Source organism: Variovorax boronicumulans, assembly GCF_009811375.1.
Lineage (GTDB): Bacteria > Pseudomonadota > Gammaproteobacteria > Burkholderiales > Burkholderiaceae_C > Variovorax > Variovorax boronicumulans.
On record NZ_BKDH01000001.1, the window covers coordinates 4,040,018 to 4,150,252 of the forward strand.

General features: G+C 69.2%; 109 protein-coding genes, 1 tRNA gene and 1 pseudogene (2 of these 111 only partly in view). 47 read left to right on the forward strand and 64 right to left on the reverse strand.

The genetic code is table 11. From position 1 onward, the window contains the following. On the forward strand, positions 1–136 hold the final stretch of the coding sequence (locus VHAB30_RS18575) for a hypothetical protein (RefSeq protein WP_159278083.1). It extends 746 nt beyond the left edge of the window; the window shows 136 of its 882 coding nt (coding positions 747–882); its start codon lies beyond the left edge, outside the window; it ends in the stop codon at positions 134–136. Between the two features lie 39 nt (positions 137–175). Here the strand turns inward: VHAB30_RS18575 and VHAB30_RS18580 are convergent, their stop codons facing one another. Then, the gene (locus VHAB30_RS18580; protein WP_159278084.1) at positions 176–970 is read right to left on the reverse strand and encodes a LytR/AlgR family response regulator transcription factor; all 795 of its coding nucleotides are present in this window, start codon (positions 968–970) and stop codon (positions 176–178) included. Then, the gene (locus VHAB30_RS18585) at positions 967–2,022 is read right to left on the reverse strand and encodes a sensor histidine kinase (RefSeq protein ID WP_159278085.1); all 1,056 of its coding nucleotides are present in this window, start codon (positions 2,020–2,022) and stop codon (positions 967–969) included. Before VHAB30_RS18585 ends, VHAB30_RS18580 begins: the two co-directional genes overlap by 4 nt. A gap of 234 nt (positions 2,023–2,256) precedes the next feature. Here VHAB30_RS18585 and VHAB30_RS18590 point away from each other — a divergent pair, with 234 nt between their 5' ends. Then, positions 2,257–3,444 carry an alpha/beta fold hydrolase gene (locus tag VHAB30_RS18590; protein ID WP_159278086.1) on the forward strand — a complete coding sequence of 396 codons (1,188 nt, stop codon included), beginning with the start codon at positions 2,257–2,259 and terminating at the stop codon, positions 3,442–3,444. 135 nt (positions 3,445–3,579) lie between these two features. Here VHAB30_RS18590 and VHAB30_RS18595 read toward each other — a convergent pair whose 3' ends face one another. Then, the gene (locus VHAB30_RS18595; RefSeq protein WP_159278087.1) at positions 3,580–3,957 is read right to left on the reverse strand and encodes a tautomerase family protein; all 378 of its coding nucleotides are present in this window, start codon (positions 3,955–3,957) and stop codon (positions 3,580–3,582) included. A gap of 83 nt (positions 3,958–4,040) precedes the next feature. Between VHAB30_RS18595 and VHAB30_RS18600 the strand changes: the two genes are divergently transcribed. Then, entirely contained in the window at positions 4,041–4,898 is an 858-nt protein-coding gene (locus VHAB30_RS18600; RefSeq protein ID WP_159278088.1) for a LysR family transcriptional regulator, read from the forward strand. A gap of 10 nt (positions 4,899–4,908) precedes the next feature. Here VHAB30_RS18600 and VHAB30_RS18605 read toward each other — a convergent pair whose 3' ends face one another. Beyond that, a complete protein-coding gene (locus VHAB30_RS18605) occupies positions 4,909–5,511 on the reverse strand; it encodes an SMI1/KNR4 family protein (RefSeq protein ID WP_159278089.1) in 603 nt (200 codons plus the stop codon). 168 nt (positions 5,512–5,679) lie between these two features. Between VHAB30_RS18605 and kdsA the strand changes: the two genes are divergently transcribed. Further along, positions 5,680–6,531: a 3-deoxy-8-phosphooctulonate synthase gene (kdsA, locus tag VHAB30_RS18610; RefSeq protein ID WP_159278090.1), complete on the forward strand. Its 852-nt coding sequence runs from the start codon at positions 5,680–5,682 to the stop codon at positions 6,529–6,531. 23 nt (positions 6,532–6,554) lie between these two features. Here kdsA and VHAB30_RS18615 read toward each other — a convergent pair whose 3' ends face one another. From VHAB30_RS18615 to flgB, 19 genes are all read right to left on the reverse strand, one after another. Further along, a complete protein-coding gene (locus tag VHAB30_RS18615) occupies positions 6,555–7,613 on the reverse strand; it encodes a hypothetical protein (protein WP_159278091.1) in 1,059 nt (352 codons plus the stop codon). A 184-nt stretch (positions 7,614–7,797) separates the two neighbouring features. Beyond that, the gene (locus tag VHAB30_RS18620; protein WP_159278092.1) at positions 7,798–8,421 is read right to left on the reverse strand and encodes a pentapeptide repeat-containing protein; all 624 of its coding nucleotides are present in this window, start codon (positions 8,419–8,421) and stop codon (positions 7,798–7,800) included. A 148-nt stretch (positions 8,422–8,569) separates the two neighbouring features. Continuing rightward, positions 8,570–9,781, reverse strand: coding sequence for a flagellar hook-associated protein FlgL (gene flgL, locus VHAB30_RS18625; RefSeq protein ID WP_159278093.1), 1,212 nt, complete (start codon positions 9,779–9,781; stop codon positions 8,570–8,572). A gap of 29 nt (positions 9,782–9,810) precedes the next feature. Continuing rightward, positions 9,811–11,763 (reverse strand): flagellar hook-associated protein FlgK, encoded by a 1,953-nt coding sequence (gene flgK, locus VHAB30_RS18630; protein WP_235926748.1) that lies wholly within the window; start codon positions 11,761–11,763, stop codon positions 9,811–9,813. A gap of 126 nt (positions 11,764–11,889) precedes the next feature. After that, on the reverse strand, positions 11,890–13,608 hold the full coding sequence (locus tag VHAB30_RS18635) for a methyl-accepting chemotaxis protein (protein WP_159278095.1): 1,719 nt from the start codon (positions 13,606–13,608) through the stop codon (positions 11,890–11,892). A gap of 10 nt (positions 13,609–13,618) precedes the next feature. After that, positions 13,619–14,146: a chemotaxis protein CheW gene (locus tag VHAB30_RS18640; RefSeq protein WP_235926749.1), complete on the reverse strand. Its 528-nt coding sequence runs from the start codon at positions 14,144–14,146 to the stop codon at positions 13,619–13,621. 16 nt (positions 14,147–14,162) lie between these two features. Further along, entirely contained in the window at positions 14,163–15,785 is a 1,623-nt protein-coding gene (locus tag VHAB30_RS18645; protein ID WP_159278096.1) for a methyl-accepting chemotaxis protein, read from the reverse strand. A gap of 16 nt (positions 15,786–15,801) precedes the next feature. After that, complete coding sequence (locus VHAB30_RS18650; protein ID WP_159278097.1) at positions 15,802–17,382, reverse strand: methyl-accepting chemotaxis protein; 1,581 nt, start codon at positions 17,380–17,382, stop codon at positions 15,802–15,804. 190 nt (positions 17,383–17,572) lie between these two features. Continuing rightward, a complete protein-coding gene (locus VHAB30_RS18655) occupies positions 17,573–17,854 on the reverse strand; it encodes a hypothetical protein (protein ID WP_159278098.1) in 282 nt (93 codons plus the stop codon). Between the two features lie 7 nt (positions 17,855–17,861). Next, entirely contained in the window at positions 17,862–19,427 is a 1,566-nt protein-coding gene (locus VHAB30_RS18660; protein WP_159278099.1) for a methyl-accepting chemotaxis protein, read from the reverse strand. 75 nt (positions 19,428–19,502) lie between these two features. After that, complete coding sequence (gene flgJ, locus VHAB30_RS18665; protein ID WP_159278100.1) at positions 19,503–20,495, reverse strand: flagellar assembly peptidoglycan hydrolase FlgJ; 993 nt, start codon at positions 20,493–20,495, stop codon at positions 19,503–19,505. 10 nt (positions 20,496–20,505) lie between these two features. Beyond that, entirely contained in the window at positions 20,506–21,627 is a 1,122-nt protein-coding gene (locus VHAB30_RS18670) for a flagellar basal body P-ring protein FlgI (protein ID WP_062469251.1), read from the reverse strand. Continuing rightward, a complete protein-coding gene (locus VHAB30_RS18675) occupies positions 21,627–22,322 on the reverse strand; it encodes a flagellar basal body L-ring protein FlgH (protein WP_159278101.1) in 696 nt (231 codons plus the stop codon). The genes VHAB30_RS18670 and VHAB30_RS18675 overlap by 1 nt, the downstream gene beginning before the upstream one ends. Next, on the reverse strand, positions 22,322–23,104 hold the full coding sequence (gene flgG / locus VHAB30_RS18680; protein WP_062469245.1) for a flagellar basal-body rod protein FlgG: 783 nt from the start codon (positions 23,102–23,104) through the stop codon (positions 22,322–22,324). The genes VHAB30_RS18675 and flgG overlap by 1 nt, the downstream gene beginning before the upstream one ends. 23 nt (positions 23,105–23,127) lie before the next feature. Further along, complete coding sequence (locus VHAB30_RS18685; RefSeq protein WP_159274365.1) at positions 23,128–23,874, reverse strand: flagellar basal body rod protein FlgF; 747 nt, start codon at positions 23,872–23,874, stop codon at positions 23,128–23,130. Between the two features lie 13 nt (positions 23,875–23,887). Further along, the gene (gene flgE / locus VHAB30_RS18690) at positions 23,888–25,102 is read right to left on the reverse strand and encodes a flagellar hook protein FlgE (protein WP_159278102.1); all 1,215 of its coding nucleotides are present in this window, start codon (positions 25,100–25,102) and stop codon (positions 23,888–23,890) included. Positions 25,103–25,196: 94 nt separating this feature from the next. Then, positions 25,197–25,883, reverse strand: coding sequence for a flagellar hook assembly protein FlgD (locus tag VHAB30_RS18695; protein WP_070061527.1), 687 nt, complete (start codon positions 25,881–25,883; stop codon positions 25,197–25,199). 44 nt (positions 25,884–25,927) lie between these two features. Next, the gene (gene flgC, locus VHAB30_RS18700; RefSeq protein WP_062469232.1) at positions 25,928–26,323 is read right to left on the reverse strand and encodes a flagellar basal body rod protein FlgC; all 396 of its coding nucleotides are present in this window, start codon (positions 26,321–26,323) and stop codon (positions 25,928–25,930) included. Next, positions 26,320–26,727 carry a flagellar basal body rod protein FlgB gene (flgB, locus tag VHAB30_RS18705; protein ID WP_062469229.1) on the reverse strand — a complete coding sequence of 136 codons (408 nt, stop codon included), beginning with the start codon at positions 26,725–26,727 and terminating at the stop codon, positions 26,320–26,322. Before flgB ends, flgC begins: the two co-directional genes overlap by 4 nt. A gap of 221 nt (positions 26,728–26,948) precedes the next feature. Here flgB and flgA point away from each other — a divergent pair, with 221 nt between their 5' ends. The 6 genes from flgA to VHAB30_RS18735 all read left to right on the forward strand — a co-directional run bounded on the left by flgA (position 26,949) and on the right by VHAB30_RS18735 (position 33,478). After that, entirely contained in the window at positions 26,949–27,647 is a 699-nt protein-coding gene (gene flgA, locus VHAB30_RS18710; protein ID WP_159278103.1) for a flagellar basal body P-ring formation chaperone FlgA, read from the forward strand. 96 nt (positions 27,648–27,743) lie between these two features. Then, positions 27,744–28,040: a flagellar biosynthesis anti-sigma factor FlgM gene (gene flgM, locus VHAB30_RS18715; protein WP_159278104.1), complete on the forward strand. Its 297-nt coding sequence runs from the start codon at positions 27,744–27,746 to the stop codon at positions 28,038–28,040. After that, on the forward strand, positions 28,037–28,492 hold the full coding sequence (locus VHAB30_RS18720; RefSeq protein WP_235926751.1) for a flagella synthesis protein FlgN: 456 nt from the start codon (positions 28,037–28,039) through the stop codon (positions 28,490–28,492). Before flgM ends, VHAB30_RS18720 begins: the two co-directional genes overlap by 4 nt. Before the next feature lie 9 nt (positions 28,493–28,501). Further along, complete coding sequence (locus VHAB30_RS18725; RefSeq protein WP_159278105.1) at positions 28,502–28,936, forward strand: YadA-like family protein; 435 nt, start codon at positions 28,502–28,504, stop codon at positions 28,934–28,936. Positions 28,937–29,059: 123 nt separating this feature from the next. After that, positions 29,060–29,890: a response regulator transcription factor gene (locus VHAB30_RS18730; protein WP_159278106.1), complete on the forward strand. Its 831-nt coding sequence runs from the start codon at positions 29,060–29,062 to the stop codon at positions 29,888–29,890. Positions 29,891–30,460: 570 nt separating this feature from the next. Continuing rightward, complete coding sequence (locus VHAB30_RS18735; RefSeq protein ID WP_159278107.1) at positions 30,461–33,478, forward strand: transglycosylase domain-containing protein; 3,018 nt, start codon at positions 30,461–30,463, stop codon at positions 33,476–33,478. A 61-nt stretch (positions 33,479–33,539) separates the two neighbouring features. On the opposite strand, the gene VHAB30_RS18740 is transcribed toward VHAB30_RS18735, so the two are convergent. The 5 genes from VHAB30_RS18740 to VHAB30_RS18760 form a co-directional block, all read right to left on the reverse strand. Next, positions 33,540–33,629: transfer RNA gene (locus VHAB30_RS18740), tRNA-Ser, on the reverse strand. A gap of 57 nt (positions 33,630–33,686) precedes the next feature. Further along, positions 33,687–35,018 (reverse strand): serine--tRNA ligase, encoded by a 1,332-nt coding sequence (gene serS / locus VHAB30_RS18745; RefSeq protein ID WP_159278108.1) that lies wholly within the window; start codon positions 35,016–35,018, stop codon positions 33,687–33,689. Positions 35,019–35,081: 63 nt separating this feature from the next. Continuing rightward, the gene (locus VHAB30_RS18750) at positions 35,082–36,038 is read right to left on the reverse strand and encodes a threonine/serine dehydratase (protein ID WP_095743997.1); all 957 of its coding nucleotides are present in this window, start codon (positions 36,036–36,038) and stop codon (positions 35,082–35,084) included. A gap of 5 nt (positions 36,039–36,043) precedes the next feature. Next, a complete protein-coding gene (gene ispH, locus VHAB30_RS18755) occupies positions 36,044–37,012 on the reverse strand; it encodes a 4-hydroxy-3-methylbut-2-enyl diphosphate reductase (RefSeq protein ID WP_095743996.1) in 969 nt (322 codons plus the stop codon). Next, positions 37,009–37,452: an FKBP-type peptidyl-prolyl cis-trans isomerase gene (locus tag VHAB30_RS18760; RefSeq protein WP_159278109.1), complete on the reverse strand. Its 444-nt coding sequence runs from the start codon at positions 37,450–37,452 to the stop codon at positions 37,009–37,011. The genes ispH and VHAB30_RS18760 overlap by 4 nt, the downstream gene beginning before the upstream one ends. Positions 37,453–37,559: 107 nt before the next feature. On the opposite strand from VHAB30_RS18760, the gene radC reads away from it, so the two are divergent. Both radC and VHAB30_RS18770 read left to right on the forward strand, forming a co-directional pair. After that, entirely contained in the window at positions 37,560–38,237 is a 678-nt protein-coding gene (radC, locus tag VHAB30_RS18765; RefSeq protein WP_062469128.1) for a RadC family protein, read from the forward strand. After that, positions 38,237–38,902, forward strand: coding sequence for a Smr/MutS family protein (locus VHAB30_RS18770; RefSeq protein WP_070061513.1), 666 nt, complete (start codon positions 38,237–38,239; stop codon positions 38,900–38,902). The genes radC and VHAB30_RS18770 overlap by 1 nt, the downstream gene beginning before the upstream one ends. Before the next feature lie 27 nt (positions 38,903–38,929). Here the strand turns inward: VHAB30_RS18770 and VHAB30_RS18775 are convergent, their stop codons facing one another. From VHAB30_RS18775 to fabV, 4 genes are all read right to left on the reverse strand, one after another. Further along, a complete protein-coding gene (locus tag VHAB30_RS18775) occupies positions 38,930–41,020 on the reverse strand; it encodes a bifunctional 2',3'-cyclic-nucleotide 2'-phosphodiesterase/3'-nucleotidase (RefSeq protein WP_235926761.1) in 2,091 nt (696 codons plus the stop codon). 110 nt (positions 41,021–41,130) lie between these two features. Continuing rightward, a complete protein-coding gene (locus VHAB30_RS18780) occupies positions 41,131–42,354 on the reverse strand; it encodes an NAD(P)/FAD-dependent oxidoreductase (protein WP_159278110.1) in 1,224 nt (407 codons plus the stop codon). A 31-nt stretch (positions 42,355–42,385) separates the two neighbouring features. Continuing rightward, a complete protein-coding gene (locus tag VHAB30_RS18785; protein WP_159278111.1) occupies positions 42,386–42,805 on the reverse strand; it encodes a group II truncated hemoglobin in 420 nt (139 codons plus the stop codon). A 27-nt stretch (positions 42,806–42,832) separates the two neighbouring features. After that, positions 42,833–44,029 (reverse strand): enoyl-ACP reductase FabV, encoded by a 1,197-nt coding sequence (fabV, locus tag VHAB30_RS18790; RefSeq protein WP_159278112.1) that lies wholly within the window; start codon positions 44,027–44,029, stop codon positions 42,833–42,835. 191 nt (positions 44,030–44,220) lie between these two features. On the opposite strand from fabV, the gene VHAB30_RS18795 reads away from it, so the two are divergent. From VHAB30_RS18795 to VHAB30_RS18815, 5 genes are all read left to right on the forward strand, one after another. Continuing rightward, positions 44,221–45,048, forward strand: coding sequence for an ABC transporter substrate-binding protein (locus VHAB30_RS18795; protein WP_062469113.1), 828 nt, complete (start codon positions 44,221–44,223; stop codon positions 45,046–45,048). A gap of 120 nt (positions 45,049–45,168) precedes the next feature. Continuing rightward, positions 45,169–45,864, forward strand: a complete 696-nt coding sequence (locus VHAB30_RS18800) for an amino acid ABC transporter permease (RefSeq protein ID WP_056578440.1) — start codon at positions 45,169–45,171, stop codon at positions 45,862–45,864. Between the two features lie 13 nt (positions 45,865–45,877). After that, positions 45,878–46,588 (forward strand): amino acid ABC transporter permease, encoded by a 711-nt coding sequence (locus VHAB30_RS18805; protein ID WP_070061508.1) that lies wholly within the window; start codon positions 45,878–45,880, stop codon positions 46,586–46,588. Then, entirely contained in the window at positions 46,585–47,328 is a 744-nt protein-coding gene (locus VHAB30_RS18810) for an amino acid ABC transporter ATP-binding protein (protein WP_062469108.1), read from the forward strand. Before VHAB30_RS18805 ends, VHAB30_RS18810 begins: the two co-directional genes overlap by 4 nt. Next, on the forward strand, positions 47,325–48,326 hold the full coding sequence (locus tag VHAB30_RS18815; protein WP_159278113.1) for an isopenicillin N synthase family dioxygenase: 1,002 nt from the start codon (positions 47,325–47,327) through the stop codon (positions 48,324–48,326). The genes VHAB30_RS18810 and VHAB30_RS18815 overlap by 4 nt, the downstream gene beginning before the upstream one ends. Positions 48,327–48,344: 18 nt before the next feature. On the opposite strand, the gene VHAB30_RS18820 is transcribed toward VHAB30_RS18815, so the two are convergent. Beyond that, entirely contained in the window at positions 48,345–49,013 is a 669-nt protein-coding gene (locus VHAB30_RS18820) for an HAD family hydrolase (RefSeq protein WP_095743979.1), read from the reverse strand. An 85-nt stretch (positions 49,014–49,098) separates the two neighbouring features. Further along, on the reverse strand, positions 49,099–50,439 hold the full coding sequence (locus tag VHAB30_RS18825) for an MFS transporter (protein ID WP_095743978.1): 1,341 nt from the start codon (positions 50,437–50,439) through the stop codon (positions 49,099–49,101). A 190-nt stretch (positions 50,440–50,629) separates the two neighbouring features. Here VHAB30_RS18825 and cyoA point away from each other — a divergent pair, with 190 nt between their 5' ends. The 8 genes from cyoA to trhA all read left to right on the forward strand — a co-directional run bounded on the left by cyoA (position 50,630) and on the right by trhA (position 58,252). After that, on the forward strand, positions 50,630–51,655 hold the full coding sequence (gene cyoA / locus VHAB30_RS18830) for a ubiquinol oxidase subunit II (protein ID WP_159278114.1): 1,026 nt from the start codon (positions 50,630–50,632) through the stop codon (positions 51,653–51,655). Position 51,656: 1 nt separating this feature from the next. After that, on the forward strand, positions 51,657–53,663 hold the full coding sequence (gene cyoB / locus VHAB30_RS18835; RefSeq protein WP_159278115.1) for a cytochrome o ubiquinol oxidase subunit I: 2,007 nt from the start codon (positions 51,657–51,659) through the stop codon (positions 53,661–53,663). Continuing rightward, complete coding sequence (cyoC, locus tag VHAB30_RS18840) at positions 53,656–54,297, forward strand: cytochrome o ubiquinol oxidase subunit III (protein WP_062469091.1); 642 nt, start codon at positions 53,656–53,658, stop codon at positions 54,295–54,297. The genes cyoB and cyoC overlap by 8 nt, the downstream gene beginning before the upstream one ends. After that, positions 54,294–54,716: a cytochrome o ubiquinol oxidase subunit IV gene (gene cyoD, locus VHAB30_RS18845; RefSeq protein WP_062469089.1), complete on the forward strand. Its 423-nt coding sequence runs from the start codon at positions 54,294–54,296 to the stop codon at positions 54,714–54,716. Before cyoC ends, cyoD begins: the two co-directional genes overlap by 4 nt. Further along, positions 54,716–55,540, forward strand: a complete 825-nt coding sequence (locus VHAB30_RS18850; protein ID WP_159278116.1) for an SURF1 family protein — start codon at positions 54,716–54,718, stop codon at positions 55,538–55,540. Before cyoD ends, VHAB30_RS18850 begins: the two co-directional genes overlap by 1 nt. Further along, positions 55,524–56,921, forward strand: coding sequence for an ATP-binding protein (locus VHAB30_RS18855; RefSeq protein ID WP_159278117.1), 1,398 nt, complete (start codon positions 55,524–55,526; stop codon positions 56,919–56,921). The genes VHAB30_RS18850 and VHAB30_RS18855 overlap by 17 nt, the downstream gene beginning before the upstream one ends. Beyond that, positions 56,918–57,481: a response regulator transcription factor gene (locus tag VHAB30_RS18860; RefSeq protein ID WP_159278118.1), complete on the forward strand. Its 564-nt coding sequence runs from the start codon at positions 56,918–56,920 to the stop codon at positions 57,479–57,481. Before VHAB30_RS18855 ends, VHAB30_RS18860 begins: the two co-directional genes overlap by 4 nt. 63 nt (positions 57,482–57,544) lie before the next feature. Further along, positions 57,545–58,252, forward strand: coding sequence for a PAQR family membrane homeostasis protein TrhA (gene trhA, locus VHAB30_RS18865; protein ID WP_082817912.1), 708 nt, complete (start codon positions 57,545–57,547; stop codon positions 58,250–58,252). 10 nt (positions 58,253–58,262) lie between these two features. On the opposite strand, the gene VHAB30_RS18870 is transcribed toward trhA, so the two are convergent. From VHAB30_RS18870 to VHAB30_RS18885, 4 genes are read right to left on the reverse strand one after another with little or no spacing between them, the layout of a single operon-like run. After that, positions 58,263–58,487 (reverse strand): SlyX family protein, encoded by a 225-nt coding sequence (locus tag VHAB30_RS18870; RefSeq protein WP_062469081.1) that lies wholly within the window; start codon positions 58,485–58,487, stop codon positions 58,263–58,265. Positions 58,488–58,536: 49 nt separating this feature from the next. Next, positions 58,537–59,430 carry an SDR family NAD(P)-dependent oxidoreductase gene (locus tag VHAB30_RS18875; RefSeq protein WP_159278119.1) on the reverse strand — a complete coding sequence of 298 codons (894 nt, stop codon included), beginning with the start codon at positions 59,428–59,430 and terminating at the stop codon, positions 58,537–58,539. Between the two features lie 50 nt (positions 59,431–59,480). Then, positions 59,481–59,981, reverse strand: a complete 501-nt coding sequence (locus VHAB30_RS18880) for a DUF1097 domain-containing protein (protein ID WP_159278120.1) — start codon at positions 59,979–59,981, stop codon at positions 59,481–59,483. Between the two features lie 36 nt (positions 59,982–60,017). Then, entirely contained in the window at positions 60,018–60,776 is a 759-nt protein-coding gene (locus tag VHAB30_RS18885) for an SDR family oxidoreductase (RefSeq protein WP_159278121.1), read from the reverse strand. Between the two features lie 125 nt (positions 60,777–60,901). Here VHAB30_RS18885 and VHAB30_RS18890 point away from each other — a divergent pair, with 125 nt between their 5' ends. Then, positions 60,902–61,801: a LysR family transcriptional regulator gene (locus VHAB30_RS18890; RefSeq protein WP_159278122.1), complete on the forward strand. Its 900-nt coding sequence runs from the start codon at positions 60,902–60,904 to the stop codon at positions 61,799–61,801. 7 nt (positions 61,802–61,808) lie between these two features. On the opposite strand, the gene VHAB30_RS18895 is transcribed toward VHAB30_RS18890, so the two are convergent. Together VHAB30_RS18895 and VHAB30_RS18900 are read right to left on the reverse strand one after the other, a co-directional pair. Next, positions 61,809–63,764: a bifunctional metallophosphatase/5'-nucleotidase gene (locus VHAB30_RS18895; protein ID WP_159278123.1), complete on the reverse strand. Its 1,956-nt coding sequence runs from the start codon at positions 63,762–63,764 to the stop codon at positions 61,809–61,811. A gap of 99 nt (positions 63,765–63,863) precedes the next feature. Continuing rightward, positions 63,864–65,387: an MFS transporter gene (locus tag VHAB30_RS18900; protein WP_159278124.1), complete on the reverse strand. Its 1,524-nt coding sequence runs from the start codon at positions 65,385–65,387 to the stop codon at positions 63,864–63,866. A 125-nt stretch (positions 65,388–65,512) separates the two neighbouring features. Between VHAB30_RS18900 and VHAB30_RS18905 the strand changes: the two genes are divergently transcribed. Then, complete coding sequence (locus VHAB30_RS18905; RefSeq protein ID WP_159278384.1) at positions 65,513–66,433, forward strand: LysR family transcriptional regulator; 921 nt, start codon at positions 65,513–65,515, stop codon at positions 66,431–66,433. Between the two features lie 21 nt (positions 66,434–66,454). Here the strand turns inward: VHAB30_RS18905 and VHAB30_RS18910 are convergent, their stop codons facing one another. The 3 genes from VHAB30_RS18910 to selD all read right to left on the reverse strand — a co-directional run bounded on the left by VHAB30_RS18910 (position 66,455) and on the right by selD (position 71,805). Continuing rightward, positions 66,455–67,939 carry an AAA family ATPase gene (locus VHAB30_RS18910; RefSeq protein ID WP_159278125.1) on the reverse strand — a complete coding sequence of 495 codons (1,485 nt, stop codon included), beginning with the start codon at positions 67,937–67,939 and terminating at the stop codon, positions 66,455–66,457. A gap of 106 nt (positions 67,940–68,045) precedes the next feature. Beyond that, positions 68,046–70,562, reverse strand: coding sequence for an ABC transporter permease (locus VHAB30_RS18915; protein ID WP_159278126.1), 2,517 nt, complete (start codon positions 70,560–70,562; stop codon positions 68,046–68,048). A 163-nt stretch (positions 70,563–70,725) separates the two neighbouring features. Beyond that, positions 70,726–71,805: a selenide, water dikinase SelD gene (gene selD, locus VHAB30_RS18920; protein WP_062469051.1), complete on the reverse strand. Its 1,080-nt coding sequence runs from the start codon at positions 71,803–71,805 to the stop codon at positions 70,726–70,728. 111 nt (positions 71,806–71,916) lie between these two features. Between selD and VHAB30_RS18925 the strand changes: the two genes are divergently transcribed. From VHAB30_RS18925 to mnmH, 5 genes are read left to right on the forward strand one after another with little or no spacing between them, the layout of a single operon-like run. Beyond that, positions 71,917–72,780, forward strand: coding sequence for a putative selenate ABC transporter substrate-binding protein (locus VHAB30_RS18925; RefSeq protein ID WP_159278127.1), 864 nt, complete (start codon positions 71,917–71,919; stop codon positions 72,778–72,780). 13 nt (positions 72,781–72,793) lie between these two features. Next, complete coding sequence (locus VHAB30_RS18930) at positions 72,794–73,618, forward strand: phosphonate ABC transporter ATP-binding protein (protein ID WP_159278128.1); 825 nt, start codon at positions 72,794–72,796, stop codon at positions 73,616–73,618. Next, positions 73,615–74,451: a PhnE/PtxC family ABC transporter permease gene (locus VHAB30_RS18935; protein WP_159278129.1), complete on the forward strand. Its 837-nt coding sequence runs from the start codon at positions 73,615–73,617 to the stop codon at positions 74,449–74,451. Before VHAB30_RS18930 ends, VHAB30_RS18935 begins: the two co-directional genes overlap by 4 nt. Next, positions 74,448–75,245 (forward strand): phosphonate ABC transporter, permease protein PhnE, encoded by a 798-nt coding sequence (gene phnE, locus VHAB30_RS18940; protein WP_159278130.1) that lies wholly within the window; start codon positions 74,448–74,450, stop codon positions 75,243–75,245. The genes VHAB30_RS18935 and phnE overlap by 4 nt, the downstream gene beginning before the upstream one ends. Positions 75,246–75,280: 35 nt before the next feature. Next, entirely contained in the window at positions 75,281–76,348 is a 1,068-nt protein-coding gene (mnmH, locus tag VHAB30_RS18945) for a tRNA 2-selenouridine(34) synthase MnmH (RefSeq protein ID WP_159278131.1), read from the forward strand. On the opposite strand, the gene fdhD is transcribed toward mnmH, so the two are convergent. From fdhD to modB, 6 genes are all read right to left on the reverse strand, one after another. Continuing rightward, positions 76,285–77,190: a formate dehydrogenase accessory sulfurtransferase FdhD gene (gene fdhD / locus VHAB30_RS18950; protein ID WP_159278132.1), complete on the reverse strand. Its 906-nt coding sequence runs from the start codon at positions 77,188–77,190 to the stop codon at positions 76,285–76,287. The genes mnmH and fdhD overlap by 64 nt on opposite strands. 19 nt (positions 77,191–77,209) lie before the next feature. After that, positions 77,210–77,500, reverse strand: a complete 291-nt coding sequence (locus tag VHAB30_RS18955; protein WP_139700239.1) for a hypothetical protein — start codon at positions 77,498–77,500, stop codon at positions 77,210–77,212. Further along, complete coding sequence (locus VHAB30_RS18960; RefSeq protein WP_159278133.1) at positions 77,497–79,839, reverse strand: FdhF/YdeP family oxidoreductase; 2,343 nt, start codon at positions 79,837–79,839, stop codon at positions 77,497–77,499. Before VHAB30_RS18960 ends, VHAB30_RS18955 begins: the two co-directional genes overlap by 4 nt. A 92-nt stretch (positions 79,840–79,931) precedes the next feature. Then, entirely contained in the window at positions 79,932–80,723 is a 792-nt protein-coding gene (locus VHAB30_RS18965; RefSeq protein ID WP_095949325.1) for an ABC transporter ATP-binding protein, read from the reverse strand. Then, the gene (gene modA, locus VHAB30_RS18970) at positions 80,720–81,469 is read right to left on the reverse strand and encodes a molybdate ABC transporter substrate-binding protein (protein WP_159278134.1); all 750 of its coding nucleotides are present in this window, start codon (positions 81,467–81,469) and stop codon (positions 80,720–80,722) included. Before modA ends, VHAB30_RS18965 begins: the two co-directional genes overlap by 4 nt. A gap of 28 nt (positions 81,470–81,497) precedes the next feature. Next, positions 81,498–82,187 carry a molybdate ABC transporter permease subunit gene (modB, locus tag VHAB30_RS18975; RefSeq protein ID WP_070061481.1) on the reverse strand — a complete coding sequence of 230 codons (690 nt, stop codon included), beginning with the start codon at positions 82,185–82,187 and terminating at the stop codon, positions 81,498–81,500. Positions 82,188–82,302: 115 nt separating this feature from the next. Here modB and VHAB30_RS31170 point away from each other — a divergent pair, with 115 nt between their 5' ends. After that, entirely contained in the window at positions 82,303–82,542 is a 240-nt protein-coding gene (locus VHAB30_RS31170; RefSeq protein WP_235926764.1) for a hypothetical protein, read from the forward strand. Beyond that, entirely contained in the window at positions 82,539–83,219 is a 681-nt protein-coding gene (locus VHAB30_RS18980) for a nitroreductase family protein (protein ID WP_235926771.1), read from the forward strand. Before VHAB30_RS31170 ends, VHAB30_RS18980 begins: the two co-directional genes overlap by 4 nt. Here VHAB30_RS18980 and tsaA read toward each other — a convergent pair. The 4 genes from tsaA to apbC all read right to left on the reverse strand — a co-directional run bounded on the left by tsaA (position 83,180) and on the right by apbC (position 86,192). Then, complete coding sequence (gene tsaA / locus VHAB30_RS18985; RefSeq protein WP_159278136.1) at positions 83,180–83,677, reverse strand: tRNA (N6-threonylcarbamoyladenosine(37)-N6)-methyltransferase TrmO; 498 nt, start codon at positions 83,675–83,677, stop codon at positions 83,180–83,182. The two genes, VHAB30_RS18980 and tsaA, sit on opposite strands and share 40 nt — an antisense overlap. Then, on the reverse strand, positions 83,674–84,021 hold the full coding sequence (locus VHAB30_RS18990; RefSeq protein WP_062478989.1) for a winged helix-turn-helix domain-containing protein: 348 nt from the start codon (positions 84,019–84,021) through the stop codon (positions 83,674–83,676). Before VHAB30_RS18990 ends, tsaA begins: the two co-directional genes overlap by 4 nt. A 52-nt stretch (positions 84,022–84,073) precedes the next feature. Then, positions 84,074–85,024 (reverse strand): LysR substrate-binding domain-containing protein, encoded by a 951-nt coding sequence (locus VHAB30_RS18995; RefSeq protein ID WP_159278137.1) that lies wholly within the window; start codon positions 85,022–85,024, stop codon positions 84,074–84,076. Positions 85,025–85,100: 76 nt separating this feature from the next. Next, entirely contained in the window at positions 85,101–86,192 is a 1,092-nt protein-coding gene (apbC, locus tag VHAB30_RS19000; RefSeq protein WP_062478984.1) for an iron-sulfur cluster carrier protein ApbC, read from the reverse strand. Positions 86,193–86,299: 107 nt separating this feature from the next. Here apbC and VHAB30_RS19005 point away from each other — a divergent pair, with 107 nt between their 5' ends. Then, positions 86,300–87,505 carry a patatin-like phospholipase family protein gene (locus VHAB30_RS19005; RefSeq protein ID WP_159278138.1) on the forward strand — a complete coding sequence of 402 codons (1,206 nt, stop codon included), beginning with the start codon at positions 86,300–86,302 and terminating at the stop codon, positions 87,503–87,505. A 31-nt stretch (positions 87,506–87,536) separates the two neighbouring features. Here VHAB30_RS19005 and VHAB30_RS31175 read toward each other — a convergent pair whose 3' ends face one another. From VHAB30_RS31175 to VHAB30_RS19015, 3 genes and pseudogenes are all read right to left on the reverse strand, one after another. Continuing rightward, the gene (locus tag VHAB30_RS31175; RefSeq protein WP_235926863.1) at positions 87,537–88,742 is read right to left on the reverse strand and encodes a M20 family metallo-hydrolase; all 1,206 of its coding nucleotides are present in this window, start codon (positions 88,740–88,742) and stop codon (positions 87,537–87,539) included. Positions 88,743–88,811: 69 nt separating this feature from the next. Then, positions 88,812–89,981 (reverse strand): annotated as a pseudogene (locus tag VHAB30_RS31180) (diaminopropionate ammonia-lyase); the annotation flags it as partial. A gap of 28 nt (positions 89,982–90,009) precedes the next feature. Continuing rightward, positions 90,010–91,191, reverse strand: coding sequence for a M20 aminoacylase family protein (locus tag VHAB30_RS19015; RefSeq protein WP_159278140.1), 1,182 nt, complete (start codon positions 91,189–91,191; stop codon positions 90,010–90,012). 87 nt (positions 91,192–91,278) lie between these two features. On the opposite strand from VHAB30_RS19015, the gene VHAB30_RS19020 reads away from it, so the two are divergent. After that, entirely contained in the window at positions 91,279–91,752 is a 474-nt protein-coding gene (locus VHAB30_RS19020; protein ID WP_062478970.1) for an Lrp/AsnC family transcriptional regulator, read from the forward strand. A 7-nt stretch (positions 91,753–91,759) separates the two neighbouring features. On the opposite strand, the gene VHAB30_RS19025 is transcribed toward VHAB30_RS19020, so the two are convergent. From VHAB30_RS19025 to VHAB30_RS19045, 5 genes are all read right to left on the reverse strand, one after another. Beyond that, the gene (locus VHAB30_RS19025; protein ID WP_159278141.1) at positions 91,760–92,119 is read right to left on the reverse strand and encodes a hypothetical protein; all 360 of its coding nucleotides are present in this window, start codon (positions 92,117–92,119) and stop codon (positions 91,760–91,762) included. A gap of 44 nt (positions 92,120–92,163) precedes the next feature. Further along, a complete protein-coding gene (locus VHAB30_RS19030; protein WP_159278142.1) occupies positions 92,164–92,619 on the reverse strand; it encodes a hypothetical protein in 456 nt (151 codons plus the stop codon). A gap of 85 nt (positions 92,620–92,704) precedes the next feature. Further along, positions 92,705–93,409 (reverse strand): YceH family protein, encoded by a 705-nt coding sequence (locus VHAB30_RS19035; RefSeq protein WP_159278143.1) that lies wholly within the window; start codon positions 93,407–93,409, stop codon positions 92,705–92,707. A gap of 43 nt (positions 93,410–93,452) precedes the next feature. Beyond that, positions 93,453–94,178, reverse strand: coding sequence for a phosphodiester glycosidase family protein (locus VHAB30_RS19040; protein ID WP_159278144.1), 726 nt, complete (start codon positions 94,176–94,178; stop codon positions 93,453–93,455). A gap of 23 nt (positions 94,179–94,201) precedes the next feature. Further along, a complete protein-coding gene (locus tag VHAB30_RS19045; protein WP_062478955.1) occupies positions 94,202–95,233 on the reverse strand; it encodes an isocitrate/isopropylmalate dehydrogenase family protein in 1,032 nt (343 codons plus the stop codon). A 226-nt stretch (positions 95,234–95,459) separates the two neighbouring features. On the opposite strand from VHAB30_RS19045, the gene metG reads away from it, so the two are divergent. Beyond that, on the forward strand, positions 95,460–97,556 hold the full coding sequence (metG, locus tag VHAB30_RS19050; RefSeq protein WP_159278145.1) for a methionine--tRNA ligase: 2,097 nt from the start codon (positions 95,460–95,462) through the stop codon (positions 97,554–97,556). Between the two features lie 20 nt (positions 97,557–97,576). Here the strand turns inward: metG and VHAB30_RS19055 are convergent, their stop codons facing one another. Then, the gene (locus VHAB30_RS19055) at positions 97,577–98,248 is read right to left on the reverse strand and encodes a GntR family transcriptional regulator (RefSeq protein ID WP_062478945.1); all 672 of its coding nucleotides are present in this window, start codon (positions 98,246–98,248) and stop codon (positions 97,577–97,579) included. A gap of 58 nt (positions 98,249–98,306) precedes the next feature. Between VHAB30_RS19055 and VHAB30_RS19060 the strand changes: the two genes are divergently transcribed. Genes VHAB30_RS19060 through VHAB30_RS19075 form a run of 4 tightly spaced genes read left to right on the forward strand, consistent with a single transcriptional unit; the run spans position 98,307 to position 101,486 of the window. After that, positions 98,307–99,062 carry an enoyl-CoA hydratase/isomerase family protein gene (locus tag VHAB30_RS19060; protein ID WP_159278146.1) on the forward strand — a complete coding sequence of 252 codons (756 nt, stop codon included), beginning with the start codon at positions 98,307–98,309 and terminating at the stop codon, positions 99,060–99,062. A gap of 42 nt (positions 99,063–99,104) precedes the next feature. Then, complete coding sequence (locus tag VHAB30_RS19065) at positions 99,105–100,079, forward strand: Bug family tripartite tricarboxylate transporter substrate binding protein (RefSeq protein ID WP_159278147.1); 975 nt, start codon at positions 99,105–99,107, stop codon at positions 100,077–100,079. After that, complete coding sequence (locus tag VHAB30_RS19070) at positions 100,076–101,275, forward strand: CaiB/BaiF CoA transferase family protein (RefSeq protein WP_159278148.1); 1,200 nt, start codon at positions 100,076–100,078, stop codon at positions 101,273–101,275. The genes VHAB30_RS19065 and VHAB30_RS19070 overlap by 4 nt, the downstream gene beginning before the upstream one ends. Continuing rightward, on the forward strand, positions 101,262–101,486 hold the full coding sequence (locus tag VHAB30_RS19075) for a hypothetical protein (RefSeq protein ID WP_095743945.1): 225 nt from the start codon (positions 101,262–101,264) through the stop codon (positions 101,484–101,486). Before VHAB30_RS19070 ends, VHAB30_RS19075 begins: the two co-directional genes overlap by 14 nt. Before the next feature lie 7 nt (positions 101,487–101,493). On the opposite strand, the gene VHAB30_RS19080 is transcribed toward VHAB30_RS19075, so the two are convergent. Next, the gene (locus VHAB30_RS19080) at positions 101,494–103,206 is read right to left on the reverse strand and encodes a hydrogenase maturation protein (RefSeq protein WP_159278149.1); all 1,713 of its coding nucleotides are present in this window, start codon (positions 103,204–103,206) and stop codon (positions 101,494–101,496) included. Positions 103,207–103,339: 133 nt separating this feature from the next. Between VHAB30_RS19080 and VHAB30_RS19085 the strand changes: the two genes are divergently transcribed. Then, positions 103,340–105,019, forward strand: a complete 1,680-nt coding sequence (locus VHAB30_RS19085) for a SulP family inorganic anion transporter (protein WP_159278150.1) — start codon at positions 103,340–103,342, stop codon at positions 105,017–105,019. A gap of 3 nt (positions 105,020–105,022) precedes the next feature. Here the strand turns inward: VHAB30_RS19085 and VHAB30_RS19090 are convergent, their stop codons facing one another. Beyond that, positions 105,023–105,526, reverse strand: a complete 504-nt coding sequence (locus VHAB30_RS19090; RefSeq protein WP_062477116.1) for a hypothetical protein — start codon at positions 105,524–105,526, stop codon at positions 105,023–105,025. A gap of 39 nt (positions 105,527–105,565) precedes the next feature. On the opposite strand from VHAB30_RS19090, the gene VHAB30_RS19095 reads away from it, so the two are divergent. From VHAB30_RS19095 to panC, 5 genes are all read left to right on the forward strand, one after another. Then, positions 105,566–105,772, forward strand: a complete 207-nt coding sequence (locus tag VHAB30_RS19095; RefSeq protein WP_070061458.1) for a DUF3460 family protein — start codon at positions 105,566–105,568, stop codon at positions 105,770–105,772. 68 nt (positions 105,773–105,840) lie between these two features. Continuing rightward, positions 105,841–106,677: a segregation and condensation protein A gene (locus VHAB30_RS19100; protein ID WP_056578351.1), complete on the forward strand. Its 837-nt coding sequence runs from the start codon at positions 105,841–105,843 to the stop codon at positions 106,675–106,677. Positions 106,678–106,697: 20 nt separating this feature from the next. Beyond that, positions 106,698–108,278: an L-aspartate oxidase gene (gene nadB / locus VHAB30_RS19105; protein WP_159278151.1), complete on the forward strand. Its 1,581-nt coding sequence runs from the start codon at positions 106,698–106,700 to the stop codon at positions 108,276–108,278. A 234-nt stretch (positions 108,279–108,512) separates the two neighbouring features. Next, positions 108,513–109,418 (forward strand): 3-methyl-2-oxobutanoate hydroxymethyltransferase, encoded by a 906-nt coding sequence (gene panB, locus VHAB30_RS19110; protein WP_159278152.1) that lies wholly within the window; start codon positions 108,513–108,515, stop codon positions 109,416–109,418. A gap of 19 nt (positions 109,419–109,437) precedes the next feature. Further along, positions 109,438–110,235, forward strand: the 5' portion of a protein-coding gene (panC, locus tag VHAB30_RS19115; protein WP_159278153.1) for a pantoate--beta-alanine ligase. The gene runs 45 nt beyond the window's last position; the window shows 798 of its 843 coding nt (coding positions 1–798); the start codon lies at positions 109,438–109,440; its stop codon lies off the right edge, out of view.

Below are 110,235 nucleotides of genomic sequence, written 5' to 3' on the forward strand. Positions count from 1 at the left end.
CGCCTTCGTGGCGGCGGGTGCGGCCTTGGGCGCCTATTACTTCACCCAATCCACCTGGCTGGCCGTGCTGGCATTCTTGTGCGTCGCCGTGGCCTTGGGCTTCGGCATTGCGAGGCTGCGCGCCCCGAGACGATGAGCCCGGCCCTGGCCCCGTCCATCCACGAGCCCGCTGCCGCTACATCGCGCGAAACAGGTGCCCGAACGCACGGCTGACCTTGAGCGATCGCGCCAGACCCCGCACCGACAAGCTGTAGCGCCCGTTCTCGTCGCGGGTGGCGCTCACGATGCTGTGGATGTTGACGAGCACGCCGCGATGCACCTGCGTGAAGTCGGCGGCGTCGATCCGCGACACCAGATCGCGCAGGCTCATGCGCACCAGCGCCTCGCCCTGGGCCGTGACGACATTGACGTACTTCTCGGCGGCTTCCAGGCAGATCACCTCCGAGACCGGAATCATCCGCACGGTGTTGCCGACGCCGGCGCGGATGACTTTGATCTTTTCGGGTGCATCCGCCGGATCGGTGATCGACTGCACGCGCTCCATCAGGGCCGCCATGCCACCGGCCGCCGGTGTCCGGGCGCGTTCGTGCAACCTGTGCTTCAGGCGTTGTACGCAGACCTGCAGGCGTTCGAGCGTCGCCGGCTTGAGCATGTAGTCCATCGCCGCATGCTCGAACGCCGAGATCGCGAAATTGTCGTACGCGGTGATGAACACGAAGAGCGGTTCGGCCTGGTCGTCGGGCCACTCGTCAGCGACGGCCTCGGCGACTTCCAGGCCTGTCTTTCCCGGCATCTTGATGTCCAGGAACATCACATCGGGCGCCAGGGTCTGTGCCAGCTCGATCGCCTTCAGGCCATCGTCGGCAACGCCCACGATCTCCAGCTCGGGCCAGGCTTCGTGCAACAAGCGCTGCAGCGTTCGCGACAGCACCGGTTCATCTTCGGCAATCACGCCGCGCCACGCGCTCACGATGGAATCCTCACGACCGCGCGAACGCCGCACGGCGATCGCGCTTGCAGAGACAGGGACGCACGCAAGCCATAGCGGGTCTGGAGACGGTCACGCACATTTTTCAGTCCGGCCCCGCAGACCTCGTCGCCACCCGAGGCGGGCAGGTGCGGCGACAAGCCCAGACCGGAATCGTCCACAGTGACCTCGATGCCGCCCTCGATCGAACGTGCCAGCACTTCGACGCCCCCTGCGCCCAACTTCGGCTCCAGGCCGTGCCTGATGGCGTTCTCGACCAGCGGCTGCAACAGCATCGGCGGGATGGCGATCCGCTCCAGCTCGGCGGGCAAGTCGAGTCGGTAGGCCAGCCTGGGGCCCATGCGCAAGGACATGATGTCGAGGTACGCCCTCAGCTGGGCGAACTCCGACTGCAGCGTCGTCACCTCGTCGCGTGACGCTGCATGCGTGCTGCGCAGGTAGACGATCAGCTGGTCGATCATGCGCTCGGCCTGTCGCGGGTCCTCGTCGACGAGCGAGCGCAGAGTCGCCAGTGTGTTGAACAGCATGTGGGGTTCGAGTTGCGCGCGCAGCAGCCGCAGCTCCGATTCGGTGGCCAGGCGCTGGGCGTCGGATCGGGCGACCTCCTCCTTGGCAAGCTGGTCACGCGTCGCAGCGACGTAGAGGACGAACATGGCCAGCACCAGGCCGAAGGCGAAGGCCACCATGTAATCGCTGCCATGACCCACGACGCGGCCGACCGGTTCGTCCAGGATCAGGAGCGCGACCAGGTGACCGCCGAAGTACCCCGTCGGGATGGCGATCGCGCCGGTCAGAAGCCAACGGGGCAGCGCCTGCATTCGCCGCAGTCGTCCAAAGCGGCCCAGCACCGCGACGCACGCAACAAACACCATGCCGACACATTCGACGAAGACGAACAGACGCGCCGGCGTTTCGAGTGCAGGAGCGGCCCAGAAGAGCAGCCCGGCCGCGATCGCGCACAGCAGGAACGCGCCGGCCGTCAGCCGCGCTGCGCCCAGCCATCGGGCGGGAATCGGTGAATCAACGCGGATCACGGGCGGCAGTCGACAGCATCGCGCCACTGTAGAGGTTGGCACGCCATGCCGCTACCGATCGAGGGCCCGTGGGGGCGAGTTTGTCCTCGAGCCGTCGTTTGAGGGGACCGAACGGCGACCGCTCGATGCCGCCTCACGACCGTTGATGCCCTCCACCGGGCGTTTGGGCGCCAAACCGGATGCGCGCCTGGCTGCGGCCGCCGACAGTGCGGGCCTCACCACCCGGGAGTCCCCATGCAACGATCTTCTTTTTCTCTTTCGAACACGCTGCTTTGCGCCACGGCCGCCATCTGCGCGGCCATCGTCACCACGAACGCACAGGCCTTCGACGGCATCGTGGAAAAGCAGGTGTTCAACCTGCCCACCTACACGACCGTGAACGGCCAGGTCATCAAGGGCGTGCGCATCGGCTATGAAACCTATGGCCGCCTGAATGCGGCGCGAGACAACGTGATCCTCATCAATCACTTCATCACCGGCACCTCGCACGCCGCCGGCCGTTATGCGGCGAGCGACGCCGCGCCGGGTTATTGGGACACGATCATCGGCGCCGGCCTGCCGATCGACACCGATCGGTTCTTCGTCATCGCGACCGACGCGTTGTCCAACCCCAATCGCGCATCGGCCACCGTCGTCAGCACCGGCCCGGCCAGCATCGACGCCGCCACCGGCAAGCCGTATGGCTCGCGCTTCCCGGTCTTGGCTGCGCGGGACACGGTGGAGGTACAGAAGGCCCTGCTCGATGCGTTGGGCATTCGAACCCTCTACGCCGTGGCCGGCGCGTCGGCCGGCGCCTGGATGTCGGTGGAATGGGCCTCGGCCTACCCGGAGCGCGTGCAACGCCTGGTGTCCATCGTGGGTCCTGGCGTCGACAGCCCGGCCTACGCCATCGCCAAGATGAGCTCGTGGGGCGCGGCCGTGCGGCTGGACCCGAACTGGGCCCACGGCGACTACCACGGCAAGGCCGAGCCGCTGGCAGGCATGACGCAGGCCATGCGGCTGGTCACGCTCGACGCGCTCAGCTTCGCCTGGGCCGACAAGGCCTTCGGTCAGAAGTGGGCCGACCCGGGCAAGAACCCCGGCGAAGCGGCTGCGAACCAGTTTGCGGTCGATGCCACCCTCGAGAAGATCGGCGAAGCGCGTGCCAAGGGCATGGACGCCAACAGCTGGCTGTACACGCTGAAGGCCTTGCAGTTGCCCAGCGCCAAGCCAGAACGCATCAAGGCCAGGTCGCTGTTCGTGGGCATCAGCTCGGACCAGATCTTTCCGCCGCTCCTGTCCAAACGCGCCGTGGAGATCCTCAAGGCGCAAGGCACGCCGGCAGAGTATGTCGAGATGAACAGTCCCAATGGCCATGCCGATGCACTGGGTGCCACCATCGGCCTGGCCGGGCCGGCGATTGCGTCGCTCCTGGCGAAGTAGGCGCGCGGTCTGTGGCGTTGTCAGCAAGCGTTCGGTCGGGAAGAGGAAGCCGGCCTCTTTCAAATTCCGTCCGCCAGTTTTCTGGGATCGCGCGATGGATGCAGGCTTTCTTTTGGAGGCTGAAGGAGCCATTCCTCAGGCAAATTGCGCCAACCCATGCCCGACGGACCAGTTCTCCTTGGGGGCATCGGCAAGGGTCACGAACACGTCCTCCGGCCGTATCCCCGGGCTCTCGGCCAGCAGCTGCGCAATGCGCTGGAACAGCGCCTTCTTCTGCTGCGCGGTGCGCGTGTTGAAAACGGTGATCTGGATGTACAGGAGATCGTCGCTGCGCGCGACGCCGAAAGCGCCTCCATATCGGAAGTTGGCGGCCTCGTGCTCGGTGATCGTCATGAACTGGTCGTCTTGCGGCACGTTCAACGTGTCGCGCAGGGCGCGATAGAGGCTGTCGAAGATCGCCTGCCGGTAGGCCTCTGGCTTTCCCGCGCGCATCGAGATGTGAATGGTGGGCATCGCTGCTCCGGGTCATGGTGGAACAGCGGATGTTATGTATTCGGATTTGCTATTGATACTTATCTCAATAACAATCTTTTGTCATGACTGATCGCCCGCTGGATCTCGATGCCGTTCAGGCCTTCGTTCGCATCACCGAGCTGGGCAGCTTCACGCGCGCCGCGGAAGTCATGCAGACCACGCAGGCAGGGATCAGCCTGAAACTGAAACGCCTGGAAGACAGGCTGGGCTGTCGGCTTCTGGAGCGCACACCGCGGCACGTGGAGCTGTCGGCGCGGGGTGCCGCCTTCCTCGGACATGCCCGGGAACTCCTGGTGGTCCACGATCGCACGCTGGCGGCCTTTGCGAGCGCCCGCCAGCGACTGACCATCGGCATCAGCGACCACGTGGCAGGACCGGAGTTGCCCGCGCTGATCGCCCGCATGAACGCGCAAGACGCGCAACTGCTGATCGATATCCGGATCGGCTCGTCGGGCGATCTGCTCCAGAGCTACGACCGACGCGAACTCGACACGGTCATCGTCCGGCTGCATGCCGGACGCACGGACGGAAAGCTTCTGACGCAGGAGCGCTTCGGCTGGTTCGCTGCCGCAGGCTGGCAGCACCGCGTGGGTGAGCCCCTGCCGCTGGCCACGATGGCGCAGCCCTGCGGCGTGCGCGCGCTGGCGGAGCAGCTTTTGGACACGGCCGGCATCCCGTGGACCGAGGTGTTTGTGGGGGGCGGCGTCGCGGCCGTGGCGGCGGCGGTGGTGGCCGGACTGGGGGTCGCTGCATTGGCGCCGCGCATGCTGCCCCTGGGCTGTGTCGACGTGGGGCCGAAGCTCGGTCTGCCCGACCTGCCGCGCCTGCCGGTCCTGCTGCACTCCCGGGTCCGGGAGGCTCGGGCGCGGGATGCCGTGGACGCACTGTCTGCGGCGTTCAGGAGCGTGGCGAGAAACTGATCCGACCGCGTCAGGGCGCGCGTTCGTCCACCACGAAGCCCCAGAAATCGTCGTCGCAGTGGATGCAATGGTCCAGGAAGGATTGCATGCCGCTGGCGTGGAACCACACCAGGCCCTGCGCCTCGTCGCACAGCGCATCGGCCTGCGCGTCCAGGCTGAGCGATGGGAGGTGGGCCAGCTCCATGTCGGCCAGGAACTCCTGCGTGTCCAGCTTGCCTGCAAAGAGGTCGTGGTCGAGGCTGGCGATACGGCCCTTGTGCCGGCCGTGCAGCACCTCCACGAACGGGTTGCCCGCGGGGTCGCTGCCGATGTCCAGAAACCAGTCGGCCAGCAGGCTCTCGGCCTGCAGCGTCTCCAGGTCGCAGTGGGGGTCCGAGGCGCCGAAGCTGTTGAGCACGCGGAAGTTGGCGTGCGAGGCGCTGCTCGCCGTGCCGTCTGGCTGCACATAGGCCGCGATGTCGCCGGCCTGCTCCATCTCGTACAGCGAGAAGCCGTTCTGGGTTCGCAGGAAGGTGGCGTAGGCGTCGGAGAAACCGAGGCGGCGCTGCAGCGCGTCGACCGCCTGCGCGGAGGCTGGCGCGCGGCCGAAGGGATTGGGGAAAAGTACTTTCATGGCGTGCGCTGCAGCCTAACGCGGATCACGGCGCACCGGCCCCGCGTCGAGGTCGTGCACCGTCCCTATCGGCCAGGCAGGTTCAGGCCGTAGGTGGCCAGGGGCCCATTCTGGGCCAGAAGCCGAACCGCGAGAATGCGGGCAACAGACACTTCAGAGGAGCTCGCCTTGACCACCGTCGCCATCACCCCCGCCATCCACGTCAGCAACAGCAAGGGCTTTGTCCTGTTCGGCGGCGTGAACGTCCTCGAGTCGAAAGACATGGCCCTGCGTGCCGCGGAAGAATACGTCCGGGTCACGCAGAAGCTCGGCATCCCCTACGTCTTCAAGGCGAGCTTCGACAAGGCCAATCGCTCGTCCATCCATTCCTACCGGGGCCCCGGCCTGGAAGAAGGCCTGAAGATCTTCGAGGCCGTCAAGGCCGCGTTCGGCGTGCCCGTCATCACCGACGTGCACGAGCCCTGGCAGGCGAAACCCGTCGCCGAAGTGGTGGACGTCCTGCAGCTGCCCGCGTTTCTCGCCCGCCAGACCGACCTGGTCGTCGCGCTCGCTCAAACCGGCAAGGTCATCAACGTCAAGAAGCCTCAGTTCCTGAGCCCGACGCAGGTGCTCAACATCGTGGAGAAGCTCAAGGAGGCGGGGAACGCCTCCGTCATCCTGTGCGACCGCGGCACCTGCTTCGGCTACGACAACCTGGTGGTGGACATGCTCGGCTTCGGCACCATGAAGAAGGTCACCGGGAACCTGCCGGTCATCTTCGACGTGACCCATGCGCTCCAGCAACGCGAGGCGAACGCCATCGCCTCCGGCGGGCGGCGCGAGCAGGTGGCCGAGCTGGCGCGTGCGGGCCTGGCAGTGGGCCTGGCAGGCCTCTTTCTCGAAGCTCATCCCGACCCGGCGCAGGCGAAATGCGACGGTCCCAGCGCCCTGCCGCTGGACCAGCTGGAGCCTTTCCTCACGCAGCTGAAGGCGTTGGACGACCTGGTGAAGTCGTTCGCGCCCTTGCACATCCGCGCCTGAACAGGACGCTCCCGCAGGGGCCTCTAGCGGCTGTCGAGGCGGGCCTTCATGTAGCAGGCCCGCAGGAGCGCCTGTTCGCGATGGGGATCGTGCAGGCCATTGCCCATCGGCCGGGTCCGGCTCGCCGCCTCCTGCAGCGCCCCGGCGTGGTACTCGGCCAGCGACTGGGGCGGAACGGCCAGCGCGCCTGCGGCGTATTCGACCCTGGCTTTTTCCGTCATCCAGCCCTGCACGCGCTCGCGAGACCCTGTGTGCGTGCGGCGGTAGTAGCGGTCGGCCTCCACCTCCGATTGGTAGAAGGTGTCGATGGCGGTCCGCAGGGCGTCCGAGCAGCGCGACATCAGCATGTCCACGGAGGGTTCGCTGCGCGAGGAGGCTTTCGCCGCGGGAACGCTGCCCGCCTGGACCGTCGGGCGTTCCGGCGCCGCGGCCTCGTTCGGCATGGCGGCCGAGTCGCAATTCCTCGCGCCCGAATGCCTGCATTCCGAGACGAGCCGCACGTATTCCTGCTGATAGACCTTGCGCGTGGCCGCGCGGTCTTCGGGCGTCAGGTTGCCGCAGCTGCGATCGAGGTACTCGATCATCGTGTAGTTGTGGACGCGGTCCGCGCCTGGGCCCGAGGCCTGCGTGGCGCGTTGCTGCAGCGCCTTGCATTCTTCAGATGAGGCGCGCGTTCGCTGCGAGGGCGCAGGATTCGCGGCCTTCGCCTCCTTCTCGGAGAAGCAGTACCCCCGGTAGCCTCGTCCTTCCACGTACCGCCAGCGGCCCGTGCCCCGGTGCTTGGTCGAGCAGGCCCACCAGTGCACGGTGCCGTGCAGGAGGTTGCCCTCCTTCTTGCCGGGGCCCAGCGTGCTGAGTCCGCCGTTGGGACACTGGAAGGCCTCGGAGCTGTCGAAGAAGTGCTTGGTCTGCCGCGGGTTCTCGACGCAGAAGCCGACGTCGACGCTGTAGTTGCATTGGTTGAAAAGCGTGCTGTCCTTGCCGATGACGCAATGGCTGTCGGTGCCGTCGTTCGCGGCCAGGGCGGGCAAGGCCGTGCCCAGCAGGAAGACGCTCAGGGCCAGGGTGCGAACGATCGGCATGCTTTTCTCCTCCAGGATGGCGCCTGAATCTAGCCGGCCGATTCGCAAACGAAATACCGCTTTTGTGGGAGGCCACGGGAACCGGTGGCCCGCATCGCATAACGCAAGCGGAGAAGCAATCCCACGCCAACGGCAGGCAGCTTGCTTCCTGCCTCGTGTTCATCGCACCCGCGCTGTCTCGCTTCTATTCCTCCGGCCTGACGTCCATTCCCAGCGCCTCGGCAATGGTCAAGGCTTGCACGGCGGTGATGACTGCGCCTTGGAGCTGCACGTGCTGCGGTTCGAGTGCGCTCAGGTCACTGCCGCGCAGGTCGCAGCGCGAGAGGTTGGCGCTGTGCAGCCAGGCCCCCGACAGATCGACATCGCGAAGAACGCCGCCGTCGCATCGTGCGCCCGTGAGGTCGACCTCCCGCATCCGTGTGCCATTGAACGACGCCTTGCGCAGGTCGGCCCCCGGCAGGCCGGCAAACGACCAGTCGCCGCCGACCGCTTTCATCACCTCGAACATGCAGCCATCGAACATGCTGCCGATGAACTTGCAATCGATGAAGCTGGCGTCGAAGAACTTGCAGGCGACAAACGTGCAATTGACGAAAGCCGCATCCGTGTGGACCGACGAATTGAAGCGCGCGCTCCGGAACGTGCAGTCGGTGAACACCGACCCGGTGTTTCTGGCCTCCGTCATGTCCAGATCGTTGAACAGGACGGCGGTGTAGGTTTGCCGGTCGATGTCTTTCCCGTACCAGCGCTCTCCAGCCAGCGTGGTCCGGGTCGCAGGTGCCGGTGCCCCATATGCACGGTCGGCCATGGATCGATTCTCCGAGGAAGGTGGGTGTGGTGCGCGGCTGCCAGGCGGACGATCGACGGCAGCCAGCCGACGCATTCTGCCCGCGCCCATCGCGACGATCGGCTTTTCCCCTCCAGTGGCCAGCACGCAGCCGCTGGCCACCCCACACTCACAGGTAGTTGAAAAGCGAGATGCTGTTCAACTTGGCAAACGTCATCTGCGTTGCCTGCAGCGACGACTGCCGCTGATAGAACTCGGAAATCGCCGTGTACGGATCGAGGTCCTCGATCGACGACAGGTAGCTTTCTTCCTGCAGCTTGTTCATGGCACCCGCGCTGTCGAGCGCCTGCAGCTCGACCTGGCGCGAGCCCACCGACGACAGCACCGTGAGCACGTTGTCGTGTGCGTTCGTGACCTTCACGTTGGCGGTGCTCAAGGCGTTGCGCAACTGCGCCTGGGCCGCCGCGCCGCCGCCGTTGAGCGGTGCGCGCAGCGCTGTCACCAGTTCGCCCAGGGCCGCGAAGATGTCGGTGCCGGCGTTCTGCGCGGTCGACACGTCGAAGCTGTCGCCGGTGGCCGGCGTGCCGCTGATGGCGATCTGCACGCCGCCGAACGAGATCGGGGTGCCGGCGGTGAACGGGCCGCTCGCGGCCACCACGGGCGGCGTGTCCTTGGTCGTCACCGTGTAGTCGGTGCCGGTGAAGCGGATGGTGAAGTCCTTGCCGTAGTTCGGTGCGGTGGCGTCGGTGATGCTCACCGCGCCGAACACGCCCGAGCCGGTGTTGGCAGGTGAGCCCGAGGTCACGTAGCCCGCACCGCCTTGCACCGACTGGAAGATGCTGCGGCCGTCGTCCGAGGTCGACATCTGGCGCGCCACGTCGATCTGCATCAGCCGCTCGCCCTGGTCGCCCACGTACTGCACGCCGCCGCCGGCAGCCATCACGAAGGGCGGGCTGCCGCTCTTGTAGCCGGCGAACAGGTACTGGCCGCTGCCGTTGTCGCTGTTGGCCACGCCCACGAGCTGCTCCAGGCTGCTCTGGATGGCCGTGGCAAGCGAGCCGCGATCGGCGTCCGACAGGCCGCCGCCGCCGGCCTGCACGACCAGCGTCTTCACGTGCTGCAGGATCGACGTCACCGAGTCGAGCGCGTTCTCTTCGGTCGACAGCGCCAGTGCCGCGCGCTGGCGGCTGGTGGCGAACTGGGCGCCCTCCGCCAGCGTCTGGCTCACGCCGAGCGCGCGCGCCGCGCCCACCGGGTCGTCGCCGGCCGACAGGAACTTGGAGTTGGTCGCCAGCTGCTGCTGGACCTTGAACAGCTTCTGCTGCTGCAGGCCCATCGACTGCAGGCTCTGTTCGTAGAAGGATTGGGTGCTGATGCGCATCGCGGGTCCTGGAATCTGTACAAAAGGGTTCAGCTACGGATGCCGAGGATGGCGTCGAACATCGCCGAGGCGGTCTGGATCACCTTGGCGTTGGCTTGGTACATCTGCTGGAACATCAGCAGGTTGCCGGTTTCCTCGTCCTGCACCACGCCGGAAATCGCGCGCTGGCTGGCCTTGATCTGGCCGGTGACGCTGTCCTGCGTGACGGCGGCCACCTTGATCGACATGGCGCGGTTGCCGACGTCGCTCACCAGCTGCGAGTAGGCGCCGTTGAAGGTCGCGGTGCCGTTCGACATCGTGGTCTTGCGCTGCAGCGCGCCCAGCAGCAGCGCGTTGCCGCCGTCGGAGACGCCGCCCGTGTTCTTGCCGATGGTGAAGGTGTCGCCCTGCGCGGGTGCGCCCGTCATGGCCACGGTGATGCCGTCGAAGCTCATCTTCGCGCCGGCCGTGTAGGGCACGGGCGTGCCGGCCGGGTAGCTGGTGGCGGTGCCGTTGGCAAGCGTGACGGTCACGGCCGAGCCGGCCGGAAAGCCCGACAGCGTGCCGGTGCCCGCGTTGAAGCTCAGCGTGACGTTGCCGGCCAGCGGCGAGCCCGGGTAGGCCGCATCGACGGTGGCCGCGCCCAGTGCGCCGCTGCCCTTGTTGCCCGCGGTGTTGCCGGTGATCACGGGCGAGGCGGCGGCCACCTTGGCCGGGTCGCGCACCAGCACCTCGAGGTCGCGCGCACCGGTGCGCGTGGGCTGCACCAGGAACGAATCGCCGGCCTGCGCCGTGCCGCTCGCGGCCGTGAGGCTCACGCCGTCGAAGCTGATCGGGAAGGTGGTGAAGCTGCCCATCGGCGTCTTGTCCGACAGCCGCGTGACCGTGTAGGTGAGCGTGCCCGCCACGTCGGTGACGCTCACGTTGTAGTCGCTCGTGGTGAGCTTCGACGCATCGGTCAGCGTGGCGCCGAGCTCGAGGTTGCCGCTGTTGCCTGCATTGGCGATCGTGCCCGGCACGGCCTGCGAGAAGAAGTTCTGGCCCAGCGCGCCGTTCAGGTCCACGCCCAGCTTGTGCTGCGCGTTCACCGCGTCGGCCACCGACATGGCGAGCCGGCCGATGGCGTTCTGCGTGGGGATCAGCGTGTCTTTGCGGAAGGCCATGAGGCCGCCGAGCACGCCGCCGGTGAAGGCGCTGTCGTCCAGCTCGACGGTGTTGCCGGCAAAGCCCGAGAGCGCCACCACCTGGCGCGTGGGGTCGGCCGACGACGTCACCGCCGCCATCTTGGACGCGTGGTCGCCCACCACCAGCGACTGGCCGGTGGCGATGAACACGTTGTACTTGCCGTCGTCCTGCTGCAGCACGCGCACGTCGACCACCTGGCTCAGCTCGCTCACGAGCTGGTCGCGCTGGTCGAGCAGGTCGTTCGGCGCCTGGCCGCCGGCCACCGCGCTCATCTGGCTGATCTGCTGGTTCAGGCTGGCGATCTTGGCGGCGTAGGTGTTGATCTGGCTCACGCTGCCCACGATCTGCTCGTTGACCGAGGTGTTCAGGTCCGACAGGTACTGGTCGGTCGCGCGGAACTTGCTGGCCAGCGACTGCGCCGCGCTGATCATCTGCTGGCGCGCCGCAGGGTCGGCCGGCGTGTTGGCCACGCCCTGCACGCTGGTGAAGAAGCTCTGCATCAGCGGCGCGATGCCCGAGGTCTTGTCGGCCAGCAGCTGGTCGATGCGGTTGACCTGCACGCCGTTGGTGGCCAGCGCGGCCGACTGCGACTGCGCGGTGGCCAGCTGCGCCGTGAGGTAGCGGTCGTAGCTGCGCGACACGGTCGTCACGTTGGCGCCCGAGCCGATGAAGCCCGAGCCGCTGGCAATGCCGCCGGCCGTGGCGATCTGCGCGATCTGGCGGCTGTAGCCGGTCGTGTACACGTTGGCGGTGTTGTGGGCCGTGGTCATCAGCGCGGTGCGGGCGACCGCGAGGCCGCTCAGACCTGTGTAGAACATGCTTCCGGACATAAGGCTTTACCTGTCAAAGGGGTGTGGGGGAGCGGCATCACGCGCGATGCCTCTCGGTAGTTATCGGCAGCGCGCGCCCGAAGTTGAGGGGCGCGCGTCGTCTTTACGCCTGGCTCAGAACTCCGACCAGTCGCCCTTGGCGTCGCCGGCCATGGCCAGCTGCGGTGCGCCGGTCGGTTCGCGGCGCGTGGGCAGCGCCTTGGCGCGCGGCTTGGGCGTCGGCTTCGGCGGCTTGGGAATCGGCGTGATGCGCGTGAAGCTGGCGCGGGTCGTCGCGACCGCGTTCGCGTCGAGCTTGAAGACGCTCACGGCCTGCACGAGGGCGCCGGCCTGTTCCTGCAGCGACTGCGCGGCGGCCGAGGCTTCCTCGACCAGCGCCGCGTTCTGCTGCGTGACCTGGTCCATCTGCGTGATCGCCTGGTTGATCTGCTCGATGCCCGAGGTCTGCTCTTGGCTGGCTGCCGTGATCTCGCCCATGATGTCGGTCACGCGCTTGACGCTGCCGACGATCTCTTCCATCGTGCGGCCGGCTTCTGCGACCTGCTTGCTGCCTTCTTCGACCTTTTCCACCGAGTCACCGATCAGGGTCTTGATTTCCTTGGCGGCGGCTGCGGAGCGTTGAGCCAGGCTGCGAACTTCGGACGCGACCACTGCGAAGCCTCGGCCTTGCTCACCAGCGCGTGCGGCTTCAACAGCAGCGTTCAGCGCCAGGATGTTGGTCTGGAATGCGATGCCATCGATCACGCCGATGATGTCCACGATCTTCTTGGACGATGCATTGATCGAACCCATCGTGTCCACGACCTGCGACACGACCGCGCCGCCCTTGACGGCGACCTCAGAGGCAGAGACCGCAAGCTGGTTCGCTTGACGCGCGTTGTCCGCGTTCTGCTTGACCGTCGAGGTCAGCTCTTCCATCGACGCCGCCGTCTGCTCCAGCGAGCTGGCTTGCTCTTCGGTACGCGACGACAGGTCCTGGTTGCCCGAAGCGATCTGCCCCGACGCCGTGGCGATCGTCTCCGTGCCCGTGCGCACTTCACCCACCACCTTGGCGAGATTCGCGTTCATGTCCTTCAGCGCCTGCATCAGCTGGCCCGTTTCGTCGCGGCTGTCCACGCGGATGTTCGCGCTCAGGTCGCCGGCGGCCACCGTCTCGGCCACGCCGACGGCCTTGGCCAGCGGGCGCACGATGCTGCGCGAGATGAAGAAGGCGAACAGGCCACCCAGCAGCACCGTGAGCGCCGTCAGCAGCAGCCGCAGGTTGAAGCTCTTCGCATTCGCCGCGTCGATGGCGTGGCTCATGTCGTCGATGGCGCGGCGTTCGATGGCCAGCAGCTCGAGCACGCGGTTCTCGTAGGCCTTGGCGGCCGGCTGGAACGACAGCTGGTAGGCGCGCACGGTCTCGACCGTGTTGCCGCTGGCCTTGGCGCGGGTCACCTCGTCCTTGGCGGCCTGGTACTTGGCGCGCAGCTCGACGATGGACTTGTAGGTCGCCTTCTCCTCGTCGGTGACCAGCAGCGCCTCGACCTTGGCCATGGTCTCGCTGCCCTTCTTCACGCTCTCGGAGATCACGTCGGCGAACAGCATCGGCAGCGCCTCGTCGGTGGTGCGCGCGATCATCGAGGTGCGCGCGATGGCCGAGTAGGTCAGCACGTACCAGTCGGAAATGAGCCGCTCCTTGGCCAGCGGGCTCTGCATCATGATGCGCGTGGCTTCGGCGTTCTTGTGCGCCGACATCAGCCCCACCGCGCTGGAGATGAGCGTCAGCCCCAGCACGATGGCGAAGGCAAGGGTCAGGCGGGTGCCGATGCGAAGGTTCGAAAAGAATGTCATGGGGTGGTCCTCAAACGGTGGCGGCGGCTTCGATGAGGCCCATTTCTTCGCTGGACATCAGCCGGTCGATGTCCACCAGGATCAGCATGCGTTCGTCCAGCGTGCCCAGGCCGATCAGGTAGTCGGTATCGAGCACCGAGCCCATCTCGGGCGCCGGCTTGATCTGCTCGGCGGTGAGCGTGATCACGTCGGACACGCTGTCCACCACCATGCCCACCACGCGGCCCGCGATGTTCAGCACGATCACCACCGTGAACTGGTCGTAGGTGGGCGCGCCCAGCTCGAACTTGATGCGCATGTCGATGATCGGCACGATGATGCCGCGCAGGTTGACCACGCCCTTGATGTAGTCCGGCGCGTTCGCGATGCGCGTCACGGCGTCGTAGCCGCGCAGCTCCTGCACCTTCTGGATGTCGATGCCGTATTCCTCGTCGCCGAGCTTGAAGGTCACGACCTCCAGGCGGTTGGCCACGGCGGACGCGGACGGCGCCGCGCCATTCGATCGCGGTGATGTGGTGTCTCTGGTGTTGTTCAACATGTGTTCTTCTCCTCGTTCAATACGCATCCCGGGCGCCGGCACCCTCGCCCGCCCCGGTCCTGAATACCCCTGCGGCCCGGACCAGGCCCTCCGCCTGTTCCTGCAGCGACTGCGCCGTGGCCGACGCTTCCTCGACCAGCGCGGCGTTCTGCTGCGTCACCTGGTCCATCTGTGCGATGGCCTGGTTGATCTGCTCGATGCCCGAGGTCTGCTCCTGGCTCGCGGTCGTGATCTCGCCCATGATGTCGGTCACGCGCTTCACGCTGCCGACGATCTCCTGCATGGTGCGGCCGGCCTCGGCCACCTGCTTGCTGCCCGCCTCGACCTTCTCCACCGAGTCGCCGATGAGGGTCTTGATTTCTTTCGCGGCAGCCGCCGAGCGCTGCGCCAGGCTGCGTACTTCCGACGCGACCACCGCAAAGCCCTTGCCCTGCTCGCCCGCGCGCGCGGCTTCCACGGCCGCGTTCAGCGCGAGGATGTTGGTCTGGAACGCGATGCCGTCGATCACGCCGATGATGTCGACGATCTTTTTCGACGAGGCGTTGATCGAGCCCATCGTGTCCACCACCTGCGACACTACGGCGCCGCCCTTCACCGCCACTTCAGACGCGGAGACGGCCAGCTGGTTCGCCTGCAGGGCGTTGTCCGCGTTCTGCTTCACGGTCGAGGTCAGCTCTTCCATCGATGCGGCCGTCTGTTCGAGCGAGCTGGCCTGCTGCTCCGTGCGCGAGGACAGGTCCTCGTTGCCCGAGGCGATCTGGCTCGACGCCGACATCACGCCGGCGACGTTCGCGCCCACGTCGGCGACGATGGCGAAGAGGTTGGCGCTCATCTGGTTCAGCGCGCGCAGCAGCCCCGCGATCTCGTCGCCGGGCCGCACCGTGAAGCGCACGAGGTCGCCGCCCGCGATGGTGCGCGCGACCTCGATGGCTTCGTCGAGTGGACGGAACACCGTGCGCCCGAGGAACGCGCCGAGGCCCAGCCACGCCAGCGCGGCGCCGAGGCTGCCCGCTGCCACGGCGGCGGGCAGCCAGCTGTGCGCGCCGGACGCGGCCGCCAGGCGGGACGCCTCCATCCAGCCCATCGCGCCCAGGCCCGCGGACAGCACCGCCGCCGCGACGGTCACGCCGAGCACGCGGCGCCGCACCGGGATGCGGCGCAGCCGCGCCAGCGGATTGGCCCAGCCGCTGCGCACCACTTCGCCCTGCAGCAGCTCGAGGCCCTTGGCCCCGCCCTCGCGCATGCGGCGGTAGAGGGCATCGGCGGCGGCCACGTCCTCGCGCGCGGGGCGGCTGCGCACGGACATGTAGCCCTCCACGCGGCCCTGGTGGCGGATCGGCGTGACGTTGGCGAGCACCCAGTAGAAGTCGCCGTTCTTGCGCCGGTTCTTGATCAGGCCGGTCCAGGGCAGGCCCTGGTCGAGCGTGCGCCACAGGTCGGCGAAGGCCTCGGGCGGCACGTCGGGGTGGCGCACGATGTTGTGCGCCTTGCCCAGCAGTTCGCCGGCCGTGAAGCCGCTGGCCGCGACGAAGGCCGGGTTGACGTAGGTGATGCGGCCCTTGAGGTCGGTGCGGGACACCAGGGCCTCTTCCTTCGAGAGTTCGTATTCGATGTCGGTGACGGGCAGGTTGACACGCATGGCCGGTGCGTCGCCTTCAGGCCAGGACCAGCGCGTTGCCGTGGCTGCCGCTGCCGCCGAGGCGGAACACGCCGACGACCTGCGACAGGCTGCCCGCCTGCTCCTGCAGCGACTGCGCGGCGGCCGAGGCTTCTTCGACCAGCGCCGCGTTCTGCTGCGTGACCTGGTCCATCTGCGTGATCGCCTGGTTGATCTGCTCGATGCCGGAGGTCTGCTCCTGGCTGGCCGCAGTGATCTCGCCCATGATGTCGGTCACGCGCTTCACGCTGCCCACGATCTCTTCCATCGTGCGGCCGGCTTCTGCGACCTGCTTGCTGCCTTCTTCGACCTTTTCTACCGAGTCGCCGATCAGGGTCTTGATTTCCTTGGCGGCGGCTGCGGAGCGTTGAGCGAGGCTGCGGACTTCCGAGGCGACAACAGCAAAGCCGCGACCTTGCTCACCTGCACGAGCCGCTTCAACCGCCGCGTTCAGCGCGAGGATGTTGGTCTGGAACGCGATGCCATCGATCACGCCGATGATGTCGACGATCTTCTTGGACGAGGCGTTGATCGAACCCATCGTGTCCACGACCTGCGACACGACCGCGCCGCCCTTGACGGCGACCTCAGAGGCAGAGACCGCAAGCTGGTTCGCTTGACGCGCGTTGTCCGCGTTCTGCTTCACCGTCGAAGTCAGCTCTTCCATCGACGCCGCCGTCTGCTCCAGCGAACTGGCCTGCTCTTCCGTGCGCGAAGACAGATCCTGGTTGCCCGAAGCGATCTGCCCCGAGGCCGTGGCGATCGTCTCCGTGCCCGTACGCACTTCACCCACCACCTTGGCGAGATTCGCGTTCATGTCCTTCAGCGCCTGCATCAGCTGGCCCGCTTCGTCGCGGCTGTCCACGCGGATGTTCGCGCTCAGGTCGCCGGCCGCCACGGTCTCGGCCACTTCGAGCGCATGGCCCAGCGGGCGCACGATGCCCAGCGTGAGACGCCAGGCGAACAGCGCGCCCAGCGCCAGCGCGATGGCCGACAGCACGAGCAGCGTGGTGCGGCCCTCGGTGTGGTCGGCCGCGATGCCCTTGGCGGCGGCGTCGATCTTCTCGCGCTGGTGGTTGGCCAGGTTTTCGACGGCGCCGGCATAGACGGCGAGCGCCGCGCTGAACTTGGTGTCGACCAGCACATTGGCTTCGTCGATCTTCTTCTCGTCCTTGAGCTTGTTGAGCGTGCCCACGGTCTCGAGCACGACCACGCGCGCCGCGACCACCGCGGCATAGAGCGCCTTTTCTTCCGGCGTGGCGAGCATGGCTTCCAGCTGCTTCTGCGCCGGCGTGATGCGCGCCGATCCGGCCGCCTGGAGCTTGGCGAAATAGGCCGCCACCTCGGGGTCGGTGGTCTTGACCATCGCGTAGTTGGCCACCGTGTTCGACTTGAGCAGGCTGAGCCATTCGGCCGCCAGCCGCTCCTTGACCAGCGCGCCCTGCACCATCTCGTCGGTCGCCTGGCCCACGTTCGTCAGGCGCAGCACGCCCGTGCCCGCAATGAACGCCATCAGCAGCAGCAGCACCGCGAAGCCGAGCCCCAGGCGGGTGCCGATTTTCAGATCCTTCAAACTCATTGCGCTTCTCTTCCTTCAATAACGGGGGACGGTGGCCGCATCGCGCGGCGGGCCACCGGCATGACATGACGGCATGGCGGGGCGGCGGCCTGCGCCACCCCGTCTCCCTGTTATCGGCAGCGCGCCGCCAGACTTGAGTCTTTTTTCTAAAGAAAGACGCCGATCGGGGCGCGGGCGCATGCGTTCTCTGTCAGGCGTCGGTGGCGTTGACGTGCTGGAACACCCGGTCCAGCCGCTCGGCGACCTTGGCTTCGTGACGGCTCGAATGGGCCCGCGCATGCGCCGCGAAGCCCGCGAGACCCAGGCCCGTCAGGCAAGCGGCGCCCGCCAGTGCCCACACGGCATGGAGCGCCCAGGCGCAGCCGGTGCCGACGTGGAAGCCGAGGAAGAGCGCCACGGCCAGCAGCAGGAGCAAAGCGGCGAAGCCCATGCCGACGCGGCGCAGGGCTTTCGGATGGAAATGCGTGGACACGGGGTGTTCAGGCCGCAACGGCTTCGTCGGCGTCGAGCTTGAAGGTGCTCACGGCCTCCACCAGGGCGCCGGCCTGCTCCTGCAGCGATTGCGCCGCCGCCGAGGCTTCTTCGACCAGCGCCGCGTTCTGCTGCGTCACCTGGTCCATCTGCGTGATCGCCTGGTTGATCTGCTCGATGCCCGAGGTCTGCTCCTGGCTCGCCGCCGTGATCTCGCCCATGATGTCGGTCACGCGCTTGACGCTGCCCACGATCTCTTCCATCGTGCGGCCCGCTTCTGCGACCTGCTTGCTGCCTTCTTCGACCTTTTCCACCGAGTCGCCGATCAGGGTCTTGATTTCCTTGGCGGCTGCGGCTGAGCGTTGGGCGAGGCTTCGCACTTCGGAGGCTACGACTGCGAATCCACGACCTTGCTCACCCGCACGCGCTGCTTCAACAGCAGCGTTCAGCGCAAGGATGTTGGTCTGGAACGCGATGCCGTCGATCACGCCGATGATGTCCACGATCTTCCTGGACGAGGCGTTGATCGACCCCATCGTGTCCACGACCTGCGACACGACCGCCCCACCCTTGACGGCCACTTCCGAAGCCGACACCGCTAGCTGGTTCGCCTGCCGCGCGTTGTCCGCGTTCTGCTTCACCGTCGAGGTCAGCTCTTCCATCGACGCCGCCGTCTGCTCCAGCGAACTGGCCTGCTCTTCAGTGCGCGAAGAAAGATCCTGATTGCCCGCCGCAATCTGCCGCGACGCCACCGCGATCGAATCGGTCGAGGCCTTGATGCGCGTCACGAGGTCGGTGAGCGTGTCTTCCATCTCGCCCATGCCGCGCAGCAGCCGGCCGAAGTCGCCGCCGCGTTCGGTCTCGAACTCCTGGCTCAGGTCGCCGGAGGCCACGGTCTCGGCGATCAGCAGCGCCTCGGCGACCGGGTCGGCGATGCTGCGCGTGAGCAGCCATGCCAGCACCGCGCCCAGCGCCAGCGCGGCCACGGCCAGCGCGACGATGTAGAGGAGGCCTGCGCGGTACTGCGCGTCGATGGCCGCGGCGGTGCTGTCGATGTGCTTTTGCTGGTGCGCCACCATGGCGCGGATGCCCGCGTCGTAGCCGTCGAGCATCGGCAGCAGCTGCGTGTCGGTGCGCGTCGCGGCCTCGTCCTTGCGGCCTTCTGTCTTCAGCTGGAGGATCTGCTGGCGCAGCGCGATGTACTCGCCGCGCCGCTTCTGGATGTCGGCGCTCAGCGCCAGCTCTTCCGGCGACACGAGCAGCGCCTCGAGCGCCTTCTGCGTCTCGGAGATGGTGGCGCTGGTGGCGGCGATCTGCTTTTGCAGGTGGGCCTGCACCTGCGCGTCGTCGCTCTTGAGCAGCGAGAAGGTGCGCACGCTGTTGGTGGCCGTGCCCAGCTGCCAGGCCGTGGCCAGGCGCTCCTTCGACAGGGTGCGCGAGGCCATGTCCTGCGTGGCCTCGCCCACGCCCTGCAGCCGCAGCACGCCGATGCCCGCCACGGCCACCAGCAGCGCCAGCACCAGCGCAAAGCCGGCGCCCAGCCGCATTCCGATCGTCCAGTTCTTTATCGTCATTCGCTTGTCTCCTCTCGGGGCCTCTCGTTTCGTTGTTCTCGGGTCCGGGCAGTCAAGTCAGGCTGTGCGAGCGGCTCAGCCGAACTTCTGCATGATGCGAACCAGCTTCTCGCCGTAGCGTGGGTCGGTGGCATAGCCCGCGCGCTGCAGGCCGTGCGCGGCCTGCGCCGGGTCGGCAGTCGCCAGCACGTTCGCGTAGCGCGGGTTGCGCGTGATGAAGCGCGCGTAGTCGGTGAAGGCCTCCTCGTACGAGGCGTAGGCGCGGAATTTCGCGCGCACCTTCTGCGGCTCGCCGTCGACGTATTCGGTGGTCGTGGTCTCGACCGTGGCGCCCTTCCAGCCCTTGTCGGCCTTGATGCCGAAGAGGTTGAAGCTTTGCGTGCCGTCGTCGGCGCGAATTTCTCGCTTGCCCCAGCCGGATTCGAGCGCGGCCTGCGCCAGGATCAGCGGCGCGGGCACGCCGCTGGCAGCGCTGGCCGCCTGTGCGGAGGCGCCCATGCGGTCCACGAACGCATCGACCTGGCCTTGCAGCGAGGCGTTCGCGGCCGGTGCGGGACCGCTCCTGACTTGATAGACGCCCAGATCGGCAGCCGTCGACACGCGCGCGCCAGGCGACGAGCCGATGGGAATGCCCGCGCGCGGGCCGTACGGCAGACCGGCGGGCGGCTCCAGCGACATCGGCCGTGTGCCGATGCCGTCGTCGGCTTCGGGCGCCGCCGAGGGCAATTGCCGCCGCAGCTGCGCCAGCATCGCCTCGGCCAGCCCCACGCCGCGCCCCGAGAGGTTCTGCGTGAACTGCTGGTCGAACATCGACAAATAGACCTTCTGGTCCTGGCTGTCGAGCAGGCCGCTCGAGGGCGTGGCCTCGCGCATGCTCTTGAGCACCATGTTCATGAACAGCGCCTCGAACTGGCGCGAGACCTGCTGCAGGCCTTCCTCGGGCGAGGTACGCACCGTGCGCCGCAGCGCATCGACACCCTGCACGTCGAGCGCAAAGCGCTGATCGAGCGCGCCGCTGCGGCTGGCCGCGTCGGCGCCGCTCCATGCGCTGTTGGGAGAGATGGTCATGACGGCGGCCTCAGATGATCTCGAGCTCGGCACTCAGGGCGCCGGCCGACTTCATGGCCTGAAGAATCGACACCAGGTCCTGCGGGTTGGCGCCCAGGCTGTTCAGCCCCTTGACCACATCGGCGAGCGAGGCGCCGCCGCGCACCATCTGAATCGCGCCGCCGCCCTGGTTGACGGAAATCTGCGAGGTCTGCGCCACCACGGTGCTGCCGCCCGAGAACGCGCCCGGCTGGCTGATCACCGGCTCGGTGTTGATCACCACCGACAGGTTGCCGTGCGCGATGGCGCAGTCCTTGACGCGCACCGCCTGGTTCATCACGACCGAGCCCGTGCGCGCATTCACCACCACCCGCGCGCCCGCCTGCGTGGGCGTGACCTCGAGCTCCTGCAGCTGTGCGAGAAAGCCCACGCGCCGCTGCGGCTCGGGCGCCTGCACGCGGATCACGCGCGCGTCCATGGCTTCGGCGGTGCCGGCGCCGAACTGGCGGTTGATGGCGTCCGTGGCGCGCTGCGCGGTGCCGAAGTCGGAGCGGTTCAGCTCGATGGTGAAGGAGCCCTCCGCGCCCACCGGCGCCTCGACCGTGCGCTCCACCAGCGCGCCGGCGGGGATGCGCCCCGAGCTCAGCTGGTTGACCTGCACCTTGCTGCCGTTGGCCGACGCACCCGCGCCGCCCACCACCATGTTGCCCTGCGCCACCGCGTAGGTCGCACCGTCCACGCCCTTGAGCGGCGTCATCAGCAGCGTGCCGCCGCGCAGGCTCTTGGCATTGCCCATGGACGACACCGTGACGTCGATGTTCTGGCCCGGCCGCGCGAACGACGGCAGCGTGGCCGTCACCATGACGGCCGCCACGTTCTTCAGCTGCATGTTCACGCCCTGCGGGATTGTGATGCCCAGCTGCTGCAGCATGTTGTTCAGGCTCTGCGTGGTGAACGGCGTCTGCATCGTCTGGTCGCCCGTGCCATCCAGGCCGACCATGAGGCCGTAGCCGATGAGCGGGTTGTCGCGCACGCCCTGGATGCTGGCGAGTTCCTTCAGGCGTTCTGCGTGCGCAGGCGCGATGAACAGGAGCGCGCACAGCGCCGCGATGCGCCAGCGATTCGAAGAGGGTGAGGCCTGGAGGTGTGTCATCAGAAAGGCATCACGTTGAGGAAGATGCGCTGCATCCAGCCCATGTGCTGGGCTTCATCGATGTAGCCCTTGGCCGAGTACTCGATGCGCGCATCGGCCACCAGCGTCGAGGGCACGGTGTTGTTGCCCGACACGGTGCGCGGGTTCACCACGCCCGAGAAGCGGATGTACTCGGTGCCCTGGTTGATGCCCATCTGCTTCTCGCCGCTCACCAGCAGGTTGCCGTTGGCCATGACGTCGGTCACGGTGACGGTGATCACGCCGTTGAAGGTGTTGTTGGCGTTGGCGCCGCCCTTGGCGTTGAGCGTGTTGGTGCCCGACAGCTTGGTGTCCTGCCCATCGAGCAGGCCACCGATTAGCTTGGGAATGGCCGCGAACACGCTGGTCGTGTTGCCCGTGCGGCTGGCATTGGCGCCCGAGTTCTTGGTCGCGTTGACCTTCTCGCTGATGAGGATGGTGAGGATGTCGCCGACGTTGCGCGGACGGCGGTCTTCGAACAGCGCGTTGGCGCCGGGGCCGTCCTGGAAGATCGCGCCCGGCGCGCGGCGCGCCTGCACCGCCGCGTACTGGTCCGCGCGCGCCGTCATCGGCTGGTGCACCAGCGGCTCGCGCGGCACCTGCGCGCAGCCGGCGGCCAGCGTGGCCGCGAGCAGCAGCGCCGCCGCCCGGCGAAGAAGACGCACCCCCGCCCGCATCACAACTGGGCCAGGCGCTGCAGCATCTGGTCCGAGGTCTGGACCGCCTTGCTGTTGATCTCGTACGAGCGCTGGGTGGCGATCATGTTGACCAGCTCTTCCACCACGTTGACGTTGGAGGCCTCGACATAGCCCTGGCTCAGCGTGCCCGCGCCGTCCACGCCGGGGTTCACCTGGTTGGGTGCGCCCGAGGCGTCGGTCTCGGCATACAGGTTCTCGCCCTGGCTCTGCAGGCCGGTCGGGTTGACGAAGGTCGCGAGCTGCAGCTGGCCGACCTGCACGGTGTTGGTGCCGCCCGCCTGCACCACCGACACGATGCCGTCGCGGCCCACGGTGATGCTGGTGGCGTTGGCCGGGATGGTGATGGCCGGCTGCACCGGGAAGCCGCTGGCGGTGACCAGCTGGCCGTCGCGGTCGGTCTGGAACGAGCCGTCGCGCGTGTACGAGGTGGTGCCGTCGGGCATCAGCACCTGGAAGAAACCGCTGCCGCTGATGGCCACGTCGGTCGGCTTGTCGGTCTTGGTGAGGTTGCCCTGCGAGTGGATGCGCTCGGTGGCGACCACGTGCACACCGGTGCCCACCTGCAGGCCCGAAGGCAGGCGCGTCTGGTCGGAGCTCTGGCCGCCGACCTGGCGCAGGTTCTGGTAGACCAGGTCTTCGAACACGGCACGGCTGCGCTTGAAGCCGGTGGTGCCGACGTTGGCCAGGTTGTTGGAGACCACGTCGAGCTGCGTCTGCTGCGCGTCCAGGCCGGTCTTGGCGATGTAGAGGGAGCGGATCATTGAAAGGAGTTCCTGGAAGAGGGTCAGCCGTAGGCCAGCAGCTTGTTGGCGGTCTGCGCGTTGATGTCGGCGGTCTGCAGCGACTTCATCTGCATCTCGAAGCTGCGCGCGTTGGCGATCATGGCCACCATGGCATCGACCGGCTGCACGTTGCTGCCCTCGATGGCGCCCGAGATGAGCGTGACGGCCTCGTCGGCCTCGGCCGGCGGCAGGTCGGCGCGCATGCGGAACAGGCCGTCGTCGCCGCGCACGAGGTCGGTCACGGGCGGGTTGACCAGCTTGAGCCGCCCCACTTCGGCGATGCCGGTAAGCGTGGTCGAGGCCGCGTCGCGCGAGCCCACGAGGCCGTTCGACGCGATGCTCACGGCCGAACCCGGCGGCACGGTGAGCGCGCCGTTGTCGCCCACCACGGGGCGCCCGCCCATCGTCGTGAGCTGGCCGTCGGCGCCGATCTGCAGGTTGCCGACGCGCGTGTAGGCCTCGCTGCCGTCGGCCGCCTGCACCACCAGCCAGCCCTGGCCGCCCACGGCCACGTCGAGCGCGCGGCCGGTCTGCGTGAGCGGGCCGTGGGTGAAGTCGGCGCCGGGCGTGGTGGCGGCCACGAAGGCGCGCGTGGGCGCTTCCTCGCCGACCACGGGCACGGCGCGGAAGGTCGCGATCTGCGCGCGGAAACCCGGCGTCGAGACGTTCGCCATGTTGTTGGCGACCACGGCCTGCTGCTCCATGGCCTGCTTGGCGCCGCTCATGGCGACATACAGCATTCGATCCACGAAGTGCTCCTGCTCAGCGGATGTTCATGAGCGTCTGCATGACCTGGTCCTGCGTCTTCACGGTCTGCGCGTTGGCCTGGTAGTTGCGCTGCGCGACGATCAGGTTCACCAGCTCGGAGGTCAGGTCGACGTTGGACGACTCCAGCGCGCCCGAGGCCAGCGAGCCGGCCTTGGTGCCTTCGCCCGGCGTGCCGGTGAGCGCGTTGCCCGAGGCCTGCGTCTCGGCCCACACGTTGTTGCCCTTGGGTTCCAGGCCGTTCGGGTTGGCGAACGACGACAGCACGACCTGGCCCAGCAGGCGCGTCTGCTCGTTGGAGAACTTGCCGGTGATGGTGCCGTCGGGGTTGATCGAGAACGCCGTGAGCTCACCCGACTTGTAGCCGTCCTGGCCCAGCTTGCTCATGCCGTTGGCGCTGCCGAACTGCGTGGTGCCCGTGAGGTCGACCGAGGCGGTGAGCGGCGAGGCACCGTTGGTGAAGGTGAGCGGCCCGATGTTGAACGCGCCCGAGGCCGGCGCGGTCATGACGCCCTTGGCATCGAAGCTCACGTTGGACAGCGCGGCGCCGCCGTTGAGCGGTGCGCCGTCGGAGGTGCCGTACACGCTCCAGGTGTTGGCCGCCGTCTTCACGAAGTACACGGCCACGTCGTGCGGGTTGCCCAGCGAGTCGTAGATGGGGCCGATGGCGTTCGGGTAGTTGTAGGTGGCGGCGTCGGTGGGGTTGAACGGCGTCTTGGCGGGCACCGTGCTGCGCGCGTCGAGGTTGAACTGCGCGTCGATGTTGGCCGTGGGCTTGGGCGGCATCATGCCGCCCTGCACCTGGATCGGGCCCGGCGTGCCGCCGCTGATGCCGCCGCTGGCGTTGGCGCCGTAGCCGGTGAGCTGCAGGCCCTGCGCGTTGACGATGTAGCCGTCCTTGTCGCGCGTGAACTGGCCGTTGCGCGAATAGAAGACCTCGCCGCTGGGGCTGGCCAGGCGAAAGAAGCCGTCGCCGTTGAGGATGGCCACGTCCAGCGGGCGCGTGCTCGACTGCGTCACGCCCTGCGTGAAGTTCTGCGTCACGCCCGACACCGAGGCACCCAGGCCCACGCGCGAGCCGGCGTACACGTCCTGGAAGGTGGCGGCGGCCGACTTGTAGCCCACCGTGCCCGAGTTGGCGATGTTGTTGCCGATGACGTCGAGGTTGGCCGCGGCCACGCCGAGTCCGCTGATGCCTTGGGAGAAACTCATGAGGGGGTCCTTGTTCGGTGCGAGGAAGAAGAGTGCGAAGGGCGCGGCCCGCACGGGCCACGCCGAAGACGAAGACGAAGACGAAGACGAAAGCTCAGAGGAACAGGCGCACGTCGCCCAGCCCGATGCTGGCGCCCGAGGCCAGCTCCAGCGTGACGCCGCCGGCGCCCTGCTTCACGGCGGCCACCTGCGAGAAGGTGAGCGCGGTGGCCTTCACCGTGGTGCCGTTGTTGCTGGCGTCGACCGTGAAGCGGTAGGCGCCCGGCGGCACCGCCACGCCCAGGTCGTCCTTGCCGTCCCAGGTGACGGCGTTGACGCCTTCCTTCATGGCGCCCGCGTCGAGCGTGCGGATCACCTTGCCGGTGCTGTCGACGATCTTGATCTCGACGTCGGCGGCGGTGCCCGGCAGCTGCACGGCGAAGGCCTGCGTGGCGGGGTCCTTGCCGTCCTCGGGCTTCTTGGTGGTGAGCACGTCGCCGGGCGACAGCACGTTGTAGCCGATGAGCGAGGTGGCCTGCAGCAGCTGGTTGGCGCCGGTCTGGTTGACCAGGCCCGAGAGCGTGGCGTTGAGCTTCTCGATGCCGCTCACGGTGCTCATCTGCGCGAGCTGCGAGGTGAGCTCGGCGTTCTGCATCGGGTTGAGCGGGTCCTGGTTGTTCAGCTGCGTGACGAGCAGCTTGAGAAAGCGCTGCTCGCTGTCGGCGCTGGACACGTTGTTGTTGCTGTTCGCCGCCGTGGGCGCGTTCAGCCCGCTGATGGACGAGGTGTCGGAAAGGGCCATGGGGTCGGAGTTCTTCCTGCGGGAGGCGCGTGGGCGTGCGTGGGTTACTGGCCGATGGTCAGCGTCTTGACCATCAGCGTCTTGGCGGTGTTGAGCACCTCGACGTTGGCCTGGTAGCTGCGCGAGGCCGAGATCATGTTGGTCATCTCCTCGACCACGTTGACGTTGGGCATCGCCACGTAGCCTTCGGCGTTGGCGTGCGGGCTCTTCGGGTCGAACACCAGCTTCGCGGGCGACGGGTCTTCGATGACACCCGCCACCTTGACGCCGCCGATGTCGCGTCGGCCCGAAGCCGCCACTTCGAACACCACCTGCTTGGCGCGGTAGGGCTGGCCGTCGGGGCCGGCCACGCTCTCGGCGTTGGCGAGGTTGCTCGCGGTCACGTTCATGCGCTGCGATTGCGCGGTCATGGCGGAGCCCGCCACGTCGAAGATGTTCATGGCTGTACCGCCGACAGGAGCGACTTGATCTTGGCGTTGATGAGGGTCAGGTTCGACTCGTAGCGCAGCGCGTTGTCGGCGAAGGCCACGCGCTCGACGTCCATCTCGACCGTGTTGCCGTCGAGGCTGGACTGGTGCGGCACGCGGTACAGCAGGTCGTCGCCGGCCGTGGCCTGTGCCTGGCCCGCGAGATGGCGCGACGAGGTGGTGGCCATCGACACCGACGAGGCGGCGCGACCGCGCTCGACGGCCTCGCTCAGGCGTGCGCCGAAGTCGAAGTCGCGCGCCTTGTAGTTCGGCGTGTCGGCATGGGCGATGTTGGCCGCGAGCACCTCCTGGCGCTGGGCCCGGAGATGGAGCGCTTCGCGGTGGAAGCGAAACGCCGCATCCAGCTTGTCGATCATCTTTGTTCCATCTGTTGAGGCGTCGCCAGTGCACGGGGCGCAGCGACCGATGGAAAGCAAGTCTATGCATGCGGCGCGTTGGCAATCGCCCGAACAAAGGGGGGTTTCGCCTGCTGCTCGCACCTTCGCCGGCGGGGCGAATTCATAAGAATCCAGGGGCGCCGGTTGCGGCTTTCCCGCACCGGCGCCCTCATTTTTCTGGCCCTCTTCTTTCGCTTTCGATGACCCTCTCGCCGCTTCGCCAACGCCTGCTGCGCACTGCCTGCGCGATGGGGCTGTCGTGCGCGGTGTCGACCGGTGCGATCGCAGGCGACACGGCTGCGAAGGCGGTCGAGACCTACCTCCAGGTGCAAAGCGCCGGCCTGCCGGGCAAGGTGACGGTCAGCCTCGAAGGGCGCGGCACCGATGCCCTGCCCCCGTGCGAAGCCCCCGAGGTGTTCCTGCCGCCGGGCGTCACGCCGTGGGGCCGCCTCTCGGTGGGCGTGCGTTGCCATGCCGAGCGGCCGTGGACGCGCTTCGTGCAGGCGCGTGTCGCGGTAGAGGGCCGCTACCTGGTGGCCGCGCGCGCCATCGACGCGGGCCGGGCACTGGGCGCGGGCGACGTGGTCGAGCGCACCGGCGACCTCACGCGGCTGCCGCGCTCGGTGGTCACCAGCGCGGCCGAACTGGTCGGCGTGGTGAGCGCCAACCGCGTCGCGCCCGGCGCCCCGATCCGCAAGGAACTGCTGCGCGGCGTCGCCGTGATCCAGCAGGGCCAGGCCGTGAAGGTGGTGGCGCAGGGGCAGGGCTTTGTCGTCAGCACCGAGGCCAAGGCCCTGAGCGGCGCCGCGGTGGGCGCGGTGGTGCAGGCCAGGACGCTGGACGGCCGGGTGATCCGCGGCGTGGCCGACGAGGAAGGACAGGTCCGGCTGGTGCAGTAGCGGCCGCCGCGTTGGCGCAGGCTTCACTTCATGCACGCCCTTCCTAAAGTTCTTGCACCGGCTGCCGATATACGGGTCAGCCCCTGAGGAATCACCTTGAAAATCGATCCCACCGCCCCTTCGGCCACGCCCCTGCACCGCACGCCCGCACCGGGCGCGCCGGCTCCGTCGACGCCTGCCGAGGCCGTGCAGCGCCCGAAGGAAGCGGCGCCCGTTTCCGCGCTCGTCCATGCGATGCCCGCCGCCGTGGGGGGCAGCGATTTCGACGCCGCGCGCGTGGCCGCGATCCGCGAGGACATCCGCGCCGGCCGCTACGAGATCCGCCCCGAACGCATCGCCGACGGCCTGCTGGCCAGCGTGCGCGAGCTGCTCGCACCGAAGGGCCAGGCATGAGCACCTTGCTGGCGCACCTGCGCGCGGAAGCGGGCTGCATCGGGGAATTTCTTGTCGCGCTGGACCAGGAGGCGCAGGCCATGTCCGCCAGCGACTTCGACGCGCTGAACGCCATCGCCGGCCGCAAGACCGCGCTGCTGGACCGCATGGCAGAGCTCGACCGGCAGCGCGAATCGCTGCAGGCGGCGCAGGGCTTCGCGCCCGGCCGCGCGGGTGCGGATGCCGCCGCGGCCGCGGGCGGTGCGCCGACGCGCCAGGCCTGGAGCGAACTGCTGGCGCTCGCCGAAGACGCGCGCAACCGCAACCTGCACAACGGCACGCTGGTGTACGCGCACCTGGACTTCACGCAGCAGGCGCTGCACTTCCTGCAGGCGCGCGCCCAACCTTTCTACGGCCCCGACGGCGTGCGCAAGACGCAGCCCGGCGCGGGCACCCGGCTGGCCGCCGGCTGAACAGCAGCCGTGAACGCGCCCGCACGTTTCGCCCCCCGACGCACCGCGATCCTGCGGGTGCTGATGCTGTGGCTCGCGTGCGCCGGCGCCCAGGCCTTCGAACTGGCGCCCGCCGTGCGCCCGGACGACGCCATCAACCTGGGCCAGCTGCAGCCGGTGCGCGCGGCCGTCGGCGAGACGGCGCGCATCGCCTACTCGGGCGCGGCCATGGCCATCGCCATGTCGGCCGCCTACGTGCCGACGTACCGGCCGGGAGAACAGTCGATCGGCCTGGCCTTCGGCAGCTACCGGGGCTATTCGGCCGCGGCGCTGGGCTTCAAGCGCAGCTCGGGCGACGGCGACACGGCCTGGGGCATGGGCGTGTCCAGCACGGGCCGGGACTGGGGCTTCAACGCGGGCATCGGCTGGAAGCTGCCGCGCAGCACGGCCGCCGCCCGCCCCTGAGCCCACGCCATCGCCCCGGGACGCCCTTCACCACCTTCGCATGGATGCCACCGACATGAAGACCTCTCCTGCCACGCCAACGCCCCGCCACGAGAAGGTCGCGCGCCGGGGAGCCCGCGCGTGATGGCCGCGCAGCAGGGCGCGCGCCGCATCGCGATGGTGGGCTGCGACGAGGCGCAGCAGGCCGGCTGGGGCAACCGCCTGCGCCTGATGGGCTGCGATCCCGTGTGCTTCGACGACAGCACGGACTTCCTGCTGGCCATCACCCAGGGCCTGCAGTTCGGCCTGCTGCTGGTGGTGCTGAAGGACGAAGGCGCCTGGCCGATCCTCACGGCGATGTGCCGCGCCCTGCGCATTCCCATTTTCCTGGTGGCGCGCGCCTCGCAACGCGACCTGCTGGTCGACGTGCTGTCGGCCGCAGGCGGCGAGACGCAGGGCGCCAGCATCGACTTCGCGGTGCTGCCCGTCGACGAGTTCGAGGTGGAGCTGCGCGTGCGCGAATCGCTGCGGCGCAACCGCACGCTGCTGCAGCCGCACGCCACGGCCGCGTGCTTCGGCGACTACCAGTTCCTGGGCGAGCGCCGCGTGGTCGTGTGCCACGGCACCGAGGTGCGCCTGAAGCCGCGCGAGTTCGAACTGGCGCTGCTGCTGTTTCGCAACGCCGGCCGGCTGCTGGAGCGCGACTGGCTGCTGGCCTCGCTGTGGGTGGATGCGCGCATCGAACGCACGAGCCGCACGCTCGACTGCTGCGTGGCCAGCATCCGCCGCAAGCTGTCGCTGCACAAGGGCGGCGAGTTCGTGCTGGTCTCGGTGTATGGGCGGGGCTACGAGCTGCGGCACATGCCGGCCGCGCGGTGCGCGTCGGACGTCGACGAGGCGCCGCTGATCGACACCGCGGACTTCCCGGACACCTCGAACGAGCCCGTGTGGCTCGGCGAAAGCGCGCGGGCCTGAGCATGCGCCCGCGCGACGAGAAAACCGTGACGACCTCCGGCCTCGAGGAACCACCCCGAAGGGCGGGTGCCGAAGCGTCCTCTACCAACGCCAGAAGACCGTCGCCGCCAGTATCCGCGCCTTACCTGAAGACAGGCTGAAGCCCCGCACAAAACCCTTCTGCTTCCGCACTCAGCCACCAGTCAGTGAACGCACGTTCAATGGCGGGCACATCGTGAGGGGGAGATTCATTGCAGGACACCATGAGACTACTCGCAGAGGCATCGCTGATTCTTGCCCTGGCCATCGTCCTCGGCGGGTTGGTGCTCGGGCTCCTGGCGGGCCCGCAGGATTCCGACGACTAGTGGGGTGTCCGGGGTCGTGAAGGGTTAGCAGGTCAGTTCGCCCTGAGATAGATCCGCACGTCCGTGCAGATCGACATGCGCCATGTGTGTCGAGGTACTTCTTCTGCCGCGCGGCGGAAGTGCATGACTCCGGCCGATTGCGTCGTCGCACGCATGCCAAATCGCCTCAAAAAGCGCATCATCGTCACTGACGAACCCATGGTGTGGACTGTTCGCGAGGCAGAGCATGACTTGGTTCAAGAAGCTTGTCTGGATCGGCGCGGGACTCGCCGTGGGAGGCGGGTTTGCCCTGTTCGTGCTGGACGAACTGAAGACGTCCCGGCTGCAATCGGCCCTGTGGCGCGACTTGGCCGAGGGCGCCCGCTTCAGCGTCGAAGACGGTGCCAGCGATGCCATCCGCTTTCCCCGGACCGGGCCCTACGACGAGCGGCTGGGCTACCACCAGCTGCCGGGCTACATCGACCGCCTGGCGCCGCGGGGCTATGTCGTCACCCGCCAGGCCCGCATGTCGCCGCGGCTGCTCGAACTGCAGGACTACGGGCTCTTTGCGCCCTACCGTGAGAAAAACCAGGCCGGCCTGACCGTGCGCGACTGCCGGGACACGGCGCTGCTGCACACCCGCGTGCCCCAGCGCGCCTACGAGCGCTTCGAGGAGGTGCCGCCGCTGCTGGTAAGCGCCCTGCTGTTCGTCGAGGACCGCCACCTGCTGGACGCGCAGCCGCTGCAACGCAACCCCGCGATCGATCCGGAACGCTTCGCCAAGGCGGCGCTCGAGCAGGCGCTGCGCGCGGTCGGCCTGGGCCAGACGGCGACGGGCGGCAGCACGCTGGCCACCCAGCTCGAGAAGTACCGCCATTCGCCGCAGGGCCGCACCGGGTCGGTCGGCGACAAGCTGCGCCAGATGGCGTCGGCCTCGCTGCGCGCCTACCAGGACGGCGACGACACGCAGGCGCGGCGCCGCCAGATCGTCGTCGACTACCTCGACACCGTGCCGCTGGCCGCGCGCCCGGGCATGGGCGAGGTGCACGGCCTGGGCGACGGCCTGTGGGCCTGGTACGGGCGCGACTTCGGCGAGGTCAACCGCCTGCTGGCCGACCAGGCGGAAGAGGCGGCAGCTCCCTCGGACGAGGCGCTGCGGCAGCAGGCGGAGGCCTTCAAGCAGGCGCTGTCGCTGATGATCGCGCAGCGCCGCCCGTCGCAGCACCTGCTCGGCGACGGCGCCGGCCTGGCGCGGCTGACCGACAGCTACCTGCGGCTGATGGCCGAGGCCGGCCTGATCTCGCCCACGCTGCGCGACGCGGCGCTGCCGCTGTCCTTGCACCTGCAGCCACCTTTGCCGCCGACGCCCCGGCCCGACTTCGTGCAGCGCAAGGCCGCGACCGCGCTGCGCACCCACATCGCCACGCTGCTCGACGTGCCGCGGGCCTACGACCTGGAGCGCCTCGACCTCGAGGCCGAAACCAGCCTGGACGGCGAAGCGCAGGCGCTGGTGGCGCGCGTGCTGGCCGGCCTGCGCACGCCCGCCGCGACGAAGGCCGCGGGGCTGGTCGGCTCCCACATGCTCGACCCGGGCGCCGACCCCAGCCCGCTGATCTACAGCTTCACGCTGTTCGAGCGCAGTGCCGGGACCAACCTGCTGCGCATCCAGGCCGACAACATCGACCAGCCGTTCGACGTGAACCAGGGCGCGCGGCTGGACCTGGGCTCGACCGCCAAGCTGCGCACCCTGGTGAGCTACCTGGAGCTCGTGGCCGAGCTGCACGCGGGCTGGGTCGACCTGAGCCCGGCCCAGCTGTCGGCGCTGGCGCCGAACCCGCGCGACCCGCTGGGCACGTGGGCGCGGCAGTACCTCCTGCGCACCAAGGATCGGCGTCTTGCGCCGATGCTGGAGGCGGCGATGGAGCGCAAGTACTCGGCGAACCCGGGCGAGGCCTTCTTCACCGGCGGCGGCCTGCACCAGTTCGAGAACTTCGAGCGCTCGCGCAACAGCAGTTCGATGACGGTGCGCGAAGGCTTCAAGCATTCGGTCAACCTGGTGTTCATCCGCCTGATGCGCGATCTGGTGCGCCACCGCATGTTCGGCGGTGCGTCGGGCGCCGAGCGCCTGCTGAAGGACCCTGCCGACCCGGGCCGGCGCGAGTTGCTCGCACGCTTTGCCGACCGCGAAGGCTCGGCCTTCCTCACCCGCTTCCATCGCAAGTACCAGCACCTGCCGGCCGCGGACGCCGAAGCGCTGCTGCTGCGCGGCCTGAGGCCATCAGCACCGCGCCTGGCGAGCGTGCTCTTCACGATCGAGCCCGAGGCCGACGACGCACGGCTCGACGCGCTCCTGGTGCAGCGGCTGGGCCGCGGCGCCGACTCGCCGCGCGCATTGGGGGCGCTGCGCCGCACCTACGCCGGCCTGTCGCTGGCCGATCGCGGCTACGTCGCGCGCGTGCATCCGCTGGAACTCTGGCTGGTCGGTTACCTGCGGCGCCACCCCGGCGCCTCGCTGACCGAGGTGCTGGACGCGAGCACGCGCGAACGCCAGGAGGTCTACGCCTGGCTCTTCAAGACACGCCACAAGAGCGCGCAGGACAGGCGCCTGCGCGAGCTGATCGAGCTCGACGCCTTTGCACAGATCCATCGCTCATGGCAGCGCGTGGGTTACCCCTTCGCATCGCTGACGCCGTCCTACGCGAGCGCGATCGGCGCGTCGGGCGACCGGCCGGCCGCCCTGGCGGAGCTGATGGGCATCCTCGCGAACGACGGCGTGCGGCTGCCCACGCAACGGGTCGGCGCCTTGCACTTCGCGCGCGACACGCCCTACGAGACGCGGCTGGAGCCGCGCCATGCGAGCGCGCAGCAGGTGCTGCCCGCCGAGGTGGCTGCCACGGTGCGCCGTGCCTTGGTCGAGGTGGTGAACGACGGCACCGCACGGCGGCTGAAAGGCGCGCTGGTGGACGAGAGCGGCCGCGCCCTCGAGATCGGCGGCAAGACCGGCACCGGCGACCACCGCTACGAACAGACCGGCCGCGGCGGACGGGTGATTTCGCAGCGCAAGATCGACCGCTCGGCCACCTTCGTGTTCATGATCGGCGACCGCTACTTCGGCACGATCCTGGCCTACGTCCACGAGCCCCACGCCGCCCGCCACCGGTTCACGAGCGCGCTGCCGACGCAGCTGCTGAAGTCGCTGGGGCCGCAGTTGCTGCCGGTGCTGCAGCGCAGGGGGTGTGGGGAGCCGCAGCAACGGGCGCCATGAGGCGACATGGGCGGCCCAAAGACAAAGCCCCTGTAGCAGGGCTGCTACAGGGGCTTGAATCTGGAGGAGAGGGAGGGATTCGAACCCTCGGTACTATCGCTAGTACGCCTGATTTCGAGTCAGGTACATTCGACCACTCTGCCACCTCTCCGGTGCTGTCGAGCCTCAGATTATAGCCAGAAAAATCTGACTTTTGACGCCCGGCTTCTCAACCGCGCAAAACTTCGAGGCCGCCGAGGTACGGACGCAACGCCGTCGGCACGTTGATCGAGCCGTCTTCGTTCTGGTGGTTTTCCAGCACGGCGACCAGCGCGCGGCCCACGGCCAGGCCGGAGCCGTTGAGGGTGTGCACCAGCTCGTTCTTGCCCTGGGCGTTCTTGAAACGGGCCTGCAGGCGGCGCGCCTGGAAGGCTTCGCAGTTCGACACCGAGCTGATCTCGCGGTACGTGTTCTGCGCGGGCAGCCACACCTCGAGGTCGTAGGTCTTGGTGGAACCGAAACCCATGTCGCCGGTGCACAGCAGCACCACGCGGTACGGCAGCTCCAGCGCCTGCAGCACGGCTTCGGCGTGACCGGTCATCTGCTCGAGCGCGTCGTAGCTCTTCTCGGGGTGCACGATCTGCACCATCTCGACCTTGTCGAACTGGTGCTGGCGGATCATGCCGCGCGTGTCGCGTCCGGCGCTGCCGGCTTCCGAGCGGAAGCACGGCGTGTGGGCCGTGAGCTTGATGGGCAGCTGCGCCTCGGGCACGACCTCGTCGCGCACGAAGTTGGTCAGCGGCACTTCGCTGGTCGGGATGAGGTACAGCGCCGAGTGGTCGGGCGCGGGCTCGCCGTCCTGGCCGCCCTTCTTCGCGGCGAACAGGTCACCTTCGAACTTGGGCAGCTGGCCGGTGCCGCTGAGCGTGGCGGCGTTGACCACGTAGGGCACGTAGCACTCGGTGTAGCCGTGCTGTTCGGTCTGCAGGTCGACCATGAACTGGGCCAGCGCACGGTGCAGGCGGGCGATCGGGCCCTTCATGACGGTGAAGCGCGAGCCCGAGAGCTTGGCGCCCATCTCGAAATCGAGCCCCAGCGGCGCGCCGAGGTCGACGTGGTCCTTGGGCGCGAAGGCCAGCGGCGTGGCATTGGCGCCGGCGCCGCCCTGGGGCGCCCAGCGGCGCATCTCGACGTTGCCGGTTTCGTCTTCACCGAGCGGCACGCTGGCGTGCGGCAGGTTGGGCACGGCGAGCAGCAGCGCGTGCAGCTCGGGCTGGATTTCCTCGAGGCGCTTGGATTGCGATTCCTGCTCGGCCTTGAGCGCGTTGACCTCGGCCATGAGCGCGTCGACCGACTCGCCCTTGGCCTTGAGCGGGCCGATCTGCTTGTTCAGCGTGTTGCGGCGCGCCTGGATTTCCTCGGTGCGGGTCTGCAGCGTCTTGCGCTCGGCCTCGAGCGCGGTGAACGCCGAGACGTCGAGGTAGGGCTGGTTCTTCTTGCGTTTTTCGAGGCCGGCCACAGCGGAGGCCAGGTCTTTGCGGAGCAGGGTGATGTCAAGCATGGGGAGATTTTAGGTGGGCGCCCGGCCCGCGCCCGCCCTCCCCGCTCGCACGCCTGCGGCGACTCAGGCGACCGTGGCCGGATCGACGTTCGCCCCGCAGATGATCAGGCACACCTTCTCGCCCTCGCGCGGCACGTAGGCGCCGGTCTGCAGCGCCGCCAGCGGCAGCGCGGCGGCCGGTTCCACGGCGAGCTTCAGCTCCTTCCAGAGCCACTGCTGGGCGGCGCGGATGGCGTCGTCGGACAGCAGCAGCGCGTCACGCACCTGCTGCTGCGTGATCTCCCAGGCGATGGCGCCGATGCGGCGCGCGCCGAGCGAATCGGCCGCGATGCCGCCGACGTCCACGTCGACCGGCTCGCCGGCCTCGCGGGCGCGGAACAGCGTCGGGGCCTTCTCGGGCTCGAGTGCCACCACGCGGGCGCGCTGCTCGAACCAGCCGGCCAGGCCGCCGATCAGGCCGCCGCCGCCCACGCTCACGAGCACGGCGTCGGGCAGGCCGCCCTGCGCCTCGATCTCGCGGCCGAGCGTACCGGCGCCGGCCACCACTTCGGGCTGGTCGTAGGCGTGGGTGAGCAAGGCGCCCGTTTCCTTCTGGCGCGCCAGGCAGGCGGCCAGTGCGTCGGGGTACAGCTCGCCGACCACGACCACTTCGGCGCCCAGCGCCCGCAGGCGCGCGCGCTTGGCTTCGGGCGACACGCCCGGCAGGAACACCTGGCAGGGCACGCCCAGCGCCTTGGCGGCGGCCGCCGTGGCAATGCCGGCGTTGCCGCCCGAGGCCACGATCACGCCCGCGGCGGGGATGTCGTTGGCCAGCAGGCGGTTCATCATGCCGCGGGCCTTGAAGCTGCCGCTGACCTGCATGTGCTCCAGCTTGAGCCAGACTTCGGCGCCGGGCGCGGCCACGCCCAGGGCGGCGGCCGGCAGCTTCCACAGTGGCGTTTCACGCAGGAAATGGCCGGCGCGTTCGCCCAGCCTGCGGGAGGCGCTCTCGATGTCGGAGCGCCAATCGGTGTTTGTCATGATGTTCAGGAGATGTGCCCAGGGGGCGGGATGTCGTCGAGCTTGAGGCCCTTGGGAAGCGGGAACTTGATGGTTTCCTCGATGCCGTCCATCTTGCGCACCGACACGGCACCGAAGGCGCGCACGCGCTCGATCACCTCGTGCACCAGCACCTCGGGCGCCGAGGCGCCGGCGGTGAGGCCGATGCGCGACTTGCCCTCGAACCATTCGGGCTTGAGCTCGTCGGCCGAATCGACCATGTAGCTCTCGGTGCCCAGGCGCTGCGCCAGCTCGCGCAGGCGGTTGCTGTTGGAGCTGGTGGGGCTGCCGACCACGATCACGAGGTCGACCTGCGGGCTCATGATCTTCACCGCGTCCTGGCGGTTCTGGGTGGCGTAGCAGATGTCTTGCTGCTTGGGCTCGCGCACGTTCGGGAAGCGCGCGCGCACGGCGGCAGCGATCTCGGCGGCGTCGTCCACGCTGAGCGTGGTCTGCGTGACCACGGCGAGCTTCTCGGTCTGCAGCGGCGAGGCGTTGGCCACGTCGGCCACGTCCTCCACGAGGTGGATGCCGCTCGACAGCTGCCCCATCGTGCCCTCGACCTCGGGGTGCCCCTTGTGGCCGATCATGATGAATTCGTAGCCCTCTTTGGCGAGCTTGGCCACCTCGACGTGCACCTTGGTCACGAGCGGGCAGGTGGCGTCGAAGATCGAGAAGCCGCGGTCGCGCGCCTCCTGCTCCACGGCCTTGCTCACGCCGTGCGCGCTGAACACCAGCGTGGAGCCGGGCGGCACGTCGGAGAGCTCTTCGATGAAGATCGCGCCCTTGGCCTTGAGCTCGTTCACCACGTAGGTGTTGTGCACGATCTCGTGGCGCACGTAGATCGGCGCGCCGAACTTGGCGAGGGCGCGCTCGACGATCTCGATGGCGCGGTCCACGCCGGCGCAGAAGCCGCGCGGCTCGGCCAACAGGACTTCTTCGATGTTCGGGTTCATAGCACGCCGATCAGCTTCACTTCGAAGGTGACCGGTTGCCCCGCGAGCGGGTGGTTGAAGTCGAAGCGCACGCCGGTCTCGTTCGACTCGACGACCGCGCCCGCGTAGCTGCCCGCGCCATCGGGCGTGGGGAACTGCACCACGTCGCCGACGGCGTACTGCTCGTCGGGGTCGCCCATCTGGGCCAGCAGCTTGCGCGCCACCCATTGCTGCATGTCGGGGTTGCGCTCGCCGAAAGCCTCGCCGGCGGGCAGCTCGAAGGTGGCGTGCGCGCCCTCTTCCATGCCCATCAGGCGCTGCTCCATGGCCGGCGAGAGCTCGCCGGTGCCCAGCGACAGCGTGGCGGGCTTGTCGGCGAAGGTGTTGATGATGTCGCCCGCCGGACCGGCCAGCCGGTAGTGCAGGGTCAGGAAGGAGCCGGAAGTCACAACTTGGGACATGGGTGCAGCGAAGGTGGGCAAAGACGAGGGAGGTGTCCCGATAAACTGACCCTCATTTTAAGGATCGGGGCAACATCTCGCCCCGGCCCAGGTTTCTGCAGGGTTTCATGGCATTCAAGGATCTCCCTCTCGACGCCCGGCCGCGCGAAAAGCTCATCGCGCGGGGCGCCGCCGCGCTGGCCGACGCCGAGCTGCTGGCGCTGCTGCTGCGCACCGGCGTGGCCGGCAAGAACGTGCTCCAGCTGGCCCAGCAACTGCTCGAACGCTTCGGCGGGCTGTCGGGGCTGCTGCACACCGCACCCGATGACCTCAAGGCGGTCAAGGGCATGGGTGGCAGCGCCAAGCGCTCCGAACTCACAGCGGTGCTCGAACTGGCGCGCCGCGCCATGGGCGAGCGCCTGAAGGAGCGCACGGTGTTCGACTCGCCCGAAGCGGTCAAGCAGTACCTGCAGATGCACATCGGCTCGCGCCCGCACGAGGTGTTCGCGGTGTTGTTCCTCGACGTGCAGCACCGCCTGCTCACGCTCGAGGAGCTGTTTCGCGGCACGCTCACGCAGACCAGCGTCTACCCGCGCGAGGTCGTCACCCGCGCCCTGCACCACCAGGCCGCGGCCGTGGTGCTGGCCCACAACCACCCCAGCGGCAGCATCGAGCCCTCGCGCGCCGACGAATCGCTCACGCAGACGCTGCGCGCCGCGCTGGCGCTGGTCGACGTGCGTGTGCTCGACCACGTGATCGTGAGCCCGGGCCAGAGCTTCTCGATGGCGGAACGGGGGCTGCTCTGATGGCATCGTCTTCTTCGCGTCCCCCGGCCCTGAAGAACCTGGCCGACCTCAAACAGGTGCAGCGCGTGCTCGCCGAAACCCGCGAGCGCGAGGCCGCCGAAGCCGCCGCGCGCGCCGCGGCCGAGCGCAAGCGTGCCGCCGAGAAAGACCTGTTCACGCGCGCCATCGGCGCCACCGAGCCGCTGCGCCGCAAGGCCGCCGTGGCGCTCGCGCCCGAGCCGCCCGCGCCCATTCCGTTCCAGCACCAGCTCGACGAGCAGCGCGTGCTGCGCGAGTCGCTGTCCGACGAGTTCGACGTGACCACGCTGCTCGATGTCGACGACGCCATGAGCTTTCGCCGTCCCGGCATCGGCACCGACATCACGGCGCGGCTGCGCAAGGGCGACTGGGCGATCCAGGGGCAGGTCGACCTGCACGGCCTGCGCAGCGACGAGGCGCGCGAGGCGCTCGGCGGCTTCATCCGCAACGCCCACAAGCAGGGGCTGCGCTGCGTGCGCGTGGTGCACGGCAAGGGCCTGGGCTCGCCCGGCAAGCAGCCGGTGCTCAAGACCAAGACGCAGCGCTGGCTGATCCAGAAGAACGAAGTGATCGCCTTCGTGCAGGCCAAGCCGGCCGAAGGCGGGGCCGGGGCGCTGGTGGTGCTGCTGGCGCCCGTGCGGCGCTGACACGGCGCCGCACGGGCCCTGCCCTTCTTACTTGCTCAGATCGACCTTGTAGACCGAGCGGCCCTTGCCGCTGCCGTCATCCGCGGTCAGCAGCGAGATGTTCGTCAACCCCGCGTCCGTGGCCGCGCTCAATTGCCCCTGGCCCGACGTGATCGTCACGTTGCCCGCGGTCGTCACCTTGGTGAAGCGCCAGCTGCGCGCCGCGCCGTCGGCCGCGCGCGTGATCGTCTTCTTCGCCTTGATGTACGCGATCAGCACGTCGCGGTTCGCATCGGGCGAGGCGTAGATCGTCGCGCGCCCGTCCAGCGCCGGGATGAAGCTCGCACCGCTGGTCGCGCGGTAGTTGTTCGTGGCAATGACGAACTCCTTCGCCGGATCGATGGGCGCGCCCAGGTACATGAGGTTCCTGATGCGGCTGCCCACGGCCTGCGTCACGTCGATCTCGTACTGCATGTCGGGCGTGGTGAACATGTCGAAGTTGTAGCCCGGGAAGGTGCTGATCAGCGGCTGGTCGGTCGTGAGCGCCGGGTCGATCTTGTTGAAGCGCTTGGCCGCGGCTTCGAGCCAGCCCTTGATCTCGGCACCCGTCACCTTCACCGCGTACACCGTGTTCGGGTACAGGTACAGGTCGGCGGCGCTGAAGATCGCGAGGTTGCCCACGGCCACGTCGGTGTAGTCGCGTCCGCCCTCGAAGCCCGACTTGAAGGGCGCGCTCACCGACAGCACCGGCAGGCCCGCGTACTGCGGCAGGCTGGCCTGGATGTAGGTCTTCACATAGTCGGCCTGGGCCTGGTTCACGATCTGGATCGCGCCCGGGTCGCCCACGTCGGCAAAGAAGGTGTTCATGCGGAAGTCGGTGCTGCCGATGGGCGTCTTCACGTAGTCGATCGCGGCCTGGTGCTGGGTATCGACCATCGGTGCCACGCTCGGGTCGGCATCGACGTACACGCCCTTGCCGATCTGGGTCGAGCGCGCCTCGACCAGCGTCTTGCTCTTGTCCACGCCCCAGGCCTTGCCGTCCCACACGAGCTCTAGCTTCACGAGACCCAGCGCCTTGCCCCACGAACTGGGCATCACGGCCGGCACGCCGTTGACGGTGCCGGCGGCGTTGTCCACGCCGGGCTGCGTGTAGCCGGGCTTGGCGCCGCGGTCGGGGAACAGGCCGTGCTGGTGGCCCATCATCAGCACGTCGATGCCGGGCACCTTCGACAGGTACAGGCCCGGGCTTTCCATCGTCGGCGAGTACGGCGAGGCGTCGAGGCCGCCGTGCTGCAGCGCCACGACGATGTCGGCGCCCTTCTCGCGCAGCTCGGGCACGTAGCGCTTGGCCGCTTCGACCGCGCCTTCGGTGCGCAGCTTGCCTTCGAGAAAGCGCTTGTCCCAGTTCATGATGCCGGGCGTGGTGAAGCCGATCACGCCGACCTTCACCGGCACCGTCACGCTCTTGCCGTCCGGCGCGGTAGCCGTGAATTGCTTCGTGACGATGGTGTACGGCGCCACGAGCGGCTTGCCGCTCTTGAGGCTGTGCACGTTGGCCACCACCATCGGGAAGCTCGGGCCCGCGCACTTCTTGTTGCCGTCCACGCCCTCGACATCGAGGCCGCCGCCGAGCACCTGGTTGAGGAAGTCCAGGCCGTAGTTGAACTCGTGGTTGCCCAGCGTGCCGGCGTCGTAGCCGGTGGCGTTCATCACCTTGTACATCGACAGCGGCTGCGAGCACGGGATGCGGCTGACCAGCGCCTCGTAGTCGGCCAGCGCGGTGCCCTGGATGGTGTCGCCGTTGTCGAACAGCATCGTGTTCGCGAACTCCTTGCGCGCGGCGTTGATGAGCGTTGCGGTGCGCTCGTAGCCGTACGACTTGTCTTCGGCGAGCTTGAAGTAGTCGTAGCTGCGCACGTTGAAGTGCAGGTCGGTCGTTTCGAGCAGCGCGACCGTGGTGCGCGTGCCGGCGGCCACGGGCGCCGGGGCGGGTGCGGGCGCAGGAGGCGGAACGATCGGGGGGAACGTGGTGCCGCCTCCGTTGCCACCGCCACAGGCGGTGAGCACGGCGGCCAGGACGGCGGCACAGGTGGACATGGGGGCGAGGCGCGCCAGCGACGCGGCCACTGCGTTGTTCATCGAGAGGTCTCCCTGCGGATATGAGGAAGGCCAGTCTCCGAAAGCAGGGTGACAGACCGGTGAATCCGGGCCTGTCGTGCAGCGCCGTTGCGACAGCCGTTACGCCAGGTTCAGGCCAGGTGATTCTTTAGTGGTACCGCCGCGTCCGCCACCGCCTCCGGCGCGGGGCTGCGGCCCGCTTCGAGCAGCTTGCGGCTCATCATGTGATCGACCGGCGCGTTCACCGATTCGACGCACACGAGCTGGCCGTCGACGTAGTGGAACAGCGAGAACGCCTCGGGCTTCGGCCCCGCGCGGCGCACGCTCACCAGGCCCGGCGTGCCTTCGGCCGGCATGAGGCCCGCCATCTGCAGGCGCAGGCCGCCCTGGTCGGACCAGAACCACGCCACCGCATCGTGATCGCGCGCGGCGCCGGTCAACGTGGCCACGGCCGTGCGCGCCTGGTCGTTCGCGTTCTGTACCGATTCGAGCCGCAGCGCGCGGCCTGCGCGGCGGTCGGGGAAGCGCGTGCAATCGCCCACCGCGAGCACGTCGGCCGCGCTGGTCTGCATGTGGCCGTCGACCACGATGCCGTCGGCGCACTCGAGGCCCGCGGCCTGCGCGAGCGCGGTCTCGGGCACCGCGCCGATGCCCAGCAGCAGCAGGTCGATCGGCTGCTTCGTGCCGTTGACCTCGACCGACACGAGCCGGTCGCCCACGACCTCGAAGGCGCCGGTCTGCGCACCCAGCACGATGTCGATGCCGGCCGCGCGGTGCGTGGCGAGCACATGCGCCGACAGCTCGGGCGACACGGCGCGGCCCAGCAGGCGCGGCGCGCATTCGATCACCTGCACGCGCTTGCCCAGCGCCTGCGCGGTGGCCGCCACTTCGAGGCCGATGAAGCCGCCGCCCAGCACCGTGACCTGCTGCGCCTCCGCCAGCCGCGTGCGCAGGCGATGCGCCTCGTCGGCAGCGCGCAGGCTCGCCACGTTCTCCAGGCCGGCCTGCAGGCCAGGCATCTGGCGTGCGCGCGTGCCGGTGGCCAGCACCAGGCGCTCCCACGGCAGCACCGCACCCGAGCGCAGCGTGACGGTGTGCGCCTCGCGGTCGATGGCCACGGCCGCGTCGCCCAGGTGCAGCGTGATGCCCGCTTCGCGGTACCAATCGGCGGCCTTGTGCGGCTGCGTGGTTTCTTCGGCGCTCTTGAGGAAGGCCTTCGACAGCGGCGGACGGTGGTACGGCTCGCAGGCCTCTTCGCAGACCAGGTGCACGCGCGAGCCCTGCCCGGCTTCCGCCAGGCCCGCGCAGAGCTGGGCCGCGGCGTGGCCGCCGCCGATGATGACGATGGAATTCATGGAGAACAGTCTTTCGGGAATCGTTGTCTGGTCACTCGCCGCGGTTGCGCATCCAGTCGGCAGTTTTGAAGAAGGAGTCTCTGAGGCGTGCGCGCAGGTCTTCAGGCACGCCGGTCTCGCCCATCGCCTGGTCCATGCACGCCAGCCACTGGTCGCGCTCCTTGATGCCGATGGTGTGGCCGCCGATGGCCTGCGGCAGGTGCCTCGCGCGCAGCATGGGGTGGCCGAAGCGGTCGGTGTAGTGGGCGGGCCCGCCGAGCCAGCCGCACAGGAACCAGAAGAGGCGCTGGCGCGCGTTGTCCAGGTCGGTGCCGTGCACGGCGCGCAGTTGCGCGTAGGCCGGCTCGAGGTCCATCAGGTCGTAGAAGCGCTCGACCAGCGCCGCCACCTTGGGCTCGCCGCCGATCCACTCGAAGGGCGTGCCGGCGGGCGGTTTGTCTTGAATCTGCATGGGCGGAAGTATCCCCTCGGGGCCGCTCTAGAGTTGGATCAGATCGGGAATGCCCACATCGGTGCTCACGTCGGCCGTGTAGTCCACGCCCTCGACGGCAAAGCCGAACAGGCGCAGGAACTCGGTCTTGTAGCCCGCGAAATTGGTCAGCTCATCGAGGTTGGCGTCGGTGACCTGCGGCCAGAGTTCCTGCACGCGCGCCTGCACCTGCGGCGCCAGTTCCTTGTAGTCGGCGCGCAGGCGGCCTTCGTCGTCCAGATGCGGCGTGGCGCCGTACAGGCTGTCGGCGTACAGGCCGTGCACCTGCTCGATGCAGCCTTCGTGCGTGCCTTCGGCCTTCATCACCTTGAACAGCAGCGACAGGTACAGCGGCATCATCGGAATGGCCGAGCTGGCCTGCGTGACCACCGCCTTCAGCACCGACACGCGCGCGTCGCCGCCCTTGGCGGCCAGCTGCGCGCGGATGTCCAGCACCTTCTCGTCCAGATCCTTCTTGGCGGCGCCGATGGAGCCGTTCCAGTAGATGTCGTGCGTGATCTGCTCGCCCAGGTAGGTGAAGGCCGTGGTCTTGGCGCCGTCGGCCAGCACGCCGGCCTGCTGCAGCGCGTCGATCCACATCTGCCAGTCTTCGCCGCCCATGACGGCCACGGTGTTGTCGATCTCTTCCTGCGTGGCGGGCTCGAGCACCGATTCCTTCACGGTCCCGCTGTCGGTGTCCAGGCCGCGCAGCGTCACGGCCTTGCCGATGGGCTTGAGCACGGAGTTGAAGACCTGGCCCGTCTTGGGGTGCGTGCGGCGCGGCGCGGCCAGGCTGTAGACCACGAGGTCGACCTGGCCGAGGTCGGCGCGGATGGTCTCGATGGCCTGCTGCTTCACCGCGTCGGAAAAGCCGTCGCCGTTGATCGTCTTGGCATAGCGCCCCTCGGCCGTGGCGGCGCGGTGCAAGGCGGCGGTGTTGTACCAGCCGGGCGAGCCGGGCTTGGTCGCGCTGCCCGCGCGTTCGAAGCACACGCCCAGCGTGTCGGCGCCGCTGCCGAAGGCCGCGGTGATGCGCGCGGCCAGGCCGTAGCCGGTGGACGCGCCGATCACCAGCACGCGCTTGGGGCCACCCGCGATGGGAGGTTTGGCTTTGACGTACGCGATCTGTTGCCGGACATTGGCTTCGCAGCCCACGGGGTGGGTGGTGACGCAGATGAAGCCGCGCACGCGGGGTTGGATGATCATGAAAAGCTCGCTCGGTAAGACATTCGGGGGACGGCGGCGGGGCACGTCGCGGCGTCGCGAATTTAACCCAGCCGGCAACAGGCCGATTCATCAGCCCCATATGCATATGTCGATTGACGATTTAATAATCTTGGGTTTTATTGATATGGTTCCGGCCTGAATTTCACTCTGGAGAGAGGACGATCCCCACCATGCGCCACACCCTGCTTGCCGCGGCCCTTGCCGCTTCCGCCCTGCTGACCGGCGTTGCCGCCCATGCGGACCAGCTCGCCGACATCAAGAAGAAGGGCGAACTCGTGGTCGGCGTGCTCGGCACCGACGAGCCCGCCACCTTCATCGATCCGAAGACGCGCCAGATCGTCGGCTACGAGGTCGACCTGGTGAACGCCATCGCCAAGAAGATCGGCGTGAAGCCTGTGCTCAAGCAGATCGCCGTGGCCGCGCGCATTCCCGAGCTGCAACAGGGCCACGTGGACCTGGTGGCCGCCGGCCTTACGCACAACAAGGAGCGCGAGGCGCAGATCGACTTCTCGCTCACCACCTTCGTCACCGGCCAGAAGGCCATCGTGAAGAAGACCAGCGGCATCACCGAGGTGCCGCAGCTCGGCGGCAAGAAGGTGCTGACCATCCGCGGCGGCACGCAGGAACCCAACATCCGCAAGGCCGTGCCCACCGCCGAGGTCGTGACCTTCGACACCAGCCAGCAGGCCTTCCAGGCGCTGCAGCAGGGCAAGGGCGTGGGCTACGTCGACGACGAGGCCGCGCTGCTGCGCAGCTACGCCAAGCTGGGCCCGCAGAAGGCGCAGTACGTGGTGCTCAAGCAGAACCTGAGCACCGAGTCGCTGGCCATCGGCATCAAGAAGGGCGAGAGCGGCCTGAAGACCGTGGTGGACGACACGCTGCGCGAACTCGAGAAGTCGGGCGAAGCGCAGAAGATCTTCCTCAAGTGGTACGGCCCGAACACGGCCTCCGGCTTCCAGACGCGCGACTTCAAGCTCGAGACTGACAAGATCGACTGAGCCCGCGCGCTCGGCACACAGGGGCGGGCCGCCATGCGACCCGCCCTTCGCTTTTGAGCGGCACGGCGCGCATGCGTACCATGTGCGCCCCGGCGCCTTTCGCCGTGCCTCCCGTTTCCCATGCCCCTGTTCGACTATTCGCTGCTGCTGACCGGCCAGTACCACGACATGCTGGTCGCGGGCCTGTGGCTGTCGCTGCAGCTGCTCGCGGTCTCGCTCGTCTTTGCGCTGCCGCTGGCGCTGGTGGTGGCGCTGCTGCGGCTCTCGCCGCTGGCGCCGCTGCGCTGGCTCGGCTTTGCGTACGTGGAATCGATCCGCAACATCCCGCTGCTGGCCCACATGCTGTTCTGGTACTTCGGCGCGCCCGAGCTGCTGCCCGAAGGCCTGAAGACCTGGCTCTATGAAGGCCACATCGAGGCCTACAGCGCGATCGTGGCGCTGTCGCTGTACACGGCCGCCTTCATGGCGGAGGACATCCGCAGCGGCATCCGCTCGATCCCGGCCGTGCAGTTCGAGGCCGGCCGCGCGCTGGGCTTCAGCTTCCTGGCCACGATGCGCCGCGTGGTGCTGCCGCAGGCGCTGCGCGTGACCGTGCCGCCGCTCATCTCGCAGACGCTGAGCCTGTGGAAGAACACCTCGATCGCCACGGTGATCGGCGTGGCCGAACTGATGTACCAGGCCGGGCAGGTCGAGAGCGCGACCTTCCGCAGCTTCGAGTCGTTCGCGTTCGCGAGCGCGGCGTACCTGACGGTGTCGCTGGCCATCACTGGCCTCGCCACCTGGTACCACCACCGGTTCCCGGTGCGGACCATCTGAAGGCGGCGCGCTGATGCTCGAAATCATCCACGACTACTGGGTCTACTTCCTCATCGGCCAGTACCCGAACGGCCCGCTCGGCGGGCTGGTGCTCACGCTGCTGCTGGCCTCGTGCGGGCTGGTGCTCGCGCTGCCGCTGGGCATCGTGCTCGGCCTGGCGCGCGTGAGCCCGTGGCGCTGCGTGCGCTGGCCCGTCACGGCGCTGGTGTTCGTGGTGCGCGGCCTGCCGCTGTTGATGGTGATCTTCTGGGCCTACTTCTTCCTGCCCAGCGTCACGGGCGTGAAGACCGACCAGTTCACCACCATGCTGATCGCGCTCGTGATCTTCGATGCCGCCTACCTCGCCGAGATCGTGCGCGCCGGCATCCAGGGCCTGCCGCGCGGGCAGATGGAAACCGCGCGCGCGCTCGGCCTGAGCTACTTCGGCGCGATGCGCCTCGTGGTGCTGCCGCAGGCGCTGCGCAGCATGCTGCCCTCGCTGGTGAACCAGTTCGTCTCGACCATCAAGGAGACCTCGCTGGGCTACATCATCGGGCTGGCCGAGGTGTCGTTCATCGCCACGCAGATCAACACGCAGGTGTTCACCAAGCCGGCGCAGATCTACCTGATCCTGGGCCTGACCTACTTCATCCTGTGCTTCGGCCTCTCGCGCTTCGCCTACTGGCTGGAGCGCCGGCTCGCGCGCCGCGGCCTTCCCGCCGCGCCTCTCAAGGTGCCCGCATGATCGAACTCCAACAAGTCAACAAGTGGTACGGCAGCTACCACGCACTGGTCGACGTGACCGAGACCATCCACAAGGGCGAGGTGGTCGTGGTGTGCGGGCCCTCGGGCTCGGGCAAGTCGACGCTGATCCGCACCTTCAACCGGCTGGAGCCGATCCAGTCGGGCCGCATCACGCTCGACGGGCAGGACATCCACGCGCCGGGCCTGGACGTGAACGCGTTCCGCTCGCGCATCGGCTTCGTGTTCCAGCAGTTCAACCTGTTCCCGCACCTGAGCGTGCTGCAGAACTGCACCATGGCGCCGATGCAACTGCACGGCCTGTCGCGCAAGGAAGCCGACGCGCGCGCGATGGCGCTGCTGGAGCGCGTGGGCCTCGCGAACAAGGCCAATGCGTGGCCCGGCGAGCTGTCGGGCGGCCAGCAGCAGCGCGTGGCCATTGCGCGCGCGCTCGCCATGAAGCCGCCGCTGATGCTGTTCGACGAGCCCACCAGCGCGCTCGACCCCGAGATGGTCGGCGAGGTGCTGCTGGTGATGCGCGACCTCACGCGCGACGGCATGACCATGGTGTGCGTCACGCACGAGATGGGCTTCGCGCGCGAAGTGGCCGACCGCGTGCTCTTCATGGACCAGGGCCAGGTGCTCGAACGCGCCACGCCCGACGACTTCTTCAACCGCCCGCAGCACCCGCGTGCGCAGCAGTTCCTGTCCGACATCCGTTCGCCTTTTTCGAGAGACGCATGACCGACCAATCTCTTCCCCTCATCGACGTCGCCCCGCTGGTGGCCGGCACGCCCGAACGCGCACGCGTGGCGGCGCAGATCGGCGACGCCTGCCGCGCGCACGGCTTCTTCTACGTCACGGGCCACGGCGTCGACGCCGCACTGATCCAGCGGCTCGAAGACCTGAGCCACCAGTTCTTCGACCTGCCCGAGGAAACCAAGATGCAATGGCGCATGGCCCTCGGCGGCCGTGCCTGGCGTGGCTTCTTCCCGCGCGGCGGCGAGCTGACCTCGGGCCGCCCCGACTGGAAGGAAGGCCTGTACCTGGGCACCGAGCTGCCCGCCGACCACCCGCTGGTGCTGGCGAAGACGCCGGTGCACGGGCCGAATCTCTTTCCCGACGTGCCGGACTTTCGCGAGACCATCCTCGCGTACATGGACGCCGTCACGCAGCTGGGCCACCGGCTCATGGAAGGCATCGCGCTGAGCCTCGGCCTGCCCGCCTCCTATTTCGCCGAACGCTACACGGCCGACCCGCTGATCCTGTTCCGCCTCTTCAACTACCCGACGCAGGCCGTGCCCGAGGGCTTGGACGTGCAATGGGGCGTGGGCGAGCACACCGACTACGGCCTGCTCACGATCCTGCACCAGGACACCGTGGGCGGCCTCGCGGTGCACACGCCGGGCGGCTGGATCGATGCGCCGCCGGTGCCCGGCGCCTTCGTCTGCAACATCGGCGACATGCTCGACCGCATGACCGGCGGGCTCTACAAGTCGACGCCGCACCGCGTGAAGCGCAACACCTCGGGCCGCGACCGGCTGTCGTTCCCGCTGTTCTTCGACCCGAACTTCGAAGCGCGCGTGCAGCGCATCGAAGGCCTGGCTGGCGCCGACGCGCTGGACGACAGCGCCGAACGCTGGGACCGCGCCAACGTGCACGCCTTCAGCGGCCGCTACGGCGACTACCTGCTGGCCAAGGTGTCGAAGGTGTTCCCGCAGTTGCGGGACGAGGTGCTCTGAGCCCCGGCCCAGACTTCGTCAGGGAAACCAGCGCGGCACGTGCGGCATCGCGTCGTGCAGCGAATCGAGCACCTGGAAGGCCTGCGCGACGATCGCCTCGGGCGGGTGCTTGAGGTCGGGCACCACCACCACGCGCATCCCGGCGGCGAGCGCGGCCTTGGCGCCGTTCTCGCTGTCCTCGAAGGCGACGCAGTCCGCAGGGTCCACGCCCAGGCGCTCGGCCGCGAGCCGGTACAGCGCCGGGTCGGGCTTGGCGCGCGCCACCTCGTCGCCGCCCGCGAAGGCCTCGAAGTGGTGAAGCACGTCGAGGCTGCCCAGGCAGGCCGCGATCTGCCCGCGCGTGGACGACGAGGCCACCGCGCAGCGCGTGCCGCGCCCGCGCAAGGCGGCGAGCAGCTCGGCCGCGCCGGGCTTGATGGGAAAGAGCGGCCGGGCGTCGCCGTCGGCGCGCTCCAGCTGCAGCGCGGCGGTCACCTGCGTCGCCGCGTGCTGGTAGGCGGCGGGGCCGCCGAGCAGCGCGGCAAGGATCTGCTTCGATTCGCTCATGGCCAGCCCCACGCATTGCAGGTACTGGGCGTGCGAAAGCTCGACATCGAGCGTGCGGGCCGCGGCGATCCAGGCGGCCATGATGGGGCGCTCCGAATCGATCAGCAGCCCATCCATGTCAAAAATGGCGGCGGTGAACATCGAGGCGAATCCTAAGCGAGCGACGCGACGGCCATGAAAAAAGGGGCCATCGGCCCCTTTTTTGACAACACAGCGGCAACGCCGGTCAGTCCCGCGCCAGCGCCCGGTTCAGCCCCAGCGCCGCCAGCGTGCCGAGCGCGCCCGACAGCAGGTAGATGCTCACGAAGGCCAGGCCGAAGTGCGCCGACAGGCCCAGGGCGACCAGCGGGGCGAAGGCTGCGCCGATGAGCCAGGCCAGGTCGGCCGTGAGGGCCGCGCCCACGTAGCGGTACTTGGGCGCGAAGTTGGAGGTCACGGCGCCGGCCGCCTGGCCGTACGACAGGCCCAGCAGTGCAAAGCCCAGCACGATGAAGATGTCCTGGCCGATGCGTCCGCCGTCGAGCAGCGTGGGCGCGAAGCCGCTGAACACGGCGATCATGGCGGCCAGGCCGCCGAGCGTGAAGCGACGGCCGATGCGGTCGGCGATCAGGCCCGAGGCCACGATGCCGATGGCGCCGAACACCGCGCCGACCATCTGCACGATCAGGAATTCGGTGATCGACTGGTCGGAATACAGCGAGATCCACGACAGCGGGAACACCGTGATCAGGTGGAACAGCGCGTAGCTGGCCAGCGCGGCGAACGCGCCGATCAGCAGGTTGGCGCCCTGCGAGCGGGTCAGCTCGACCACGCTGGTGGGCTGCAGCTCGCGCTCTTCGAGCAGGCGCGCGTACTCGTCGGTGGCCACCAGGCGCAGGCGCGCGAACAGCGCCACCACGTTGATGGCGAAGGCCACGTAGAAGGTGTAGCGCCAGCCCCAGTCGAGGAAGTCGGCCAGCGGCAGGCTGGAATACAGGTACGCGAACAGCGCGCTGGCCAGGAAGAAGCCCAGCGGTGCGCCCAGCTGGCCCAGCATGGCGTACCAGCCGCGCTTGTTGGGCGGTGCGTTCAGCGCCAGCAGCGACGGCAGGCCGTCCCACGAGCCGCCCAGTGCCAGGCCCTGGGCAAAGCGGAAGATCGACAGCAGCACGATGGCCGTGAAGCCGATGCTGGCGTAGCCCGGCAGGAAGGCGATGCCGGCGGTCGAGGTGCCCAGCAGGAACAGCGCAATCGTCAGCTTGGTCTCGCGCCCGAAGCGCCGCTGGATCGCCATCGAGATCACGGTGCCGAAGGGGCGCGCGATGAAGGCGAACGAGAAGATCACGAAGGCCCAGAGCACGCCTTCCAGGCGCTGCTCGAAGGGGAAGAACACCGCCGGGAACACCAGCACCGAGGCGATGCCGTAGACGAAGAAGTCGAAATACTCGGAGGCGCGGCCGATGACCACACCGACCGCGATCTCGCCCGGGGCGATGTGCGAATGGTCGGCGTCTGCGGCGCGGGCGCCGCCTTCGGTCGGGTGCGACACAGGCTGGGCGCCTGGTGGACTGATGCTGGACGTCGTCATCTTGCTAGCTGGCTGGCTGTAATTCGGGTGTCATGCCGGGGCACGACACAGGGGAAATTCTGGACACCCTGTAGCGTCTCACCGAATTGCGTTTACCGCCATAGGACAAAACGTCCAATAGGCGGAATCCCTTGGGCGGCGTAGATTGCAGGGTCATTTTTGCGCGGCCTTCGCACTTTCCTCTCCCGGCATGCACATCCTCAAGACCCTTCGCCGAGCACTTCTGCTGCTTTCCGTCATTTTCCTGGCGGGCTGCAACACAGTGCTGTTGAACCCCTCCGGCGACATCGCCAACCAGCAGGGACGCCTGATCGTCGTCTCCACGGTGCTGATGCTGATCATCATCATTCCGGTGATCGCCCTGACCATCTTCTTTGCCTGGCGCTATCGCCAGTCGAACAAGGAGGCCACCTACAGCCCCGACTGGGACCACTCCACGCAGCTCGAGCTGGCGATCTGGGCCGCGCCGCTCCTGATCATCATTGCACTGGGCGCGATCACCTGGATCAGCACCCACACGCTGGACCCGTACCGCCCGCTGAGCCGCCTGGACGCGCAGCGCCCGATTCCCGCCGAAACCAAGCCGCTGGTGGTCGAGGTGGTGGCGCTGGACTGGAAGTGGCTCTTCATCTACCCCGAGCAGGGCATCGCCACGGTGAACGAGCTGGCCGCCCCGGTGGACCGCCCGATCAGCTTCAAGATCACGGCCTCGTCGGTCATGAACTCCTTCTTCATCCCCGCGCTGGCCGGCCAGATCTATGCCATGCCGGGCATGGAGACCAAGCTGCATGCGGTGATCAACAAGCCGGGCGAGTTCGACGGCTTCTCCGCCAACTACAGCGGTGCGGGCTTCTCGGGCATGCGCTTCAAGTTCCACGGCCTGAGCCATGACGGCTTCGACCAGTGGGTGGCCAAGGTCAAGACCGGCAAAGAGGGCGAACTGACCCGCGAGCAGTACAAGAAGCTCGAAGTGCCGAGCGAGCGCGAGCCCGTGCGCCACTACGCCGCGGTCGACCCGGCCCTGTACGACGCCATCCTGAACCTGTGCGTCGACCGCAACAAGATGTGCATGAAGGAAATGATGGCCATCGACGCCGACGGCGGCCTGGGCAAGCCCGGCGCCTTCAACGTCGCCACCAAGCAGGCCTGGCAGGCCGACTCCCTCGACACGCCCAAGCGCAAGTACGTCACCGCGATGTGCACCACCGAAGACTAAGATGTTGCAGAACCTAGACCTGACGAAGCTCGTCTTCGGCCGCCTCTCCTGGGAGGCGATTCCCCTTCACGAGCCCATCCTGCTCGTGACCTTCGCGGCCGTGATCCTGGGCGGCCTGGCGCTGCTGGGCGCCGTGACCTACTTCAAGCTGTGGGGCACCTTGTGGCGCGACTGGATCACCAGCATCGACCACAAGAAGATCGGCATCATGTACATCATCCTGGGCCTGGTGATGCTGCTGCGCGGCTTCGCCGACGCGCTGATGATGCGGGCCCAGCAGGCCGTCGCCTTCGGGGACAACGCGGGCTTTTTGCCGCCGCACCACTACGACCAGATCTTCACCGCCCACGGCGTGATCATGATCTTCTTCGTGGCGATGCCGCTGGTCACGGGCCTCATGAACTTCGTGGTGCCGCTGCAGATCGGCGCGCGCGACGTGGCCTTCCCGTTCCTGAACAACTTCAGCTTCTGGATGACCACCTTCGGCGCCGGCCTCGTGATGGCGTCGCTGTTCGTGGGCGAGTTCGCCAAGACCGGCTGGCTGGCGTACCCGCCGCTGTCGGGCATCCTGTTCAGTCCTGACGTGGGGGTGGACTACTACATCTGGTCCTTGCAGATCGCGGGGGTGGGCACATTGCTGTCCGGCGTGAACCTGCTGGCCACCATCGTGAAGATGCGCGCGCCCGGCATGACCATGATGAAGATGCCCGTCTTCACCTGGACCGCCCTGTGCACCAACGTGCTGATCGTGGCTGCCTTCCCGGTGCTCACGGCCGTGCTGGCCCTGCTGTCGCTCGACCGTTACGTCGGCACCAACTTCTTCACGAACGACATGGGCGGCAACGCCATGATGTACGTGAACCTGATCTGGATCTGGGGCCACCCCGAGGTGTACATCCTGATCCTGCCGGCCTTCGGCATCTTCTCGGAAGTGGTCTCCACCTTCTCGGGCAAGCGCCTGTTCGGCTACGCCTCGATGGTGTACGCCACGGTCGTGATCACGATCCTGTCGTACCTCGTGTGGCTGCACCACTTCTTCACCATGGGCTCCGGCGCCAGCGTGAACTCGTTCTTCGGTATCACGACGATGATCATCTCGATCCCCACGGGGGCGAAGATCTTCAACTGGCTGTTCACCATGTACCGCGGCCGCATCCGTTTCGAGCTGCCCATGATGTGGACCATCGGCTTCATGATCACCTTCGTGATCGGCGGCATGACCGGCGTGCTGCTGGCCGTGCCCCCGGCCGACTTCGTGCTGCACAACAGCCTGTTCCTGATTGCCCACTTCCACAACGTGATCATCGGCGGCGTGCTGTTCGGCATGCTGGCGGGCATCACCTACTGGTTCCCGAAGGCCTTCGGCTACAAGCTCGATCCGTTCTGGGGCAAGTGCTCGTTCTGGTTCTGGATCGTCGGCTTCTGGATGGCCTTCATGCCGCTGTACATCCTGGGCCTGATGGGCGTCACCCGCCGCATGAGCCACTTCCAGGACATGTCGCTGCAGATCTGGTTCCAGGTCGCCGCCGTCGGTGCCGTGCTGATCGCCCTGGGCATCGCCTCGTTCCTGATCCAGCTGGTGGTGAGCTTCATCCGCCGCGACTCGCTGCGCGACACCACGGGCGACCCGTGGAACGGCCGCACGCTGGAGTGGTCGACCTCGTCGCCGCCGCCGGCCTACAACTTCGCGTTCACGCCGCGCGTGCATGACAACGACGCCTGGACCGACATGAAGGCCCGCGGCTACCAGCGCCCGCTGGACGGCTTCAGCCCCGTGCACATGCCCAAGAACACGGCCGCCGGCTTCGTCATCGCGGCGCTGAGCGCGGTGTGCGGCTTTGCCCTGATCTGGCAGATGTGGCTCGTGGCCGGCATCGGCTTCGTGGCCATGCTGGCCGCGATCATCGCCCACACCTTCAACTACAAGCGCGACTACTACATCCCCGCGGAAGAAGTCGTTCGCACCGAAGAAGCACGCACGCGCCTGCTGGCCACCGCCCATGTCTGATACCACCGCCCTCCCCTCCCGGAACGCGAACGCACCGGCGTTCGACCTGTTCCACGTCCGCAACGAGGACCACCACCCCGAGAACGGCACGCTGCTGGGCTTCTGGCTCTACCTGATGAGCGACTGCCTCATCTTCGCGTGCCTGTTCGCGGTGTACGGCGTGCTGGGCCGCAGCTACGCGGCCGGCCCCTCGGGCGCCGACCTGTTCGACCTGCCGCTGGTGGCGATGAACACCTCGCTGCTGCTGCTGTCGTCGATCACCTACGGCTTCGCGATGCTCGAGATGCAGCGCAAGCGCATGGGCGGCGTGCTGCTGTGGCTGGGCATCACGGGCCTCTTGGGCCTGGGCTTCATCGGCCTGGAGCTGTACGAGTTCGCGCACCTGCTGCACGAAGGCGCCGGCCCGCAGCGCAGCGCCTTCCTGTCGTCGTTCTTCGCGCTGGTGGGCACGCACGGCCTGCACGTGAGCTTCGGCATCATCTGGCTGGTCGTGCTGATGGTCCAGCTGCCCAAGCACGGCTTCACCGCCGCCAACCGCCGCCGCCTGATGTGCCTGTCGATGTTCTGGCACTTCCTGGACGTCGTGTGGATCGGCGTCTTCACCTTTGTCTACCTCATGGGATCGATGGCATGAGCGCCCCCGCACACACCGCCACCGCCGCACACGGCCACGGCGCACACGACAGCCACGGTCACGGCGACCACCACGACGACGGCCCCGTCAGCCACAGCACCTTCAAGGGCTACATGACCGGCTTCGTGCTGGCCGTGATCCTGACCGCGATCCCGTTCTGGCTCGTGATGGGCAAGGTGATCGCCAACCCGAGCACCACCGCCCTCGTCATCCTCGGCTTCGCCGTGGTGCAGATCGTGGTCCACATGGTGTACTTCCTGCACATGGACGCCAAGTCCGAAGGCGGCTGGAACATGCTGGCGCTGATCTTCACGCTGGTGCTCGTGGTCATCACGCTGGCCGGGTCGCTGTGGGTCATGTATCACATGAACACCAACATGATGCCGGCCATGGTCCACGACATGAAGAACATGCCCTGATGGCCCCGGCCGCCCGCCCGCGCTCCGTTGTCACGCGTGCGGCGCTGGCGGCCTGCGCCCTCCTGGCCTTTGCCGGCTTTCTTGCGCTCGGCACCTGGCAGGTCGAGCGCAGGGCCTGGAAGCTCGATCTCATCGCCCGCGTCGACCAGCGCGTGCACGCCCCGGCCGCCGACGCGCCGGCGCGCTCCGAATGGCCCACGGTCAACGCGGCCAACGACGAATACCGGCACGTGCGCCTTCGCGGCACGTTCCTCCATGACAAGGAAGCGCTGGTGCAGGCCAGCACCCGGCTGGGCGCCGGCTTCTGGGTGCTGACGCCGCTGCGCACCGCCGACGGCAGCGTCGTGCTCGTCAACCGCGGCTTCGTGCCGCCCGAGGCCCGTGAACGTGCGGCGCGCACCGCCCCCGAGCCCCAGGGCGACACCACCGTGGCCGGCCTGCTGCGCCTCACCGAGCCCAAGGGCGGCTTCCTGCGCACGAACGACCCCGCGGCCGACCGTTGGTTCTCGCGCGACGTGCAGGCGATTGCCGCCGCGCGCGGCCTGGCCGACGTGGCGCCCTACTTCGTCGATGCCGAGGCCGGCGCTGCGCCCGCACAGGCCGCGCCCACGTGGCCGGCAGGCGGCCTGACGGTCATCGCCTTCCCCAACAGCCACCTCGTCTATGCCCTCACCTGGTACGGGCTGGCGCTGATGGTGCTCGGCGCCTATGGGTTCGTGTGGCGCGACGACCGGCGCCGACGGGCATCGCAAGACGGTAGCGGCGAAAATGCTCCGCATGCCGACGCCGCACGCCCCGACCCCGCCGATGCCCGCCGCGACTGACAAGCTGGTCGCGGTGGCCGGCGAGCTGCACGCCCCGCGCGCGGGCGTCGCGAGCCTGGACAACGCCATCGGCCACCAGAACATGCAGCAGCTGATCCAGCTGCGCTGGTTCGCCGTGGTCGGGCAGGTGGCCACCATCCTCGTGGTGCACTACGGCTTCGGCATCCGGCTGCCGCTGAACCACATGCTGCAGGTGCTCACCTGCCTGGCGCTGTTCAACATGGTGAGCCTGCTGCGCCTGCGCATCCATGGCCGCGTGACCAACGAGGAGCTGTTCGTCGCGCTGCTGGTCGACGTGGCCACGCTCACGGCCCAGCTGTACCTCAGCGGCGGCGCCACCAACCCCTTCGTCTTCCTGTACCTGCTGCAGGTGATCCTGGGCGCGGTGCTGCTCAAGGCCTGGTCGACCTGGACCATCGTGGTCATCACCGGCCTGTGCTTCGCGGGCCTGGCGCTGTTCTCGCGCCCGCTGCCGCTGCCGCTGGACCACGACCGCGGCCTGTGGAGCCCCTACGTGCAGGGCATGCTGGTGTGCTTCGCGCTCAACGCGGCGCTGCTGGTGGTCTTCATCACCCGCATCAGCCGCAACCTGCGCGTGCGCGACGCGCGGCTGGCGGACCTGCGCCAGCGCGCCTCCGAAGAGGAACACATCGTGCGCATGGGCCTCTTGGCCTCGGGCGCGGCGCACGAGCTGGGCACGCCGCTGGCCACGCTGGCCGTGATCCTGGGCGACTGGCGCCGGCTGCCGCACTTCAGCTCCGACCCCGAGCTGCTGCAGGAAGTGGCCGAGATGGAAGTGCAGATCCAGCGCTGCAAGAGCATCGTGAGCGGCATCCTGCTGTCGGCCGGCGAGACGCGCGGCGAGTCCTCCGAAGAGACCACCGTGCGCACCTTCCTGGACGACCTCGTCGAAGAATGGCGCACCACGCGCCCGGTCGAGGAGTTCGACTACGAGAACCTGTTCGGGCAGGACCTGCCCATGGTGTCCGATTCGGCCATCAAGCAGATGGTGTGCAACGTGCTCGACAACGCGCTCGAGGCCTCGCCGCACTGGCTGCGCCTGGAAGCCACGCACGACGCCGACGCGCTCACCATCACCGTCACCGACGCGGGCCCCGGCTTCATGCCGGCCATCCTCGCGGAGTTCGGCAAGCCCTACCAGTCGAGCAAGGGACGTCCCGGCGGCGGACTGGGCCTGTTCCTGGTGGTGAACGTGGCGCGCACGCTGGGCGGACGCGTCGCCGTGCGCAACCGCCCCGAGGGCGGCGCCATCGTGACCATCACGCTGCCGCTGGCGGCCATCGTGCTCGAAGAGGACGAAGACGACACCGCCACCGCCCTCGCGGACACCGCCGCCCCCAAGGCCCCCACCAGCCCATGACACCCACCCCCGACACCGCCGAAGTCCGCCAGCTGCTCATCGTCGAGGACGACGAGGCCTTCGCGCGCACGCTCGCGCGCTCCTTCGAGCGCCGCGGCTACGTGGTGGTGCATGCGCGCAACCTCGAGGAAGTGGAAGCGCTGCTCGAGGAAGGCGACGGCCCCTCGCCCGGCTACGCCGTGGTCGACCTGAAGCTCAACGGCGAGGCCTCGGGCCTGGCCTGCGTGCAGATGCTGCACAGGCACGATGCCGAGATGCTGATCGTGGTGCTCACCGGCTTCGCGAGCATCGCCACCGCCGTCGAGGCCATCAAGCTCGGCGCCTGCCACTACCTGGCCAAGCCCTCGAACACCGACGACATCGAGGCCGCCTTCGGCCGCGCCGCCGGCACCACCGAGGTCGAACTGACCAACCGCTCCACCTCGATCAAGACGCTGGAGTGGGAGCGCATCCACGAGATGCTGGCCGAGACCGGCTTCAACATCTCGGAAACTGCGCGCCGGCTCGGCATGCATCGGCGCACATTGGCACGCAAACTCGGCAAACAGCAGGTCAAGTAACATGATCTGCCGGTTTCGCGAATTCTTGCGGAACCAACACCGATCCCGGAGGCTCTGTTCCTGATGACGAATAGCCCGCCGCTGCAGCTGCAGCCCGCCCGTTCCACCGATCTGCAGAAAAAGCAGGCGTCCGCCGCGCGCGACCAGACCGCGATGGAAGAGCTCTTCAACGCCCTGAGCCACGGCCTGGGCCTGTTGCTGGCGATCGCCTCGCTGCCGATCCTGGTCTACAGCGCCGCCCAGAAGGGCCAGGCCGCGGCCGTGGTGGGCGCCTCGCTCTTCGCGGGCACGGCCATCGTGCTGTACCTGATCTCCACGCTGTACCACGCGCTGCCCATCGGCCGCGCCAAGGCCTGGTTCAACCGGCTCGACCACGCGGCCATCTACCTGTTCATTGCGGGCAGCTACATGCCCTTCCTGTTCGGCGTGCTGCGCGGGCCCTGGGGCTGGACGCTGTTCGGCGCCATCACCGCCGCGGCTGTCCTGGGCGTGGGCGCCAAGCTGTTCAACCGCCTGCAGCACCCGCTGTGGTCCACCGGCCTGTACGTGGCGATGGGCTGGATGGCACTGATGGCGGCGGTGCCGCTGTACGAGCGCATGTCATCGGCCGGTCTGGCCTGGCTCGTGGCCGGCGGGCTGTTCTACACGGCCGGGGCCGTGGTGTTCCTGTTCGACAACAAGGTGCGCTACGCGCATTCGGTGTGGCACCTGTTTGTCTTGGCCGGCAGCACCTGCCATTTCTTTGCCGTGCTCTGGCACGCGCACGGCTGAGCGCTCTTCTTCAATAGTGGGGAGGGAGTTCGTCGCGCAAGTTACGCGCGCCCCCGTCCTGCCCTGCGTTCTGGCTTTGCAGCCGCAGCTGCGCGACCTGCAGGATCAGGCTGTCGATCTGCTGCTGTTGCCGGTAGATCGTCATGTTCAGCTGCTCGAGCAGGTCTTCGGCATAGCTCGACTTGATCTCGAGGTCGTTCAGGCGCTCTGTCACGTCGTTCGGTGAATGTTCCATGCCGCTATTGGACAGGAAGATCCACCGCTTCTTGTTGACAGCGCCCCGCTCAGCGCCGGACCTTCGCCTCGAGCAGGTCGCCCATGCCGATGCGCCGGGCGAAGTCGATGCGCACGCGCTCCGACACCTCGAAGACCTCGGCCGCACCGTCGCCCACGAAGTCGATCAGCGAACGCATCGGCCGCGTGCCGGCCGGCAGGCCCACGATGCGCACGATGTCATCGGCCACGGCCTGCGGATCGGCGTGCTCCGGCGTGAGGGCGGACAGGCGCTCGCCGATGCGGTCCATCACGCCGTCGTAGCGGCCGTAGGCGGCGGCAATGGCCGCATCGGAGGGCCTGCCCGCACTCGGAAAGTGATCGGTGCCCCGGGTGAACGCACCCGGCACGACGATCGAGGTCTCGATGCCGAAGCGCGCGATCTCATAGGCCAGCGTCACGGCCAGCGAATCCATGGCCGCCTTGGCCGCGCCGTACGGGCCCATGAACGGCGGAAAGCCGCCCTTGGTGGTCGTGCTGCTGATCCACAGCATCAGCCCCGACTCCTGCTGGCGCAGGTACGGCAGCACTGCGCGGTTCACGCGCTGGGCGCCGAGCACGTTGGTGTCGAACACCTGGGTGATGTCTTCCGGCGTGAAGGCCTCGGTCGGCCCGACCACGAGATGGCCCGCGTTCTGCATCACCACATCGAGGCGGCCCTGCGCCTGGACGATGGTCGCCGCGGCGGCATCGGCGGAGGCCTGCGACAACACATCGAGTTCGAGCGGATGCAGCTGAAGCCCCTGCGCCGCGGCCAGGGCACGCAGCTCGGCCGCGCGCGCCTTGTTGCGGCCTGCGATGTCGCGCATGGAGGCATAGACGATGTGGCCCGCTTCGGCGAGCGCCTGCGCGCTGAGCTTGCCGATGCCGGAGCCGGCGCCAGTGACGAGGATGACGGATTGCATGAGGGAACCCCTTGAATGAAGGTGAGAGGGAAGAAAGGAAAGTCCGGTGGTCAGTGCACGCGGCGCTGCAGCAGGTGGGCCACCCACGCCGCCATCGATCCGAGTGCCGCCGCGCCGGCCAGCGTGGCGAACAGCGACAGCGAAGGGGGCTGGTGGACCGCGAAGAACGCGATCAGCCCGAGGAAGTAGCACAGCAGGTTGTTCAGCCGCGGCACGCTGCGCATCGACACCACGAGGAGCGCCACGAACAGCACCACCACCGGCAGCGCCGCGGCGCCCGCGATCGGGGCCAGCGCGGCGATGGCCAGGGCTGCGCCCTTGCCGATCAGCAGGCCCAGGCTCACGCAGACGAGGTTGAACACACCGTCGCGTGCGCTCGCGCCGCGGGTGTAGAACGCCACCCAGCCGACGAACATCGCCCACACGGGCAGTTCGAGCACGAGCGCCATCGCCGAAGCGGCAGCCGCCACCACCGCAGCGGCGGCCGTGAACGCCGTGTAGGCGAGGCTGAAGAAGCGCGGGGTGGCCGCGTGGGGTGAAGGCGGGTGCATGGTGCGTGCTCCGTGGATGTCGTGAGAGGCCACCGCTCAGGCCACGCCGCCATTGGCCCGCAGCACCTGCCCGTTGACCCATCCCGCGTCCGGCCCCGCCAGGAACGACACCACCGAGGCGATGTCTTCCGGCTGGCCCAGGCGCTGCAGCGGTGGCATCTGGGCGAAGGCCTGGATCTGCTCGTCGGTCTTGCCGTCCAGGAACAGCGAGGTCGCGACCGGCCCCGGCGCCACGGCATTCACCGTGATGCGTCGGCCGCGCAGTTCCTTGGCGAAGACGTGCGTGAAGGCCTCGACCGCCGCCTTGGTGGCGTTGTAGATCGCGTAGCCGGGCATGTGCAGCGCCAGCGTGGTGCTCGAGAAGTTGACGATGCGGCCGCCCTCGGCGAGCCGGGTCGCGGCCTCGCGCAGGGTGTTGAAGGTGCCGCGCACGTTGATGTCGAAGGTGTGGTCGTACAGCGCGTCGCTGTGCGCGGCCAGCGGCGCGGTCTGGAGCACGCCGGCGTTGTTGACCAGCACGTCGACCGGGCCGAGCTGCGCTTCGACGGTGTCGAACATCGCGCGCACCGCGTCGGCGTTCGCCACATCGGCCTGTACCGCGAGGGCGCGGGCGCCGGTAGCCTTCAGTTCGGCGACCAGCGCTTCGGCCGGCGCAGCGCCTGCAGCGTAGTTGACGGCAATGGCGAAACCGTCGGCAGCGAGCCGGCGGGCGATGGCGGCGCCGATGCCGCGCGAGGCGCCGGTGACGAGGGCGACGCGGGTGGGCAGCGAAGCAGAAGTGGCGGTGGTGTTCATGGCGCGATTCCTTGGGGTGGTGAGTGAATGAAGCGAATGGTCAGCCATTCCACCCAAAAGATAATCAGAGAAAATTCGTCAATAAAATTCCATTTACTTAAACAATAGGCACGAAGGGCAACCCCATGGACCGCTTCCAGGAAATGCAGGCCTTCGTGCGCATCGCCGAGCGCCAGAGCTTCACGCAGGCCTCGGACGACCTGCAGATTCCGCGCGCCACCCTCACCACGCTGATCCAGCGGCTCGAATCGCGCCTGGGCGCCCGGCTGCTCGAGCGCACCACGCGCACGGTGCGCCTCACGCAGGACGGCGAGGCCCACTACCAGCGCTGCGTGCGGCTGCTGGCGGACGTGGAAGAGGCCGAGGGCGCGTTCACCCATGCGGCGCCCCAGGGCCTGCTGCGCGTGAACTTGCAGGGCACGCTGGCGCGGCACTTCGTGGTGCCGGCGCTGCCCGCCTTCCTCGCCCGCCATCCGGGCCTGCAGCTGCACATCGGCGAGGACGACCGGCTGGTCGACCTGGTGCGCGAAGGCGTCGACTGCGTGCTGCGCGCCGGCCCGCTGCAAGACTCGTCGCTGGTCGCGCAGCGCGTGGCGCTGCTGCCGCAGGTGACGGTCGCGAGCCCCGGCTACCTCGCGGCGCACGGCGAGCCCGTCGACCTGGCCGCGCTGGCCTCGCACCGGGCGGTGCACTACGTGTCGAGCAGCACGGGCAAGGCGCTGCCGCTCGAGTTCACGGTCGACGGTCAGGTGCGGCCCGTGCAACTGGCCGCCACCGTGTCAGTCACAGGCGCTGACCTGTACACGGGCGCCGCCGTCGTGGGCCTCGGGCTGGTGCAGGTGCCGCGCTACCGCGTGGCGGCCGAGCTGGCGGACGGTCGCCTGCAGGCGGTGCTGCCGGGCTTTGCGCCGCCGCCGATGCCGGTCTCGGTGCTGTATCCGCAGAACCGGCAGCTGTCGTCGCGGGTGCGGGTGTTCACGCAGTGGCTGCGCGGTCTCTTCGCAGAAGACACCGCACACCCCTGAGCACGACTCAAGGCGCCTTGTACGACTTGGTGCTGTACAGCTCGACCGGGAGCTTCTGCAACAGCGACAGGCCCGAGCCGACGTCCTTCGGCTTGGACTCGATGTAGTTGAAGAACACGTCGGCATCGAGCACGCCGATGTCCAGGCGCCGCGCGGCGGGCACGGCGGCCAGCGTCTTGTAGCCGTCGCCGCCGCTGGCGTTGAAGCTCAGCACGAACAGCTTGTAGGTCTTGTCCAGGTCGAGCGGGCCCCACACGCCGGTGCCGGGCGCGCGCACCTCGATGTTGCTGGCGCGCTGGCCGTTGGCCTGCGTGGCGTCGACGTCGAAGCGCAGGCCGCCGGTGTACGGATACGGGCCGGTGGAACCGCCCGGGCCGTACACGGCCTGCAGGCCGTCTTCGAGCATGCCCTTGACCTCGCGGCCGGTGACGTCGAGGCGGAACAGCATGTTGCCGAAGGGCAGCACCTGGATCACGCTCGCCGCGGTGACGTTGCCCGGCACCAGCGGAATGCGCGCGCCGCCGCCGCTTTGCAGCGAGATGTCGGCGCCGCCGTACTTGCTGTGGCCGATCTCCAGGTAGGCCTGCGCCGCCATCTGCTGGATGTCGCCGCCGCGCAGGCTCACGCTGCCCAGCGCGTTGCACGAGACGCTGGAACGCGAGTAGTCGACGGTGCCCACGCCGCCGGGCACGCGGCGCGAGCACAGCTCTTCGGTCACGGTGGCCACCAGCGTGGTGTTGAACACCGCCACCTTGTCCTTGAAGGGCTGCAGCACGGCGGTGGCCGTGGCGTCGGGTGCGGTCATGCGCAGGAAGCCGCTGGCCGCCACGTCGGCCAGGATGGCGCTGCGCTGGTTGGCATCGACGGGCTGCTTGCCGAGGCGGAAGTCGTCGCCGATCAGCACGTGCGGCGTGCCGCTGCAGGCCGTGACGTCGCCCTTGTCGTCGAAGCTCACCTTCAGCTCGCCCACCACCTGGCTGTACTCCCAGGCGTGGACCAGGCAGACCTTCTTGCCGTCCTTGTCGGTCAGGGCCGTGGGGTAGGCGCCGGCTGGCGAACCCACGCCGTAGCGGGTGAGCGCGTCGGGGCCGATGAGCGTGTGCGAATCGCCGCCCACCACGACGTCGACGCCGCTCAGGCGCGACGCCACCTGCTTGTCGTACTCATAGCCGATGTGGCTCATGACGACGATCTTGTTCACGCCCTGCGCACGCAGCAGGTCGATCTCGCGCTGGGCGGCAACGGTCTCGTCCTCAAAGGTGGTGTCGGGGTCGGGGCTCGACGACGCCTTGGTCTTGCCCGCGATGGTCAGGCCGACCAGGCCGATCTTCTCGCCACTGCGTTCGAGCACCGTGGAGCGCTTCACGTAGCCGGGCGCCTTCGACGGGTGCAGCGCCGAGTTGGCGCCGAAGTTCACGTTGGCGCTGAGCACCGGCGTCTGGCAGCTGCCCTTGCGCAGCAGGTCGAGAAAGCCTTTCAGGCCGGTGTCACCCTTGTCGAACTCGTGGTTGCCCAGCGTGAAGGCGTCGAAGCACACGGTGTTCATCAGCGCCGCATCGGCCTCGCCGTCGGCGCCCGCGCGGTTGAAGTACAGGGTGCCGGTGAGCGCGTCGCCGGCGTGCAGCTTCAGCACGTTCGGCGACTGGGCAGCCAGCGCCTGGATCGCCGCGGTGACGCGCGGAAAGCCTGCCGCATTGACCGTGACCGCCACCGGCGCGCCACCGCCCGCGTTGAGCTGCAGCGTCTTGTCCTTGGCTTCGAGGTTGGAGTGGTGGTCGTCGATGTGCAGGATCGTGAGGTCGATCGCCTTGCCCTGTGGCGCCGGTGCAGGCGCAGGTGCCGGCGGCGCCACGGCGATCGGCGGGAACGCGACACCGCCGCCTCCACCGCCACCGCATGCGGCCATCACGCAGGCTGCAATCACCGTGGCAGCTGCTCCCACGACCCGTCGACTGTTGGTCATCACCATCTCGCACTCCGCTCCTGTTGATCGAGCGGGGATGCTGGCAACGGCGCATGACGTGTCCATGAAAGCACCTCATCGGGTGCGGGGTGAGGCGACTTACGCGTTCTGACCGAGTGCTTCAGCGTGGCCTCGCGCGGACGCATCGCCGCGCAGGAATGCGAACACCACCACCGCCGTCAGCACCGTCACCCCAGCCAGCACGCACAGCAGCGTCGCGAACGCGGCGCCATACGCATGCAGCAGCGCCGCGCGATCCATGCCCGGCAGCAAAGCCAGCGCCTGCGCCATGTCGCCCGTCGCCACGCGCTGCGCCGCCCGCGACACCGCCACGGACGAAGGCGACGACGACGCCTTCAGCTGCAGCGCCACGAGCGCCGTGAGCCCCGCCCCCACCAGCGCCAGCGCGATGCCCTCCCCCGCGACGCGCACGGTGTTGAAGATGCCCGACGCCATGCCTGCCCGCTCGCGCGGCACCACGCTCACGGCCAGGCCGTCCATCAGACCCCACGGCAGGCCGATGCCCGCGCCGATCAGCAGCAGCGGACCCACGAGGCCGTGCAAAGGCGTGCCCGGCGCGCAGCGGGCGAGCCACACGAGCCCCGCCGCGCACACCAGCAACCCCACGGCCGAGATCACGCCCGCCGAGAAGCGGTGCGCGAGCCACGCGGCCAGCGTCGGCACCACGAGGATCGGCCCCGACAGCGCGAACATGAAGCCGCCCGCCTCCAGCGCGCTGCGCCCTTCGAGCCCGATGAAGCGGATCGGCAACAGCACCAGCAGCACGACAAAGCCGTAGGCCGGCGCCGCGGCCAGCAGTTGCACGCCGACGAAGCGCGGAAAGCGGAACAGCGACAGATCGAGCATCGGATGCGCCACGCGCCGCTCGATGGCGATGAAGGCCGCGCCCATGGCCAGCGCGCCGGCCAGCGCCGCGAGCACCCACGGGCTGCCCCAGCCGCTGTCGGGCGCCTGCAGCACGCCCAGCGTGAGCAGGCTCAGCGCGGCCGTGAAGCTCAGCGTGCCGGGCACGTCGAGCCCCATCGCCTGCGGGTTGCGCGACTCGCGCATGCGCGGCGCGGCCAGGCACAGCGCGACGAGGCTCACGGCGCCGGGGCTCAGCATCACGGCGTGCCAGCCGACGGTGTCGGCCAGCCAGCCCGAGAGGATCGATCCGCACGACAGCCCCACGCCGAACGAGGTGCCGATGAGGCTGAACGCCCGCAGCCGCGCCGGCCCGTCGAACAGCTGCGCCAACGCCGCCGTGCCGGCCGCGAAGGCCGCCGCCGAACCCAGCCCCTGCACGGCGCGTGCGAGGTCGAAGGCGACGATGCCCGGCGCCAGCGTCAGCAGCGCGCTGCTCAACGCCACCACCGCCAGGCCCAGCAGGAAGACGCGCTTGCGCCCGTAGGCATCGGCCAGCGCGCCGGCCGCCATCAGCGTGGCGCCGAAGCTCAGCATGAAGGCGTTGGTGACCCAGTTGAGTTGCACCGGCGTGCCGCCCAGCGCGTCACGGATCGCGGGCAGCACCACGGCCGGGCCGGTGAAGCTCAGCGGCATGCCGAGCGCGGCCAGGCAGACGGCGGCGAGCAGCCAGGCCTTGTGGGAATCGGGGGAGGACATCGGGAGGGCTTTCACGCGGGAGAAGGAAAAGGGAAATGCGTGAAGCGAAGATAAAAAGGATTCAATGAAACGAAAATGGGCCCTCAGCTCCTCACACTGCCAACCCCAGGTTGCCAATCAAGCCCATGGACAGCTTCAGCGGACTCGAATCCTTCGTGCGGGCGGCCGACCTGCAGAGCTTTGCGCGGGCGGGCCGCGACCTGGGCATCTCGGCCTCGGCCGTGGGCAAAAACGTCGCGCGGCTCGAGGCGCAGATGGGCGTGCGCCTGTTCCACCGCACCACGCGGCAGGTGCGGCTCACAGCCGAGGGCGCGATGTTCCATGAGCGCTGCCGCCGCATCCTCGACGAGCTCGGCGATGCGCGCGCCATGCTGCAGGACGCCGTCGCCACGCCGCGCGGCCGCCTGCGCGTGAGCCTGCCGACCATCGGCTACCGCTTTCTGCTGCCGATCCTGCCGGCGTTCAAGACGCGCTTTCCCGAAATCGAACTCGACCTCGACTTCAACGACCGGCTGGTCGACGTGGTGGCCGAGGGTGTCGACGTGGCCATCCGCAGCGGCGAGCTGGTCGATTCACAACTCGTGGCGCGCCGCCTCGGCCCGTTCAGCTTCGTGCTCGCGGCCTCGCCGGCCTACCTGGCACAACACGGCGTGCCGCAGGTGCCGGCCGACCTCGCCCGTCACCGCTGCCTGCGCTACAAGTTCGTGACCGGCGGAAAGATCGAGGACTGGGACCTGCCCGGCCTGCCGCCCCAGCTGCCGCCGGGCCTGGTCTGCAACAACATGGAAGCCATGCTGGGCGCCGCCGTTGCGGGCCTGGGCATTGCGTACATGCCCGACTTCCTGGCGCGCGACGCGCTGCGCCGCGGCGAGCTGCAGCGCGTGCTGGCCGCGCACCTCGTGCGGCAGGGACAGTTCTCGGCGCTGTGGCCGTCGAGCCGGCAGCTGTCGCCGAAGGTGCGGGCGTTTGTGGACTTTGCGAGCGAACACATGTTCACTGCGACCGCCGACGAAGAAGAGAAAGACAACCGCCCGCCGCGCCGCTGAACGGCGGGCGGGGCGGGTGCGTCAGGCCGCGACCGCGAGGTCGGGCGCTTCGACCGGCTGCGGGGCTGGCGCAGCCGCCACGGGGGCTGGCTGCGGTTGCACCGGCGCAGCCGTGCGGCCCCACAGTGCCGCCAGTGTGTCCAGCGGGAACAGCGTGCGCGCATCCTCCGGCGTCGCCGCGCGCACCGTGGTGCCCGCCACGTCGTCGATGTGGGCCGCGCGCACGGCGTCGGGCCGGTGCGCCGGCACCATGAACGGCGAGTGCGTGGTGTAGAGGATCTGGTGGCCGAAGTCGTTCTCCAGGTGCGCGAGCAGGTCGGCCTGCGAGCGCGCGTGCAGGTGCAGCCCGGGCTCGTCGAGCAGCAGCACGACCTCACCGGATGCAACACCCCGGGTGCCGGCGAAGAACGCGATGTAGAACGAGAAGAACCATTGAAAGCCGCGGCTGCGCTCGTCGAGGTTCACTTCGACCTCGTAAGCGCCGTTCGGGTCCGACACCAGCGTCTCCAGGTGCTGCCCGTCGAGGTTGAAGCGGATCTTGAGCGGGCGGTCCTTCCACAGCCGACGGATCTCGGCGGTCACGACGGCACCGGCCCGGTTCACCAGTTGGTTGCGCGTCGCCAGGTCGTTCTTCGCCAGCAGGTCCTGCAGCTGCTGCGGGTCGAGCCCCGCCACCTGGCACAGCTTTTCGAAATTGCGTTCGCCCGCCGTGCGCTCGCCCCAGCCCTTGCGCGTGAGGTACTCGGCGATGTTCTGGCGGCCGGGCAGCGAGGCGTAGTCCTCGACGTAGATGAAGCGCGGCAGTTTCTCCAGCACCCAGGCGCGGGCGCGGGCCAGCGCGGGCTGGTCGTTGTCGATCGTGCGCGCCAGTTCCTCGAGCTCGGTCAGCATCTGCGCCTGCTTGTCGGCGATCTCGGCGCCGGCCGTGGCCAGCGCCTGGCGCAGCGCCTGCAGTGCCAGCAGCGCGCCGGCCGACCACTTGACGAAGTCGGGGCTCGGGATCATGGCGGCGTCGAAGGCGTCGGCCTCCTGCTCGAGCGCTGCCTTCAGCTCGTCGACGACCTTCTCGGCCGCGGCCTTCACGGCGGGCACGATCTTGCGCACCTTGGCTTTGATGTCGCTCACGTCGATCGACAGCGGGCCCAGGCCCTCGAAGCCGGTCGTGCGCGTGGCGCCGTAGCCGCGCCCCGCCGTCACCTGGCGCACGCCGGCCGCGCGCGGCAGGATGGCGGCGAGCGCCAGCTGTTCGGAGGCGTCCAGGTCCCAGCGCGTGTGCACCACCGGGGTGTCGTCGGTGCATTCGTCCAGGCGGCGGTGCCGCGGAAAGTCCTTGATGGGGCTGAGTGCCGTGAGCCCGTCGGTCGGGTTCAGGCTGTGCAACGCGCGCAGCAGGTTCGACTTGCCGCTGTCATTTCGGCCGAGGATCGCTGTGATCTGGGAGGAATCGATGGAGCCGCTGTCGTGGATCGAGCGATAGTTGGTGATCTGGAATGACGCCAAGCGCATGCAGGAATTTCTCTTCTGAATTGAATACGGGGCCGGGGAATGTATTGCATCCCCGGCCCCGTCCTGCCGATCGCGGAAGAAAAAAACTGTACGGGCCTGCGCAGCCCTACTCGGCCGCGCGGCGCAGCGTGTCGACCACCGGCCGGCGCAACACATCGCGCAGGCCCCACCACCCCGCCGCCAGCGCGAGCACCGCGCCGGCCAGCGCGCCGGCCACCGGCACGAGCGGCGACGCGGTCCAGGTGAACTCGAACACGTAGCGCGCCAGCCCCCAGCCGATCACCGAGGCCACGATGCTCGCCAGGAAGCCCGCCAGCAGGCCGACGCCCACCAGCTCGGCGCGCTGCACCTGCCGCAGCAGGCTGGCGCGTGCGCCCACCGCGCGCATCACGGCGAACTCGCGCGCACGCTCCTCGCGCGTGGCGGTGACGGCGGCGAACAGCACCACGAGCCCGGCCGCCAGCGTGAAGCCGAACAGGAATTCGACCGCGCGCACCACCTGGTCGAGCACGCGCTGCACCTGGTTGATGGTGGCGCTCATGTCGACGTTGGTCACGTTGGGGAAGCTGCGCACCAGCGCGTTGTCGAAGCCGCGCGTCTCGGGCGCGCGGAAGGCGCCCATGTAGGTCACGGGCACGTCGGCCAGCGAGGCCACGGTGTACATCACGAAGAAGTTGGCGTGCAGCGAGCCCCAGTCGACCTTGCGCAGCGAGGTGATGCGCGCGTCGTTCTGCATGCCGCCGATGTCGAAGCGCAGGGTGTCGCCCAGCTTCAGGCCCAGCGTCTGGGCCAGGCCTTCTTCCACGCTCACCTCGTTCTTCGCCTCGGGCGTCCAGGCGCCGGCGGTGACGCTGTTGTGCGCGGGCGCCTCGGTGCTGTTGCTCAGGTTGAACTCGCGGTCGACCAGGCGCTTGGCGCGGTCCTCGGTGTAGTCGTCGGGCGTCACGGGCTTGTCGTTGATCGCCACCAGCCGGCCGCGGATCATCGGGTACCAGTCGAACTTGGCGACGCCCGCATCGCGCAGCGTCTTCTGGAACGCCTCGCTCTGCTCGGGCATCACGTTGATGACGAAGCGGTTGGGCGCGTCGGGCGGCGTAGCCTTGCGCCAGCTCGCCACGAGGTCGGTGCGCAGCAGCACCAGCAACACCAGCGCCAGCAGGCCCACGGCCAGCGCGCTCACCTGCACCACGGCGTAGGCCGGCCGCGCCGAGATCTGCCGCGTGGCCAGCACCAGCCAGCGCGGCGCGGTGGTCTCGCTGACGCTGCGGCGCAGCACCTTCACGGCCAGCCAGCTCAGCAGCGCGAACACGGCCACGGCGCCGGCAAAGCCGCCGACCGCAATGAGGCCCAGCTTGAGGTCGCTGCTGGCCGCCATCAGCAGCGCCGCGAAGCCCGCCACGCCGATGCCGAGCACGGCGAGCGATGCGGGCTTGAGCCCGCCCACGTCACGCCGGATCACGCGCAGCGGCGGCACGCGCGCCAGCTGCAGCACCGGCGGCAGGCCGAAGGCGAACAGCAGCGTGAGCCCCATGCCCAAGCCGAAGGCCACGGGCCACAGCGTGGCGGCGGGCAAGGCGGTCTCGACCAGTCCGGCCAGCAGCAGCACGAACACATAGTGCACAGCGAAGCCGATGGCCACGCCGATCGCGCTGGCCACGGTGCCGATCACGGCGAACTCGAAGGCGTAGGCCGCGGCGATGGTTCGCTGGCCCTGGCCCAGCACGCGCAGCATGGCGCAGTCGTCCAGGTGGCTGGCCGCGAAGCCGCGCGCGGCCAGCGCCACGGCCACGGCCGACAGCAGCGCCGCGAGCAGCGCGACGAGGCTCAGGAATTTCTCGGCGCGGTCCAGCGTCTGGCGCATCTCGGGCCGGCCGCCCTCGAAGGAATCGAGCCGCACGCCGCGCAGCTCGCCCTTCTTGATGGTGGCGTCGGCCCATTCGGTGAAGCGCTTCACGGCGGCGTCGTCGCCCGCCACGGCGTAGCGGTAGCCCACGCGGCTGGCCGGCTGCACGAGGCCGGTGCGCGCCACGTCGGCCTGGTTGAGCATCACGCGCGGCGAAAAACTCATGAAGCCCGCGCCCCGGTCGGGCTCCAGCGTGATCACGCGGCCCACGCGCAGGCCGGTATCGCCCAGCAGCAGCGTGTCGCCAACCTTCAGGCCCAGCGAGTCGAGCAGCGAGGCATCGACCCAGACCTCGCCCGACGCCGGCACGTCGCGCGTCACCGCGCCCGCGCCCTCGGCCGTGGTGGCCGTCTGCAGGTTGCCGCGCAGCGGGTAGCCCGGCGTCACGGCCTTCAGGGCCACGAGCTTGCTGGCGCCGCCCTGGGCGTCCTCGGCCCGCGCCATGGTGGGAAAGCCGAAGGTGCCGGTGCCCGCAAGGCCCAGCGACTTCGCCTGTGCAATGAAAGTTTCGGGCGTCGGGTTGTCGCTCACGACCACCGCGTCGCCGCCCAGCAGCTGGCGCGCGTCGCGCTGCAGCCCGCCCTGCAATCGGTCGGCGAAGAAGCCGACCGCCGTGAGCGCGGCCACGGCCAGCACCACGGCCACGATCAAGAGGCGCAGCTCGCCGGCGCGCAGGTCGCGCCAGAGCGTGCGCCAGCCAAGGCGAAGGGAAGCGTTCATGGCGCGAACGATAGCCGACGCCTACCGGCACCGGCGGACTCAAGGGTTATTGAATGAAAGGGCCGCCAGGTGTTGCCCGCTGCGCGGACCTGTCGCACGATGCGAAAAAGAAACGAAGGAGCGCGTGTCGATGACGACCCCACCCGCCCGGCGGCGCCCCGGCTCAGGGCAACACGACGAGGCCCGGCGCGCCAGCTTCCACGCGGCCGATGACCGCCGCCTGCCCGAAGCCTTCGTTGCGGAAGATCTCCAGCACCGCCTCGACCGCCTCGGGCGCGCAGCTCACGAGCAGGCCGCCCGAGGTCTGCGGATCGGTCATGAGCGCCTGCGCGGTGGCCGGCAGGCCCTCGTGCAGTTGCACATCAGCGCCGTAACCCGCCCAGTTGCGGCCCGACGCGCCGGTGACCAGCCCGCCGCCGGCCATGGCGATCACGTTGTCGAGCAGCGGCACGCGCGACCATTCGACCACCGCCGCGAGCCCCGCGCCGCGCGCGAGCTCGAGCGCGTGGCCGGCCAGGCCGAAGCCGGTGACGTCGGTCAGCGCATGCACGCCGTCGAGCGCCGACAGCGCGATGCCGGGCGTGTTGAGCTTGGTGGTGTTCTCGATCAGCTGGCGGTAGCCGGCCTCGGACAGCTGCTGCTTCTTGAGCGCCGCCGACAGCACGCCCACGCCCAGCGGCTTGCCCAGCACCAGCACGTCGCCCGCCTGCGCGTCGGCGTTGCGCCGCACGCGCTTGGGGTGCACCAGCCCCATCGCGACCAGCCCGTAGATCGGCTCGACCGAATCGATGGTGTGGCCGCCCGCAATGGGAATGCCGGCCGCGCGGCACACGTCCTGCCCGCCGCGCACGATCTCGGCGATGACCTCCACCGGCAGCTGGTTGATCGGCATGGCGACCAGCGCCAGCGCCATGATCGGGCGCCCGCCCATCGCGTAGACGTCGCTGATCGCGTTGGTCGCGGCGATGCGGCCGAACTCGTAGGGGTCGTCCACGATGGGCATGAAGAAATCGGTGGTGGCGATCAGCGCCTGCTCGTCGTTGAGCCGGTAGACTGCCGCGTCGTCGGCGGTCTCGATGCCGACCATGAGCTCGGGCGGAATCAGCCCGCCCGCATGGTTCTTGAGGATCTGCGACAGCACGCCCGGCGCGATCTTGCAGCCGCAGCCGCCCCCATGCGAGAAGCTGGTGAGCCGCAGCGGCGCCAACGGATTCAGGAGCTTGGAAGGTGCGGCTTCGATCATGGCGGCAGGTCGGTCGAATGGAACAAGCCGCGATTATCGAAGCCTGCACCGCCGTCTGCCCGAGTGCCCCGACACACCCTTTTCTTTTTCCACTGAACGCGTCATCACATCATGCAAACGAAACAAACCGTGTCCCGGCTCGCGCTCGCGCTGGCCCTGTCCCTCACCGCCGTGGGCGCCTTCGCCCAGGGCGTGCTGCGCGTGTCGGCCATTCCCGACGAGGCGCCCACCGAGCTGCAGCGCAAGTTCACGCCGCTGGGCGACTACCTGAAGAAGGAAACCGGCATGGACGTGCAGTTCACGCCCGTGACCGACTACGCCGCCGTGGTCGAGGGCCTGGCGACGAACAAGATCGACCTGGCCTGGCTGGGCGGCTTCACCTTCGTGCAGGCGCGCATCCGCACCAGCGGCGGCGCGGTGCCGATCGTGCAGCGCGCGGAAGACGAGGTGTTCACCAGCAAGTTCATCGTGCCGATCGACAGCCCCGCCAAGACCCTGGCCGACCTGAAGGGCAAGACCTTCGCCTTCGGCGCGCCCTCGTCCACCTCGGGCAGCCTGATGCCGCGCTACTTCCTGCTGCAGGCGGGCATCAACCCCGAGAAGGACTTCAAGACCGTCGCGTTCTCGGGCGCGCACGACGCCACCGTGGCCTTCGTGGCGGCCTCGCGCGCCGAAGCGGGCGTGCTCAACGCCTCGGTGTGGGACAAGCTGGTCGAGGCCAGGAACCCCAACGCCGCCAAGGTGCGCGTGCTGGCCACCACGCCGACCTACTACGACTACAACTGGACCGTGCGCCCGGGCCTGGACGCCGCCGTGACGAAGAAGCTGACCGACGCTTTCCTGAAGCTGGACCCGGCCAACCCGGCGCACAAGGAGATCATGGCGCTGCAGCGCGCGAGCAAGTTCATTTCCACCAAGTCGTCGAACTACGACGGCATCGAGACGGCGGGCAAGTCGGCCGGCCTCATCAAGTGAGCGGAATGCGCGGATGAGTTTTTCGCTCGACAGCGCGGGCGTGGTGCACCCCAACGGCCAGCGCGCGCTGGCCGGCGTGACGCTGGCCGCGCGCGATGGCGAGCGCATCGCCGTCATCGGGCCCTCGGGCGCGGGCAAGACCACGCTGCTGCGCGTGCTCGGCGCGGCGCTGCGGCCCGGCGAAGGCCAGGTGCAGGCGCTGGGCCAGCACCCGTGGCGGCTGCCGGCGCGTGCGCTCAAGCAGCTGCGCGCACGCATCGGCACCGTGCACCAGGCGCCGCCGATCACGCCGCGCCTGCGCGTGGTCACGGCCGTGCTCGCGGGCCGGCTCGGCCAGTGGTCGGTGGCGCGCGCGCTGGGTTCGCTTTTCTATCCGTCCGACATCGCGGGCGCGCACGCGGCGCTGGCCCGGCTCGCGCTCGAAGACCGGCTGTTCGACCGCTGCGACCGCCTCTCGGGCGGCCAGTTGCAGCGCGTGGGCATCGCACGCGTGCTGTACCAGCGCCCGGCGCTGCTGCTGGCGGACGAGCCGGTGTCGGCGCTCGACCCCACGCTGGCGCACGCGGCCGTGGGCCAGCTGGTGGCGCAGAGCGAATCGACGGGCGCCACGCTGGTCGCGTCGCTGCACGCGGTCGACCTGGCGCTGCGCTGGTTTCCGCGCATCGTGGGCATGCGCGACGGGCAGGTCGCCTTCGACCTGCCGGCCGCGCAGGTGACGCCGGCGCTGCTCGAGGCGCTCTATGCGAGCGAAGGCGGCGTGGCGACGCAAGGGCCCCTGCCGGTCGCACCGGTGGCCGGTACCACCGAACCGGCCTTCCATCGGCCGGACTGCCCGTGACGGCGACACTCGCCCGCCCCGCCCTGCGCGATCCGCACGCGGGCCGCCGCCTGGCCGCCTGGCTCGCGGCGCTGGTCATTGCGTGGCCGGTGCTCGCGCTCTCCGAATTCAAACCCTGGGCGCTGTTCGGCAGCGGCAACCTCGCGGTCATCGGCGGCTTTCTTGCGGGCTTCTTTCCGCCCGACAGCTCGCCGGCCTTTCTCGCCTTGCTCGCCAAGGCCACGCTCGAGACCCTGGCCATGGCCACGGCCGGCACCGCCATGGCGCTGCTGATCGGCGCGCCGCTGGGCTTCGTGACCACGCGCGCGCTCTCCATCTCGCGCATCGGGCCCGGCCCCGGCCGCGTGCAGGCCGGCGTCGTCCGCCAAGCAGCGCGCTGGCTGCTGATGGTGCTGCGCGCCATTCCCGAGATCGTGTGGGCGCTGCTGTTCGTGCGCGCGCTCGGGCTCGGCCCCGCGGCCGGCGTGCTGGCGCTGGCCATCACCTACGGCGGCATGCTCGGCAAGGTCTACGCCGAGATCCTCGAATCGACCGACACGCGCCCCGCGCGCGCGCTGCTCGAAAGCGGCAGCGGCCGGCTCGCGGCGCTGTGCTACGGCCTGCTGCCGCACACCGCGCAGGAGCTGGCCTCGTACACCGTGTACCGCTGGGAATGCGCGGTGCGCGCCTCGGTGGTGATGGGCTTCGTGGGCGCGGGCGGCCTCGGGCAGCTGATGGACCAGTCGATGAAGATGCTCAACGGCGGCGAGGCCAGCAGCATCCTGCTGGTGTTTCTCGCGCTCGTGCTGCTGGCCGACATGCTGAGCAACGCGCTGCGAAAGCTCCTGGCATGACCGCGCTGCCGCCACGCCCTCCCCTGTGCCTGCGCTGCTGGCTCGCCGTCGCGCTGATCGCCGCGGCCGTGGTCGCGAGCTTCGTCTACCTGGGCATCGACTACGGCGCGCTGGGCTCGGCCGAATCGCTCCGGCTGATGGGCAAGTTCATCGCCGAGTTCTTCCCGCCCGATGTGTCGCCCGAGTTCCTGGCCAAGGTCGGCCACGGCGCGCTGCAGACACTGGCCGTGTCGGCGCTGGGCACCGTGCTGGCCGCCGTGGCGGGCGCCGTGCTCGCGCTGCCGGCCTCGGGCCGCATCGGCGCGCCGCTGCGCCATGGCGCACGCTTCGTGCTCAACTTCTTGCGCAGCGTGCCCGAGCTGGTGTGGGCCGCGCTGATGGTGCTGGCCGCCGGCATCGGGCCGTTCGCGGGCGCGCTGGCGCTGTCGCTGCACACGACCGGCGTGCTCGGCCGTCTCTTTGCCGAAGCGCTGGAGAACGCACCGCGCGAGCCCGAGCAGGCGCTGGCGCTCTCGGGCGCCGGCCCGGTCGCCGCCTTCAGCTACGCCAGCCTGCCGATCGTGCTGCCGCAGTGGGTGGCCTACACGCTCTACCGCTGGGAAATGAACATCCGCATGGCCGCGGTGCTGGGCTTCGTGGGCGGCGGCGGGTTGGGCCAGCTGCTGTACTTCCACCTGTCGATCTTCCAGCAGCAGCAGGCGATGACGGTGCTGATCGCGATGTTCGTGCTGGTCACCTTTGTCGACTTGGCGAGTGCTCGCTTGCGAAAAGGCTTAGGTCCGGCCTACGCCTGAGTGGCCGACAATCGGGGCATGAGGTCCCTTCAGCCATGAGTCATCGCCAGCCCGTCCGGGTGGCCGACCGCCACGCCTTCGATTCGATCATCGACGCCCGCTCGCCCGCCGAGTTCGCGCTCGACCACATCCCCGGCGCCATCAACTGCCCGGTGCTCAACGACGAGGAGCGCCACATCGTCGGCACGGTCTACGTGCAGACCGGCGCCTTCGAGGCGCGCCGCATCGGCGGTGCCATGGTCGCGGCCAACATCGCGACGCACCTGCGCGACACGCTGGCCGACCGGCCCGAGAAGTGGAAGCCTCTGGTCTACTGCTGGCGCGGCGGCATGCGCAGCGGCTCGATGGTCACCTGGCTGCGGCTCGTGGGCTGGGACGCGCAGCAGCTCGCGGGCGGCTACAAGAGCTTTCGCCGCCACGTGATCTCGCAGCTCGACGCGCTGACGCCGCAGCTCGACCTGCGCGTGGTCTGCGGCGCCACCGGCAGCGCCAAGACGCGCGTGCTGCACGCGCTGGCCGAACGCGGCGCGCAGGTGCTCGACCTGGAAGCCTTCGCCAACCACAAGGGCTCGCTGCTCGGCGCGCTGCCGGGCGTGCCGCAGCCCTCGCAAAAGCAGTTCGAGACGCGCATCGCGACCGTGCTCGAAGCCATCGACCTCTCGCGCCCGCTGTATGTCGAGGGCGAGAGCGTGCGCATCGGGCGGCTGTCGCTGCCGCTGTCGCTGGTGGCGCAGATGCGCGCCGCGCCGTGCATCGAGGTGGAGGCCACGCCCGAGGCGCGGCTGGCCTACCTGCTGCGCGACTACGCCTATCTGGGCGACGACCGCGCGGCGCTCGCCGAGAAGATGGGCGTGCTCAAGGAACTGCAGGGCAAGGAGACGGTGACGCGCTGGCAGCAGTGGGCGCACGAGGCCGACCTGCCGCACCTGTTCGCCGAACTCATGTCCTTGCACTACGACCCGCACTACCAGAAGTCGCAGGAGACGCACTTCCGTGCCTGGGCGAAGCGCCAGCGCGTGGGGGCGACCGACCTGTCGGATCAGGGCATCGAGGCCGTGGCCGACGCGGTGCTGGCGCTCGGCGACCCAAGCCCGTCGGCGTAAAGCACGCCGCGCGGCGCGCGGCACAGCCCCCAGAAACGCAGCCCGCTGAGCTCGGCCATGCGCACGCCCATCGCGGTCGGCGCCGAGATGGTCGCCATCGCCGCGATGCCCAGGCGCGCGCACTTGCGCACCAGCTCGTGGCTGCCGCGGCTGGACATCAGCACGAAGCCGGGCTCCTGCAGCCGATTCGCACGCGCCAGCGCGCCGAGCAGCTTGTCGAGCGCGTTGTGGCGGCCGACGTCTTCCATGAGATCCGTGAGTTCGCCGTCGATCGTGGCCCAGGCCGCCGCGTGGATCGCGCCGGCTTCGGCATTGAGCACCTGGCGCGGCGGCATGGCGGCGAAGGCGCGCAGCACGGTGGCCAGGTCGATGCGTTCGATCCAGTCGCGCGGCGGCACGCGCTGCGGCGACAAGTCGAGCCCCGCGAAGCTTTCGACACCGCACACGCCGCAGCCGGTGCGGCCCGCGAGGCTGCGGCGCCGGTCCTTCAGGCGTTCGAAGCTGCGCGTGGACACTTCGAGCTGCACCTCGATGCCGGGCATGCCTTCGGGCAGGCCCGCATCGAGGGCCCCGACCGTTCGCACGTCGATGCCGCGGCAATCGGCGGCGCTGTCGAGGATGCCCTCGCTGAGTGCAAAGCCCAGCGCGAAGGCCTCGAGGTCTTGCGGCGTGGCCATCATCACCGCGTGCGAGACGCCGTTGAACACCAGCGCCACCGGCACCTCGGCGGCCAGCGTGTCGTCGCGCACCACGCCCTCGGGCGCGAGGCCGCGCTCGCCGAAGACGTGCACGGCATGCCGAGCGAGGGGCGGCAGGGCGTCGGATTCGGGGGTGTCTGTCATGGCCGCGGCCATTGTCCGCTCAGCCGCGGTTTTCGTCAGCCGGCAGGCTGTCGACCACCGCACGTCCGGCGTCGGTGAGGTGCGCGACCCAGCGATCGTCCAGCTGCACCACGCGCACCCAGCCCGGTCCGCGCACGCCGCCCAATGCGGCATCGCCCATCAGCGTGAGCTGGCGCATGACCACGCTCGCGCCCTGCCCCAGCCGCTTGCCCAGGCGCGGCAGCGACATGCCGCCCTCGCCGGGCGCTTCGGCGAGCGCGCGCAGGATCGCGATGGAAAAGGCGTCGGCGTCGAACCCTGAATCGCTCATGCCGCCACGGCGTCGGCCTCCGCCGCGACCGGCGCCACATGCAGCGACAGCACCACGGGAATCGACTTGGAGGTCGGCGTGCCCGCGTTCTCGGCCACCGACGACAGCGGCACCAGCGGGTTCGTCTCGGGGTAGTAGGCCGCGAGGTTGCCGCGCGGGATGTCGTAGGCCACCAGCTTGAAACGGTCGGCGCGACGCTCCTGCCCATCGCTCCACACGGTCTGGATGTCGACCCAATCGCCGTCCTTCATGCCGAGCTGGCGGATGTCGTCTTTGTGGATGAACACCACGCGGCGCTGGCCGAACACACCGCGGTAGCGGTCGTCCATGCCGTAGATGGTGGTGTTGTACTGGTCGTGCGAGCGCGTGGTGAGCAGCGTGAACACCAGCGTGTCGCGCTGCGACGCGAAGCGCGCGCGGGCCCGGTGGGCGTGCGTGTCCAGCGGCACGGCGTGCGTGAAGAACACGGCCTTCTTCGACGCGGTGGCCCACACGCGCTCGCTCGCCGTGTTGCGCAGGCGGAAGCCGCCGGGGTGCGCCACGCGCGCGTTGAAGTCCTTGAAGTCGTCGAACACGGCTTCGATCTTGTCGCGGATGCGGGCGTAGTCTTCGACGAGCCAGAGCCACGGTGTCTTGCTGCGCGCGCCGATGGTGGCCGCGGCCAGGCGCGCGACGATGGCCGGCTCGGACAGCAGATGCTCCGACGCGGGCGGGTTGATGCCCATCGAGATGTGGACCATGCTCATCGAGTCCTCGACCGTCACGCCCTGCGGGCCGTTCGCCTGCATGTCGATCTCGGTGCGGCCCAGGCACGGCAGGATGAGCGCCTCGCGTCCGTGGATGATGTGACTGCGGTTGAGCTTGGTGGTCACGTGCACCGTGAGGTCGCACTGCTGCAGCGCCTTCCAGGTCTGGTAGGTGTCGGGCGTGGCCGCAGCGAAGTTGCCGCCCAGCGCGAAGAACACCTTGCCCTTGCCGTCGAGCATGAGCTGGATCGCTTCGACCGTGTCCACGCCGTTCTGGCGTGGTGGCTCGAAGCCGAACACCTGCTGCAGCCGATCGAGCAGCGCGGCCGGCGGCTTTTCCCAGATGCCCATGGTGCGGTCGCCCTGCACGTTGCTGTGGCCGCGCACCGGGCAGGCGCCCGCGCCTTCGCGGCCCATGTGGCCGCACAGCATGAGCCAGTTGCCGATCATCTGGATCGTGGCCACCGAATGCTGGTGCTGCGTGATGCCCATGCCCCAGCAGGCGATGACCCGCTTGGCGCCCAGGTACACATCGGCCGCCGCGCGGATCTGCGCTTCGCTCAGGCCCGACTCCTGCACCAGCAGCGGCCACGATTCGGCGCGCAGGTCGTCGGCCAGCGCCTCGAAACCGAGGGTGTGCTCGGCGATGAATGCGTGGTCGAGCACCGAGGGCTCGCCGCGCGCCACCGCCGCGTCTTCGCGTTCGATGACGTGCTTCATCATCCCCTTCACCGCCGCGAAGTCGCCGCCCACGCGCAGCTGGAAGTAATGCGTGCTGATCGGCGTGGAGCCCAGCGTGGCCATCTCCAGCTTGTCCTGCGGATCGGCAAAGCGCTCCAGCCCGCGCTCGCGCAGCGGGTTGAAGCTCACGATGCGCGCGCCGCGCTTGGACGCCGCGCGCAGTTCGCCGAGCATGCGCGGGTGGTTGGTGCCCGGGTTCTGGCCGAAGATGAAGATCGCGTCGGCCTTCTCGAAGTCTTCCAGCGTGACCGTGCCCTTGCCCACGCCCAGCTGCGGGCGCATGCCGCTGCCGCTGGGTTCGTGACACATGTTCGAGCAGTCGGGAAAATTGTTGGTGCCGTACTCGCGCACGAACAGCTGGTACAGGAAGGCCGCTTCGTTGCTCGCGCGGCCCGAGGTGTAGAAGATGGCCTGGTTCGGGTCGGGCAGCGCGTTCAGGTGCTGCGCAATGCGCGCGAAGGCGTCGTCCCAGTCGATGGGCACGTACCTGTCGCTGGCCGCGTCGTAGGCCATGGGGTGCGTGAGGCGGCCCTGGTCTTCGAGCCAGAAATCGCTCTGCTGCGCCAGCTCGGCCACGGTGTGCTTCGCGAACAGCTCCGGGCCGGCGCGGCGCGCGGTGGCCTCGGCGGCCACGGCCTTCACGCCGTTCTCGCAGAACTCGAAGGTCGAGGCATGGTTGCGGTCGGGCCAGGCGCAGCCGGGGCAGTCGAAACCGTCGGGCTGGTTGGCCGAGAGCAGCGTCTTCGCACCCTTGACTGGAATGTCCTGCCGCAGCAGCGCATTGGTCACGCTGCGCAACGCGCCCCAGCCACCGGCGGGGCCCTTGTAAAACTCGATCTTCTGCTCGCTCATGGCGGCAGTGTTGGCCTGCGGGGGCGTGGCGTCAAATTGAATCGCGACATGCGGCGATTCAAAATGGAAATGACGAAGGGAGAAAACGGCGATCAGGCCTCGCGCGCGCCACCCATCAGCAAACCCCGCAGCTTGCTGCGCAGCGGAGTCTCCTCGACCTCCTGCACCCCGGCAATCTCGCGCAGCGCAAAGTCGCGGCTGTCGGCGTTGTGCAGGTCGATCTCCCGCACCACCTGCCCGTCCTTGTAGACAAAGGCCACGTCGGCCAGGGCGAGCACGTCCTCGATGTCGTGCGTGATCATCAGCACCGGAATGCCCCATTGCTTGCGCACCTGCGCGAGCTCGTTGCGCAGCTCGGCGCGCAGCATGGGGTTGAGCGCGGCAAAGGGTTCGTCGAGCAGCAGCACCTGCGGCTCGCAGGCCAGCGCGCGCGCCAGGGCCACGCGCTGCTGCTGGCCGCCCGAGAGTTTCTGCGGCCGGCTGTCGGCCAGCGCGGCGAGGCCGAAGCTGGCCAGCAGCGCCTGCACGCGCTCGGCGTCGCGCGCCGGCAGCGTGCGGCGGTGCCATGCGGTGAGCCCGAACGCCACGTTCTCGCGCACCGTGAGGTGCGGGAACAGCGCGTAGTTCTGGAACAGGTAGCCGATGCGGCGCGCCGGCGCGGGCACGTCGATGCGCTGCGCGGCGTCGTACAGCGTGCGGCCATCGAGCCGCACATGGCCCGCCGACGGATGCAGCAGGCCGGCGATGGCCTGCAGGGTCAGCGACTTGCCGGCCCCCGAGGGGCCGTAAAGCGCAGCGAAGGGAACGTCGGTCTGGAAGCGCACGGCGAGGTCGAAGCGCCGGGCCCCGTCCTTCACCGTGAGCTGCAGATCGACATCGATCATGGCTTGCCGAAACCGTAGCGCGTGAGCACTTCCTGGGCCGCAGGCGTCGACAGGAAGGCGATGAAGTCGCCCGCCAGCGCTTTCTGCTTGCTCTCGGCCACCACGGCGATCGGGTAGGTCACGGGCGTGTGGCCGGTGGGCGTGAAGGCGACCTTGACCTTGTCGCCAGCCACGGCCGCGTCGGTGCGGTAGACGAAACCGGCCTCGACCTCGCCACGGCTCACGTAGTCGAGCACCTGGCGCACGCTGTCGGCCTGCACGAACTTGGGTTCGAGCACGGTCCAGAGCTTGGCGTTGTCCAGCACCTGCTTGGTGTAGCGGCCGACCGGCACGGTGGCGGTCTTGCCGACGGCGATCTTCTTCACGCTGGCGGCGCTCAGGTCCTGCAGCGACTTCAGGCCGACGGCGCCCTGCGCAGGCTCCACCAGCACGAGGCTGTTGGTGACGAAGTCCTTGCGGGTGGCGGTGTCGATGAGCTTCTGGTCGTTGCCGCGGTTCATCGTCTCCTGGTCGGCGCTGGCGAACACGTCGACCGGCGCGCCCTGCCCGATCTGCTGCAGCAGCACGCCCGAGGCGGCGAAGTTGAAGCGCACGGTGCTGCCGGCCTTGGCGGCTTCGAACTTGGGACCGATTTCCTTGAACGCATCGGTCAGGCTCGCGGCGGCGGACACGGTGATCTGCTGCGCGACGGCCGCAAGCGGCAGGGCCAGGGCAAGCACGACGGACAAAAGACGCAACGGACGCATGGGCACAGTCTCCTGGAAAAAGGGGGAATCAACGAAGCGAAAAGAAGCGGTTCGACACCACCAGCACGGCGATCGACAGCACCGACGTGACGACCACCAGCAGCAGCGCCAGGTCGTCGTGGCCGGCCTGCACGGCGTCGTAGATGGCCATCGACAGGGTCTGGGTCTGCTTGGGAATGGAGCCGGCCACCATCAGCGAAGCGCCGAACTCGCCCATGGCGCGCGCGAACGCGAGCAGCGTGCCGGCCAGGATGCCGGGCCAGGCCAGCGGCAGCGTGACGCGCAAGAACACCGAGAACGGCGACTGGCGCAAGGTGCTCGCGGCGGCCTCGAGCGAGCGGTCGACGTTCGAGAACGCCGCGCTGGCCGACTTGAGCACCAGCGGCAACGCGACCACGGCCGACGCCACCACGGCGCCGTGCCAGCTGAAGATGATGGTGTAGTCGAAGTGCTCGCGCAGCCAGGCGCCGAGCGGGCTGCGGCGCCCCGCCGCCACCAGGATGGCGTAGCCGATCACCGTGGGCGGCAGCACCAGCGGCAGCATGAACACGGCCTCGAGCACGCCCGAGCCGGTGAACTGCTTGCGCGCGAACACCCAGCCCAGCGCCACGCCCGCGACCAGCGCCAGCAAGGTCGCGACCGCCGCGACCTGCAGCGACAGGACCAGCGGCGACCAGTCGGTGGTGGCGATGAGCGAAGAGGTGGTCGTCGTGTTCATTGAGATACGGCGTAATTGTTACATGAGCGGCCTTCTGGTTCCCACGGGGATGCACGGATGCGCCGGTCTTCATATACTGGCGAATACAGCGTTGGAGACTTTGTCCATCCGCCCCATGCGCCTTTCCCCTCATGACACCGTTGTCCGCTCGACCTCCGGCAGGCCCGAGCTTCGCCATGTGACGCAGGTGCACGAATGGCGCATCGAGCGCACGCTGGACGCTGGCGGCTTCGTGCTGTCGATCATCGCGCCGGGCGGCGAGAGCCAGTCGTTCCTGGTGGCGCCGGGCGACGCGCAGGACATCGGCGAGGTGCTGCGCCGCAGCGCCGCATGGACCGACCGGCGCGGGCAATGACAACGATGTGGCGCCACATGACGGGTGCGGAACGCATCCTCGAAGTCCTGCTGACGCGGCGCTCGGTGTCGCCGCGGCGGCTGCAATCGCCCGGCCCGAACCCCGACGAACTCGACGCCATCATTCAGGCCGGCCTGCGCGCGCCCGACCACGGCGGGCTGCATCCGTGGCGCGTGATCGAGTTCCGCCCGCAGAACCGCGAGGCGCTGGCCTGGTGCTTCGAACAGGAAAAGCTGCGCCGCGATCCGCTCGCCAGCCCGACCGACCTGCGGCGCGCCCGCGAGCACGCCACACGCCCGCCGCTGCTGCTGGGCTTCGTGGTGTCGCCGCGCGAGCGCAGCATGATTCCCGCGCGCGAACAGTGGCTGGGCGCCGGCGCGGCGCTGGGCAACCTGCTGGCCGCCGCGCACCAGCTGGGCTACGGCGCCATCGTGCTGAGCGGCGAGCGCTGCTTCGACGAGACGCTGGTGCGCCAGGTCGGCGTGCAGCCGGGCGAGTACCTGGCGGGGTTCATCAGCATGGGCACGATCCGCGAGGCGCCGCCGCAAGCGCGCGAGACGCTGTCGCAGGACGTGTGGTCGTGCTGGCAGGGCGACCTGCTGCCGGGCGCGGCCGGCGAGGCGTCAGGCGACGGCGATCAGTCCATCCGGCCGTCGGAGCGCGTGCGCGGCAGCTGATCGAGCCGCGCGCCGAACCAGCCCACGCGCTCGGTCTCGCGCACATCGAAGCGCGGCACGTAGGGCTTGATGTCGAGCACGGGCGTGCCGTCGATCATGTCGTTGCCGCTGAAATGCAGCGTCGTGCCCTCCACCGCCGTGAGCCGCACGATCGACAGGCCCAGCCGGTTGGGCCGCGCGGGCGCGCGCGTGGCGAACACGCCATGCGTGGCGTCGTCGAGAAAGGGCACCACCTCGAGCCGTTCGTGCGCGCAGCGGTGCAGGTGCGTCACGAGGATCAGGTAGTCGAAGCCTTCGATGTCGCGCAGCCCCGGCGCGAATTCGGCGAACACCTCCAGGCGCCCCACTTCGTCGGGCGCACCGGCCGTCTGGATGGGCATGCCCGAGGTTTCGGTGAAGCGGCTGCGCACGACGCCGACCGGGCGGCAGACGACGGGGTCGATGTCGGCGGCGTTCATGGGGCCAGCAGGCGCGTGAGCGCGCGAACGTCGGCAGCCGTCGCGAGGCGCGCAGCGTTCTCGATGGCGCGGTAGCGCTTCACGATGTCCTCGCCCACGGGCGTGAGCGCCGTGCCGCCGCCGCGCGAGCCGCCGGCGGCGGTGTTCACGGCCGGCGAGGCCAGCGTCTGGTTCATCTCGTCGATCAGCATCCACGCGCGGCGGTACGACATGCCGAGCAGGCGGGCCGCCGCCGAGATCGAACCGGTCTCGGCCACGGCTTCGAGCACGGCGATCTTGCCGGGGCCGATGGCGATGGTGTCGTCCCGGTAGATGCGCAGGCGGAACTGGGCTTTGGATTTCATGATGGCGCGAAGGGTAAACCATCCAGGTGCCGTCGGCACCCGTGGGCCGGGGCTACGCGGCGTCGAGCGCGCCGCTGTGCTGGCGCGCCTGCGCCTGCCATTCGGGCGTTTGCAGGAAGGCCAGTGCCGCATCGAGCGCGCGCGCGGACCGCACGCCCTCCTGCGTCATGAAGCCGATGGGCGTGCGCACCTCGGGCGCCACCAGCGGCAGCGCCTCCAGTTCGCGGTGGCTGCGCACGGCCGCCACCATGGCGCCGGGCAGCACGCTGCTGACGGTGCCCACGCTCACGGCCAGCGCGAGCGTGAGCACCGAGTTGGTTTCGATGGCCGGTGCCACCGCGGCCACGCCGGCCTCGCGCAGGGCCTGGTCGATGATGGCGCGGTTGTGCATGTCGGGCGTGAGCAGGCACAGCGGCAGCTTGCCGGCCTCGGCCCAGGCGATGGGGCGGCCGATGCGCAGCCGGTCGGCCGAGGGTTTCTTCGCGCGCCGCAGCAGGAAGTAATGTTCGATGCTCTGCGGCCAGGCCTTGAGCTTGACGCCCGGCAGGTGCATGCGCTCGGTGTAGCCCAGCGCGAGGTCGACCGAGAGGTTTTCCAGGCCCGTTTCCAGCTCCTGCGAGCTCATGGAAAGCACGGCCGGCACGATGCCCGGATGGCGCTGCTGCAGCATCGCGGCAAAGCGCGACAGCATCGGGATCGCGGTGGGCACGGCGGCCATGCGCAGCCGCCCGCGCGGGTCGCCGGCCTCGCTGCGCAATTCCTGCAGCAGCACCTCGTTGTCGCGCAGCATGCGCTGCGCCGTGGCCAGCACGCGCTCGCCTTCGTGCGTGAGGCCCACGTACACGCGGGAGCGCTTGACGATGACGACGCCGAACTCGCCTTCCAGCGCGCGCAGCGCATTGGAAAGGGCCGGCTGCGTGATGTGGCAGGCCTGCGCGGCGCGGCCGAAATGCTTGTGCTCGCTGAGTGCGACGAGGTAGCGCATCGAGGCGAGCAGGTTCATTGCGTGCGTCCTTTTTCTTCTTGCGGGCTCGCGTCCGGGGCGCCTGCGCAGGCCCTCGCCCTGCCCCGCCTCGGCCTCAGGTGTTCTTGCTGATCGAGATCGTCGGGAACTTCGCGGAAAAGTCCTTCGCCTTCTCTGCGATCCCCACCGCCACGCTGCGCGCCACGGCCTTGTAGAGCCCGGCCACCTCGCCGTCGGGGTCGGACACCACCGTGGGCGCCCCGCTGTCCGCCTGCAGCCGGATGTTGATGTCCAGCGGCAGCGCGCCCAGGTAGGCCATCTGGTACTCGGCCGCCATCTTCTTGCCGCCGTCGGCGCCGAAGATGTGCTCGGCATGGCCGCAGTTCGAGCAGATGTGCACCGCCATGTTCTCCACGATGCCCAGGATCGGCACGCCGACCTTCTCGAACATCTGGATGCCCTTGCGCGCGTCGAGCAGCGCGATATCTTGCGGCGTGGTGACGATCACCGCGCCCGTCATCGGCACGCGCTGGCTCAGCGTGAGCTGGATGTCGCCGGTGCCCGGCGGCATGTCGACGATCAGGTAGTCGAGGTCTTTCCAGTTGGTCTGGCGCAGCAGCTGCTCGAGCGCCTGCGTGGCCATGGGGCCGCGCCAGATCATGGCCTGGTCGGCGTCGACCAGGAAGCCGATCGACATCACCTGCACGCCGTGGCGCTCCTTGGGCTCCATGTTCTTGCCGTCGATGCTCTCGGGGCGCCCGTCCAGGCCCATCATCATGGGCTGGCTCGGGCCGTAGATGTCGGCGTCGAGCAGGCCCACGCTGGCGCCCTCGGCGGCCAGCGCCAGCGCCAGGTTGGCGGCCGTGGTGCTCTTGCCCACGCCGCCCTTGCCCGAGGCCACGGCCACGATGTTGCGCACGTTGGGCATCAGCTGCACGCCGCGCTGCACCGCATGGCTGATGACCTTGGTGACGATGTTGACCGACACGTTCTCCACGCCCGGCACGGCCTTGGCCGCGGCCACGAGCGACTTGCGGATGGCCGCGTGCTGGCTCTTGGCGGGGTAGCCGAGTTCGAGGTCGAACGAGACATCGCCCTCGGCGATCTGCAGGTTTTTGAGCGAGCGGGTCGCTGCGAATTCTTTGCCGGTGTTAGGGTCCGTGACGCTCTTGAGTGCGTCCATGAGCCCGTCGGGGGTGAGTGCCATTGATCAAACTCCTGAATGGCGGGTAGTCTATTCCGCCCGCCAAGCCCGTACCGGGACGCGCTCATTTCCCGTCCGAAAAACGCCGAAGAAGAAAAGACACCGACGCAATGCCCGAGACAAGCCCCGCCACCGGCCTGCTGCTGACAGGCGGCGGCGCCCGCGCCGCCTACCAGGTCGGCGTGCTCGAAGCCATCGCCGAGATCCGGCGCGACGCCGTGGCGGCGGGTGCGGCCACCGGCGGCGGCAACCCGTTCCAGATCATCACCGGCACCTCGGCCGGCGCCATCAACGCCGCGGCGCTGGCCTGCGGCGCCGACGACTTCGACCGCGTGGTCGCGCACATCGCGCAGGTGTGGGGCGAGTTCCGCGCCGAGCAGATCTACCGCGCCGACTCGCTCTCGGTGCTCGGCAGCGGCGCGCGCTGGCGCATGCTGCTCGGCCTGGGGCGCTTTGCCGCCAACTGGATGCGCATCAAGCCGAAGTCGCTGCTGGACAACACGCCGCTGGCCGGCCTGCTGCAACGCCTGGTGCCGCTGGACCGCCTGCCACAGCTCATGCAGCAGGGCCATGTGCAGGCGCTGGCGGTCACGGCCTCGAGCTACAGCTCGGGCGAGCACGTGACCTTCTTCGAGGCGGCCGTGCCGATGGAGCCCTGGGTGCGCTCGCAGCGCCTGTCGGTGCGCGACCGCATCACGCATGCGCACCTGATGGCCTCGTCGGCCATTCCCTTCGTGTTCCCGGCCACGGCGCTGCCGATGCCGCCGGGCCACACCGAGTACTTCGGCGACGGCTCGATGCGCCAGTCGGCCCCCATCGCGGCGGCGATCCACCTGGGGGCGCGGCGCATCGTGGTGATCGGCGCGGGCCGCATGCACGAGCTGCGCGACGAGGCTGCGCCCAACACCCACAGCGGCTACCCGACCATGGCGCAGATCGCCGGCCATGCGCTGTCGAGCATCTTTCTGGATGCGCTGGCGGTCGACATCGAACGCCTGCGCCGCATCAACCACACGCTGGGCCTCATTCCCGAGGAGGCGCGCGCCGCGAGCACGCTGCGCCCGCTCGACCTGCTGGTGATCTCGCCGTCGGAGCGCATCGACATGATCGCGGCGCGCCACGTCGACGCGCTGCCGGGCGCCGTGCGGCACCTGCTGGGCGGCTCGAAGGTCGCGGCCGACGTGAAGGGCGGCGCGCTCGCCAGCTACCTGCTGTTCGAGTCGGCCTACACGCGCGAACTCATGGCGCTGGGGCGCGCGGACGCGATGCGCCAGCGAGACGAGGTGCTGCGGTTCTTCGGGTGGGTGCCGAAATAAAGGCGCACGCGGCCGGCTGAGTTCGCGCCGCTCAGCCCGCCTCGTCCACCAGCCCCAGCACCACGTCCAGCAGCACGTTCGCGCCCTGCGCCAGGTCGGCGCTCGCCGTGTGCTCCTTCGGGTTGTGGCTGATGCCGCGCACGCTCGGCACGAAGACCATGGCGGCGGGCGCGATCCGCGCCATCATTTGCGCGTCGTGGCCCGCGCCCGAGGTCATGCGGCGGTGGCTCAGGCCGCGGGCGTGCGCGCTGGCCTCGACGAGGCGCACCAGCCGTTCATCGAACTGCACCGGCTCGAAGCGCGCCAGCGTGCGGGCTTCGATGGTCACGCCTTCAGTGGTCTCGAGCTGCCGCAGATAGTCCGCCAACTCGCCTTCAGCGTCCTTCAGCGTCGCCTCGTCGGTGTGGCGCAGGTCGACCGTGAGCGTGGCGCGCGCCGCGATCACGTTGATGAGGTTGGGGTGCAGGCCGATCGCGCCCACTGTCGCGACCTGGCTGCCGCCGTAGCGGCGTGCCAGCTCGCGCACGAACACCGCGATGGCGGCAGCGCAGTAGCCGGCGTCGTGGCGCAGGCGCATGGGCGTCGTGCCCGCGTGGTTCGACTGGCCGGTGACGACGATCTCCTGCCACGAGATGCCCTGCAGGTCGGCCACCGCGCCGATGGTGACGCCTTCGGCCTCCAGCACCGGGCCCTGCTCGATGTGCAGTTCGACGAACGCGTGCGGCACCAGCGCGCCGCAGGCCATGTCGCCCGCGTAGCCGATGCGCGCGAGTTCGTCGCCCAGCCGTGCGCCGTCGGTGGCGACGGTGTCGAGCGCCGCCTCGAGCGCCAGCCCGCCCGCATGCACCAGCGAGCCCATCATGTCGGGCATGAAGCGCACGCCCTCCTCGTTGGTGAACGCGGCGACCACGAAGGGGCGCAGCGTCTGGCGCTGGCGTTCGTTGAGCCAGCGCACCACCTCCAGGCCCGCCAGCACGCCGTAGTTGCCGTCGTAGCGCCCGCCCGTGGCGACGGTGTCGATGTGGGAGCCGGTCATCACGGGCTTCGCATCGGGCAACTGGCCGGGGCGGATGCCGAAGATGTTGCCGATGCGGTCGATGCGCACGGTGAGGCCCAGGTCGCGCATCCACTGCGCGAGCCGGTCGCGGCCCGCGCGGTCGGCGTCGGTGAGTGCGATGCGGCAGACGCCGCCTTGTGCGGTCGCGCCGATGGTGGCGTGCGCGTCGATGCGCGCCATCAACGCGGCTTCGGCGATGCCTTCGCGCTGCAGCCATTGCGCCTGCGCCGCCACGACTTCTTCGCCCGAGCGGCCGGTGAGCGCGCGGTACACGCCGGGCGCGGTCGCGCCTTCGGTGCTGAACAGCAGCACGCGCGAGGTGGCGTCGAGGCCGGCGGCGCGCGCCAGTTCGGGGTCGGCCGCGAGCACCTGCAGCGCGGCGAGGCCGGCCGCGCCGGATTCGCCGACCAGCACCGGCAGGTCGCCCGCCTCGCCGGCGGCGAAGGTGCGCATCGCGTGCTCGGCGTCGGCATCGGTGACGGTCATGAAGAGGTCGACCGAGGGTTGCAGGAAGCGCCACGCGAGCGGCGAGGTCTCGCCGCAGGCCAGCCCCGCCATCACCGAATCGACGCTGCCGGTGGCGCGGTCAGGCCGGCCGCTGCGCGCGCTCTGCAGCAGGCAGTCGGCCTGCTCGGGCTCGACGACGATCAGCGTCGGCCGCGCGGCGCCGTAGCGCTCCCAGAAATGGCTCGCCACGCCGGCCGCGAGCCCGCCAACGCCGCCCTGCACGATGACGTGGGTGAAGGGGCACGGCGCGCCGGGCGCGGTGTTCTCGAGCAGCTCGTCGACGAGGATGCCGTAGCCCTGCATCACGTCGCGCGGAATCTCTTCGTAGCCTTCGTAGGAGGTGTCGGAGACGACCTCCCAGCCGTTCACCCGGGCCAGGCGCGCGGCCTCTTCGACCGAGGCGTCGTAGTTGCCGGCGATGCGAACGATCTCGGCGCCGAGCGCGGCGATGGGCGCCTCGCGCTCCTCGCTGACCTGCGCGTGCAACACGATCACGCAGCGGCAGCCCATGCTCTGCGCAGCCGCGGCCAGTGCGCGTCCATGGTTGCCGTCGGTCGCGCTGATGACGACGAAGTCGCGCAGCGCCTCGGCGTGTCGGCCCGCGAACAGGTCGGCCGGTGTCCAGCCCCGCTCGGGCCAGCGGCGCAGCACCAAGCGCAGCAAGGCCACGGGAGCGCCCAGCACCTTGAAGCTGCCGAGCGCGGAGCGGCGCGATTCGTCCTTCACGACCACCTGCGCGACGCTCAGCTGCGCGGCGAGCCGGGGCAGCGGCCACGCCGGCGTCGGCTGCGGCGAGAGCCGGTCCCAGGTGGACAGCCACTGGCGGCTCTCGCGGCCGCGTGCGATGTTCATGACGGCCTGCAGGGCCGCGTCGTAGCCGCGCCGTTGCGCGTGAGGGTTGGCGAAGAGCATGGGAAGAAAACCGGAAAAGAAGAATGGATCAGGCCGCGGTGCGCACGGGAAGCCGCTGGCGCACGATCTGCGCGAAGTAGCGCGCGCCCGTGGTCAGCACCGCGTCGTTGAAGTCGTAGCGGCCGTTGTGCAGCGGCGTGCCGCCGGGCTCGCCCTCGGCGCCGTTGCCCAGGAAGACGAAGGCGCCCGGCACGGCGCGCAGGAAGGCGCCGAAGTCTTCCGAGATCATCATCGGCGCGACATTCGCGTCGACCTTCCCGGCGCCCACCACGGCCGTGGCGGCGGCCACCGCGGTCGGCACGCACTCGGCCCAGTTCACGGTGGGCGCGAACTCGTGCGTGTAGCTGAACGTGCACTCCGCGCCGTGCAGGCGGCAGATGCCTTCGCTGATCTCGCGCATGCGCGTCTCGAGCATGCGCTGCACGGCCGGGTCGTAGCTGCGCGTGTCGCCCTTGATGACCACGTTCGACGGAATCGCGTTGCGGATGCCGTCGGTGATGAACTCGGTGCACGACACCACGGCCTGCGCGCCGGGGTCGAGCGTGCGCGAGACGATGGTCTGCAGCGCCAGCACGATCTGCGCGCCGATCACGATCGGGTCGATGCCCATGTGCGGCCGCGCGGCATGCGTGCCCCGGCCGTGGATGTGGATGACGAAGTTGTCCTCGCTCGCCATCAGGCCGCCCACGCGCGTGGCGAAGGTGCCGGCGGGCAGGCCGGGCATGTTGTGCAGGCCGTAGATCTCGTCGACCGGGAAGCGCTCGAACAGGCCGTCGTCCATCATGGCGCGGGCGCCACGGCCGTGCTCTTCGGCGGGCTGGAAGATGAAGCGCACGGTGCCGTCGAAATCGCGCCGCTCGCGCAGCAACTGCGCGGCGCCGAGCACCATCGCCATGTGGCCGTCGTGGCCGCAGGCGTGCATGCGCCCGGGCGTGCCGGAGGCGTAGGGCCGCTCGGTCGCCAGCTCGGTGATGGCCAGCGCGTCCATCTCGGCGCGCAGGCCGATCACGCCGGTGCCGCTGCCGACCGTGAGGCTGGCGACCAGGCCGGTGCCGCCGATGCCGGTGTGGACCTCGAGGCCCAGCGCCCGCAGCGCGCTGGCAATGAAGGCCGAGGTTTTTGCCTCCTCGAAGCCGGTTTCGGGCATCGCGTGCAGCTGGTGCCGCCAGCCGGCCAGCTGGTCGCGCAGGGGTTCGTCTGGAAACTTCATGGCGAGATGCTATTGACAACGCAGCGGGACAGGTGCGCAAAATGAGCCGCTGCCACGCAACGTTTTTGCGTGAAGCCTTTTCTTTTCATGACACCCCTCGACGCCCTCGACCTGCACCTGCTCGAACTGATCCAGGCCGACAGCCGCCTCTCGCAGGGAGAACTGGGCGAGCGCATCCACCTGTCGACGGCGGCGGTGAACCGCCGGCTCAAGCGCCTGCGCGACGAGGGCGTGATCCAGCGCCACGGCGCCGTGCTGTCGCCCGCCGCGCTCGGGCACCCGCTCACCATCGTGGTCGAGGTCGAGGCCGAGAGCGAGCAGATCGAACGGCTCGACGCCATGAAGCAAAGCTTTCGCGACTGCCCGCAGGTGCAGCAGTGCTACTACGTGACGGGCGAGTGGGACTTCATCCTCGTGTGCGTGGTGCGCGACATGGCGCAGTACACCGCGCTCACCCGCCAGCTGTTTTTCCAGAGCAACAACGTCAAGCGCTTTCGCACGCTGGTGACGATGGACCCGGTGAAGGTGAGCCTGGACGTGCCGGTGTCGGCGGGGGTCTGAGCGCGCGTCACGAGCCCAGGCCGAACAGCGCCAGCAGGCCTGCGACGAGCCAGCCAGCCTTCTTGGCGGCGTCGGCACTTTCCTTCGAGATGGGCCACAGCTTGGCCCGGCGCCAAGCCCGGAAGTTGTTGGCCACCGCCAGGCCCACGCCGACCAGCAGCAGCGGCGGCATGTTCCACGCGGCAGCGCCGATGCCCGACAGCACGATGATCAGCAGGCCCGCCGTCCAGATGCCGTTCGACGTGCTGGCCAGCACATGCGAGAGCGTGCCGCAGCGCCCGCACGCCGCCGGCGAGCCGCGGCTCGAAAGGCGCTTGGCCATGGCGGCGATGCCCGGCTGACGGCAATGGGGACAGGCGTAGGTCATGCGGCTCCCGCGAACGACGTGGAAGCCGACGATAGCCGATGGGCTCAGCGCGCCGACAGCATCGACCGCAGCATCAGCAGCACCGCGCCGACGATCGGCGCCAGCGCCAGCAGCCGGCCGGGTTCGAAGGCCAACCCTGCGACGGCGCCGATGAAGCAGCCAACCTTGATCCACATCGGCACCGCGCTCCAGCCGCGCCCATGAGTCACGGCGAGCGCGACCAGCGCGACCCAGCCGATCGCGCCGCCGAGGACCGACAGCGTCCAGCTCAGCAGGTAGAACGCCGAGTCCGCGTCGCGGAACGCGAGCGCGGTGCCCAGGCCGCGCCAGGTGTGCCACCAGCCGTCGAACAGCAGGAAGCCGGTGGCCGAGGCGGCCCACCAGAAGAAGGCGTAGAGGCTGGCCACGCCGGCCAGGGCCGCCAGCCCGCCCAGCAGGCGGCGGGTGATGTCGTCGAAGGGCGCGGGGTCGCGCCAGGTGGCCGTTTGTCCGTGGTCCATGCTCGGAGCTCCATTGGGTTCGCAATGGGTCCGACGGTAGGCGGCGAATGTGCGGGCTGGATGAAGCCTTTGTGAAGCGGGGGGATCAGGCCTCGGGTACGTCCGGCGCGTCAGGAGAAATGCCCAGCTCCGAGCACACGCGCCCCAGCAGCGCCTTCAGCGATGCCACCTCGGTCTCCAGCCGCGCCACGTTGGCCTTGAGCGCCGCGACTTCGCCGAGCGAATCGCCGTGCGTGACGAAGGCGCCGTCGCCCGAGGCGCCCGGCCCCGCCACCTCTTCCGCGGGCGGCCCGCTCAGCAGGTGCGCCCAGCGGCTTTCGCGCGCGCCCGGCAGGCGCGCCAGCTTCACCACCAGCGCACCGGCTGGCCGTTCGGCGAGTTCGTTGAGGAAGCCCTCGACCGACGAGATGTCGGCGAAGTTGTGCATGCGGTCGCAGGCGATGCGCAGCTCGCCTGCTGTTTGCGGGCCGCGCAGCATCAGCACGGTGAGCAGGATCACCGACTGCGACGGAATGCGCAGCACGCGGTCGATGTTGTGCTCGTAGCGGAAGGCGCGCCCGCCGCTGGTCTCGGCCACGAGGCTGTAGCCCTTCAGGCTGTCGATGGCGGCCTGCACCTGCGACTCGCTGAGTTCGAGCACCGGGTTGCGGCTGGTCTTCTGGTTGCAGCCCGACACCAGCGAGTTGAGCGTGAGCGGGTAGCTGTCGGGCACGGTGCGCTGCTTTTCGGCCAGCACGCCGAGGACGCGGGTTTCGAGGAGGGACAGGACGGGCAGCGGTGTGGTGGACATGGCTCGGGAAGAAGGGGCGACAGAAGTGAAAAGGGCACGCGCCTCAGGGCGCCACCACGGCCAGCATCGGCCCGAGGTCGCGCACGAAGTCGTTGCGCTGCAGTGTCTTCGAATAGATCGCCGACACGGTGCCGTCGAGGTACAGCGCATCGCGGCAATGCAACACATCGCGCAAGTACAGCGCGAAGTCGTAAAAGTTCACCGGCGTCTCGGCAAGGACGAAGATCGCGGTGGTGCCCGACACGCACACGCCGTTGCGGGTCTTGCGCGAATCCGAATTCGGGATGAGCGCCGGGTGCACTGCGCCGTGGCGCAGCAGCAGCGGGCCCGACTGCGTTGCCAGCTGCACGCCGCCCTTCGCGGCAATCGCCGGGTATTCCGACGCCTCGACGATGCGCGGCCCCTGGGCCGTCACCAGGAACACGCCGTTGGGCTTGCGAAAGAAATTGCCGACGCCGTCGGCCAGATTCAAAGGTGCTTCTTCACGGCCTTCGCGCACCAGCAGGCCGACGGGTGCGAAGTCGGCGTGGTACATGCCGGCGTTCACCGCGAACAGCAATTGCTTGTGGCGCGCCTTCAGCCAGGCCTCGAGCCGGTCGAAGCGCTTGAAGGCGGCGCCGGTGTCGTCGTTCAGGAACAGCGCGAGTTTTTCGGTGCGCAGGTCGACCTTGACGACGGTGTAGCGCGGCGGCGCGTCCACCGCGCCGGCGGCGGACCACGCCAGGCCGGCGAGCAGGAAGACCAGCGCAGGCAGCAGCAGTTTTTTCATGCGACCTGCACTGTCTGCTCTTCTCAACCGCCGTTGATGCGCGCGACCAGCGCCTTCGTGAAGGCCGCCGTGCCGGCGCTGCCGCCGAGGTCGCCGGTGCGCACGTTGTCCAGGTTGAGCGTCTGGTCGATGGCGGTGCGCAGGCGCGTGGCCAGCTCGGGCCGCTTGACGTGGTCGAGCATGAGCGCAGCCGCCAGCAGCAGCGCGGTCGGGTTGGCGATGCCCTTGCCGGCGATGTCGGGCGCCGAGCCGTGCACGGCCTCGAAGATCGCGGCGTTGGTGCCGATGTTGGCGCCGGGCGCCATGCCCAGGCCGCCGACCAGGCCGGCCACGAGGTCCGAGAGGATGTCGCCGAACAGGTTGGTGGTCACCAGCATGTCGAACTGCCAGGGGTTGAGCACCAGCTTCATCGCGCAGGCGTCGATGATCACGGTGTCGAGCTCGAACTGGCCCTTGTACTTCTCTTCGTACAGGTCCAGGCCGGTCTCCAGGAAGATGCCGGTGAGCGCCTTCATGATGTTGGCCTTGTGCACCAGCGTGACCTTCTTGCGGCCGGTGGCCACGGCGGTGTCGAACGCGTATTCGAGGATGCGGCGGCTGCCCTTGCGGGTGTTGACGCCGGTGGCCATGGCCACGGCGTGCGGGTCGCCGTCGATGGGCACGTAGTGCTCGTGGCCGATGTACAGGCCCTCGAGGTTCTCGCGCACCACGGTCAGGTCGATGTTGTCGTAGCGACCGCCCGGGATGATGGTGCGCGCGGGGCGCAGGTTGGCGTACAGCTGGAACTCCTCGCGCAGGCGCACGTTCGACGAGCGGTAGCCGCCGCCCGAGGGGGTTTCGAGCGGGCCCTTGAGCGCCAGGCGGGTGCTGCGGATGCTGTCCAGCGTGGCCTTGGGCAGCGGGTCGCCCGAGGCCTTGACGCCGCCCAGGCCGGCGATCTGGGTATCCCACACGAAAGGCGCCTTCAGCGCGTCGAGCGCCGCCAGGGTCGCATCGACGATCTCGGGGCCGATGCCGTCGCCGGGAATGAGGGTTGCGGGGATCGAGGTGGTCATCGGCGGCGGCTCACTTTCAGTAAAGAGGCTGCGAGCATACGTCGCACGGGCGACACCCCCGCGGCCTTCGGGGTCACTCCGGGTACCCCGCCGGCGGGGTGAGCAGCCCCATGGCGGCGGCTGCGGGACGGGCCGCCTAAAATGCCCGGTTCCCGGACGCGGCCCCTGGCCGCCTCCACGGGCCCCGCGCCCCTTCCGTTCGTCACTCCCGAAAGCGCCCTCCCCGATGTCCGCCCCGCGCAAGCTCTTCGTCACCACCGCCCTGCCGTATGCCAACGGCAAGTTCCACATCGGCCACATGATGGAATACATCCAGGCCGACATCTGGGTGCGGAACCAGCGAATGAATGGCGCCGACGTCAACTTCGTGTGCGCCGACGACGCGCACGGCGCGGCCATCACCATCGCGGCCGACAAGGCCGGCGTGACGCCGCAGGCCTTCGTGGCCGAGATCGCCGCGGGCCGCAAGCCCTACCTCGATGGCTACCACATCGCCTTCGACAACTGGCACTCGACCGACGCGCCCGAAAATCACCAGCTGGCGCAGGACATCTACCGCGACCTGCGCGCCAACGGCCTCATCGAGACCAAGAGCGTCGAGCAGTTCTACGACCCGGCCAAGGGCATGTTCCTGGCCGACCGCTTCATCAAGGGCGAGTGCCCCAACTGCCATTCGAAGGACCAGTACGGCGACAACTGCGAGGTGTGCGGCGCGGTGTACGCGCCCACCGAGCTGATCAACCCCTATTCGGCACTGTCGGGTGCCAAGCCCGAGCTGCGCAGCTCGGAGCACTTCTTCTTCAAGCTATCGGACCCGCGCTGCGAGGCCTACCTGAAGGAATGGACCGCCGCCCCCGGCCACGTGCAGCCCGAGGTGCAGAACAAGATCCGCGAGTGGCTCTACAAGGACGACGAAGGCAAGGGTGGCCTGGGTGACTGGGACATCAGCCGCGACGCGCCCTACTTCGGCATCGAGATCCCCGATGCGCCGGGCAAGTACTTCTACGTGTGGCTCGACGCGCCCGTGGGCTACCTGGCCTCGCTGAAGAACCTGCTGGACAAGCGCTGCATCGAACTGGGCGGCGACGGCATCTCGTACACCGAGTACATGGCCGACCCCGAGCTGGAGCAGGTGCACTTCATCGGCAAGGACATCATCACCTTCCACACGCTGTTCTGGCCCGCGATGCTGCATTTCAGCGGCCGCAAGGCGCCCAACGCCGTGTATGTGCACGGCCACCTGACGGTGAGCGGCGAGAAGATGAGCAAGAGCCGCGGCACCGGCATCGACCCGCTCAAGTACCTGTCGATCGGGCTCGACCCCGAGTGGCTGCGCTACTACATCGCCGCCAAGCTCAACGGCCGCAACGAGGACATCGACTTCAACCCCGACGACTTCGTGGCGCGCGTGAACAGCGACCTCGTGGGCAAGTACATCAACATCGCCAGCCGCGCGGCCGGCTTCATCGGCAAGCGCTTCGGCGGCCAGCTGGGTGCGGTGTCGGCCGACGGCGAAACGCTGCTGTCCACGCTGCGCGCCGCCGCCACGCAGGTGCAGTCGCTGTACGACGGCCGCGACTACGCCCGCGCACTGCGCGAGGTGATGGCGCTGGCCGACAAGGTGAACGAGTACGTCGACCAGAACAAGCCCTGGGAACTGGCCAAGAAGGAAGGCGCCGAGGCGCGCCTGCACGACGTGTGCACGGTGTGCATCGAGGCCTTCCGCCTGCTCACGCTGTACCTGAAGCCGGTGCTGCCGGCGCTGGCCGTGAACGTCGAGGCCTTCCTGAAGATCGCCCCGCTGGTCTGGGCCGACGCCGCGCAGGCGCTGCCGGCCGGCCACGCCATCGGCGACTACAAGCACCTGATGCAGCGCGCCGACCCCAAGCAGGTCGACAAGCTGTTCGACGTGCCCGAAGCCGCCGCCGCTGCGCCTGTCGCCGCGGAAGCGCAGGAGCTGCCCGGCGGCGAAGCCATCGCGCCGACCATCACCATCGACGACTTCGCGAAGATCGACCTGCGCATCGCGAAGATCGTGGCCTGCGAGAAGGTCGAGGGCTCGACCAAGCTGCTGCGCCTAACGCTCGATGCGGGCGAAGGCAAGACACGCAACGTGTTCAGCGGCATCGCCTCGGCCTACCAGCCGGAGCAGCTCGTGGGCAAGCTCACGGTGCTGGTCGCCAACCTCGCGCCGCGCAAGATGAAGTTCGGCGTCAGCGAAGGCATGGTGCTGGCCGCGAGCCACGGCGACGAAAAGGCCCACCCGGGCATCCACGTGCTCGAGCCCTGGGCGGGCGCGACGCCGGGCATGCGCGTGCGCTGACCCGAAGACGCAAAGAAGAACTAGCCGAACTTGTTGTTCAACACGAGGTCGGCAAACACCTTGCCGCCCACCGAGATGTGGTCGCGCATCGCCTCCGCGGCGTTGTCCGCGTGGCCTTTCAGAATCCACTCGACCACCCGTTCGTGCTCCCGCTGTGAAGCGGCGAGCCGGCCGGGCTTCTCGAACATCCGCCCACGGTAGGCCGAGATGCGCAGCCGCACGGTCTGCGCCTGCTCCACGATGAAGGGGTTGCCGCTGGCGCGGTAGATCACGTCGTGCAGCGCGGCGTTGGCCTGCTGGTAGGCCTCGGCGTCGTCCGCCTGCGCCTGCGCGGCGGTGCCGGCCAGGGCGCGCAGCAGTTCCTCGCGCAGCGCCGGGCCGATGCGCAGCGCGGCCAGCCGCGCCAGCACGCCTTCGAGCTCGCCGAGCGCTTCCATCATCGCCACCAGTTCGTTCGCCCGCAGCTGGCGCACGTAGATGCCGGTGCGCGGAACGATGTCGACCAGCCCGCGCGCACTGAGCAGCAGCAGCGCCTCGCGCACTGGCGTGCGCGAGGTGTTGAAGCTCAGGGCCAGGGCCTTTTCGTCGATGGCCATGCCGGGCGACAGCACGCCGCCCAGGATGTCTTGTTCGAGCCGGGCGCGGATGCGGTCCTGCAGGCTGTGGGTGTCGAGGGTTTTCGCGGGTTGCATGGCGATCTGGATATTAGCTAACCTTACAGATATATCAATTCATCTGTTTGGTACATCAATGTCTCCCACCCTCGCGATCGACGGCCACGTGGCCTACCTGACGCTACACCGTCCCCAGGCCGCCAACAAGCTCACGCCGGACGATCTTCCCGTGCTGATCCAGCATGTGGACACAGTGAACCGCACGCCCGAGGTGCTGGTGCTGGTCTTGCGCGCCGAGGGCAAGTACTTCTGCAGCGGGTTTGATATATCAGAGGTGGCCGCCCAGAGCCAGACCGAGGGCCGCAGCTTCGGCGAGATGGTCGATGTGTTTGAAAACTGCCGCGCCGTCACCATCGCGGCGGTACACGGCGGCGTCTACGGCGGCGCGACCGACCTCGTGCTGGCCTGCGACTTCCGCGTAGGCGCCCGCAGCGCCGAGATGTTCATGCCGGCCGCCCGGCTCGGCCTGCACTACTACCAGAGCGGCATGGAGCGCTACGTGTCGCGGCTGGGGCTGGACACGGCCAAGCGCCTCTTTCTCACCGCCGAGAAGCTCGACGGCGCCGCCATGCGCGACTGCGGCTTTCTCACGCAGCTGGTCGACGACACCGCCACGCTCGACACCGAGGTGCAGCGCCTGCGCACCGTGCTCGCCGGCATGGCGCCGCTGGCGCTGCTGGGCATGAAGAAGCACCTGAACCAGATCGCGCGCGGCACCGCCGACGCGGCCGCGATCTCGCACGAGGTGCAGCGCACCGTCGCGTCCGAAGACCTCGCCGAGGGCGGCCGGGCCTGGCGCGAGAAGCGCACACCGGTGTTCCAGGGCCGCTGAGCGCGCCCGCCCTTCCCCCCACAAGACTCAGGAGACAAACCCATGAAGCAAGAACTGCGAGCCCTCTCGTTCGCGGCCGCCGCGCTGCTGGCCTCGGCCGGCGCGCTGGCCGACACCTACCCCGCGCGGCCGATCACGCTGGTGGTGGGCTTCCCCGCCGGCGGCGGCGCCGACACCGTGGCGCGCATCGTGAGCGACAAGATGGCCAAGCTGCTCGGCCAGCCCATCGTCATCGACAACAAGCCGGGCGCCGGCACCACCATCGCATCGGACCAGGTCGCGCGCGCCGCGCCCGACGGCTACACGCTGCTGCTGGGCAGCGCCAACCTCTACGGCAGCGACAAGCTGCTCTACAAGAGCGTGAAGTACGACGGCGCCAAGAGCTTCGTGCCGATCTCGCGCTGGAGTTCCGCGCCGATGCTGCTGGCCGTCAACAAGGACGTGAGCGCAAAGACCGTGCAGGCGCTGATCGCCGAGGCACGGCAGAACCCCGGCAAGCTGGCGTACTCGTCGTCGGGCGCGGGCGTGGTCACGCACCTGGCCGGCCTGTCGTTCGAGAAGGCGGCCGGCGTGCAGATGCTGCATGTGCCGTACAAGGGCGGCGCCCCGTCGATCCAGGCGGTGGCCGCGGGCGACGTGCAGCTCACCTTCGGCACGCCGCCGTCGGTGCTGCCGATGGCGCAGGGCCAGAAGCTGCGCGTGCTGGCCGTCACTTCGGGCCAGCGCTCGCCGCTCTTTCCCGACGTGCCCAGCGTGGCCGAGGCCGGCGTGAAGGGCTACGACTACACCTTCTGGTTCGGCCTCTTCGGCCCGGCCGGCCTGCCGCCGGAGGTGGCGCAGAAGCTGTTCGACGCCAGCGTGGCGGCGCTGAACGACCCCGAGGTCAAGGCCCGGATGGAGAAGTCGGGCAACGAGTCGGCGCCCTCGAAGTCGCTGGCCGAATTCCGCGCCTGGGCCCTGGCCGAAGGCGCGAAGTCGAAGGAACTCACCGAGCGCTCGGGCGCGAGCGTCGAATGAGCTCGCACGCACCCAAGGCAGGCCCGCTGCAGGGCTTCACCGTCATCGACCTCACGCGCGTGCTCGCGGGCCCGTACTGCACGCTGCTGCTCGCCGACCTGGGCGCGCGCGTCATCAAGGTGGAACAACCCGGCCTGGGCGACGACGCGCGGCAGATCGGCCCCTTCGTCGAAGGCGACTCGGCCTACTTCATGTCGGTCAACCGCAACAAGGAGTCGATCGCGCTCGACCTGAAGGCGCCGACCGACCGCGCGGTCTTCGAGCAGCTGCTGGCCACGGCCGACGTGCTGGTCGAGAACTTCCGGCCCGGCACGATGGAAAAGCTGGGCTACGACTGGCCGACGCTGCATGCGCGCTTTCCGAAACTCGTGTTCACCTCGGTCTCCGGCTTCGGCCAGACCGGGCCTTACAGCAGGCGCCCCGCCTACGACATGGTGGTGCAGGCGATGGGCGGCATCATGAGCCTCACCGGCCACCCGGGCGCGCCGCCGACGCGCGTGGGCGTGTCGATCGGCGACCTGGGCGCAGGGCTGTACGCGGCCGTCGGCACGCAGGCCGCACTGCTGCAGCGCGGGCGCACGGGCCTGGGCGACCGGGTCGACGTGGCCATGCTCGACTGCCAGGTCGCGCTGCTCGAGAACGCGATCTCCCGCATGGAGGCCGAGGGCCGCGCGCCGGGGCCGATCGGCTCGCGGCATCCGTCGATCACGCCCTTCGACGTGTTCCGCGCGGCCGACGGCTGGTTCGTGATCGCGGCGGGCAACGACGCGCTGTTCCAGCGCCTGTGCACTGCGCTCGAGCTGCCCGCGCTCGCCGGGGACGCGCGCTTTGCCACCAACCCGGCGCGCTGCCAGCACCACGAGGCGCTCAAGCAGCTGCTCGAAGCGCGCCTGTCGACTGCGCCCTGCGCGCACTGGCAGGCGCTGCTGATGCAGCACAACATTCCCACCGGCGACTACAACGACGTGGCGGCGGTGGTGAACGACCCGCAGGTGCAGGCGCGCGAGATGCTGGTGCAGGTGCGCACGCAGGGCGGCCAGCCGCTCACGGTGGCGGGCAACCCGGTGCACGTCGGCGGGCTGCGCACGCAGGTGCGGCGGCAACCGCCACGGCTGGACCAGGACCGCGAGGCGATCCTGGCGTCGCTCGCCCGATCCAGCGCTGCGGGTGCAGAATCCGCCCATGCAACGCAGTGACCGCCTCCGCCCCCTCGTCCTTTCCGCGCTCGGCCTCGCGGGTGCGCTGCTGCTGAGCGGCTGCGCGGTGGTCAGCGTCGCGAGCACCGCCGTGAGCGTGGGCGCCGGCGCGGTCGGCCTCGCAGCCGATGCCGCCATCGGCACCGCGCGCATCACCGGCAAGGCCGTGGGCGCGGCCGCCGACGCGGTGATTCCCGACAGCAAGGACTGACGGCCGTTCAGCGCGGCAGACCCAGCGCCGCGAGGTGCGCGGGCGTGTGCTGTGCCTTTTCCTTGCGCACGAAGGCCGAGCGCAACACCGCGTGCGGCTCGGCGGGATCGAAGAAATTGCGCCGCATGTGCGCCAGTTCCTCGTCGCGGTAGGCCTGCAGCGGCTTGATCGCCTCGTCACGCGCACGCGCTGCCTGCTTGTCCGCCAGGCGCGCAGCCAGGTCCGGCGATGCCGCCAGTTGCGCGGCCAGCCGGCCGACCTCGTCACCCAGCTCTTCCGGCGCGGCCTGCAGCACGCGCTGCGCCAGGCCCAGCGCCACCGCGCGCTTGGCGCTCACGGGCAGCGCCGACTGCGTGAGCCGCGCGGCCTCGTCGGCGCCCACGCGACGCGGCAGGCTGTAGGTCCAGTACTCGGAGCCGTGCAGGCCCATGAGCTTGTAGTGCGGGTTGAGCACCACGCCGTCGCGGCACCACACCTCGTCGGCCGCGAGCGCGAGCATCACGCCGCCGGCCGCGGCATTGCCGCCCAGCGCGGCCACCGTGAGGCGGTCGGTGGTCGTGAGCACGGCCTCGACCAGGTCGTTCATGGCGTGAATGTTGGCCCACGACTCTTCGGCCGGATCGGCCGCCGCCTCGATCACGTTCAGATGGATGCCGTTGGAGAAGAAGTCGCGCAGCCCGCCGAGCACCAGCACCGAGGTCGGCCGGGTGCAGGCGAAGCGGTAGGCCGACAGCAGACGCCGGCATTGCGCGGTGCTCATGGCCCCGCCCGCGAACGAGAAGTTCAGCACGCCGACCGGCCCGTGCTCGCGGTAGCGGATGTCGGTCCACGTGCGACGGCCGGCCGGCAGCTCGAGCGGCGCGGGCACCTCGGGCAGGCCGGCGGGCAGCCGCGCGCCCAGCGCCTCGACAGCCGGCAGCTTGTAGCTCGGCAGGCCGGAGCCCGGCTCGCGCCAGGGCCGCAGCTGGGTGAGCCAGACCGCGCCGTCGACGGTGGCGCGGCAGACGGCGCCGGCGCGGGTGGCGATCAGTTCGCCGGGCGTGCCGCGCAGTTCGTCCTCGGCATGGCCGCCGTGCAGGTACCACGATGCGCCCAGCAGCTCGTCAAGCACGCCGGGCTGCGAATCGGCTGCGCGCAGCTGCCGCAGCACCGATTCGGTGGTCTGCGTGGCCCAGTCGATGCGGCGCTCTGCCTGCTTCATGAACGGCCGCCAGCCGGCGGCGAGGTCGGCCGCCTTCTGCCGCTTCGGCTTGTAGGTGCCCGAGGCGAAACGCTCGACGGCCAGCAGCACGGCGTCGACGGCGGCATCGGCCACCTCGCCGCGGTACAGGTCGCTCTTGCCGGCCTGCGGCGGCACCTTCAGCGGCGACCAGGCCCAGACATCGCCCGCGTCCATCTCGGCCACGGCCTCGAGCACGGTGACGCCCCAGCTGTCGACGCCGCCCTGCAACGTCCGGTCGAGCGAGGACGGGCCGCGGTCGCCGGGCGGGCCCGGATGCACGATGAGGCAGGTGTGGGCGCGCCAGACGTCCTCGGGAATCGCCGTGGTCAGCATCGGCGCGATGACGAGCGCGGGCGCGTGCTGGCGCACCGCCTCGCGCAAGGCCTCGTCGTCGCCGAGCGCCAGCACGATGCCCGCGGTGTGGCCCCGGTCCTGGAGCTCGGCCAGCACGCGCTGCGTGAGGCTGTTGAACGCGCTCGCGACGAGCAGGATGTGCATGGCGACCTCATTGACGTTTGTTTCAAAACGTCAAAAATGTATCTGCCAGCCTCGCCGCCGATAAGCTGACTGAAAGTACTCACCGCCTGGAAATCGCGGGGCCGCCGCGACGGCCGGGCCACAATGACCGCACATGTCGTCGCCGCTGAACCTCACCCGCTTTCGCCCCCGCCTGCTGGACACGATGGCCGGCTACGACCGGGGGCGGTTCCTGGGAGACCTCGGCGCGGGCGCCACGGTGGGCATCGTGGCGCTGCCGCTGGCCATGGCCTTCGCCATCGCCTCGGGGCTCAAGCCCGAGGCCGGCATCTGGACGGCGATCATCGCGGGCTTCCTGATCTCGCTGCTGGGCGGCTCGGCCGTGCAGATCGGCGGGCCGGCGGGCGCGTTCATCGTGATCGTCTACGGCATCGTCGAGCGCTACGGCGTGGCCAACCTGCTGATCGCCACCGCCTGCGCGGGCGTGCTGCTGTTCATGGCGGGGCTGTTCGGGCTCGGGCGGCTGGTGCGCTTCGTGCCGCTGTCGATCGTGGTGGGCTTCACCAACGGCATCGCGGTGCTGATCCTGCTGTCGCAGCTGAAAGACCTCCTGGGCCTCACGGTGGAGCGCATGCCGGCCGACGTGTTCTCGCAGCTGCACGCGATGGCGCTGCGGCTGGACACCTTCAACCCGCACGCCTTCGCGCTCGGGCTGGCCTGCGTGCTCGGGCTGTTGGCGTGGTCGCGGCTGTTTCGCGGCGACTCGGCGCTGGCGCGTGCGGTGCAGCGCGTGGGCGGACGCTGGGTGCAGACGCGCCCGGTGCAGATCGTCGGGCGCATCCCGGGGCCGATCGTCGCGCTGGCGTCGCTCACGCTGGTGTCGTGGGGCTTCGCGCTGCCGGTGGAGACCATCGGCACGCGCTTCGGCGGCATTCCCGAGGGCGTGCCGGCCTTCGCGCTGCCCGATTTCTCGTGGGAGACCGTCAAGCAGCTGGTGACGCCGACGCTGACCATCGCGCTGCTCGGCGCCATCGAGTCGCTGCTGTGCGCGCGCGTGGCCGACCAGGTCAGCGGCCAGCCGCGCCACGACCCCAACCAGGAGCTGATGGCGCAGGGCATCGCCAACCTGGTCACGCCCTTCTTCGGCGGCATGCCGGCCACGGGCACCATCGCGCGCACCGTGACCAACATCCGCTCCGGCGGCAGCTCGCCCATTGCGGGCATCGTGCATGCGGTCACGCTGCTGGTCGTGGTGCTGCTGGCGGCGCCGCTGGCGCGCCACGTGCCGCTCGCGGTGCTGGCGGGCATCCTGGTGTTCGTCGGGCTGAACATGGGCGAATGGCGCGAGTTCACGCCCGGCCAGCTGCGCCACTTCAGCCGCCACTACCGCCTGCTGATGCTCGGCACCTTCTTCCTCACGGTGGTGTTCGACCTGACGGTGGCGGTGCAGGTGGGCATCGTGCTGGCGTGCGCGCTCTTCATCCGGCGCATGAGCGGGCTGTTCAGCGTCGAACTCGTGACGCTGCAGCCGCCGGTGCTCACCTACCGGCTGTACGGCGCCATGTTCTTCGGCGCGGCGGCCAAGCTCGACGAAGCAGTGAACGCCGCGGAGCGCGCACCGCGCGGCATGACGCTGGTGCTCGACGCCACGCACCTGATCTACATCGATGCCACCGGCGTCGATGCGCTGCGGCAGTTGCACCGGGCGGTGCTGGCGCGCGACGGGCTGCTGCGCATCGAGTCGCTGCAGCCGCAGCCGCTCGAGGTGCTGGAGCGCTCGGGCTTTGCCGAGGAGTTGACGACGGGCCAGCCCGGCGCGTCGCACGGCGCGTAGCTGTCAGGGCGCCTCGGTGCCTCGATCAGGCGACGACCCGCTGCGCACCACGCGCTGGTCGTCGTTCAGCGTGGCGGTGAAGACCATCGACGAATTCGGTGGCTGCACCCAGCGCCATTCCCATTCGGTCTCGCGCTTGAGCGCATAGGGCGTGACCTTGGCCGGCTTGCCCAGCAGCTTGCGCAGGTCTTCCATCATCATGCCGGGCTGCACCTTGGCGAAGTTCTCGGGCGTGAGCACCTGGCGCAGCGCGCTCATCTTGCCGTCGGCGCCGATGGTGATCATGTAGTTCTTCTGGCCCTGCGGCTGGCGGTTGAACTCCAGCACGCGGCCGTTGGGCACGTCCCAGACGTTCTCGGGTTCGCCGAAACGCGCGCGCACGTCGGCCTCGGTCGAAACGCCCTCTTCGAGCTCGCTGATGCGCTGCGGATCGCAGCCCGCGAGCCCGATCAGCGCCGCCAGCAGTCCTGCCACGAGGCCGATCCGGCCCTTCTGAAATCGTTGCATGCCGTCCCCGGTAAAATTCGAGCGATAAAGGTCCAGTCTATGTCCATCTTCCGCCGCCCCCACTACACCTCCGAGATCACGAACTTCATCGAGGAGATGAAGCAAAAGAAGCCGACGCTGGAATCCGAACAGCGCGCCGGCCGCGCCCTGCTCTGGGACAAGCACCTCGACCGCAGCCTGCTCGAGGAGTACAGCGAAGCCCGCGTGCCGATGCAGCCGTACGTCTACCAGACCCAACCCAAGTGAATGGTGCCCACCCGGCATCCCGCCGCCCAGCCTGCGCGCACAGCTATTAAGTTGATAGCAACCGCCTCATGAGTGCAGACGAGGACAACGGCACGATCGTGGCCAGCATGCCCGAGGTCGTCGACCAGGTCGCCCTGGCCCGGCTCTACGGCGAGCCGCTGTTCGCGATGCCGAAAGACCTGTACATCCCGCCCGAGGCGCTGCAGGTCTTCCTGGAGGCCTTCGAGGGCCCGCTGGACCTGTTGCTGTACCTGATCCGCAAGCAGAACTTCAACATCCTCGACATCCCGATGGCGGGCCTGACGCGGCAGTACCTGAGCTACGTCGACGAAATTCGCCAGACCAACCTCGAGCTCGCGGCCGAGTACCTGCTGATGGCCGCGATGCTGATCGAGATCAAGTCGCGCATGCTGCTGCCGCCCAAGAAGGTGGCCGACGGCGAAGAGGCCGAAGACCCGCGCGCCGAGCTGGTTCGCCGGCTCATGGAGTACGAGCAGACCAAGCTGCAGGCCGCCGCCATCAGCGCGCTGCCGACCTACGGGCGCGACTTCTGGAAGGCCCAGGTCTACATCGAGCAGTCGATCAAGCCGCGCTTTCCCGACGTCGACGTGGTCGAGCTGCGCGACGCCTGGGCCGACATCATGAAGCGCGCCAAGCTTGTGCAGCACCACAAGATCTCGCGCGAAGAGCTCAACGTGCGCGAGCACATGAGCATCGTGCTGCGCCACCTGCAGGGCCAGCGCTTCGTCGAGTTCGAGAAGCTCTTCGACGTCTCGCGCGGCGTGCCGGTGCTGATCGTCACCTTCATCGCGATGCTCGAGCTCGCGAAGGAGACGCTGATCGACATCACGCAGGCCGAGGCCTTCGCCCCTATTTACGTCCGACTGGCCTACTCGCCGGCCTGACCCAACCGGTTCCCACGCCTGTGACTTCCGCCGTTCGCGACTTCGACGTCCTCATTGTCGGCAGCGGCCTTGCAGGCCTCTCCGCCGCGCTGCACCTGGCCCCCACGCACCGCGTGGCCGTGCTCACCAAGCGCGCGCTGAACGACGGCTCCAGCGCCTGGGCGCAGGGCGGCATCGCGGCCGTGCTGGCGGCGGGCGACAGCTTCGACGCCCACGTGGAAGACACGCTGGTCGCCGGCGCCGGCCTGTGCGACCCCGAGGCCACGCGCTTCGTGGTCGAGGGCGCGCCACAAGCCATCGGCTGGCTGCGCGAACTGGGCGTGCCCTTCTCGGAAGAAGGCGGCGACCTGCACCTGACGCGCGAAGGCGGCCACAGCCAGCGCCGCATCGTGCACGTGACCGACGCCACCGGCGCGGCCGTGCAGCAGGTGCTGATCGAGCGCGTGCGCCGCACGCCCAACATCACGCTGTTCGAGCACCACACGCTGGTCGACCTGGTCACCGGCACCAAGCTCGGGCTGGCCGATCCGTCCTGCCAGGGCCTGTACGCGCTGGACGACGAGACCGACGAGGTGCTGGCCTTCCGCGCGCCGCACACCATCCTGGCGACCGGCGGCGCAGGCAAGGTGTATCTGTACACCACCAACCCCGACACCGCCACCGGCGACGGCATTGCCGCCGCCTGGCGCGCGGGCTGCCGGGTGTCGAACCTGGAGTTCATCCAGTTCCACCCGACCTGCCTGTACCACCCGCACGCCAAGTCGTTCCTGATCAGCGAGGCGGTGCGCGGCGAAGGCGGGCTGCTCAAGTTGCCCGACGGCACGCGCTTCATGCCCAAGCACGACGAGCGCGCCGAACTGGCGCCGCGCGACGTGGTGGCCCGCGCCATCGACTTCGAGATGAAGAAGCACGGCCTGGACTGCGTGTACCTCGACATCTCGCACCAGCCGCCCGCGTTCCTGAAGGAACACTTCCCCAACATCCTGGCGCGCTGCCTGGAGCTGGGCATCGACATCACGCGCGAGCCGATTCCCGTGGTGCCCGCTGCGCACTACACCTGCGGCGGCGTGCTCAGCGACCTGGCCGGTCGCACCGACATCCCGGGCCTGTATGCCATCGGCGAAACCGCCTGCACCGGCCTGCACGGTGCCAACCGGCTGGCCAGCAACTCGCTGGTCGAGTGCATGGTGTTCGCGCGCGCCGCGGCCGACGCCATTGCGCAGGCCCCGTCGCGCGAACGCGCCGCGCTGCCCGCCTGGGACGAAAGCCGCGTCACCGACGCCGACGAAGCCGTGGTCATCTCCCACAACTGGGACGAGCTGCGCCGCTTCATGTGGGACTACGTCGGCATCGTGCGCACCAACAAGCGCCTGGAGCGTGCGAGCCACCGCATCGCGCTGCTGCAGGCCGAGATCCAGGAGTTCTACGCGAACTTCCACGTCACGCGCGACCTGCTCGAGCTGCGCAACCTGGTGCAGGTGGCCGAGCTGATCGTGCGTTCCGCGCAGGCCCGCCACGAGAGCCGTGGCCTGCATTTCAGTCGCGATTACCCTTCGCTGGCCGAGCCCACCGCACCCACCGTGCTGGTGCCGCCGGTCTGAGAAGGTGTAAGCGAACCCACCATGCCCGCTCATCCCGCACAGACACACCCCCTCTGCGTTGCAAATGCTCGCCGTAGCCTCTGCTACGGCTGCGCTTTGCGCCTTGATGGGGCGCGCCTGCGCGGGCTGCTCGGACACGGTGGATTCACTCACACCTTCTAAGCCCACCCTTCGTCACCTTTCGATCACCCTCAGGATGCCCGGCCACCGACGCCCGCAGGGAGAAAGCCAACCATGTCGAACACCCCTACCCCACCCACCCCACCGTCCGAAGCCCCGCCCGCCTCGCCCTACGGCACGCTGCCGCCCGCCTCGCCCCTGGCGCAGCGCAAGCCCGTGAGCCTGCCGCGGCTGGCCGACATGCACGCGCGCGGCGAGAAGATCGCCATGCTCACCGCCTACGACGCCACCTTCGCGGCCATGGCCGACGCGGCCGGCATCGACTGCCTGCTGGTCGGCGACTCGCTGGGCATGGTCTGCCAGGGACTGAACAGCACCGTGGGCGTGAGCCTGGAGGCCATGCGCTATCACACCGACAGCGTCTCGCGCGGCCTGCGCCGCGTGCAGGGCACGACCTGGCTCATCGCCGACCTGCCCTTCGGCAGTTATCAAGAATCGCGCGAGCAGGCCCTGGCCAGCGCCACCGTGCTGATGCAGGCCGGCGCGCACATGGTCAAGCTCGAAGGCGGCGGCTGGACCACCGAAACGGTGCGCTTCCTGGTCGAGCGCGGCATTCCCGTGTGCGCCCACCTGGGCCTGACGCCGCAGACCGTGCATGCGCTCGGCGGCTACCGCGTGCAGGGCAAGGGCGACACCGCCGGCGCGCTGCTCAAGCAGCAGGCCCACGCGCTGCAGGACGCGGGCGCCGCCATGCTGGTGCTCGAGATGGTGCCGGCCGCGCTGGCCGCCGAACTCACCACGGAGCTGAAACACTGCGCCACCATCGGCATCGGCGCCGGCAAGGCCACCGCGGGCCAGGTGCTCGTGCTGCACGACATGCTGGGCATCAACCTCGGGAAGATGCCGAAGTTCGTGCGCAACTTCATGGCCGACGCGCCGGGCGTGCTGCCCGCGCTGCAGGCCTACGTGCAGGCCGTGAAGAACGGCAGCTTCCCCGACGACCGGCTCCACGCCTGGTAAGCACAGAAGGACACCGACCATGTACATCGCCAAGACCATCGACGAACTGCGCCAGCACCTGTCTTCCAGCCAGCGCCCCGCCTTCGTGCCCACCATGGGCAACCTGCACGAGGGCCACCTCGCGCTCGTGCGCCAGGCCAAGCCGCTGGGCGACGCCACGGTGGCGAGCATCTTCGTGAACCGCCTGCAGTTCCTGCCGCACGAAGACTTCGACACCTACCCGCGCACCTGGGACAGCGACTGCGAGAAGCTGCGCGCCGCCGGCTGCGACGTGCTGTTCGCGCCCGACGAGAAGGCGCTCTACCCCGAGCCCCAGACCTGCAAGGTGCACCCCGACCCGGCGCTGGCCGACCTGCTCGAAGGGCACTTCCGCCCCGGCTTCTTCATCGGCGTGTGCACGGTGGTGATGAAGCTGTTCCAGTGCGTGCAGCCGCGCGTGGCCGTGTTCGGCAAGAAGGACTACCAGCAGCTCATGATGATCCGCCACATGGTGCGGCAGTTCGCGCTGCCGATCGAAATCGTGGGCGGCGAGACCTTCCGCGCCGACGACGGCCTGGCGCTCTCCTCGCGCAACGGCTACCTGAGCGCCACGGAGCGCGCCGAGGCCGTGCAGCTGTCGAAGGCGCTGCGGGCCATGGCCGAGGCCGTGCGCGCCGGCGAGCGCGACGTGGCCGCCCTCGAGGCGCGCGCCATGCAATCGCTCGCGCAGCGCGGCTGGCAGCCCGACTACGTGGTGCTGCGCCGCCGCGCCGACCTGCAGGCGCCGCAACCCGGCGATGCGCTCGTGGCCCTGGCCGCCGCGCGGCTGGGCAATACG

Coding starts and splice junctions, on each gene's coding strand:
- cyoB (WP_159278115.1), top strand. CDS start 51,657: ATGTTGCAGAACCTAGACCTGACGAAGCTCGTCTTCGGCCGCCTCTCC.
- VHAB30_RS18785 (WP_159278111.1), bottom strand. CDS start 42,805: ATGCAGATTCAAGACAAACCGCCCGCCGGCACGCCCTTCGAGTGGATC.
- VHAB30_RS18870 (WP_062469081.1), bottom strand. CDS start 58,487: ATGGAACATTCACCGAACGACGTGACAGAGCGCCTGAACGACCTCGAG.
- modB (WP_070061481.1), bottom strand. CDS start 82,187: ATGAACACGACGACCACCTCTTCGCTCATCGCCACCACCGACTGGTCG.
- VHAB30_RS31175 (WP_235926863.1), bottom strand. CDS start 88,742: ATGGCGCGCATCGACGCGCACGCCACCATCGGCGCGACCGCACAAGGC.
- VHAB30_RS19025 (WP_159278141.1), bottom strand. CDS start 92,119: ATGACCTACGCCTGTCCCCATTGCCGTCAGCCGGGCATCGCCGCCATG.
- VHAB30_RS18915 (WP_159278126.1), bottom strand. CDS start 70,562: ATGAACGCTTCCCTTCGCCTTGGCTGGCGCACGCTCTGGCGCGACCTG.
- flgE (WP_159278102.1), bottom strand. CDS start 25,102: ATGAGTTTCTCCCAAGGCATCAGCGGACTCGGCGTGGCCGCGGCCAAC.
- VHAB30_RS18795 (WP_062469113.1), top strand. CDS start 44,221: ATGCGCCACACCCTGCTTGCCGCGGCCCTTGCCGCTTCCGCCCTGCTG.
- VHAB30_RS19070 (WP_159278148.1), top strand. CDS start 100,076: ATGAGCTCGCACGCACCCAAGGCAGGCCCGCTGCAGGGCTTCACCGTC.
- VHAB30_RS18855 (WP_159278117.1), top strand. CDS start 55,524: ATGCCCGCCGCGACTGACAAGCTGGTCGCGGTGGCCGGCGAGCTGCAC.
- VHAB30_RS19020 (WP_062478970.1), top strand. CDS start 91,279: ATGACACCCCTCGACGCCCTCGACCTGCACCTGCTCGAACTGATCCAG.
- VHAB30_RS18650 (WP_159278097.1), bottom strand. CDS start 17,382: ATGAGTTTGAAGGATCTGAAAATCGGCACCCGCCTGGGGCTCGGCTTC.
- fdhD (WP_159278132.1), bottom strand. CDS start 77,190: ATGACAGACACCCCCGAATCCGACGCCCTGCCGCCCCTCGCTCGGCAT.
- VHAB30_RS18645 (WP_159278096.1), bottom strand. CDS start 15,785: ATGCGTGTCAACCTGCCCGTCACCGACATCGAATACGAACTCTCGAAG.
- VHAB30_RS18750 (WP_095743997.1), bottom strand. CDS start 36,038: ATGACAAACACCGATTGGCGCTCCGACATCGAGAGCGCCTCCCGCAGG.
- VHAB30_RS18890 (WP_159278122.1), top strand. CDS start 60,902: ATGGACCGCTTCCAGGAAATGCAGGCCTTCGTGCGCATCGCCGAGCGC.
- modA (WP_159278134.1), bottom strand. CDS start 81,469: ATGCGTCCGTTGCGTCTTTTGTCCGTCGTGCTTGCCCTGGCCCTGCCG.
- VHAB30_RS19060 (WP_159278146.1), top strand. CDS start 98,307: ATGTCTCCCACCCTCGCGATCGACGGCCACGTGGCCTACCTGACGCTA.
- VHAB30_RS18955 (WP_139700239.1), bottom strand. CDS start 77,500: ATGAGCGATTCAGGGTTCGACGCCGACGCCTTTTCCATCGCGATCCTG.
- VHAB30_RS19030 (WP_159278142.1), bottom strand. CDS start 92,619: ATGGACCACGGACAAACGGCCACCTGGCGCGACCCCGCGCCCTTCGAC.
- serS (WP_159278108.1), bottom strand. CDS start 35,018: ATGCTTGACATCACCCTGCTCCGCAAAGACCTGGCCTCCGCTGTGGCC.
- VHAB30_RS19045 (WP_062478955.1), bottom strand. CDS start 95,233: ATGACCACCTCGATCCCCGCAACCCTCATTCCCGGCGACGGCATCGGC.
- VHAB30_RS18930 (WP_159278128.1), top strand. CDS start 72,794: ATGAGTTTTTCGCTCGACAGCGCGGGCGTGGTGCACCCCAACGGCCAG.
- flgB (WP_062469229.1), bottom strand. CDS start 26,727: ATGATCGACAAGCTGGATGCGGCGTTTCGCTTCCACCGCGAAGCGCTC.
- VHAB30_RS18810 (WP_062469108.1), top strand. CDS start 46,585: ATGATCGAACTCCAACAAGTCAACAAGTGGTACGGCAGCTACCACGCA.
- VHAB30_RS18990 (WP_062478989.1), bottom strand. CDS start 84,021: ATGAAATCCAAAGCCCAGTTCCGCCTGCGCATCTACCGGGACGACACC.
- radC (WP_062469128.1), top strand. CDS start 37,560: ATGGCATTCAAGGATCTCCCTCTCGACGCCCGGCCGCGCGAAAAGCTC.
- VHAB30_RS18695 (WP_070061527.1), bottom strand. CDS start 25,883: ATGGCCCTTTCCGACACCTCGTCCATCAGCGGGCTGAACGCGCCCACG.
- trhA (WP_082817912.1), top strand. CDS start 57,545: ATGACGAATAGCCCGCCGCTGCAGCTGCAGCCCGCCCGTTCCACCGAT.
- VHAB30_RS18910 (WP_159278125.1), bottom strand. CDS start 67,939: ATGCGCTTGGCGTCATTCCAGATCACCAACTATCGCTCGATCCACGAC.
- selD (WP_062469051.1), bottom strand. CDS start 71,805: ATGATCGAAGCCGCACCTTCCAAGCTCCTGAATCCGTTGGCGCCGCTG.
- flgK (WP_235926748.1), bottom strand. CDS start 11,763: ATGTTCTACACAGGTCTGAGCGGCCTCGCGGTCGCCCGCACCGCGCTG.
- VHAB30_RS18860 (WP_159278118.1), top strand. CDS start 56,918: ATGACACCCACCCCCGACACCGCCGAAGTCCGCCAGCTGCTCATCGTC.
- VHAB30_RS18615 (WP_159278091.1), bottom strand. CDS start 7,613: ATGCCGATCGTTCGCACCCTGGCCCTGAGCGTCTTCCTGCTGGGCACG.
- VHAB30_RS19085 (WP_159278150.1), top strand. CDS start 103,340: ATGTCGTCGCCGCTGAACCTCACCCGCTTTCGCCCCCGCCTGCTGGAC.
- VHAB30_RS18875 (WP_159278119.1), bottom strand. CDS start 59,430: ATGCAATCCGTCATCCTCGTCACTGGCGCCGGCTCCGGCATCGGCAAG.
- VHAB30_RS19005 (WP_159278138.1), top strand. CDS start 86,300: ATGCCCGAGACAAGCCCCGCCACCGGCCTGCTGCTGACAGGCGGCGGC.
- flgJ (WP_159278100.1), bottom strand. CDS start 20,495: ATGACCATCTCTCCCAACAGCGCATGGAGCGGCGCCGACGCGGCCAGC.
- VHAB30_RS19065 (WP_159278147.1), top strand. CDS start 99,105: ATGAAGCAAGAACTGCGAGCCCTCTCGTTCGCGGCCGCCGCGCTGCTG.
- VHAB30_RS18820 (WP_095743979.1), bottom strand. CDS start 49,013: ATGTTCACCGCCGCCATTTTTGACATGGATGGGCTGCTGATCGATTCG.
- fabV (WP_159278112.1), bottom strand. CDS start 44,029: ATGATCATCCAACCCCGCGTGCGCGGCTTCATCTGCGTCACCACCCAC.
- VHAB30_RS18730 (WP_159278106.1), top strand. CDS start 29,060: ATGGCCGCGCAGCAGGGCGCGCGCCGCATCGCGATGGTGGGCTGCGAC.
- phnE (WP_159278130.1), top strand. CDS start 74,448: ATGACCGCGCTGCCGCCACGCCCTCCCCTGTGCCTGCGCTGCTGGCTC.
- flgL (WP_159278093.1), bottom strand. CDS start 9,781: ATGCGCATCAGCACCCAATCCTTCTACGAACAGAGCCTGCAGTCGATG.
- VHAB30_RS18735 (WP_159278107.1), top strand. CDS start 30,461: ATGACTTGGTTCAAGAAGCTTGTCTGGATCGGCGCGGGACTCGCCGTG.
- cyoD (WP_062469089.1), top strand. CDS start 54,294: ATGAGCGCCCCCGCACACACCGCCACCGCCGCACACGGCCACGGCGCA.
- VHAB30_RS18635 (WP_159278095.1), bottom strand. CDS start 13,608: ATGACATTCTTTTCGAACCTTCGCATCGGCACCCGCCTGACCCTTGCC.
- VHAB30_RS31170 (WP_235926764.1), top strand. CDS start 82,303: ATGCGCCTTTCCCCTCATGACACCGTTGTCCGCTCGACCTCCGGCAGG.
- VHAB30_RS18960 (WP_159278133.1), bottom strand. CDS start 79,839: ATGAGCGAGCAGAAGATCGAGTTTTACAAGGGCCCCGCCGGTGGCTGG.
- VHAB30_RS18640 (WP_235926749.1), bottom strand. CDS start 14,146: ATGTTGAACAACACCAGAGACACCACATCACCGCGATCGAATGGCGCG.
- VHAB30_RS18850 (WP_159278116.1), top strand. CDS start 54,716: ATGGCCCCGGCCGCCCGCCCGCGCTCCGTTGTCACGCGTGCGGCGCTG.
- VHAB30_RS18800 (WP_056578440.1), top strand. CDS start 45,169: ATGCCCCTGTTCGACTATTCGCTGCTGCTGACCGGCCAGTACCACGAC.
- VHAB30_RS18720 (WP_235926751.1), top strand. CDS start 28,037: ATGAGCACCTTGCTGGCGCACCTGCGCGCGGAAGCGGGCTGCATCGGG.
- flgG (WP_062469245.1), bottom strand. CDS start 23,104: ATGATCCGCTCCCTCTACATCGCCAAGACCGGCCTGGACGCGCAGCAG.
- VHAB30_RS18905 (WP_159278384.1), top strand. CDS start 65,513: ATGGACAGCTTCAGCGGACTCGAATCCTTCGTGCGGGCGGCCGACCTG.
- VHAB30_RS18675 (WP_159278101.1), bottom strand. CDS start 22,322: ATGCGGGCGGGGGTGCGTCTTCTTCGCCGGGCGGCGGCGCTGCTGCTC.
- VHAB30_RS18660 (WP_159278099.1), bottom strand. CDS start 19,427: ATGACGATAAAGAACTGGACGATCGGAATGCGGCTGGGCGCCGGCTTT.
- VHAB30_RS19080 (WP_159278149.1), bottom strand. CDS start 103,206: ATGCACATCCTGCTCGTCGCGAGCGCGTTCAACAGCCTCACGCAGCGC.
- ispH (WP_095743996.1), bottom strand. CDS start 37,012: ATGAACCCGAACATCGAAGAAGTCCTGTTGGCCGAGCCGCGCGGCTTC.
- VHAB30_RS19090 (WP_062477116.1), bottom strand. CDS start 105,526: ATGCAACGATTTCAGAAGGGCCGGATCGGCCTCGTGGCAGGACTGCTG.
- VHAB30_RS18995 (WP_159278137.1), bottom strand. CDS start 85,024: ATGAACCTGCTCGCCTCGATGCGCTACCTCGTCGCACTCAGCGAGCAC.
- VHAB30_RS19035 (WP_159278143.1), bottom strand. CDS start 93,409: ATGTCCACCACACCGCTGCCCGTCCTGTCCCTCCTCGAAACCCGCGTC.
- VHAB30_RS19075 (WP_095743945.1), top strand. CDS start 101,262: ATGCAACGCAGTGACCGCCTCCGCCCCCTCGTCCTTTCCGCGCTCGGC.
- VHAB30_RS19100 (WP_056578351.1), top strand. CDS start 105,841: ATGAGTGCAGACGAGGACAACGGCACGATCGTGGCCAGCATGCCCGAG.
- apbC (WP_062478984.1), bottom strand. CDS start 86,192: ATGGCACTCACCCCCGACGGGCTCATGGACGCACTCAAGAGCGTCACG.
- VHAB30_RS18805 (WP_070061508.1), top strand. CDS start 45,878: ATGCTCGAAATCATCCACGACTACTGGGTCTACTTCCTCATCGGCCAG.
- VHAB30_RS19015 (WP_159278140.1), bottom strand. CDS start 91,191: ATGAAGTTTCCAGACGAACCCCTGCGCGACCAGCTGGCCGGCTGGCGG.
- mnmH (WP_159278131.1), top strand. CDS start 75,281: ATGAGTCATCGCCAGCCCGTCCGGGTGGCCGACCGCCACGCCTTCGAT.
- VHAB30_RS19095 (WP_070061458.1), top strand. CDS start 105,566: ATGTCCATCTTCCGCCGCCCCCACTACACCTCCGAGATCACGAACTTC.
- VHAB30_RS18780 (WP_159278110.1), bottom strand. CDS start 42,354: ATGAATTCCATCGTCATCATCGGCGGCGGCCACGCCGCGGCCCAGCTC.
- VHAB30_RS18965 (WP_095949325.1), bottom strand. CDS start 80,723: ATGATCGATGTCGATCTGCAGCTCACGGTGAAGGACGGGGCCCGGCGC.
- VHAB30_RS19040 (WP_159278144.1), bottom strand. CDS start 94,178: ATGAAAAAACTGCTGCTGCCTGCGCTGGTCTTCCTGCTCGCCGGCCTG.
- VHAB30_RS18760 (WP_159278109.1), bottom strand. CDS start 37,452: ATGTCCCAAGTTGTGACTTCCGGCTCCTTCCTGACCCTGCACTACCGG.
- flgA (WP_159278103.1), top strand. CDS start 26,949: ATGACCCTCTCGCCGCTTCGCCAACGCCTGCTGCGCACTGCCTGCGCG.
- VHAB30_RS18880 (WP_159278120.1), bottom strand. CDS start 59,981: ATGCACCCGCCTTCACCCCACGCGGCCACCCCGCGCTTCTTCAGCCTC.
- tsaA (WP_159278136.1), bottom strand. CDS start 83,677: ATGAACGCCGCCGACATCGACCCCGTCGTCTGCCGCCCGGTCGGCGTC.
- VHAB30_RS19055 (WP_062478945.1), bottom strand. CDS start 98,248: ATGCAACCCGCGAAAACCCTCGACACCCACAGCCTGCAGGACCGCATC.
- cyoC (WP_062469091.1), top strand. CDS start 53,656: ATGTCTGATACCACCGCCCTCCCCTCCCGGAACGCGAACGCACCGGCG.
- metG (WP_159278145.1), top strand. CDS start 95,460: ATGTCCGCCCCGCGCAAGCTCTTCGTCACCACCGCCCTGCCGTATGCC.
- VHAB30_RS18605 (WP_159278089.1), bottom strand. CDS start 5,511: ATGAAAGTACTTTTCCCCAATCCCTTCGGCCGCGCGCCAGCCTCCGCG.
- VHAB30_RS18815 (WP_159278113.1), top strand. CDS start 47,325: ATGACCGACCAATCTCTTCCCCTCATCGACGTCGCCCCGCTGGTGGCC.
- VHAB30_RS18620 (WP_159278092.1), bottom strand. CDS start 8,421: ATGGCCGACCGTGCATATGGGGCACCGGCACCTGCGACCCGGACCACG.
- VHAB30_RS18670 (WP_062469251.1), bottom strand. CDS start 21,627: ATGACACACCTCCAGGCCTCACCCTCTTCGAATCGCTGGCGCATCGCG.
- VHAB30_RS18925 (WP_159278127.1), top strand. CDS start 71,917: ATGCAAACGAAACAAACCGTGTCCCGGCTCGCGCTCGCGCTGGCCCTG.
- VHAB30_RS18770 (WP_070061513.1), top strand. CDS start 38,237: ATGGCATCGTCTTCTTCGCGTCCCCCGGCCCTGAAGAACCTGGCCGAC.
- panB (WP_159278152.1), top strand. CDS start 108,513: ATGTCGAACACCCCTACCCCACCCACCCCACCGTCCGAAGCCCCGCCC.
- VHAB30_RS18980 (WP_235926771.1), top strand. CDS start 82,539: ATGACAACGATGTGGCGCCACATGACGGGTGCGGAACGCATCCTCGAA.
- VHAB30_RS18600 (WP_159278088.1), top strand. CDS start 4,041: ATGACTGATCGCCCGCTGGATCTCGATGCCGTTCAGGCCTTCGTTCGC.
- VHAB30_RS18900 (WP_159278124.1), bottom strand. CDS start 65,387: ATGTCCTCCCCCGATTCCCACAAGGCCTGGCTGCTCGCCGCCGTCTGC.
- VHAB30_RS18775 (WP_235926761.1), bottom strand. CDS start 41,020: ATGAACAACGCAGTGGCCGCGTCGCTGGCGCGCCTCGCCCCCATGTCC.
- VHAB30_RS18590 (WP_159278086.1), top strand. CDS start 2,257: ATGCAACGATCTTCTTTTTCTCTTTCGAACACGCTGCTTTGCGCCACG.
- VHAB30_RS18595 (WP_159278087.1), bottom strand. CDS start 3,957: ATGCCCACCATTCACATCTCGATGCGCGCGGGAAAGCCAGAGGCCTAC.
- VHAB30_RS18895 (WP_159278123.1), bottom strand. CDS start 63,764: ATGACCAACAGTCGACGGGTCGTGGGAGCAGCTGCCACGGTGATTGCA.
- VHAB30_RS18885 (WP_159278121.1), bottom strand. CDS start 60,776: ATGAACACCACCGCCACTTCTGCTTCGCTGCCCACCCGCGTCGCCCTC.
- flgC (WP_062469232.1), bottom strand. CDS start 26,323: ATGAACATCTTCGACGTGGCGGGCTCCGCCATGACCGCGCAATCGCAG.
- VHAB30_RS18825 (WP_095743978.1), bottom strand. CDS start 50,439: ATGACGACGTCCAGCATCAGTCCACCAGGCGCCCAGCCTGTGTCGCAC.
- cyoA (WP_159278114.1), top strand. CDS start 50,630: ATGCACATCCTCAAGACCCTTCGCCGAGCACTTCTGCTGCTTTCCGTC.